The sequence below is a fragment of the Streptomyces stelliscabiei genome (genome assembly GCF_014873495.1).
Lineage (GTDB): Bacteria > Actinomycetota > Actinomycetes > Streptomycetales > Streptomycetaceae > Streptomyces > Streptomyces bottropensis.
Genome location: NZ_JADBGF010000001.1, coordinates 1,266,738 through 1,379,317 on the forward strand (window position 1 = coordinate 1,266,738; position 112,580 = coordinate 1,379,317).

The 112,580-nt window shown below is 73.0% G+C and carries 106 protein-coding genes and 2 pseudogenes (2 of these 108 cut by a window edge); 50 read left to right on the forward strand and 58 right to left on the reverse strand.

Going from position 1 to position 112,580, the window contains the following annotated elements; translation table 11 throughout:
• On the forward strand, positions 1-1,580 hold the final stretch of the coding sequence (locus H4687_RS05480) for a vWA domain-containing protein (protein WP_046920330.1). Its footprint begins 2,278 nt before the window's first position; 1,580 of the gene's 3,858 nt are visible here — the last part of the coding sequence; its start codon lies beyond the left edge, outside the window; the stop codon is at positions 1,578-1,580.
• The gene (locus tag H4687_RS05485) at positions 1,577-3,517 is read left to right on the forward strand and encodes an SWIM zinc finger family protein (protein ID WP_050398034.1); all 1,941 of its coding nucleotides are present in this window, start codon (positions 1,577-1,579) and stop codon (positions 3,515-3,517) included. Before H4687_RS05480 ends, H4687_RS05485 begins: the two co-directional genes overlap by 4 nt.
• Here H4687_RS05485 and H4687_RS05490 read toward each other — a convergent pair whose 3' ends face one another.
• From H4687_RS05490 to H4687_RS47430, 5 genes are all read right to left on the reverse strand, one after another.
• Complete coding sequence (locus tag H4687_RS05490; protein ID WP_078907060.1) at positions 3,518-4,591, reverse strand: ion transporter; 1,074 nt, start codon at positions 4,589-4,591, stop codon at positions 3,518-3,520. It abuts the gene before it with no gap.
• Positions 4,592-4,720: 129 nt separating this feature from the next.
• Complete coding sequence (locus tag H4687_RS05495; protein WP_046919041.1) at positions 4,721-5,743, reverse strand: hemolysin family protein; 1,023 nt, start codon at positions 5,741-5,743, stop codon at positions 4,721-4,723.
• The gene (locus tag H4687_RS05500) at positions 5,740-7,083 is read right to left on the reverse strand and encodes a hemolysin family protein (RefSeq protein ID WP_046919042.1); all 1,344 of its coding nucleotides are present in this window, start codon (positions 7,081-7,083) and stop codon (positions 5,740-5,742) included. The genes H4687_RS05495 and H4687_RS05500 overlap by 4 nt, the downstream gene beginning before the upstream one ends.
• A gap of 204 nt (positions 7,084-7,287) precedes the next feature.
• Positions 7,288-7,968: a response regulator gene (locus H4687_RS05505; RefSeq protein ID WP_078907061.1), complete on the reverse strand. Its 681-nt coding sequence runs from the start codon at positions 7,966-7,968 to the stop codon at positions 7,288-7,290.
• The gene (locus H4687_RS47430; RefSeq protein WP_050398035.1) at positions 7,965-8,894 is read right to left on the reverse strand and encodes a sensor histidine kinase; all 930 of its coding nucleotides are present in this window, start codon (positions 8,892-8,894) and stop codon (positions 7,965-7,967) included. The genes H4687_RS05505 and H4687_RS47430 overlap by 4 nt, the downstream gene beginning before the upstream one ends.
• Positions 8,895-9,034: 140 nt before the next feature.
• Here H4687_RS47430 and H4687_RS05515 point away from each other — a divergent pair, with 140 nt between their 5' ends.
• Positions 9,035-9,742 carry an ABC transporter ATP-binding protein gene (locus H4687_RS05515; protein ID WP_046917820.1) on the forward strand — a complete coding sequence of 236 codons (708 nt, stop codon included), beginning with the start codon at positions 9,035-9,037 and terminating at the stop codon, positions 9,740-9,742.
• Positions 9,739-12,051 carry an ABC transporter permease gene (locus H4687_RS05520; RefSeq protein WP_046917819.1) on the forward strand — a complete coding sequence of 771 codons (2,313 nt, stop codon included), beginning with the start codon at positions 9,739-9,741 and terminating at the stop codon, positions 12,049-12,051. The genes H4687_RS05515 and H4687_RS05520 overlap by 4 nt, the downstream gene beginning before the upstream one ends.
• A gap of 28 nt (positions 12,052-12,079) precedes the next feature.
• Here H4687_RS05520 and H4687_RS05525 read toward each other — a convergent pair whose 3' ends face one another.
• Positions 12,080-12,661: a TetR/AcrR family transcriptional regulator gene (locus H4687_RS05525; protein WP_046917818.1), complete on the reverse strand. Its 582-nt coding sequence runs from the start codon at positions 12,659-12,661 to the stop codon at positions 12,080-12,082.
• A gap of 148 nt (positions 12,662-12,809) precedes the next feature.
• A pseudogene (locus H4687_RS05530) lies at positions 12,810-13,007 on the reverse strand (DNA alkylation response protein); the annotation flags it as partial.
• Positions 13,008-13,044: 37 nt separating this feature from the next.
• Between H4687_RS05530 and H4687_RS05535 the strand changes: the two are divergent.
• Positions 13,045-13,317 carry a hotdog fold domain-containing protein gene (locus H4687_RS05535; protein ID WP_079028253.1) on the forward strand — a complete coding sequence of 91 codons (273 nt, stop codon included), beginning with the start codon at positions 13,045-13,047 and terminating at the stop codon, positions 13,315-13,317.
• A 296-nt stretch (positions 13,318-13,613) separates the two neighbouring features.
• Here the strand turns inward: H4687_RS05535 and H4687_RS05540 are convergent, their stop codons facing one another.
• Together H4687_RS05540 and lnt are read right to left on the reverse strand one after the other, a co-directional pair.
• Positions 13,614-14,087 (reverse strand): NUDIX hydrolase, encoded by a 474-nt coding sequence (locus tag H4687_RS05540; protein ID WP_046917817.1) that lies wholly within the window; start codon positions 14,085-14,087, stop codon positions 13,614-13,616.
• A 67-nt stretch (positions 14,088-14,154) separates the two neighbouring features.
• The gene (gene lnt, locus H4687_RS05545) at positions 14,155-15,771 is read right to left on the reverse strand and encodes an apolipoprotein N-acyltransferase (RefSeq protein WP_046917816.1); all 1,617 of its coding nucleotides are present in this window, start codon (positions 15,769-15,771) and stop codon (positions 14,155-14,157) included.
• 215 nt (positions 15,772-15,986) lie between these two features.
• On the opposite strand from lnt, the gene H4687_RS05550 reads away from it, so the two are divergent.
• Positions 15,987-17,054 (forward strand): O-antigen ligase family protein, encoded by a 1,068-nt coding sequence (locus tag H4687_RS05550; RefSeq protein WP_225966609.1) that lies wholly within the window; start codon positions 15,987-15,989, stop codon positions 17,052-17,054.
• Positions 17,055-17,080: 26 nt separating this feature from the next.
• On the opposite strand, the gene H4687_RS05555 is transcribed toward H4687_RS05550, so the two are convergent.
• Together H4687_RS05555 and H4687_RS05560 are read right to left on the reverse strand one after the other, a co-directional pair.
• Positions 17,081-17,638 (reverse strand): hypothetical protein, encoded by a 558-nt coding sequence (locus tag H4687_RS05555; RefSeq protein ID WP_046917814.1) that lies wholly within the window; start codon positions 17,636-17,638, stop codon positions 17,081-17,083.
• A 50-nt stretch (positions 17,639-17,688) separates the two neighbouring features.
• Positions 17,689-18,495 carry a glutamate racemase gene (locus H4687_RS05560; protein ID WP_046917813.1) on the reverse strand — a complete coding sequence of 269 codons (807 nt, stop codon included), beginning with the start codon at positions 18,493-18,495 and terminating at the stop codon, positions 17,689-17,691.
• Between the two features lie 57 nt (positions 18,496-18,552).
• On the opposite strand from H4687_RS05560, the gene H4687_RS05565 reads away from it, so the two are divergent.
• On the forward strand, positions 18,553-19,728 hold the full coding sequence (locus H4687_RS05565) for a glycosyltransferase (RefSeq protein ID WP_046917812.1): 1,176 nt from the start codon (positions 18,553-18,555) through the stop codon (positions 19,726-19,728).
• A gap of 55 nt (positions 19,729-19,783) precedes the next feature.
• Here the strand turns inward: H4687_RS05565 and H4687_RS05570 are convergent, their stop codons facing one another.
• Positions 19,784-21,067, reverse strand: a complete 1,284-nt coding sequence (locus H4687_RS05570; protein WP_233443295.1) for a TerD family protein — start codon at positions 21,065-21,067, stop codon at positions 19,784-19,786.
• 323 nt (positions 21,068-21,390) lie between these two features.
• Between H4687_RS05570 and H4687_RS05575 the strand changes: the two genes are divergently transcribed.
• The 5 genes from H4687_RS05575 (at position 21,391) to H4687_RS05595 (ending at position 27,749) form a co-directional block, all read left to right on the forward strand.
• Complete coding sequence (locus H4687_RS05575; protein WP_005474730.1) at positions 21,391-21,828, forward strand: DUF6643 family protein; 438 nt, start codon at positions 21,391-21,393, stop codon at positions 21,826-21,828.
• Positions 21,829-21,882: 54 nt separating this feature from the next.
• Complete coding sequence (locus tag H4687_RS05580; protein WP_046917951.1) at positions 21,883-22,710, forward strand: MOSC domain-containing protein; 828 nt, start codon at positions 21,883-21,885, stop codon at positions 22,708-22,710.
• Between the two features lie 253 nt (positions 22,711-22,963).
• A complete protein-coding gene (locus tag H4687_RS05585) occupies positions 22,964-23,587 on the forward strand; it encodes an Rv1733c family protein (protein WP_046917950.1) in 624 nt (207 codons plus the stop codon).
• Positions 23,588-23,702: 115 nt separating this feature from the next.
• A complete protein-coding gene (locus H4687_RS05590) occupies positions 23,703-26,144 on the forward strand; it encodes a right-handed parallel beta-helix repeat-containing protein (RefSeq protein ID WP_046917949.1) in 2,442 nt (813 codons plus the stop codon).
• A gap of 96 nt (positions 26,145-26,240) precedes the next feature.
• On the forward strand, positions 26,241-27,749 hold the full coding sequence (locus H4687_RS05595) for an alpha/beta hydrolase (protein ID WP_225966610.1): 1,509 nt from the start codon (positions 26,241-26,243) through the stop codon (positions 27,747-27,749).
• A gap of 27 nt (positions 27,750-27,776) precedes the next feature.
• Here H4687_RS05595 and H4687_RS05600 read toward each other — a convergent pair whose 3' ends face one another.
• Entirely contained in the window at positions 27,777-30,212 is a 2,436-nt protein-coding gene (locus tag H4687_RS05600) for a hypothetical protein (protein ID WP_078907065.1), read from the reverse strand.
• Between the two features lie 290 nt (positions 30,213-30,502).
• Here H4687_RS05600 and H4687_RS05605 point away from each other — a divergent pair, with 290 nt between their 5' ends.
• Entirely contained in the window at positions 30,503-31,336 is an 834-nt protein-coding gene (locus H4687_RS05605) for a DeoR/GlpR family DNA-binding transcription regulator (protein ID WP_046917946.1), read from the forward strand.
• A 160-nt stretch (positions 31,337-31,496) separates the two neighbouring features.
• On the opposite strand, the gene H4687_RS05610 is transcribed toward H4687_RS05605, so the two are convergent.
• Complete coding sequence (locus H4687_RS05610) at positions 31,497-32,627, reverse strand: L-cysteine desulfhydrase Cds1 (RefSeq protein ID WP_046917945.1); 1,131 nt, start codon at positions 32,625-32,627, stop codon at positions 31,497-31,499.
• Positions 32,628-32,987: 360 nt separating this feature from the next.
• On the opposite strand from H4687_RS05610, the gene H4687_RS05615 reads away from it, so the two are divergent.
• The 4 genes from H4687_RS05615 to H4687_RS05630 all read left to right on the forward strand — a co-directional run bounded on the left by H4687_RS05615 (position 32,988) and on the right by H4687_RS05630 (position 35,393).
• A complete protein-coding gene (locus H4687_RS05615; protein ID WP_005474746.1) occupies positions 32,988-33,308 on the forward strand; it encodes a hypothetical protein in 321 nt (106 codons plus the stop codon).
• 377 nt (positions 33,309-33,685) lie between these two features.
• Positions 33,686-34,237 carry an ATP-binding protein gene (locus H4687_RS05620; RefSeq protein ID WP_179860200.1) on the forward strand — a complete coding sequence of 184 codons (552 nt, stop codon included), beginning with the start codon at positions 33,686-33,688 and terminating at the stop codon, positions 34,235-34,237.
• A 251-nt stretch (positions 34,238-34,488) separates the two neighbouring features.
• Positions 34,489-34,674 (forward strand): DUF1272 domain-containing protein, encoded by a 186-nt coding sequence (locus tag H4687_RS05625; RefSeq protein ID WP_179860199.1) that lies wholly within the window; start codon positions 34,489-34,491, stop codon positions 34,672-34,674.
• Positions 34,675-35,003: 329 nt separating this feature from the next.
• Positions 35,004-35,393, forward strand: a complete 390-nt coding sequence (locus H4687_RS05630) for a GtrA family protein (RefSeq protein WP_046917942.1) — start codon at positions 35,004-35,006, stop codon at positions 35,391-35,393.
• A gap of 6 nt (positions 35,394-35,399) precedes the next feature.
• On the opposite strand, the gene H4687_RS05635 is transcribed toward H4687_RS05630, so the two are convergent.
• The 3 genes from H4687_RS05635 to H4687_RS05645 form a co-directional block, all read right to left on the reverse strand.
• Positions 35,400-36,644 carry an ROK family protein gene (locus tag H4687_RS05635; protein WP_046917941.1) on the reverse strand — a complete coding sequence of 415 codons (1,245 nt, stop codon included), beginning with the start codon at positions 36,642-36,644 and terminating at the stop codon, positions 35,400-35,402.
• Positions 36,645-36,988: 344 nt separating this feature from the next.
• Positions 36,989-37,444 carry a hypothetical protein gene (locus H4687_RS05640; protein WP_225966611.1) on the reverse strand — a complete coding sequence of 152 codons (456 nt, stop codon included), beginning with the start codon at positions 37,442-37,444 and terminating at the stop codon, positions 36,989-36,991.
• A 357-nt stretch (positions 37,445-37,801) separates the two neighbouring features.
• Positions 37,802-38,428 carry a hypothetical protein gene (locus H4687_RS05645; protein ID WP_046913887.1) on the reverse strand — a complete coding sequence of 209 codons (627 nt, stop codon included), beginning with the start codon at positions 38,426-38,428 and terminating at the stop codon, positions 37,802-37,804.
• 269 nt (positions 38,429-38,697) lie between these two features.
• Between H4687_RS05645 and H4687_RS05650 the strand changes: the two genes are divergently transcribed.
• Positions 38,698-39,858, forward strand: a complete 1,161-nt coding sequence (locus tag H4687_RS05650; protein ID WP_046913888.1) for a methyltransferase — start codon at positions 38,698-38,700, stop codon at positions 39,856-39,858.
• On the opposite strand, the gene H4687_RS05655 is transcribed toward H4687_RS05650, so the two are convergent.
• From H4687_RS05655 to H4687_RS05665, 3 genes are all read right to left on the reverse strand, one after another.
• A complete protein-coding gene (locus H4687_RS05655; protein WP_046913889.1) occupies positions 39,845-40,642 on the reverse strand; it encodes an AraC family transcriptional regulator in 798 nt (265 codons plus the stop codon). The genes H4687_RS05650 and H4687_RS05655 overlap by 14 nt on opposite strands.
• Before the next feature lie 154 nt (positions 40,643-40,796).
• On the reverse strand, positions 40,797-41,669 hold the full coding sequence (locus H4687_RS05660) for a class II fructose-bisphosphate aldolase (RefSeq protein ID WP_046913890.1): 873 nt from the start codon (positions 41,667-41,669) through the stop codon (positions 40,797-40,799).
• A gap of 13 nt (positions 41,670-41,682) precedes the next feature.
• Positions 41,683-42,573, reverse strand: a complete 891-nt coding sequence (locus H4687_RS05665) for an SIS domain-containing protein (RefSeq protein WP_046913891.1) — start codon at positions 42,571-42,573, stop codon at positions 41,683-41,685.
• Between the two features lie 110 nt (positions 42,574-42,683).
• Here H4687_RS05665 and H4687_RS05670 point away from each other — a divergent pair, with 110 nt between their 5' ends.
• Positions 42,684-43,463, forward strand: coding sequence for a DeoR/GlpR family DNA-binding transcription regulator (locus H4687_RS05670; protein ID WP_046913892.1), 780 nt, complete (start codon positions 42,684-42,686; stop codon positions 43,461-43,463).
• 115 nt (positions 43,464-43,578) lie between these two features.
• On the opposite strand, the gene H4687_RS05675 is transcribed toward H4687_RS05670, so the two are convergent.
• Entirely contained in the window at positions 43,579-44,580 is a 1,002-nt protein-coding gene (locus tag H4687_RS05675; protein WP_050398039.1) for an Lrp/AsnC family transcriptional regulator, read from the reverse strand.
• 231 nt (positions 44,581-44,811) lie between these two features.
• Between H4687_RS05675 and H4687_RS05680 the strand changes: the two genes are divergently transcribed.
• Both H4687_RS05680 and H4687_RS05685 read left to right on the forward strand, forming a co-directional pair.
• Positions 44,812-46,155: an Nramp family divalent metal transporter gene (locus H4687_RS05680; RefSeq protein WP_050398040.1), complete on the forward strand. Its 1,344-nt coding sequence runs from the start codon at positions 44,812-44,814 to the stop codon at positions 46,153-46,155.
• Positions 46,152-47,654 carry an amidase gene (locus H4687_RS05685; RefSeq protein ID WP_046917125.1) on the forward strand — a complete coding sequence of 501 codons (1,503 nt, stop codon included), beginning with the start codon at positions 46,152-46,154 and terminating at the stop codon, positions 47,652-47,654. The genes H4687_RS05680 and H4687_RS05685 overlap by 4 nt, the downstream gene beginning before the upstream one ends.
• Before the next feature lie 33 nt (positions 47,655-47,687).
• On the opposite strand, the gene H4687_RS05690 is transcribed toward H4687_RS05685, so the two are convergent.
• Complete coding sequence (locus tag H4687_RS05690; RefSeq protein ID WP_046917124.1) at positions 47,688-48,674, reverse strand: hypothetical protein; 987 nt, start codon at positions 48,672-48,674, stop codon at positions 47,688-47,690.
• Between the two features lie 178 nt (positions 48,675-48,852).
• Here H4687_RS05690 and H4687_RS05695 point away from each other — a divergent pair, with 178 nt between their 5' ends.
• The gene (locus tag H4687_RS05695; protein ID WP_046917123.1) at positions 48,853-51,114 is read left to right on the forward strand and encodes a heavy metal translocating P-type ATPase; all 2,262 of its coding nucleotides are present in this window, start codon (positions 48,853-48,855) and stop codon (positions 51,112-51,114) included.
• A gap of 382 nt (positions 51,115-51,496) precedes the next feature.
• On the opposite strand, the gene H4687_RS05700 is transcribed toward H4687_RS05695, so the two are convergent.
• Genes H4687_RS05700 through H4687_RS47990 form a run of 3 tightly spaced genes read right to left on the reverse strand, consistent with a single transcriptional unit; the run spans position 51,497 to position 54,171 of the window.
• On the reverse strand, positions 51,497-52,897 hold the full coding sequence (locus H4687_RS05700) for an NtaA/DmoA family FMN-dependent monooxygenase (RefSeq protein WP_046917122.1): 1,401 nt from the start codon (positions 52,895-52,897) through the stop codon (positions 51,497-51,499).
• Positions 52,894-54,000, reverse strand: coding sequence for an LLM class flavin-dependent oxidoreductase (locus H4687_RS05705; RefSeq protein ID WP_046917121.1), 1,107 nt, complete (start codon positions 53,998-54,000; stop codon positions 52,894-52,896). Before H4687_RS05705 ends, H4687_RS05700 begins: the two co-directional genes overlap by 4 nt.
• A 54-nt stretch (positions 54,001-54,054) precedes the next feature.
• Positions 54,055-54,171: a putative leader peptide gene (locus tag H4687_RS47990; RefSeq protein WP_318787705.1), complete on the reverse strand. Its 117-nt coding sequence runs from the start codon at positions 54,169-54,171 to the stop codon at positions 54,055-54,057.
• A gap of 463 nt (positions 54,172-54,634) precedes the next feature.
• On the opposite strand from H4687_RS47990, the gene H4687_RS05710 reads away from it, so the two are divergent.
• The 5 genes from H4687_RS05710 (at position 54,635) to H4687_RS05730 (ending at position 58,464) form a co-directional block, all read left to right on the forward strand.
• Positions 54,635-55,849: an MFS transporter gene (locus tag H4687_RS05710; protein ID WP_046917120.1), complete on the forward strand. Its 1,215-nt coding sequence runs from the start codon at positions 54,635-54,637 to the stop codon at positions 55,847-55,849.
• Between the two features lie 179 nt (positions 55,850-56,028).
• Positions 56,029-56,220 (forward strand): putative ATP-grasp-modified RiPP, encoded by a 192-nt coding sequence (gene tgmA / locus H4687_RS05715; RefSeq protein WP_013005676.1) that lies wholly within the window; start codon positions 56,029-56,031, stop codon positions 56,218-56,220.
• Between the two features lie 16 nt (positions 56,221-56,236).
• Positions 56,237-57,220 carry an ATP-grasp ribosomal peptide maturase gene (tgmB, locus tag H4687_RS05720; RefSeq protein WP_046917119.1) on the forward strand — a complete coding sequence of 328 codons (984 nt, stop codon included), beginning with the start codon at positions 56,237-56,239 and terminating at the stop codon, positions 57,218-57,220.
• Between the two features lie 116 nt (positions 57,221-57,336).
• Complete coding sequence (locus H4687_RS05725) at positions 57,337-58,077, forward strand: maleylpyruvate isomerase family mycothiol-dependent enzyme (RefSeq protein WP_046917118.1); 741 nt, start codon at positions 57,337-57,339, stop codon at positions 58,075-58,077.
• Between the two features lie 63 nt (positions 58,078-58,140).
• On the forward strand, positions 58,141-58,464 hold the full coding sequence (locus H4687_RS05730; protein WP_046917117.1) for a DUF6332 family protein: 324 nt from the start codon (positions 58,141-58,143) through the stop codon (positions 58,462-58,464).
• Here H4687_RS05730 and H4687_RS05735 read toward each other — a convergent pair.
• From H4687_RS05735 to H4687_RS05745, 3 genes are all read right to left on the reverse strand, one after another.
• Entirely contained in the window at positions 58,425-59,090 is a 666-nt protein-coding gene (locus H4687_RS05735; RefSeq protein WP_046917116.1) for a response regulator transcription factor, read from the reverse strand. The genes H4687_RS05730 and H4687_RS05735 overlap by 40 nt on opposite strands.
• Positions 59,087-60,349 (reverse strand): sensor histidine kinase, encoded by a 1,263-nt coding sequence (locus tag H4687_RS05740; protein ID WP_046917115.1) that lies wholly within the window; start codon positions 60,347-60,349, stop codon positions 59,087-59,089. The genes H4687_RS05735 and H4687_RS05740 overlap by 4 nt, the downstream gene beginning before the upstream one ends.
• A 126-nt stretch (positions 60,350-60,475) precedes the next feature.
• A complete protein-coding gene (locus H4687_RS05745) occupies positions 60,476-61,189 on the reverse strand; it encodes a TetR/AcrR family transcriptional regulator (protein ID WP_046917114.1) in 714 nt (237 codons plus the stop codon).
• A gap of 184 nt (positions 61,190-61,373) precedes the next feature.
• Here H4687_RS05745 and H4687_RS05750 point away from each other — a divergent pair, with 184 nt between their 5' ends.
• Positions 61,374-61,826 carry a nitroreductase family deazaflavin-dependent oxidoreductase gene (locus H4687_RS05750; RefSeq protein ID WP_046917113.1) on the forward strand — a complete coding sequence of 151 codons (453 nt, stop codon included), beginning with the start codon at positions 61,374-61,376 and terminating at the stop codon, positions 61,824-61,826.
• 51 nt (positions 61,827-61,877) lie between these two features.
• On the opposite strand, the gene H4687_RS05755 is transcribed toward H4687_RS05750, so the two are convergent.
• Positions 61,878-63,083: a geranylgeranyl reductase family protein gene (locus H4687_RS05755; RefSeq protein ID WP_005474796.1), complete on the reverse strand. Its 1,206-nt coding sequence runs from the start codon at positions 63,081-63,083 to the stop codon at positions 61,878-61,880.
• A 182-nt stretch (positions 63,084-63,265) separates the two neighbouring features.
• On the opposite strand from H4687_RS05755, the gene H4687_RS05760 reads away from it, so the two are divergent.
• Positions 63,266-64,621, forward strand: coding sequence for a dipeptidase (locus H4687_RS05760; RefSeq protein ID WP_046917112.1), 1,356 nt, complete (start codon positions 63,266-63,268; stop codon positions 64,619-64,621).
• Between the two features lie 85 nt (positions 64,622-64,706).
• On the opposite strand, the gene H4687_RS47995 is transcribed toward H4687_RS05760, so the two are convergent.
• From H4687_RS47995 to H4687_RS05775, 3 genes are all read right to left on the reverse strand, one after another.
• Complete coding sequence (locus H4687_RS47995; RefSeq protein WP_046917111.1) at positions 64,707-65,744, reverse strand: NUDIX hydrolase; 1,038 nt, start codon at positions 65,742-65,744, stop codon at positions 64,707-64,709.
• Between the two features lie 179 nt (positions 65,745-65,923).
• On the reverse strand, positions 65,924-66,169 hold the full coding sequence (locus tag H4687_RS05770; protein WP_046917110.1) for a hypothetical protein: 246 nt from the start codon (positions 66,167-66,169) through the stop codon (positions 65,924-65,926).
• Positions 66,170-66,250: 81 nt separating this feature from the next.
• Positions 66,251-67,207: an ROK family protein gene (locus tag H4687_RS05775; protein ID WP_046917109.1), complete on the reverse strand. Its 957-nt coding sequence runs from the start codon at positions 67,205-67,207 to the stop codon at positions 66,251-66,253.
• A gap of 251 nt (positions 67,208-67,458) precedes the next feature.
• Here H4687_RS05775 and H4687_RS05780 point away from each other — a divergent pair, with 251 nt between their 5' ends.
• Both H4687_RS05780 and H4687_RS05785 read left to right on the forward strand, forming a co-directional pair.
• Complete coding sequence (locus tag H4687_RS05780) at positions 67,459-68,508, forward strand: LacI family DNA-binding transcriptional regulator (protein ID WP_046917108.1); 1,050 nt, start codon at positions 67,459-67,461, stop codon at positions 68,506-68,508.
• 3 nt (positions 68,509-68,511) lie between these two features.
• Entirely contained in the window at positions 68,512-69,279 is a 768-nt protein-coding gene (locus tag H4687_RS05785) for a hypothetical protein (RefSeq protein WP_046917107.1), read from the forward strand.
• Between the two features lie 23 nt (positions 69,280-69,302).
• Here the strand turns inward: H4687_RS05785 and H4687_RS05790 are convergent, their stop codons facing one another.
• Positions 69,303-71,153: a serine/threonine-protein kinase gene (locus H4687_RS05790; RefSeq protein ID WP_046917106.1), complete on the reverse strand. Its 1,851-nt coding sequence runs from the start codon at positions 71,151-71,153 to the stop codon at positions 69,303-69,305.
• A gap of 120 nt (positions 71,154-71,273) precedes the next feature.
• Entirely contained in the window at positions 71,274-72,581 is a 1,308-nt protein-coding gene (locus H4687_RS05795; RefSeq protein ID WP_046917105.1) for a DUF6986 family protein, read from the reverse strand.
• A gap of 191 nt (positions 72,582-72,772) precedes the next feature.
• Between H4687_RS05795 and H4687_RS05800 the strand changes: the two genes are divergently transcribed.
• Positions 72,773-73,678: an endonuclease/exonuclease/phosphatase family protein gene (locus H4687_RS05800; RefSeq protein WP_046917104.1), complete on the forward strand. Its 906-nt coding sequence runs from the start codon at positions 72,773-72,775 to the stop codon at positions 73,676-73,678.
• 56 nt (positions 73,679-73,734) lie between these two features.
• On the opposite strand, the gene H4687_RS05805 is transcribed toward H4687_RS05800, so the two are convergent.
• From H4687_RS05805 to H4687_RS05820, 4 genes are all read right to left on the reverse strand, one after another.
• Entirely contained in the window at positions 73,735-74,697 is a 963-nt protein-coding gene (locus H4687_RS05805) for an electron transfer flavoprotein subunit alpha/FixB family protein (protein ID WP_046917103.1), read from the reverse strand.
• Positions 74,698-74,785: 88 nt separating this feature from the next.
• Positions 74,786-75,571, reverse strand: coding sequence for an electron transfer flavoprotein subunit beta/FixA family protein (locus tag H4687_RS05810; protein WP_028796744.1), 786 nt, complete (start codon positions 75,569-75,571; stop codon positions 74,786-74,788).
• Between the two features lie 204 nt (positions 75,572-75,775).
• Positions 75,776-76,285 (reverse strand): flavin reductase family protein, encoded by a 510-nt coding sequence (locus H4687_RS05815; protein WP_046917102.1) that lies wholly within the window; start codon positions 76,283-76,285, stop codon positions 75,776-75,778.
• Between the two features lie 181 nt (positions 76,286-76,466).
• On the reverse strand, positions 76,467-76,880 hold the full coding sequence (locus H4687_RS05820; RefSeq protein ID WP_078907068.1) for a TlpA family protein disulfide reductase: 414 nt from the start codon (positions 76,878-76,880) through the stop codon (positions 76,467-76,469).
• Between the two features lie 75 nt (positions 76,881-76,955).
• Between H4687_RS05820 and H4687_RS05825 the strand changes: the two genes are divergently transcribed.
• The gene (locus H4687_RS05825; protein WP_046917100.1) at positions 76,956-77,372 is read left to right on the forward strand and encodes a DUF4395 domain-containing protein; all 417 of its coding nucleotides are present in this window, start codon (positions 76,956-76,958) and stop codon (positions 77,370-77,372) included.
• A gap of 186 nt (positions 77,373-77,558) precedes the next feature.
• On the forward strand, positions 77,559-78,287 hold the full coding sequence (locus H4687_RS05830; RefSeq protein ID WP_045561734.1) for a lysophospholipid acyltransferase family protein: 729 nt from the start codon (positions 77,559-77,561) through the stop codon (positions 78,285-78,287).
• A gap of 39 nt (positions 78,288-78,326) precedes the next feature.
• Here H4687_RS05830 and H4687_RS05835 read toward each other — a convergent pair whose 3' ends face one another.
• The 4 genes from H4687_RS05835 to H4687_RS05850 form a co-directional block, all read right to left on the reverse strand.
• Positions 78,327-78,920, reverse strand: coding sequence for a transglutaminase domain-containing protein (locus H4687_RS05835; RefSeq protein ID WP_046917099.1), 594 nt, complete (start codon positions 78,918-78,920; stop codon positions 78,327-78,329).
• Between the two features lie 72 nt (positions 78,921-78,992).
• The gene (locus H4687_RS05840) at positions 78,993-80,063 is read right to left on the reverse strand and encodes a threonine aldolase family protein (RefSeq protein ID WP_046917126.1); all 1,071 of its coding nucleotides are present in this window, start codon (positions 80,061-80,063) and stop codon (positions 78,993-78,995) included.
• Positions 80,060-80,812, reverse strand: a complete 753-nt coding sequence (locus H4687_RS05845) for an SDR family NAD(P)-dependent oxidoreductase (RefSeq protein ID WP_046917098.1) — start codon at positions 80,810-80,812, stop codon at positions 80,060-80,062. Before H4687_RS05845 ends, H4687_RS05840 begins: the two co-directional genes overlap by 4 nt.
• Before the next feature lie 47 nt (positions 80,813-80,859).
• Positions 80,860-82,257 (reverse strand): DUF6421 family protein, encoded by a 1,398-nt coding sequence (locus H4687_RS05850; RefSeq protein WP_046917097.1) that lies wholly within the window; start codon positions 82,255-82,257, stop codon positions 80,860-80,862.
• 443 nt (positions 82,258-82,700) lie between these two features.
• Here H4687_RS05850 and H4687_RS05855 point away from each other — a divergent pair, with 443 nt between their 5' ends.
• Entirely contained in the window at positions 82,701-83,384 is a 684-nt protein-coding gene (locus H4687_RS05855; RefSeq protein WP_046917096.1) for a glycerophosphodiester phosphodiesterase, read from the forward strand.
• A 3-nt stretch (positions 83,385-83,387) separates the two neighbouring features.
• On the opposite strand, the gene H4687_RS05860 is transcribed toward H4687_RS05855, so the two are convergent.
• On the reverse strand, positions 83,388-83,927 hold the full coding sequence (locus H4687_RS05860) for a GNAT family N-acetyltransferase (RefSeq protein ID WP_046917095.1): 540 nt from the start codon (positions 83,925-83,927) through the stop codon (positions 83,388-83,390).
• A 133-nt stretch (positions 83,928-84,060) separates the two neighbouring features.
• Between H4687_RS05860 and H4687_RS05865 the strand changes: the two genes are divergently transcribed.
• Both H4687_RS05865 and H4687_RS05870 read left to right on the forward strand, forming a co-directional pair.
• Positions 84,061-84,453, forward strand: a complete 393-nt coding sequence (locus H4687_RS05865) for a VOC family protein (protein ID WP_005474836.1) — start codon at positions 84,061-84,063, stop codon at positions 84,451-84,453.
• Between the two features lie 82 nt (positions 84,454-84,535).
• Entirely contained in the window at positions 84,536-85,300 is a 765-nt protein-coding gene (locus tag H4687_RS05870) for a VOC family protein (RefSeq protein WP_046918391.1), read from the forward strand.
• A gap of 1 nt (position 85,301) precedes the next feature.
• Here H4687_RS05870 and H4687_RS05875 read toward each other — a convergent pair whose 3' ends face one another.
• On the reverse strand, positions 85,302-85,850 hold the full coding sequence (locus H4687_RS05875; protein ID WP_046918390.1) for a MarR family winged helix-turn-helix transcriptional regulator: 549 nt from the start codon (positions 85,848-85,850) through the stop codon (positions 85,302-85,304).
• A gap of 295 nt (positions 85,851-86,145) precedes the next feature.
• Between H4687_RS05875 and H4687_RS05880 the strand changes: the two genes are divergently transcribed.
• The 4 genes from H4687_RS05880 (at position 86,146) to H4687_RS05895 (ending at position 89,316) form a co-directional block, all read left to right on the forward strand.
• Positions 86,146-86,700: a DUF5134 domain-containing protein gene (locus H4687_RS05880; protein ID WP_046918393.1), complete on the forward strand. Its 555-nt coding sequence runs from the start codon at positions 86,146-86,148 to the stop codon at positions 86,698-86,700.
• Positions 86,701-86,825: 125 nt separating this feature from the next.
• Positions 86,826-87,767 (forward strand): M56 family metallopeptidase, encoded by a 942-nt coding sequence (locus tag H4687_RS05885; protein WP_046918389.1) that lies wholly within the window; start codon positions 86,826-86,828, stop codon positions 87,765-87,767.
• 134 nt (positions 87,768-87,901) lie between these two features.
• Entirely contained in the window at positions 87,902-88,585 is a 684-nt protein-coding gene (locus H4687_RS05890) for a phosphatase PAP2 family protein (protein WP_046918388.1), read from the forward strand.
• 32 nt (positions 88,586-88,617) lie between these two features.
• Positions 88,618-89,316: an HAD family hydrolase gene (locus H4687_RS05895; RefSeq protein ID WP_046918387.1), complete on the forward strand. Its 699-nt coding sequence runs from the start codon at positions 88,618-88,620 to the stop codon at positions 89,314-89,316.
• Positions 89,317-89,646: 330 nt separating this feature from the next.
• Here H4687_RS05895 and H4687_RS05900 read toward each other — a convergent pair whose 3' ends face one another.
• Complete coding sequence (locus tag H4687_RS05900; RefSeq protein WP_046918386.1) at positions 89,647-91,152, reverse strand: LVIVD repeat-containing protein; 1,506 nt, start codon at positions 91,150-91,152, stop codon at positions 89,647-89,649.
• A 194-nt stretch (positions 91,153-91,346) separates the two neighbouring features.
• Between H4687_RS05900 and H4687_RS05905 the strand changes: the two genes are divergently transcribed.
• Positions 91,347-92,012, forward strand: coding sequence for a DUF305 domain-containing protein (locus tag H4687_RS05905; protein WP_046918385.1), 666 nt, complete (start codon positions 91,347-91,349; stop codon positions 92,010-92,012).
• Between the two features lie 12 nt (positions 92,013-92,024).
• On the opposite strand, the gene H4687_RS05910 is transcribed toward H4687_RS05905, so the two are convergent.
• Complete coding sequence (locus H4687_RS05910; protein WP_233443286.1) at positions 92,025-92,555, reverse strand: DUF6214 family protein; 531 nt, start codon at positions 92,553-92,555, stop codon at positions 92,025-92,027.
• A 172-nt stretch (positions 92,556-92,727) separates the two neighbouring features.
• Here H4687_RS05910 and H4687_RS05915 point away from each other — a divergent pair, with 172 nt between their 5' ends.
• Positions 92,728-94,080: an FAD-dependent oxidoreductase gene (locus H4687_RS05915; protein WP_046918383.1), complete on the forward strand. Its 1,353-nt coding sequence runs from the start codon at positions 92,728-92,730 to the stop codon at positions 94,078-94,080.
• 109 nt (positions 94,081-94,189) lie between these two features.
• On the opposite strand, the gene H4687_RS05920 is transcribed toward H4687_RS05915, so the two are convergent.
• Entirely contained in the window at positions 94,190-95,494 is a 1,305-nt protein-coding gene (locus tag H4687_RS05920; protein ID WP_046918382.1) for an SGNH/GDSL hydrolase family protein, read from the reverse strand.
• Between the two features lie 185 nt (positions 95,495-95,679).
• Positions 95,680-97,005 (reverse strand): extracellular catalytic domain type 1 short-chain-length polyhydroxyalkanoate depolymerase, encoded by a 1,326-nt coding sequence (locus tag H4687_RS05925; RefSeq protein WP_046918381.1) that lies wholly within the window; start codon positions 97,003-97,005, stop codon positions 95,680-95,682.
• Between the two features lie 443 nt (positions 97,006-97,448).
• Here H4687_RS05925 and H4687_RS05930 point away from each other — a divergent pair, with 443 nt between their 5' ends.
• Both H4687_RS05930 and H4687_RS05935 read left to right on the forward strand, forming a co-directional pair.
• Positions 97,449-98,426 carry a pectate lyase family protein gene (locus tag H4687_RS05930; RefSeq protein ID WP_046918380.1) on the forward strand — a complete coding sequence of 326 codons (978 nt, stop codon included), beginning with the start codon at positions 97,449-97,451 and terminating at the stop codon, positions 98,424-98,426.
• A gap of 45 nt (positions 98,427-98,471) precedes the next feature.
• Positions 98,472-99,254, forward strand: a complete 783-nt coding sequence (locus H4687_RS05935) for a pectate lyase (protein WP_046918379.1) — start codon at positions 98,472-98,474, stop codon at positions 99,252-99,254.
• Positions 99,255-99,418: 164 nt separating this feature from the next.
• Here the strand turns inward: H4687_RS05935 and H4687_RS05940 are convergent, their stop codons facing one another.
• Positions 99,419-100,000 (reverse strand): Rv1733c family protein, encoded by a 582-nt coding sequence (locus H4687_RS05940; protein WP_046918378.1) that lies wholly within the window; start codon positions 99,998-100,000, stop codon positions 99,419-99,421.
• A gap of 237 nt (positions 100,001-100,237) precedes the next feature.
• Here H4687_RS05940 and H4687_RS05945 point away from each other — a divergent pair, with 237 nt between their 5' ends.
• Positions 100,238-101,323, forward strand: a complete 1,086-nt coding sequence (locus H4687_RS05945; RefSeq protein WP_046918377.1) for a WD40/YVTN/BNR-like repeat-containing protein — start codon at positions 100,238-100,240, stop codon at positions 101,321-101,323.
• Between the two features lie 243 nt (positions 101,324-101,566).
• Here H4687_RS05945 and H4687_RS05950 read toward each other — a convergent pair whose 3' ends face one another.
• Together H4687_RS05950 and H4687_RS05955 are read right to left on the reverse strand one after the other, a co-directional pair.
• Positions 101,567-101,776 carry a DUF6243 family protein gene (locus tag H4687_RS05950; protein WP_046918376.1) on the reverse strand — a complete coding sequence of 70 codons (210 nt, stop codon included), beginning with the start codon at positions 101,774-101,776 and terminating at the stop codon, positions 101,567-101,569.
• Between the two features lie 265 nt (positions 101,777-102,041).
• Positions 102,042-102,272, reverse strand: a pseudogene (locus tag H4687_RS05955) (hypothetical protein); the annotation flags it as partial.
• Positions 102,273-102,336: 64 nt separating this feature from the next.
• Between H4687_RS05955 and H4687_RS05960 the strand changes: the two are divergent.
• The gene (locus tag H4687_RS05960; protein ID WP_225966615.1) at positions 102,337-102,858 is read left to right on the forward strand and encodes an imine reductase family protein; all 522 of its coding nucleotides are present in this window, start codon (positions 102,337-102,339) and stop codon (positions 102,856-102,858) included.
• Between the two features lie 266 nt (positions 102,859-103,124).
• Here the strand turns inward: H4687_RS05960 and H4687_RS05965 are convergent, their stop codons facing one another.
• Positions 103,125-103,802, reverse strand: coding sequence for a uracil-DNA glycosylase (locus H4687_RS05965; protein ID WP_046918374.1), 678 nt, complete (start codon positions 103,800-103,802; stop codon positions 103,125-103,127).
• A gap of 314 nt (positions 103,803-104,116) precedes the next feature.
• On the opposite strand from H4687_RS05965, the gene H4687_RS05970 reads away from it, so the two are divergent.
• Positions 104,117-105,091 carry an N-acetylglucosamine kinase gene (locus H4687_RS05970; RefSeq protein WP_046918373.1) on the forward strand — a complete coding sequence of 325 codons (975 nt, stop codon included), beginning with the start codon at positions 104,117-104,119 and terminating at the stop codon, positions 105,089-105,091.
• Between the two features lie 193 nt (positions 105,092-105,284).
• Complete coding sequence (locus H4687_RS05975) at positions 105,285-106,208, forward strand: sirohydrochlorin chelatase (RefSeq protein ID WP_097250896.1); 924 nt, start codon at positions 105,285-105,287, stop codon at positions 106,206-106,208.
• A 96-nt stretch (positions 106,209-106,304) separates the two neighbouring features.
• Here H4687_RS05975 and H4687_RS05980 read toward each other — a convergent pair whose 3' ends face one another.
• Together H4687_RS05980 and H4687_RS05985 are read right to left on the reverse strand one after the other, a co-directional pair.
• Positions 106,305-107,372 carry a lactonase family protein gene (locus H4687_RS05980; RefSeq protein ID WP_046918371.1) on the reverse strand — a complete coding sequence of 356 codons (1,068 nt, stop codon included), beginning with the start codon at positions 107,370-107,372 and terminating at the stop codon, positions 106,305-106,307.
• A 50-nt stretch (positions 107,373-107,422) separates the two neighbouring features.
• Positions 107,423-109,030: an FUSC family protein gene (locus H4687_RS05985; RefSeq protein WP_046918370.1), complete on the reverse strand. Its 1,608-nt coding sequence runs from the start codon at positions 109,028-109,030 to the stop codon at positions 107,423-107,425.
• Between the two features lie 256 nt (positions 109,031-109,286).
• Here H4687_RS05985 and H4687_RS05990 point away from each other — a divergent pair, with 256 nt between their 5' ends.
• Positions 109,287-109,775 carry an Lrp/AsnC family transcriptional regulator gene (locus H4687_RS05990; RefSeq protein ID WP_046918369.1) on the forward strand — a complete coding sequence of 163 codons (489 nt, stop codon included), beginning with the start codon at positions 109,287-109,289 and terminating at the stop codon, positions 109,773-109,775.
• 283 nt (positions 109,776-110,058) lie between these two features.
• Here the strand turns inward: H4687_RS05990 and paaE are convergent, their stop codons facing one another.
• The 4 genes in view from paaE to paaB are tightly spaced (at most 10 nt apart) and all read right to left on the reverse strand, a layout consistent with a single transcriptional unit that may run on beyond the window.
• Positions 110,059-111,225: a 1,2-phenylacetyl-CoA epoxidase subunit PaaE gene (gene paaE / locus H4687_RS05995; RefSeq protein WP_046920189.1), complete on the reverse strand. Its 1,167-nt coding sequence runs from the start codon at positions 111,223-111,225 to the stop codon at positions 110,059-110,061.
• Positions 111,225-111,731, reverse strand: a complete 507-nt coding sequence (gene paaD / locus H4687_RS06000) for a 1,2-phenylacetyl-CoA epoxidase subunit PaaD (protein WP_005474892.1) — start codon at positions 111,729-111,731, stop codon at positions 111,225-111,227. Before paaD ends, paaE begins: the two co-directional genes overlap by 1 nt.
• Positions 111,725-112,552 carry a 1,2-phenylacetyl-CoA epoxidase subunit PaaC gene (paaC, locus tag H4687_RS06005; protein ID WP_046920190.1) on the reverse strand — a complete coding sequence of 276 codons (828 nt, stop codon included), beginning with the start codon at positions 112,550-112,552 and terminating at the stop codon, positions 111,725-111,727. Before paaC ends, paaD begins: the two co-directional genes overlap by 7 nt.
• A 10-nt stretch (positions 112,553-112,562) precedes the next feature.
• Positions 112,563-112,580, reverse strand: the final stretch of a protein-coding gene (gene paaB, locus H4687_RS06010; protein WP_028796737.1) for a 1,2-phenylacetyl-CoA epoxidase subunit PaaB. 249 nt of this gene lie beyond the right edge of the window; 18 of the gene's 267 nt are visible here — the last part of the coding sequence; the start codon falls outside the window, past its right edge — the gene reads right to left on this strand; it ends in the stop codon at positions 112,563-112,565.

Sequence of the window (112,580 nt, forward strand, 5' to 3'; positions counted from 1 at the left end):
GGTCGGCGCTGGCCCGACGCCTCAGCGGCCTGCTCAGCGGCGCGGCCCCGCTGCTGCAGTCCGCGCCGACCGCGCTGGACCCGCTGCTCGACCGTATCGACACGCTCACCGACCAGGGGTTCCTGGACCGGCTGCCCGCCCTGCGCGGCGGCTTCGACACGCTCACCCCGGCCGGCCGCGACCGCCTTCTCGACACGGTCACCGAACGCCTCGGCGACCGCCTGGACCTGTCGCTCGGCGCCTCACCGGCACTCCTCGCCCTGTGGACGGCGGCGGACAGGGCGGGCCTGGCGGCCGTCGACTCGCTGCGGCTGACGGGCGGTACGGCCCCGGTGGGGCCGGTCGAGGACGCCGACGGCACCGCCGTCCCCCGCGCCGTCGCGGACCCCGCCGGCCCCGTGGTCTCCGGGACCGTCGAAGCCGCGGTACCCACCCCCGCGACGTCCGGCCTCCCGCACCTCACCCCCACCGACCGCTGGCGGCTGCTCCTCGGCCGGGAGAGCGAGAAGCTGCCGCAGGGGGCCCGCCGTTACGCGCACGCGCTGGACGAGCTGTACGGCACCGGCCGGGGCGAGGGTTCCTCCGATCTGGGGCGGGAGGGCGGCCCGGGCCGGGCCGGCGGTCAGGACTCGTCGTTCCCCACGGCCCGGGAGTGGGCCGAGGAGCTGGACGCCCTCTTCGGCGCGGAGGTCCGCGAGGAGGTGCTGGCGCGGGCCGCCGACCAGGGCCGTACGGACGTCCTGGCCGAGCTGGACCCCAAGGCCGTGCGTCCCTCCGTCGACCTGCTGACCTCCGTGCTGTCCCTCGCCGGAGGGATGCCCGAGCAGCAACTGGCCAGGCTGCGCCCGCTGGTCCGGCGTCTGGTCGAGGAACTGGCGAAGGAACTCGCCACCCGCATGCGCCCCGCGCTGACGGGTCTGGCCACGCCGCGCCCGACCCGCCGCCCCGGTGGCCGCCTCGACCTGCCGCGCACCCTGCGGGCCAACCTGGCCCACACGCGCCGGACGGCGGACGGCCGGACCGTGGTGGTGCCGGAGCGGCCGGTGTTCAGCACCCGGTCCCGCAAGGAGGCGGACTGGCGGCTGATCCTCGTCGTCGACGTGTCCGGGTCCATGGAGGCCTCCGTCATCTGGTCGGCGCTGACCGCGGCCGTGCTGGGCGGGGTGCCCACGCTGTCGACGCACTTCCTGGCGTTCTCGACCGACGTGATCGATCTGACCGACCGGGTGGACGACCCGTTGTCGCTGCTGCTGGAGGTGCGGGTCGGCGGCGGCACCCATATCGCCGCGGGACTGGCACACGCCCGTTCCCTGGTGACCGTGCCCAGCCGCACCCTGGTGGTGGTCGTGAGCGACTTCGAGGAGGGCTACCCGCTCGGCGGGCTCCTCGGCGAGGTACGGGCCCTCGCGGGTTCCGGGGTGCATCTGATGGGCTGCGCCGCCCTGGACGACACCGGCACCCCGCGCTACTCGGTGCCCGTCGCCCGGCAGCTCGTCGCGGCCGGGATGCCGGTCGCCGCCCTCAGCCCCCTCGCCCTCGCCCGCTGGGTGGGCGACCGCCTCCGCGGAGAGAGTCGATGAACGCCGAACTGCCCCCGGCGGCGCCCGATGTGGTCGCCGCCGCCGTCGAGAGTCTGACCTCACGGCTGCGCAAGAAGCTGGACGCCGCGATCGAGACGTACGCGGCGGTGCCCGTCACGGCCGACGGCGGTGCCCTGCGCGTCCGCTGCGGCGAGGACGCCGAGGTCACGCTCACGCCCGGACCCTCCGGTGCGGTGACCGACGCCGAGGCAGCGGTGTGCAGCTGCCTGCTCGCACCCCGCTGTCTGCACCGCGCCGCCGTGCTGAGCGCCTGCCCGGTGGCCGACGCCGTGGCCGACGGCCCGAGCGGGGAGACGGCCGGCGAAGTCAGCGGAGCCACCGGCCCGGCCGACTCCGAAGCGACCGGGCCGGCCGGCGTCGCGGCCCCGGTGGGCACCGCGGACCCCGACGGCACCGAGGGCGGAGACAGCACGGTCACATCCCCCACCACCCCCGAGGCCACGCCCCCCACCCCCGCCCAGGCCGCCGCCGCGGCCGGCCTCTGGGCCGCCACCGCGGCCGTGCTCGCCGCCGGGGTCCCGGCCGCGGGCGCGGTGCCCCAGGCGGAGTTGCTGCGGGCCGCGCACACCGCGCGGCTCGCGGGGCTGCACCGCGCCGAGGCGGCCGCGCTGCGGGTGGTGCGCGGGCTGCGCGGCGCCCGCGCCCGGCACGAGGGCCACCGGCTGGCCGACCTGGTCGCAGGTGTGCGCGAACTGCTGCTCACCACAAGCCTGTTGACGGCGGCCGACCCGGATCCGGCCCTCGTCGGCACGGCCCGCCGCGCCTACCGGCCGGGCGGCAGTCTGCGGGTGCACGGGGTGTGCCGGGAGCCGGTGATCTCGGCCACCGGTTACGGCGGAGTCGTCACCCATCTCGTCTCCGACGACGGGCGCTGGTTCTCGATCGCCGACGTCAAACCGGGCGGCCCGGCGCGGGCCCGGGGCGCCGGCACGGCCACGGTCGCCCTCGGCTCGGGCACCGTCGACCACGCCGGGCTCTCCCGTGGCGGGCTGCTGATCTCCGGGGCCACGCTCTCCCCGGACGGCCGCCTCGGCTCCGGCAAAGGTGTGCGGGCCACTCCGCTCACCGGCCTGTCCTGGACGTCGGGACCGCTCGCCGCCCTCTTCGCCCGCCCCTTGGCGGAGGCGGTCGCCGAACGGCTCACGGTCACCCCCGGCACGGATCCGGAGCAGGCCGAGCAGGCCGCCCGCAGGCTGATCGGCTGCGACCTGGTTCTCGTCGGCGCGGTCGGCGACCAGCTGCTCGCCCGCGAGGTGTCCCCCGCCGGGACATCGGCCGGTGACGGCCTGCTCGTCCGGCTGACTCCGGCGAACAGCCATCCGGACCTCGCGCACACCGCCAACTTCCGTCAGCTCGCCGCCCGGCCCGGCCTGCGGCTGCGCGTGCTCGGCCGCCTCGAACCGGACCGCGCCGCCACGCTCCGCCCCCTCGCGATCGGCCCGGCCCCGGACACGGAAGCCACCGTGCGGCTGCCGGACGACTGGCACGGCCACGCCGATCTGGGCTACGACCGCCTCCAGGGTGCGCACTTCCCGCCGCCGGACGCCCTGCCGGCCCCGGACGGCCTCGTCGGCGTCCCGGCCGACCCGCTCGCCGAGGCTCCGTTGTGGCGACTGCGCCGGCTGGTGGAGGTCGCCGTCTCCGGGGGCCGCCGCGCGGTGGCCGAGCCGGCCCGCGACGGCGACCGGAACGGAGCGGGTGCGGCCCTGCGACGGGGCGGCTTCCACGCGGCCGCGGGCCTGTCGGCCGCGCTCACCGCGGAGGCCGACCGCCGCTCCCGCGATGTCTTCGGCCGCATCACCGATCCCGACCCGGCCCCCTACGCCCGGGCCTGGCTGGCCACCGCGGTCTACCTGGCCGCCACCGAACGCGCCCTGATCCAGGCCACCTGGCAGCCACCGGCCCCCGGCGCCTGATCACTGCCTGTTCCGCTCCCGCCCGACGCGCGCGCCCCGGTCACCCCCGACCGGGGCGCGCGTCGCTCGGACCCGGGCCGACGGCCGTGGCACCGGTTCCTCCGCCTCCCGATGGGGGGTGGGCGGCCGGTGCCGGTACAGGCTCGATTCGAGGGCGTCGAGGGCCTGGCGGGCGGCCAGGATGCGGAGGCGGAGTTCGTCCTCGGCGGCGGTGGTGTGTCCCTCGGCGGCCGGACCCGGCGTACCGGGCCCCTCTTCCCGCCCGCGCGCCCGTTCCGCCTGCGCAGTAGCCCTCTCCTCCTCGTCCCGTTCCATCTCGCGGGCCTCGTCGAGGGAGCTGATGACGACACCGATGAGGACGTTGACGAGGACGAAGGAGGCGAAGAGGACGTAGGAGGCGTAGTAGACGATGCTCCAGCGGGAGATCTCCAGGCCCGCGCGGACGGCGTCGCCGAGGCCGTCCAGGGTCATCAGGAGGAAGAGGGTGAGGACGGCGCGGCCGAGGGAGCCGAAGTGTTCGGGGTCGTGGTCGGCGAAGAACACCCAGCCGACCATGGCGTAGACGTACAGCAGCAGGGCGCCGACGAGGAGGAAGCTGAAGGTGCCGGGCAGGCTGCGGCCCACGGCGACCATGAAGACGCGCAGCTGGGGCAGGAAGCGGGCGGTGCGCAGGACACGGGCCAGGCGCAGCAGCCGCAGGACGGTGCCGTTCTCGCGGGCGAAGGGGAGGAACGCGGAGGCCACGACGGCCAGGTCGAACAGGTTCCACGGGTCGCGAAGGAAGTCGCGGGGGCGGTCGGCGTGCGCACAGGCACGCAGGAGTATCTCCGCGGCGAAGGCGACCAGGACGGCGTGCTCGGCGAGGCGTAACCACACACCCCAGCCCGCCACCAGCGCGCTGTACGTCTCCACGCCCAGCAGCACCGCGTTGGCGAGGATCAGGGCGAACACGGTGACGCCGAACCAGCGGGCCTCCGTGACGGCGCGGGCCCGTTCCGCGAGCGCCCGGCGCAGAGGCCGCCGGCCCGTCGGCGTGGGGGCGTGCGGGTCGTGCGGGTCGTGCGGGTCGGTCATCCTGCTGTACCTGCTCCTTCGCGCAGCGCGATGTCCCGCCGGCCGCGATGGCCGGCGGGACAGTTCGAGCGATCATGCTCCAGGAGACTTCTACAGCACCGTCGATGCGCGGTGTGCCGGGACGGCCGGTCAGGCCGCCCGGGGTTGCAGATAGCGCGCCAGCAGGTCGTCCAGGGTGACCAGGCCGGTCAGGCGGCCCGTGTCGTCGTGGACGACGGCGAGGGTGGCACGGTGCCGGCGCAGGACGTCGATCGCGTCGGCCACGGTCGCCTCGTCCGGCAGCTCCGGTACGGGCCGGGCGAGGGCCCGTGCCGTGACCGCGCGGCCCTTCGCCCGGGCGACCAGGGCGTCACGGGCGTGGATCGAACCGAGGACGGTCGTGTCCCCGGCGCGGACGAGAAGGCGGGTGCGGTCGTGCGCGGCGGCGGCGCGGAGTACGGCCTCCACGTCGGCGTCCGCGTCGACCGCGCTGATCTCGGTGGCCGGGACCACGAGGTCGCGGACCGGCGTCGCGGGCTCCGTCAGGGAGCGGGTGATCAGTGCGGAGTCGGTCTCGCTGATCAGGCCGAGGCGCTGCGACTCCTCGACGAGGTGCGTGAGCTGCTCGCGGTTGTGCACGGAGGCCAGCTCGTCGCGCGGGGTGACCCTGCACAGTCGTACGAGGGCGTTGCTGGCCCGGTTGAGCACCCCGATCAGCGGTCGTACGGCCCTGACCACGGCCCGGAAGGGCGGGGACAGCAGCATCGCGGAGCGCTCGGGGTGGGCGATGGCCCAGGACTTGGGGGCCATCTCACCGACCACCATGTGCAGGAACACCACGACCACCATGGCGACGGCGAACGCGACGCCGTAGCTGAGGGCGCTGGGCAGGCCCAGGTCGTGCAGCAGGGGGTCGAGTTCGTGGGAGATGGCGGGCTTGGAGACCGATCCGAGGCCCAGGGTGCAGACGGTGATGCCGAGTTGGGCGCCGGCCAGCATCAGGGACAGCTCGCGCATCCCGGCGAGGGCCGCCTTGGCGCCGCGTTGTCCGGTGGCCGCCGCGTGTTCCATGCGGTGGCGTCTGGCCGCGACGAGCGCGAACTCGGCGGCGACGAAGAACCCGCTGCCGATCAGCAGCAGGACGGTGACGAAGAGCGCCATGGGGAAGCTCATGCCTGTTCCTCCTCGCGCTCACGCGCGGGCAGCCGCTCCAGGCGGACCCGGGCCGGTACGTGCCGGTCGAGCGTGCGGACGTCGATGACCGCGCGCCCGCCGTCGGACAGGTCCACGGCGAGCCGGTCGCCGATGGCCGGGAAGCGGCCGAGGCGGTCCACGACCAGTCCGGCGACGGTGTCGTAGTCCTCCTCCTCGGGCAGGTGCAGACCCGTGGCGTCGGCGACCTCGTCGAGGCGGCGCCCGGCGTCCACCAGCCAGCCCGTGCCATCGGCGACGGCGAGTTCGGTGACGGTGTCGGACTCGTCGGCGATGTCGCCCACCAGTTCCTCGGCGATGTCCTCGTAGGTGACGATGCCGGCGACTCCGCCGTGCTCGTCCAGGACCACCGCGAACTCGTCGTCCTGCTCACGCATCCGGGTCACGGCGTCCGGCAGCGGCAGGGTGTCCGGCAGGAGCAGCGGGCGGCGGGCCAGGGCGCCTGCGGTGGTGGCGGTCAGGGGCCCGGCGGGCAGTCGCATCAGCTCGCGTACGCCGAGCACGCCGGTGACGTCGTCCGGGTGGTCGCCGAGCACCGGGTAGTTGGAGTGGCCGTGCTTCGCGATCAGTTCGACCGCCTCGGCGGCGGAGGCGCCCTCGCGGACGAAGACGGCGGTCACGCGCGGCACCATCACCTCGTCGAGGGTCCGCTCGGAGAACTCCAGGGCGTGGTCGAGCAGTTCGGCGGTGTCCCTCGGCAGTTCGCCCTGCTCGTGGGACTCACCGATGAGGTGACCCAGCTCCTCCAGGGTCGCGCCGTGGTGCAGTTCCTCGACGGGATCGATGCCCACCTTGCGCAGCAGCCGGTTGGCCACGCCGTCGAAGACGTGCACCACCGGGCCCACGACCTTCAGATAGGCGAGCGTGGAGGCGGCCAGCGACTTCGCGAGGCGCTCGGGGACGGCGAGCGCGAGGTTCTTGGGTGCCAGTTCGCCGAGCACCATCTGGACGACGGTGGCCGCCACGAAGGCCAGGACGACGGAGATCGGGCCGACCGCGCCCTGCGGGACGCCGATGCCGGTCAGGGCCGGTTCGAGCAGCGCGGAGACGGACGGCTCGGCGATGAAGCCGACGACCAGGCCGGTGACGGTGATGCCCAGCTGGGCGCCGGACAGCATGAACGACAGCCGCTCCAGCACGGTCAGGGCGCGGGCGGCCCGCCGGTCGCCCGCCGCCGCGTCGCGCGCGAGCGCGAGCCGGTCGGCGGAGACGTACGCGAACTCCTGGGCGACGAAATAGCCCGTACCGGCGGTGAGGACGAGGACGGCCAGCAGTCCCAGTACGGCGTTCACGGCACTCATCGAGCACCACCCCGTCGCGTGCCGCGGTCGCATCGGTCGTGCGAGATTCGGCGAGGTGGTCGGGGACTGTGCCCCGGGGAGTCCGTCGGTCTGGCGGACACGGGCTTTGCTCCTTCAGTAGGTGTGCAGCACGTGAACGATTCTGACCCGATCTTCGTTCCCGACCGCGATCACCCGCGACCGGCGCGACGCTCCCCCGCGGCCTCAGGCGCCCGCGGCCCTGACCAGACCCTTCTCGTACGCGATCACGACGGCCTGGGCGCGGTCGCGCAGGCCGAGCTTGGAGAAGATGCGGGCCACGTGGGACTTCACGGTGGCTTCGCTCAGGGTCAGCTCGGCGGCGAGTTCGGTGTTGGACAGCCCGCGGCCGAGGAGGGTCAGCACCTCCAGCTCGCGGGGCGTCAGCGCCCGGAGGTCGGCGTGGGCGACCGAAGGGTGGGCGGCTTCCGTGGCGAAGCGTTCCACCAGCCGCCGGGTGATGGTGGGCGCCAGCAGGGCGTCACCGGTGTCGACCAGTCGTACGGCGGCCACCAGGTGCTGCGGGGTGACGTCCTTCAGGAGGAAGCCGCTGGCACCGATCGACAGGGCCGCGTAGACGTAGCGGTCGAGGTCGAAGGTGGTGAGCATGAGCACCCGGCAGTCCGGCGCCCGGTCCAGGATGCGGCGGGTGGCCTCCAGGCCGTCCATGTTCGGCATCCGGATGTCCATCAGCACGACGTCCGGTACCAGCTCGCGGGCCATCGCCACGGCCTCCGCGCCGTCGGCCGCCTCGCCCACGACGTCGATGCCCCGGGCGGTGAGGATCAGCCGGAACCCGGTCCGGATCAGCGTCTGGTCGTCGACGACCAGGACGCGCGGCGCCGCCACCGTGTCCGCGCCCGTCACGGCCGGTCCAGGGGGATGCGTGCCCGCACCCGGTAGCCGCCGCCGAGGCGGCGCCGGGCGTCGAGGTCGCCGCCGTACACCGCGACCCGCTCGCGCAGCCCCAGCAGCCCGCGCCCGGTGCCGTCCCGGTGGCGCGGTACGGGCGGCACGGGGTGCGGGCGGGTGGGGTCGCCGCCGGTCAGCACACTGGGTCCGGTGTTGAGCACCTCCACACGCAGCGAGCGGTCGGCGTACCGCACGGTCACTTCGGCCCTGCCGCCGTCGCCGTGTCGGAGCGCGTTGGTCAGCGCCTCCTGGACGATCCGGTACGCCGTCACGTCGACGCCCTGCGGCAGCGGGCACGGCTCACCGGAGATCCGTACCTCCACGGGCAGGCCGGCGAAGGAGATCCGGTCGACGAGCGGGCCCAGCCGGTCGAGTCCGGGTTGCGGGGCCAGTTCGGCCATGTCGCCGCCGAGCCGGACCGCGCCGGGGTCCGTGTCCCCCTCCCGGTCCGCGCCGGGGTCGGCCTTCCTCTCCCGTTCCTCGTCGTCGCCGTTCTGCGAGGGCGCGAGCAGGCCCAGCAGATGCCGGAGGTCGGTCATGGCGCCGCGTCCCGCGTCCTCGACGGCCAGCAGGGCCGCCTCGGCCTCCTCCGGCATGGTGCCCAGCACCTCGCGGGCGGCTCCCGCCTGGACGACCATGAGGCTGACGTTGTGACTGACGATGTCGTGCAACTCCCGTGCGATACGGTCGCGTTCGGCGACGATCGCGGCCCGCGCGGCACTCTCCCGTTCCCGTTCGAGCAGCCAGCCGCGCTCCCCCACGGCCTTCTGCCAGCGGCGGCGCATCCGTACCAGTGCCACCGCCGGCCATGCCGCGGCCCCGCACGCCACCCCTGCCGCCGCCGACATCGCCGACACCTCGTCAATCCCCCACTCCCACATGGGGTTCACCTTCCCAGACCGGCTCGCGGCTCCGCATCAGCCCCGGGATGCGGGTCCCTGCATCCCGGGGATGAGGCGCGGTGACCGGTGCCGTCCGGGGAGGGATGTCCCGGCCGCGCTTCTCACCTAGCGTCCGGTGCATGGTCACTGAGGAGAACACGGGTGAAGCCGTCGTACGGCTCGACGGTGTGCGCAAGGAGTACGGCGGGGCGACGGCGCTGAACGGGGTGTCGCTGGAGATCCGGGCCGGGGAGGCGGTCGCGGTGATGGGTCCCTCGGGGTGCGGGAAGTCCACGTTGCTGAACATGATCGCCGGCCTGGACCGTCCGACGGGCGGCACGGTGGTGGTGCATGGGGAGAGCGTGGGGGAACTGAGCGAGAAGGGGCTCGCCCTGTACCGGCGACGCCGGATCGGCATGGTCTTCCAGTTCTTCAACCTCATCGACGATCTGTCGGCGCTCGACAACGTGGCGCTGGCCGCCCAGCTGACCGGCACCCCGGCCCGGCAGGCCCGCCGCCGCGCCCTGGAGCTGTTCGACGAACTCGGCATCGCCGACCGGCGTAACGCCTACCCGACGGTCCTCAGCGGCGGCGAACGCCAACGCGTCGCCGTGGCACGGGCGTTGATGAACCGCCCAGCCCTGCTGCTGGCCGACGAGCCGACCGGCGCGTTGGACCGGAGGTCGGGAGAACAGGTGATGGACCTGCTGCTCGATCTCAACCAGATCGGCCAGACCCTGATCCTGGTGACCCACGACGAGCGGCTGGCCCGGCGCTGCGCCAGTCGCCTCGTCGAGTTCACCGACGGCCGCGTGACCGGTGAGCACACCCTGGAGCCGACCGCATGAGGGCCGTGTGGCGGGCCGCGCGGGCGGCGGTACGGCGACGCGCATTCCAGACGCTGGTGATCGGCCTGGTCACGCTGACCTCGACGGCGGCGATCGTGGTGGCGCTCGGTCTGGTCGACGCGGCCTCGTCCCCGTTCGACCGGGCCTTCGGCAGACAGCGCGGACCGCACGTCGTCGCCGTGTTCGATCCCGCGAAGGTCTCCGAGGGCCGACTGACACGGGCGGTACGGCAGTCCGGCATGGAGGCGACCGCCGGCCCGTTCCCCCGGGCCACCGTCGAGCTGCCGAGGGAGGCGATGGGATACGGCCTCGGGAGCGAACTCGCGGTCGTGGGCCGCTCCGGCCCCGGGGGCCCGGTGGACCGGTTGGACCTGTGGGCGGGCCGTTGGGCGACCGGACCGGGCGAGGTCGTCCTCAACCGGCAGTCGGACTGGACCGCGGACGACCTGGGCAAGAAGCTCCGGGTGCCCTCGGGCCCGGTCCTCACCATCGTGGGCTTCGCCTTCGACCTGAGCCGCACCGCCGACGCCTGGGTCGCCCCCGGCCAGATCGAGGCCCTGCACCCCACCGGCGCCCAGATGCTGTTCCGCTTCACCGACGCCTCGTCGGACGACCGGCTCCGCGCGCAACTCGACACGGTGACCGCCGAATTGCCGTCGGGCGCGCTGACCGGGTCACGGTCGTACCTCACCCTGAAGGAGGAGATAGGCAGTTCGGCACGGGCGTATGCGCCCTACCTCCTCGCTTTCGGCGTTCTCGGCCTCGTGGTGGCCGTGCTCATCGTCGCCCATGTGGTCAGCGGCGCCGTGATCTCCGGCTACCGACACATCGGCATCCTCAAGGCGCTGGGATTCACGCCGGGGCAGGTGGTGGCCGTCTACCTCGTGATGGTCTCCGTCCCCGCGGTGCTCGGCTGTGCGCTCGGGACCGTCGCGGGCAACCTGGCGGCACGGCCCCTGCTCCAGTTCGCCTTCACGGGGCCGGACGCGGGCGTCTTCCACAAGAGCGTCTCGCTCGCGCCCTGGGTGAACGTCCTCGCCCTGCTCGGCATGCCCGCCGTGTGCCTCCTCGCCGCGCTCGTGCCCTCGGTGCGCGCCTACCGCCTGTCCGCGGCGCGGGCGATCAGCGCGGGCAGCGCGCCCCGCGCGGGGCGGGCCCTCGGCGTCCAGCGCCGGCTGGCGGGCAGCCGGCTGCCGCGCTCGGTGAGCCTCGGACTGGGGCTGCCGTTCGCACGGCCCGGGCGCAGCGCCCTCACCCTCTCCGCCGTGGTCCTCGGTGTGACCACCGTGACGTTCGCGACCGGCCTGGCCACGACGATGGACCGGTTCGGCAACGCGGGCCGTGACGCTTACCAGGTCACGGTCTACGTGGGCAAGGTGGAGAACGGCAAGGAGACCGAGCCGGTGCACGGCGACCGCGCGCTGCACTCCCTGCTGCGGGCGTTGCCCGACGCCCGTGAGGTCACCGCCCGGGCCGACACCGAAGCCCGCCTGGCGGGTTCGACGGAGAAGCTGTGGCTGGAAGCCCGCAGAGGCGACCGGCCGCGGATCGACAGCCTGCTCACCGGGGGCCGGTGGATCCGGGGCGCCGGTGAGGTCGTGGCCGGATCGGCCTTCCTGCGCCGCAACGGACTGGGCGTCGGCGACCACCTCCGCGTGGAGAAGGGGGATCGTGGCGCGAACCTGGTCGTGGTCGGGGAGTTCATGGAGAGCAACGCCCGGGTCGTCGTCGCCGACTGGTCGACGATGCGGTCGCTGGCCCCGCGGGAGAAACCCATCGCCTACCACGTCAAGCTGCGCGACGGCGCCGACCCGAACGCCTACGCCCGGGCCGCCGCGGCCGCCGATCCCGGGCTCTCTCCCTCACCGACCGGCGCCAACTCGGTCACCCGGACCATCATCGGCTCCGCCACCGCGCTCACCCTGCTGCTCGCCGCCGTCGCGTCTCTCGGCGTCTTCAACACCGTGGTCCTCAACACCCGCGACCGCCGCCGGGACCTGGGCATGCTCAAGTCCATCGGCATGACACCACGCCAGGTCACGACGATGACGGTGACCTCGATGGCACTGCTCGGTGCCTTCGGCTCGCTCCTCGGCATCCCGCTCGGCATGGCGGGCCACCAGCTGGTCGTGCCGCGCATGGCGGACGCGGTGGAGATCACGCTGCCGTCGTACATGACGGATGTCTGGAGCGCCCCGGCCCTCGCCGGCCTCGGCCTTGCGGGCCTCTTCATCGCCGTCCTCGGCGCGTACGTCCCGGCCCGCCGCGCGGCTCGGCTGACGATCGCGGAGGTGCTGCACAACGAGTGAGGCACGCGCGGCCTCGGTGCGCGGGCGCTCACCTCCGGCCCGGTGCCCCCGTACGCAGGCCGCGCATGACGAGGTCGAAGAGGCGGGCGGCACGGGGTTCCCAGTCGCCTCGGGGGTCGAGCTGCCAGACGCCGGCGATGGCGAGGAGCAAGGCGTCGGCGGTCACACCCGGGCGGATGGTTCCGGCGTCGTGGTTGGCCTTGAGCAGGAGTTCGATCGCGGCGACCAGGAGCGGGTAGCCGGGTTTCGCCGGGGCGCCGGCCGCGGCGGTGGCCCGGCGCAGCGCGTCGGCCAGGCCGGCCTTGGCCGTGGCGTAGCGGGCGAGGCGGTCGAGCCAGGCGCGCAGGGCCCGGCCGGGCTCCAGGGTTCGCAGCAACTCGGCCGCTCCGTCGACGAGTTGCTGCACCTCCTGACGGTGAACCTCCAGGACGAGCGCCTCCCGGTCGGGGAAGTTCCGGTAGAAGGTGCCCTGTCCCACGCCCGCCTTCTTGGCGATCACACTGAGCGGCACGTCGGCGGAACGGGACAACTCGGCCAGTGCCACCGCAAGGATGCGCGCGCGATTGCGCTGCGCGTCGGACCGCTGGGGCACCTCGCTCGCCGACGCCACTCGCCCGCCTCCCTGACGCACGCCCGGCACGGACGGACGGATGTCGACTTAGGGCGACCTTACCCCGCTTCCCGGCCGGAACGAAGACCCTCTCGGGCGCCCCATTGCGGAGCCACCAAAAAGGTAATGGGGGGCCGCGTCGCGCCCCTCACCCGGCCGGCAGTGCTCGCCGCAGGATCGCGTCCAGGTCGGCGGAGCCGGGGAGCGTGCCGTAGGTGTGCCCCCACTCGCCGCCTGGCCGGGTCGCGCAGAACGCGTCGGCGACCGCGGGCGGGGCGTGCCGGACCAGCAGGGCGGCCTGCAAGGTGAGCGCCATGCGCTCCACCAGACGGCGGGCACCGGACGGGTCGTCCTCGCGGCGCGCCGTCCGGCTCGACGAACTGATGGGCCGGGCCTGCGGCGCGGCCGGTCTGCACGGCATGACCGTCTCCCTCCAGGTCCACTACCACAGGCCCGTCCCCGTGGGGACGGCCCTGCGCCTGTTCGCCCGGGCCACGGGCACCGACGGCCGCAAGATCTTCGTGCACGGCTCGATCGACACCGAGCCGGACAGGTCCGGCCCCGCGGCCCCCACCGTGACGGCGGACGGCGTCTTCGTCTCCCCCGCCCCGGACCGCCTTCGCCCCCTGTTCCCGCACCTGGGAGACACGCCGTAACCTCCCTCTCCGGCCGGGCATCGACGGGCTCGACGGTCGATCGAGGGACGGCACACGACATATCGGCGTGCGGCGGTAGCCGGCGGGCTGCTGCTCAGGGCGCTGTTGTGGTGGGCGGGAGCGAGTGAGAGAGCGCTGCGGCTGCGGGGCGCCATCGACGCACTGGGCGCGCAGGCCGCCGCCAACCTCGAACGCCGGCTCGCCCCCTCGTCGTACGAACCGCCGGGCCTCCTCACAGCTCGGCGCGGCGGTGGTGGCCACCCCCGGGCCGTGGCGCCGAGGCCGGTGACCTGGTCTCAGGCCGTGGGATCGAACCAGGTGACCGTGTCGGACATCGTCTGCTTGATGCGGAACAGCGCGAACTCGCTCAGGACCGGCAGGGCGTCCAGCGAGAACCAGCCGACCTCCAGGGACTCGTCGTCGTTGACGCGTGCCTCGCCGCCGACGGCACGGCAGTGGAAGGTGATGTCCATGTACTGGCAGACGTCCCCGTTGTCGTACCGCACGGGTTCCAAGGCCTGGACGAGGACGACCCGCTCGGCCACGCACCGCACCGCCGTCTCCTCGTAGACCTCCCGAACGGCGCAGGCCGCCGGCTGCTCCCCCGGGTCCGGGATGCCGCCGATGAGCGACCACTTGCCGTTGTCGGACCGACGGCCCAGCAGCACTCTGCCCTCGTCGTCGAAGACGAGGGCGGTGACTCCGGGGAGCCAGAGCAGCTGGGTGCCGGCGGATGCACGGAGTGTGCGGATGAAGTCAGGGGTAGCCATGGAGCCGACCCTAACGGGCCGGTTCCCTCACTCCCGCCGTTCCGCCACGCGCACACGAGGCGTACGGCTACACGCCACCGGCGCGCCTCCCGCGCACACCCGCCGCGATCGCCCAGCCGAGCCCACCGGCCGCGACCAGCACCAGAAGCATCTCGGGCGCGATGCCGACGCGGGTGGCGGGCGTCTGCGAGGAGCGCAGCGGCACCTTCTGGACCAGTGAGTCCGGGACGAACATGCCCGTCTTCTGCGTGATCCGGCCGTCCGGCATGATGATCGCGCTGACGCCGCTGGTCACCGGCACGGTGACGGTACGGCTGTGCTCGACGGCGCGGACCCGGGACATGGCCAGCTGCTGGTAGGTCATCTCGCTGCGGTCGAAGGTCGCGTTGTTGCTCGGCACCGAGATCAGCTGGGCGCCGTCGGTGACCTCGGAGCGCACGGCCCAGTCGAAGGCCGCCTCGTAGCAGGTGACGAGACCGACCTTGGCACCGTCCATGGTGAACACGCCCGGTTCGGTGCCCCGGCTGAAGTCCTTGCGGACCATGGACGTCCACTCGCCGTTGATGGCGCCGATGAGCGAGCGCAGCGGAAGGTACTCGCCGAACGGCTGGATCTGCCGCTTGTCGTACGTGTCGACGGGGCCCTTCGCCGGGTCCCAGAGGATCTGCTCGTTGTAGAGCTTTCCGTCCCGCTCGACGACACCGCCGACAGAGATGGGGGCGCCGATGGCGGTGGCCGCCTTGTCGATCACCGCGCGGGCGTCGGCGTTGGCGAAGGGGTCGATGTCGGAGGAGTTCTCCGGCCAGAGCACGAAGTCGGGCTTGGCGACCTTGCCCGCCCGGACGTCGGCGGCCAGCCGCTCGGTCTCCTTGGCGTGGTAGTCGAGCACGGCCCGCCGCTGGGCGTTGAAGTCGAGCCCCAGGCGCGGCACGTTGCCCTGGATGACCGCCACGGTCGCGGTGCCGTCCTCCGCCGTGTCGCTCACCAGGGCGCGGGACGCGAGGGCGCCGGCCAGGGGGACGGCCACGCAGAGCGCGGCCACGGCCGCGGTGCCCCGGCGCAGGGCCGCACCGGTCCGGCGGTGGTCGACCACCAGCCGGACCACTTCGTAGAGGCCGAACCCGCACAGGACGACGGCGAAGCCGAGCACGGGGGTGCCGCCGAGCGCGGCCAGCGGCAGGAAGACGCCGTCCGCCTGACCGAAGGCGACCTTGCCCCAGGGGAAGCCGCTGAACGGGGCACGCGCGCGTGCCGCCTCACCGGCGACCCACACCGCGGCGGCCCACACCGGCCAGCCCGGCAGCTTCGACACGGCGGCGACACCCGCGCCGACGAGCGCCACGAACACCGCCTCGATCACGACGAGCGCGAGCCACGGTCCTGGGCCCACCTCCACACCGGTCCACACCAGCAGGGGGAGCAGGAAGCCGAGACCGAAGAGGTAGCCGAGGCCGAGGCCCGCCTTCCAACCGCGTCCGCGCAGCACCCAGCCGAAGACCGCGAAGGCCGGCAGGGCCAGCCACCACAGGGTCCGGGGCGGGAAGCTGACGTAGAGCAGCACTCCGGAGAGCGCTGCGGCGGCGGCCGGGAGGAGCCGGCCGGCCCATCGGGAGACCCGGGAGACGGGCGCGGCCTGGGGTTCGAGCTGTTCCGGCTCGTCTACGGGAGTGGCGGTGACGGTCACTCGGGGAGTGTACGGCGCGTCACCCCGGCGCCGACAGCGCGGCCCGGGCGTCCGGGGTGAGGCTTTTGTCGCACCCCAGCCGCAACGTTCCTGCGCAACTCGTCCACAAACCGGCGCATCACCCGTTACGGTGTGCGCGAGCCTCTGACGTGCGGCCGGACCACATCCGGGCGGTCGAGGTCCGGCACAGGTGCGAGGCGTCGGGGGGCGACGGGTTGGGGTCCACGAGGACGCGGTCCGCTGCCGGAGCGGCGGCCGCGCACGAGAGACGGAACGTCTCCGATGTCACGGGTGCGCTCCTGCTCGGGGCGTGCGCCGCCTGGTCGCTGACCACGGCGGCGGCGCGAGGCGGCCGTCCGGAGGGCGTACTGCTGGCGGTCCTCGCCGTGGCGGCCGGATATGCGGCGGGCCGGATATGCGGGGCGCTGCTGCCGGTGCTGGCACCGTCCGCCGGCGCGCTGGCCGGTTTCGGTCTGGCGGTCACCGCCCCGCACACCGGAGCGGCCTCGCCGCTGATCTCGCCGCTCGGGCACACCGGGGCGACGGCCGCGCTGCTGGCCCTGTCCGCGGGCGCCGCCTGTTGTGCCGCCTGGGCGGCCCGCTCCCCCGGACCGAGGCTGGCCCTGCGGCTGCTGGCCTGCGGCATGGCGGTGACGGCGGCCGTGCTGGGCTCGACCTCCGGCTTCGCCGCGTGCGTCGGGGTGCTGCTCTGCTCGCTCGCGGCGGCCCGGATGCGCCACCGGGGCCTCGGGCTCGCGGGGCTCGCGCTCGCCACGGCCCTGGTGACGGCAACGGTCTGGGCGACCGCCGAGCACGCCCTGCCGACCGGACTGACCGACTCTCTGGAGGGGCAGCTCACTCCGCACCGGGTCCTGCTGTGGCACGACGCGCTCGGCCTGGCCCACGGTGAACCGCTGCTGGGCACGGGGCCGGGCCGCTTCGGGGAACTGAGCCCGACGGTCGCGCTGTCGCTGCCGTCCGACGACAAACCTCATTCGGCGCCGTTGCAGCTGGCGGCCGAACAGGGGCTCGTCGGGGTCGCGCTGCTCGCCGCGGTGTTCGGCTGGATCCTGTACGTGCTGTGGCGCACCCCGCGCTCCACCCCGGTCGTCCTCACCGCCGGCGCGGCCCTGACCGCGCTCGCCGCGATCGCCTCGGTCGGCAACGCGCTGAGCTTCACGACGGTGACGGCGGGAGCGGGTCTGCTGGCGGGCATGGCGACGGCCCGGCCCCTGACGGACGAGGACGACGGCACCGGCTCGTCCGGCCCCGACGACCGCTAGCGGAGCGGCGGCCGGGACGAGGGGCGTCAGCGCGCGGCGCCGGACGCCTTCGGGCTCAGCCGGGCGCGAATGACACGCACGGCCGTCTCGGCGTTGTCCACGGTGATCGTGAAGGTGTGGCCGTCCCAGAGGCGCAGCACCACCGCCTCCCCCCGTCGTACGACGACGGCGGTGCCCTTCTCGGGCCGCCAGCGGTAGCCCCAGCCGCCCCACTGGTGGGGGGTGACGCAGGCGGCGAAGTCGGCGTCGGCGACCTGGGACAGGGGGATGCGGCGACGGGGCACGCCGATGTGCCCGCAGCGGACCTCCAGACACTCGTCGTCGACCTTCACGGAGACGTGCACGAAGGCGAGCGTGCCGAAGAGGACGAGCAGTCCGGCCGCGATGCAGCCGACGACCGCCATGACGAGCGGGGCGGTACCGGACGTCCACGCCGAGTCGACGGCGAGTTCGATGCCCAGTGCCATGCAGGCGGCGCCGCCGAGCGCCAGCAGCCATTGGCCGCGGTTGGTCGCGCGGCCGGTCCAGACCTCGGGGTGCGGGCCCGCGGGGGTATCCGTCTCGCCGTGGGGGTGGTCCCTCATGGCTTTGAGACTACTCAGATTCCGCAGCGCGGGCACCTGGTCGCGGAGCGTCACTGCTCCGGGTGGACGGCCGGCACGGGAGCGGTCGTGCGGAGCAGACTGCCCTCCGCGTAGGCCAGTGCCGGGGCGGGCAGCGAGCCCTCACGGCCGCTGAGGATGACGGTCAGCGTCGCCCCGGTCCAGTCGGCCTCCGGCTTCGGCAGCTCGCCGATGCGGCGCAGGGCCTGGGCGGCCACGGCGCCGGCGGAACCGTGCAGGACCAGCGGCGGCCGGCCGGGCTGCTGGACGGCGGCGCGAATCCGTTCGGCGACCAGTTCATAGTGGGTGCAGCCGAGGACGACGGTCGTCACGTCCTCGGGCGTGAGGGCGGCGGCCGCGGCGATCGCGGCGTCGATCGCCGCGTAGTCCGCGTGCTCCACCGCTTCGGCCAGGCCCCAGCAGGGCACTTCGGTGACCGTCACCCCGTCGGCGAACTCCTCGATGAGGCCGCGCTGGTAGGGGCTGCCGGTGGTGGCGGGCGTGGCCCAGATGGTGAAGGGGCCGCCGCCGGACGCGGCGGGCTTGATCGCCGGGACGGTGCCGATGACCGGCAGGCCGGGTTCGAGCAGAGCGCGCAGGGCGGGCAGGGCGTGCACGGACGCGGTGTTGCAGCCGACGATCAGGGCGTCGGGCGCGTGGGCGGCGGCGGCCGCCGCGACGGCGAGGGCGCGCTCGGTGAGGTCCTGCGGAGTGCGCGGGCCCCAGGGCATGCCGTCGGGGTCGGAGGAGATCACGAGATCCGCGTCGGGCCGCAGCCGCCGTACCGCGGCGGCGGCGGGGAGCAGACCGATACCGGAGTCCATGAGCGCGATCTTCACCCGGCCACGATAGACGATGGCCTCGGTACGGCCGCCGCCGTGGGGCAGACTGCGGACGTGAGCGCCATCGCGTGGACCGCCGCCGGATCACTCGCCGCCTGGTTGTGGCTGCTGCTCGGCCAGGGCTTCTTCTGGCGCACGGACGTGCGTCTGCCACCCCGCCGGGACCCCGACGACTGGCCGTACGTCTGCGTCGTCGTCCCCGCCCGCGACGAGGCGGCCGTGCTGCCCGAGAGCCTGCCGTCCCTGCTGGCCCAGGACTACCCCGGCCGGGCGGAGATCTTCCTGGTGGACGACGGCAGCTCGGACGGCACCGGTGACCTGGCCCGCGACCTGGCCCGACGCCACGGCGGACCGGCCCTGACGGTGTCCTCGCCCGGGGAGCCGCCCGCCGGCTGGACGGGCAAGCTCTGGGCCGTGCGGCACGGGATCGAGCTGGCACGCGCGCGGGGACCGGAGTTCCTGCTGCTGACGGACGCGGACATCGCGCATCGGCCGGACAGCCTGCGCGCCCTGGTGGCGGCCGCGCGCACCGGCGGCTTCGACCTCGTCTCCCAGATGGCCCGGCTGCGCGCCGAGAGCCCGTGGGAACGGCTCGTCGTGCCGGCCTTCGTCTACTTCTTCGCCCAGCTGTATCCGTTCCGGTGGATCTCCGTACGGGGTGCGCGCACGGCGGCGGCGGCGGGTGGCTGTGTGCTGCTGAGCGCCGAGGCCGCCGAGCGGGCGCGGATCCCGGACGCGATCCGACAGGCGGTCATCGACGACGTGGCCCTGGCCAGAGCGGTCAAGCGGAGCGGCGGCCGCATCTGGCTGGGGCTGGCGGAGCGGGTCGACAGCGTGCGGCCCTACCCCCGGCTGCACGACCTGTGGCACATGATCGCGCGCAGCGCCTACGCCCAGCTCCTGCACAACCCGCTGCTGCTGGCCGGCACGGTCCTCGGTCTCACCCTCGTGTACCTCGTGCCGCCCGTGGCGCTCGTGACGGGCGTGTTCGCCCGGGATCCGGCCGCGGCGCTCCTCGGCGGGCTCGCCTGGCTGCTGATGACGGCGACGTACCTGCCGATGCTCCGTCATTACGGCCAGCCCCTGCGGCTCGCACCGCTGCTGCCGTTCACCGCCTCGCTGTATCTGCTGATGACGGTGGACTCGGCGGTGCGGCACTACCAGGGGCGCGGCGCGGCCTGGAAGGGCCGCACCTACGCGCGACCGGACGCGGTCCCGGACGAGGGCTAGCCCAGAGCTAGCCCAGGGTCCGCGTTCCTCCTCTTATGTGAGGGGTGCGAGGGGGCTATTTCCTGCCCGGGGTCCAGTTCATCCCCCACCCATAGGCGTAGTCGACCGTACGCTGCGGGCTCACCCCGCGCTCGGGGACGAGGTAGCGGGCCTCGCGCTGGACGATGAGGTCACCGCCCTGGTGGGTGATGAGGGCGAGCGCGCAGACGGTGGAGGGGACCGTGCACTCGTCGAGGGAGAAGTCGATGGGTGCGCCGTGCTGCGGCTGGAGGGTGACCGTCGCGTGCAGGTCGGCGAAGGAGCGGGCGCCCTCGTAGATGGTGACGAAGATGAGGATGCGCCGGACGTACTGCTTGTGGTCGAGGTTGACGGTGAGGTTCTCGCCGCTGCTGACGGCGCCGGTGCGGTCGTCACCGTCCAGGTGGATGAAGGGCGGCTGATGCAGCGACCCGAAGGCGTTGCCGAGCGCCTGGACGACGCCCTTGCTGCCGTCGGACAGTTCGAACAGGGCGCACAGGTCGAGGTCGAGGTCGGCGTGCATGGCGACGGCCCGGCCCAGTTTGCTGCCCCACCCCTTGAACTGCTTGCGCACCTCCCAGTTGAGGTTCACGCGCATGGCGCCGGAGGTGCCGCCCTGCTTGGCCAGGGAGACCGCCGGGGCCTCCTTGGTGAGCGTCACCTTGCTGAGGCGGACCGGAGCGGAAGGCGCGGCGGGAGGGGCGGGCGGCGGGGGCGGGGCGGTCGTCACCGGCGGCGGCACGGTGACGGGAGGAGCGACCGGCGTGGGCGCGGCCACGGGAGCGGGGGCCGCCGCCTGCTGCGGTTCGTCGACGGTGATGCCGAAGTCGGTGGCGAGCCCCTCCAGTCCGCTGCTGTAGCCCTGGCCGACGGCGCGGAACTTCCAGGCGCCCTGTCTGCGATAGAACTCCCCGAGCACGAAAGCGGTTTCGGCGCCGGCGTCCGCGCTGTCGTAGCGCGCGATCTCGGTGCCCGCCCGCTCGTCGAGCACCCGGATGTGGAGCCCGGGCACCTGCCCGAAGGTGCCACCGTCCGCGGAGGCGGCCACCACCACGGTCTCGACGGCGGGCTCCACGCGCGCGAGGTCGACGACGAGCGACTCGGTCACCTGGCCGCCGGCGTCCCGCTTGCCCTCGTGCCGGACCGCGCCGGAGGAGTGCGCGGGCTGGTTGTAGAAGACGAAGTCGGCGTCCGAGCGCACCTTTCCGCCGACGAGCAACAGCGCCGAGGCGTCCGTGTCGGGTACACCCGGTCCGGAGTTCCGGCCCAGTTCCACGCGCAGCGCGGTCGTCGGAACCGCGGTGTTCGATCCTTTCGGCATTGACATGTCCGCCCCCATCAGAAGGTCATCCAGAAGGTCGTCACCAGACCGCGTCCCACGCGGACCGTCGGATCCGGCCGGATCCGTTGTGGGGGCCAAACCTATTCCCCCGGGGCCCGGAACCCCCAGAACCCGTACCGAAAGACCGGTGGCCAACCGCCGGTAACCCGCGAGGAACTCGCCCTTTACACGATCAGTACGCGCTTTGCTGCCCTTTTTCGCCGAGTTCGCTCGCATTGGGGGTCCGGCGTCACTGCCGACACGGAAAACAACCCTCTTATCGGTCTCCCCAACCAGCACATCGTGGGCTTAACTTATGTGCCATGACCTCCCCCCGCTCCACCTACGGCGGCGGTTACTACTCCGCCTCGTCCTTCGCGGACACCCCGATCTACGACTCTCTCGTCGCCGAGCGGGGAACTCCTCAGATCGCCCCGATCCGGGTACCCGCGCAGTACGACACCCCGGGCAGCAACCTGCCCGCACTGCCGTCGGCGCTGCCCGCGCTGCCGGCGGGTCCCTCCCAGTCCGCCTACGGCTATCCGCAGGCCCAGCAGCCCTCGCCGCTGCAGCAGGCACCCAACGCGTACATCCCGCAGCAGGTCGCGGGTCCGCGCGGCTATCCGGGCGCCCAGCCGCAGCAGCAACAGCAACGGCCCATGGCCGGATACGAGGCCATGCGCCCGGCGGCACCGCGACCGGCCCCGTCGGCCCCGTACCAGCAGGATCCCTACAACGGCCAGCAGTACCGGGGGTACTGAGGCACTTGGAACGCTTCGCGTGGGGTTGTCACGGTCTGCTGGCAGGATGACCCCATGGGGAATCCGTCGCTGCACTCGATCCACGTCCACCCGCTGAAGGCGGCCGGGGGCTTCGCCCCCGCGGAGGCCGTCGTGGAGCCCTGGGGGCTGGCGGGCGACCGTCGCTGGGTGCTGGTCGACGGCTCGGGCAAGGTCATCACACAACGTCCGCATCCGCGTATGACGTTGGCCGCCGCCGGGCTGCTGCCCGGCGGCGCTCTCCTGCTGTCCGCGTCCGGCCGCGCGCCGCTCACCGTCCCCGTGCCCGAGCCCACCGGCGGCACGGTGACCGTGGAGATCTGGCGGGACAAGGTGGAGGCGGTGCCCGCCGACGCGGCGGCGCACGCCTGGTTCAGCGACCACCTGGGCGTGCCCGTACGGCTCGTGCACCTCGACGACCCGGCGACCCGCCGCCCGCTCGACCCCGAGTACGCCCGCCCCGGCGAGACCGTCAGCTTCGCCGACGGCTACCCGCTGCTGCTCACCACCCTCGCCTCGCTGGACGCGCTCAACGCGCTGGTCGCACGGGGCGACCACCCCGACGAGGGCCCGCTCCCCATGAGCCGCTTCCGGCCGAACGTGGTCGTCGACGGCTCGGACGCCTGGGCCGAGGACGACTGGCGGCGCGTCGCGATCGGCGAGGTGACCTTCCGGGTCGCCAAGATGTGCGGGCGGTGCGTGGTGACCACCACCGACCAGGACACCGGCGAGCGCGGCCGCGAACCACTGCGCACCCTCGCCCGTCACCGCAGGTTCGGCGACAAGCTGGTCTTCGGGCAGAACCTCGTTCCGGAATCCGGCGGCACGGTACGGATCGGCGATCCGGTACGGGTACTCGAATAGGCAGTTCCCTCTCTTGCGGAACGGGCCTTGTCGAACTTCGGCGGCGGTCAACACCCCTTCTCCTCTTGAAAATTCAATCTCCTACGATTCGGTTCACGTGCAGGGAACACGCGCCCCGGGTCCGTCCGTTGGGTGTTTGTGAGAAGTTCATGAGAAGGCCCGGTGGGAGGGTGATGTCGCTCTCTCTTGGCCGGGACCGCGCGTGGACGGCTCCGTCCCGGGTTATCACGGACGCGGAAGGGGGTGTGGCGCGGTGCGGGCGATCGGTGGACTACGGGCGTTCGTCGGGCTGTGGCGCTGGCGGCACAATCCGCTGCGGCGGACGACCGATCTGGTCGAGGCGTGGCTGGCGTTCGCGGCCCTCCTGCTGATCGTCGTCGCCGCTCCTCTCATCGGCGCCGCCGCCGGGACCACCGCCCAGGGGGCGCTGCAGCAGTCCGTGCGCGACCAGCAGCAGAGCCGGCACCGGGTGACGGCCACCGTCGTCAAGAAGGTCGACGGCTCTCCGCTGGACCCCGATCCGGAGACCTCCACCACCCGCGACCGGCAGAGCCGCGTGGTCGCCGACTGGACCGGCCCGGACGGCACCGACCGGCACGGCACGGTCATGGCCAACCTCAGGACCCCCCGGCCCGGCGACCACTTCACGCTGTGGACCGACGGCCGGGGCCGCATCGTCGGCCGCCCCCTGGACACGGCCACCGCGACGACCCACGCGGTACTGGCCGGCTTCGGCGCCACCGTGCTCGCCACGGGGCTCTTCGAGGGCGCCAGACGCCTGATCGTCTGGCGCATGGTCCGGCGCCGCTACGCCCGCTGGGACCAGGCATGGGACAAGGCGGGGCCGGACTGGGGCAGGACGGGCACGGGCAGCTGACGGCCTTCCCACTCCGGTCAACTCCCCCTGCCCGCGCACGCTACGGTGGACCGACCAAGCAGCCGAACTGTTCGGCATCGACCCGCGTTCCACGAGGTGGGGGCACAGCAACGCCATGGCACAGGGCACGGTCCAGGTGACGCACACCGGTACATCGCGGTGGCGGCGCCGCACGGGTGAGTACGCATCGCTCGCCGCAGCCCTGGAGGCCGCGAGCGACGGCGACGTGCTCGTCGTCGCTCCCGGCACGTACCGGGAGAACCTCGTCGTGCGGCGCGGGGTCACGCTGCGCGGCCCTGAGGGCTCGCCGGGCTCGGTCCGCATCGCGCCCGTGGACGGGGTGCCGCTGACGGTGTCCGCCTCGGCCGTCGTGCAGGACCTGCATGTGGAGGGCCAGGACGCGGCGGCGCCCGCGCTCCTCGTCGAGGACGGCACACCCGAGCTTCTGGACCTGCGGATCGTCACCCGCTCCGCGGCCGGCATCGAGGTGCGCGGCGGCGCCCGCCCCACGGTCCGGCGCTGCACGGTCGACAACCCGGCCGGTATCGGCATCGCCGTGGTCGACGGCGGCGGTGGCGTGTTCGAGGAGTGCGAGGTCGTCGCGGCCGGCCAGGCCGGCGTCGCGGTGCGCGGTGGCGGCCACCCGCGTCTGGAGCGCTGCCGGGTGCACCACACCTCGGGCTCCGGCCTGACGGCGACCGGGGAGAACTCCGCGCTGGAGGCCGTCGGTTGCGAGGTCTACGAGGTCCGCGGCAGCGGCGTGCAGATCACCGGCCGGGCCACGGCCCACCTCACCGACTGCGATGTGCACCGTACGACGGCCGACGGGATCACCCTCGACACGGACGCCGTGCTCACCCTCGCGGACTGCCGGATCCACGACATCCCGGAGAACGCGGTGGACCTCCGCTCGCGTTCCGTCCTCACCCTGACGCGCACGTCGGTACGGCAGTTCGGGCGCAACGGACTGTCGGTGTGGGACCCGGGCACCCGCGTGGACGCCAACCAGTGCGAGATCTTCGACAGCACCGGCGACTACCCGGCCGTCTGGGTCAGCGACGGCGCGACGGCGGTACTGGAGTCCTGCCGCGTGCACGACGTGCCGGACGCGCTGTTCGTGCTGGACCGGGGCTCGCGCGCGGACGTCGTCGACAGCGATCTGTCGCAGGTGCGCAACACCGCGGTGTCCGTGAGCGACGGGGCGACCGCGCAGCTCGACGACTGCCGGATCCGGGACGCCGCCACGGGCGCCTGGTTCCGCGACCACGGCAGCGGCGGCACCCTCAACAACTGCACCGTCGACGGCACCCAGACCGGCGTGATCGTCACCAAGGGCGCCGACCCGACCATCGAGCGCTGCACCGTCACCTCGCCCGCCGAGGCGGGCTTCTACGTGTCGGCGGGAGGCCGGGGCAGCTTCCTCAACTGCCGGGTGACCGGCAGCGGCGGCTACGGCTTCCACGTCATCGACGGCTGCCGGGCCACGCTGCGCAAGTGCCGTACGGAGCGCTGCGCGCGCGGCGGCTACGAGTTCGCGGAGGGCGGTCCCGCGACCGCGGGCGGCGGTCCGGTGGTCGAGGACTGCACCAGCGACGAGAGCGCGGGGGTACGCCCCCCGGCCGCGCAGGAGACCGCCACGCAGACCACGGCCCCGTCGGCCGGGCTGCTGGGCTCGATCCCCGGTCAGCGCACCTCCGAGCAGCCGCCGGCCGTCGCCCCTCCCGTCATGGAGCCCGAGACACCGGTGCGGGCCTCCAAGGCCGTGCTCGGTGAACTGGACGCGCTGGTCGGCCTGGACAGCGTCAAGCGCGAGGTCCGCGCCCTCACCGACATGATCGAGGTCGGCCGCCGCCGTCAGCAGGCCGGTCTCAAGGCGGCCTCCGTCAAACGGCATCTGGTCTTCACGGGCTCCCCCGGCACCGGCAAGACCACGGTCGCCCGTCTCTACGGCGAGATCCTGGCCTCGCTCGGTGTCCTGGAGAAGGGGCATCTCGTCGAGGTGTCCCGCGTGGACCTGGTCGGCGAGCACATCGGCTCCACCGCGATCCGCACCCAGGAGGCCTTCCAACGGGCGCACGGCGGTGTGCTGTTCATCGACGAGGCGTACGCGCTGTCGCCGGAGGACTCGGGGAGGGACTTCGGCAAGGAGGCCATCGACACGCTGGTGAAGCTGATGGAGGACCACCGGGACTCGGTGGTCGTGATCGTCGCGGGCTACACGGCCGAGATGGAGCGCTTCCTCACGGTCAACCCCGGTGTCGCCTCCCGCTTCTCCCGCACCATCACCTTCGACGACTACGTCCCCGACGAGCTGCTGCGCATCGTGGAGCAGCAGGCCGAGGAGCACGAGTACCGGCTGGCGCCGGGCGCGGGCGAGGCCCTGCTCGACTACTTCACCGCGATCCCCAAGGGCCCGGCCTTCGGCAACGGCCGTACCGCCCGGCAGACCTTCGAGGCGATGGTCGAGCGGCATGCGAGCCGGGTGGCCCAGGTCGACGAACCGGACAAGGACGACCTGACCCTGCTCTACGCGGAGGACCTGCCGGAGCTGCCGTAGCGGGTGTCGGGGGGCGTGCCCCCGGGGGAGAACCCCACCACGGGGATGCTGTCCGCCGGATGGAACCGGAGTGACCGGGCGGACAGCATGATCCCCATGAGAACACGCACCCGACGAACCCTGGTCCTGGCCCTGTCCGTCGCGGCGACCGCGACCGCGCTGACCGGCGTCACCGGCCCGGCGTCCGCCACCACGGCCCCTTCCTCCCCCGTCCTCACCTGGCGTTCCTGCGAACGGCCCGACGGTCCGGCCGGGCAGGAGTGCGCGCACCTGCCCGTACCGGTCGACCACCGGGACCCGGACGGCCCGCACCTCACCCTCGCCGTCTCCCGGTTACGGGCCGAGAACCCCGAGGCACGGCGCGGCACCCTGCTGGTGATCCCGGGCGGGCCGGGCGGCTCGGGTGTCAGGCGGCTCACACAGAAGGGAGAGGCGCTGCGGCGGGAACTCGGCGACACCTACGACATCGTCGGCCTGGACCCGCGCGGCACGGGCGGCAGCACGCGGGCGAACTGTGGGCTCTCCGCCGACGACCGGCACCTGGTGACCATGCGGTCCTGGCCGGCGGCCGACGGCGGCATCGCCGAGAACGTGGCCCGCTCCCGGCGTATCGCCGAGGCCTGCGCGACGAACGGCGGCGCGGTGCTGCGCAGCCTCAGCACCGCCAACGAGGTACGGGACATCGAGAGCCTCCGGCAGGCCCTGGGCGAGGAGCGGCTGTCGGCGTACGGAATGTCGTACGGCACCTATGTGGGTGCCGTCTACGCCCAGAAGTACCCCGAGCGGATCGACCGCCTGGTGCTGGACAGCAATGACGACCCCGATCCCCGGCGGGTCGCGCGGGGGTGGCTGGCGAACATGGCGCGGGGCGCGGAGGACCGGTTCCCGGACTTCGCGGCCTTCGCCTCCGACCCGGCCCAGGAGCCGACGGGCCTGCGGCTTGCCGAACGCCCGGAGGACGTACGGCCGTTGTTCCTGTCCCTGGCGGCCGACCTGGACCGTACACCCAGGGAGACGACCACCGAGGGCGTCCCCCTGACCGGCAACCGGCTGCGGCAGGTGATGCAGAACGCCCTGTACTCCGACGACTCGTTCGACGACCTGGCCCGGCTCCTCCGGCAGGTGCGGGACCCGAAGGCGACGCCGGTCCTGCCGCCCGACGTGGCCGGACCGCTGAGCGACGAGGAGGCAGCGGTGATCATGGCGGTGATCTGCAACGACGTGCGCTGGCCGAGGTCGGTGGCCGGGCACGCGCGGGCGGTGTCCGACAGCCGCACGCGGTATCCGCTCACGGCCGGGATGCCGGTCAACATCACGCCGTGTTCCTTCTGGAAGGACCGTCCGACGGAGCCGCCGACCCGGATCACCGACCGAGGACCGTCCAGCATCCTCATGGTCCAGAACCGGCGGGACCCGGCCACCCCCTACTCCGGCGCCCTGAAACTGCGGGCCGCGCTGGGCGAGCGTGCCCGGCTCGTCACGGTGGAGAGCGGCGGGCACGGCTCGTATCTGGGAACGGGCAACGCGTGCGGCGACCGCGCGGTGACCGCCTTCCTCCGCACGGGACAGCGGCCTCAGCGGGATGTCTCCTGCCCGGACGACTGATCCGGGCCCGGCCCCCGTGGGCCGTGGTCACGACCGCCGGGGTCCCGGCAGCTCCGGGCCGATACGCGCGAGCAGTTCCTGCCGCTCGTGGGCGAAGGCCGGGTCCGCCTGGTAGTCGGAGTGGCCGAGGATCGGGGCGGGCAGCGGGTGGGCGCCGGTGCGGCCGTAGGCGAGCGGGTCGGTGAGGGGTTCGGCGTCGACCTGCGGTCCGTTCCGGCTCGTCAGGCGTACGGGGCCGCCGATGGGGTCGGTGAGGCGGTACAGGTTGCGCCAGCAGTCGATCTCACGGTGCAGGGAGGCCAGCGGCTCGGGGCCGAAATGGGCGGGGAACCACCGTCCGTACAGGCGCTCCAGCGGGGAGCCGTAGGTGAGGAGCGCGACCCGTCCGCGCACCGCCGGGGTCAGCTGCCAGGCGGCGGCCGCGGCGAGGACGCTGCCCTGGGAGTGGCCGGAGATGACGAGCCGGCCGCCCGTTGCGCGGGTCCAGGTGGCCATGCGCCAGGTCAGGTCGGGCACGGCCCGCTCGGCATAGCAGGGCGGCGCGAACGGATGCGCGGCGCGCGGCCAGAACGTGCCGACGTCCCAGAGGATGCCGATCGTGCGGCGCGCGGAGGCGTCCTTGTAGGCCCGCCTCCCCCAGGTGACGAACAGCAGGAAGCCCACACCGATCAGCCACGACCCCAGCGCCTGGGCGGCCTGGGCGGCGCCCGCGACGAAGCCGGAGGAGCCGAGCGCCGCCCGCGCCGGTGTCTCGCCCGTCGCCAGGGCACCGGTCAGGGCGCCCGCGCCGAGCAGCAGGGTCACGGTGGAGGTGATGCCGACGAGGCGGGGCGCCCGGTCGGTGAGCGCGGCCATGGCCCGGGTGCGGGCGATACGGCGGGTGCGTCCCGCGTCCAGGGACTCGTGCTCCTCGCCGGGCCGCTCCTCGCGCTGTCGCTCCCGCGTCAGGTCGTACTCCTGCTCCACCGCCGCCGTCTCCGTCCTGCGCAGGACCCAGGTGCGGCGGGCCAGCCAGCCGAGGAGGCCGAGGACGACCAGGAGGAAGGGCGGGATCACGGAGGCCTGCCAGGTGAGGAGGACGGGCGGCCCGGGCAGGGCGTCGTCGGTGCCGCCCAGCCAGTCGGCGACGCGCTGCGCGACCCCGGCGGACATCACACCGCCGAGCGCGCAGGCGAGCATCGCGACGGAGGGGCCGGCCAGACCGTACAGGGCGGTGCGCGGGTCGGGACGGGAGCGGTACAGGAGGTGCGCGACGACGCCGAGCGCGAGGACCAGCAGACCCTGCACCAGCGTGATCCCGCCGAAGGTCATGTCACCCGGCAGCCGCCCCGCCGACCGCCAGCCGGGGCGTGACCACCCGGCGTACACCAGGGCGAGGACGAGCACGGCGATCGAGGCGCCCGGCAGACCGCGTACCAGCCGCTCGTCCAGACGCTTGTCGAGGCGCCGCTCGCTGCGGCCCCGGCGGCACACCACCCACACCACGACGATGGCGAGCACGACGAGTGCCGCGTTCAGCAGCCAGCCGAGCAGTTCCAGGACGGCGGGACCGCCCGCCCGGCGGTCCTGGCGGGCGGCGGACGTGCCCACGGCCGCCGCCACGGTCAGGAAGCCGGCCGCCACATGGGCGGCACGCAGCCTGGCCACGAGACGGCGTCCGTACCAGAAGCCGGGCCGACCGAGGGCGACGCGTGCCGTCTCCTCGGCCTCGGAGGCGGTGCGCGGCGCCTTCTCGTCCTGCGGGCGGGTCACGCCGTGCTCCATGGGGCGCTGGGACTCGTACTCGCTCCAGGTGCGGTGGGAGAGATACCACAGCAGACCGGTCAGGGCGGTGGGGACCAGGGCCGCCAGTGCGAGGCGGCGGCCGGGCAGGCTCCACCAGCCGTCGTCGGAGACGGCCGGGGAGAGAAAACCGAGCCAGGTGTGCGCCCGCGCACAGCCGCGTGCGCCCGCACACTGCCAGGCGGTCAGGTCGAGCGCGACCTCGCAGGCGGCCGCGACGAGCAGGACGGTCAACGTCAGGCCGGTCAACCGGACCAGGAGGCCGTAGAGGCGGACGGTCCGGCGGCGGTCGCGGGCGCCGGGCCGCATCCAGTGGGCGAGGTTGACGACCATGAACGGCAGCAGTAACAGCCACAGCGCGCGGGAGCCGTCGCCGGAGGTGAGGTTGCACCAGACGTAGGCCTCGGGGACGGGCTCGCCCCGGCGGTCGGCGGGCCGTTCCTCCGCGTCGGCGTCGTCGATGCGCCGGAAGACGGCGGCCGTGTCGTCGCCGGTGATCCGGACCGTGCGCGGATCGTCGAGCATGCGGTCGGGGCTGGTTCCCCCGACGCCGTGGACGAGGAGTTCGAGGGCGGGACCGTCCGGCGTCGACCGGCCCGATTCGGGGCGCTTCTCCGTCTCGGCGGGATCCGGATGTTCCCTGGGTTCCGTATGTGCCGTATGTTCCCTCGCACGATCCACTGTTCCGCTTCCCCCGTGACGCGCCGCAAGTCAGGTGATGTGCAGGCACTGATGATCGCCGCTGAGGGCGCCTCGTACACCTGTGGTCACCGAATCTCCTCGATCCGTGTGATAGTGACGGGCGCGAGAAACGGTGCGTGACGTGCACGTGACTGTGCAGGTAGTGGCATCGCCCGTGGTGGGGCGTGCGAATATGGGACGTCCTCGGGACCGGGGACGGGGGAATGTCCTCGTCGGAGGGGGTAGGGAAGGCGTGTCGGGCGTGATGGGGCGAGAGGACCGGAGCGGGCGTGAGTGAGAACCAGAACCTCCTCGCGGAGCAGCGCCGAGCCCTGATCCTCGACGAGGTACGACGGCGGGGCGGGGTCCGGGTCAACGAGCTGACCCGCAGACTCGGCGTGTCGGACATGACGGTGCGCCGCGATCTGGACGCACTCGCCCGCCAGGGCGCGGTGGAGAAGGTGCACGGCGGCGCGGTGCCGGTGGCCGAGGCGAGCACGCACGAGCCCGGTTTCGAGGCGAAGTCCGGGCTGGAGCTGAGCGCCAAGGAGGACATCGCGCGGTCCGCCGCGGAGCTGGTCGCTCCGGGGTCGGCGATCGCCCTGTCGGGTGGTACGACGACGTACGCGCTGGCGCACCGGCTCGTGGACGTGCCGGATCTGACCGTGGTCACCAATTCGGTGCGGGTCGCCGACGTCTTCCACGCCGCGCAGCGCACGACGGGCCCCCGGCAGGGAGCGGCGACCGTGGTGCTGACGGGCGGGGTGCGGACGCCGTCCGACTCCCTGGTGGGGCCGGTGGCGGATCAGGCGATCGCGGCGCTCCACTTCGATGTGCTGTTCCTCGGGGTGCACGGGATATCGGTCGAGGCGGGTCTGTCCACGCCGAACCTGGCGGAGGCCGAGACCAATCGGCGGCTGGTGCAGTCGGCGCGGCGGGTCGTCGTGGTGGCCGACCACACCAAGTGGGGGACGGTGGGCCTGAGTTCGTTCGCGGCGCTGGAGCAGGTCGACACGCTGGTGACCGACGCGGGGCTGGCCGCGCAGGCACGGGCCGAGATCGCGGAGCATCTGCGACGGCTGGTGGTGGCCGGGGAGGACTCCGACGACGGCGTGGACATCTGAGCGCCGTTCGGAAGGCGGGGGCGCACTGCGGGGTATCGCCGGTCGCGTCCGCGCGGGGGGAGCCGTCGATCGACACGGCTCCCGCCTTGCAGGGGGCTGGCCCCTGCACGGAAGAGTCTGCGCTCTGCCCCGAAGAGTCCGGGCTCCTGCCCGGAAGGGTCTAGTGGGGCGCCGACCACACCCCGGTACGCAGGAGTGACTCGATGGCCGCCGTGTAGGGCGCGATGTCCAGGCCCTGCTCCCGCAGCCACCCGTCCGAGTAGTACTTGTCGAGGTAGCGGTCGCCCGGGTCGCAGAGCAGGGTCACCACACTGCCCTGGCGGCCCTCCGCCACCATCTCGGCGATGATCTTGAGGGCGCTCCACAGGCCCGTCCCCGTGGAGCCGCCGGCCTTGCGGCCGATGGCCTGCTCCAGGGCGCGCACGGCGGCGACGCTGGCGGCGTCGGGCACCTTCATCATGCGGTCCACGGCGCCCGGGACGAAGCTGGGCTCCATGCGGGGGCGGCCGATGCCCTCGATGCGGGAGCCGCAGTCGCAGGTGACGTCCGGGTCGCCGGTCGTCCAGCCCTCGAAGAAACAGGAGTTCTCGGGGTCGGCGACACAGATCCGGGTGTCGTACTGCATGTAGTGGACGTACCGGGCGATGGTCGCGGAGGTGCCTCCGGTGCCGGCGGTGGCCACGATCCAGGCGGGCTCGGGGAATCGCTCCAACTGGAGCTGGCGGAAGACGGATTCGGCGATGTTGTTGTTGCCGCGCCAGTCCGTGGCCCGCTCGGCGTAGGTGAACTGGTCCATGTAGTGGCCCCCGGTCTCCCCCGCGAGGCGGGCCGACTCCTCGTACATCTTCCGTGAGTCGTCCACGAAGTGGCAGCGGCCGCCGTGGAATTCGATCAGGCGGATCTTCTCGGCGCTGGTCGTGCGGGGCATGACGGCGATGAAGGGGACGCCGATCAGTTTGGCGAAGTACGCCTCGGAGACGGCGGTGGAGCCGCTGGACGCCTCGATGACGGGGCGGCCCGGCCGGACCCAGCCGTTGCACAGTCCGTAGAGGAAGAGGGAACGGGCGAGGCGGTGCTTGAGGCTGCCGGTGGGGTGGGTCGACTCGTCCTTGAGGTACAGGTCGATGCCCCAGGTCTCGGGCAGCGGGAAGCGCAGCAGATGGGTGTCGGCGGAGCGGTTGGCGTCGGCCTGGACCTTGCGCACGGCCTCTTTGAGCCAGCCGCGGTACCCGTCGTCGCTGTGATCGACGTCGAGGGTGGCGCCCGGACGGGTGGGGTGGGGGGTGCTCACGGGCGTGCTCCTCACGCATTGCGCCGACGGCGGATCGCGGCGTCGGACACCCCGATGATAGACATCTTCAGCACGCCCCTCACCTGCATAAACATCCCTTTGAGCACCTCAAAGGGACTCCTGTGGCAAGGATGCGCCGGGCGCATGGGGGGCGCATGCCGCGCATGCGCCGGAACCCCGCCCCCGGTCCACCGTGCGCACTGGTGCTCGACCCGCAGGACGGGCAGACTTCACCGCACGGGCCGAGCCGACGCCACCGGGGCCGTTCAGGGGGAGGCGGCCTCGGGCACACTGGATCACGGTCCGCGACGGATCGGACGACGACACAGGACAGCCGACGCGCACTAGGGGGCGGGATACATGGCCGAGCCGGAGTTCAGGGCCACGGGCGTCCGGATCGGGAAGAGGCTGCGGCAGCTCACCCGGGCGGGGCAGGTCCGGATCGAGGACGGCCGGCTGCAGTTGCTGACCAGCTACGGCAGCGAGATCGACAGCGCCCCGGTGCAGGCGGTGCGCGCCTCGAAGCCCTGGTTCGCCAACGAGGACCGGGCGTTGGCCGACGTCAACGGCACCCGTTACACGCTCACACTGAACGAGCACGACCCGGCTCCGGGGAAGCCAGGTCCACCCTCGGCACGCCGGTTCATAGAGGCGGTACGCAGGGCCGCGGGGCGGGGCTGACGCAACGGGCAGCGCGGCGGGCCTACGGGGAGGCCCTACGCGGAGGGCCTATGCCGCGGGCTGTGGACATGGGCCTACGAAAGCGGGCCTTCGCAGCCGGTCGGCGCATCGCGAGTTGCGGGACCGGGCCCCCTGGGCCACTCTGGTCTCACGTCACTCTGGGTTTACCGGCGATCACGCTGCGAACCAGCCCGCCGGCCACGTCAGCGGGCGGCGGCCGTGCGCAGCCACCCCGCGAGCAGGCGGCAGCTCCGGCTACCGTCACCAGGCGGCAGTCTCAGGCGGCCGCACCACAGCAGGCGGCGTTTTTCGCCCAGCCACCTCGCTGGATCCGTACTCCGATCTTCTTCCGGACTCAACTTCGGGGAGTCGCAGCCGTGATCAGCCAGCAAAGCAGGCACTGCACGGTGGAGCTCCAAGCCCTGCCGTCGCGGATCGGACAGGTCCGCAGAATCGTATCTGCGCAATTGCGCTACTGGCATCTGGATCCGTTGATAGAGCGGGCCGCGCTCGGGGTGACCGAGCTGCTGTCCAACGTCCACCGGCACGCGGAGCCGGACAAGATCTGCACCGTGGAGATGGAGTTGCTCCTCGGCCGGCTCACGGTCTCGGTGCATGACAACGACCCCCGCCTCCCCGTCGTCCAGGACGCGGAACCCTTCGCCACCTGCGGCCGCGGTCTCGCGATGGTCGCCGCGGTGAGCGAGAGCTGGGGTGTGCGGCCGCACGGCGAGTCGGGGAAGGTCGTGTGGTTCACGCTGCCGGCGTCCTCGGCGGCGGTGCCGAAGATCTCGCCGTACGTCGCCGGACTGACGGTGGAGGCCGCCCAGCCCTGCGACACCGGGCAGCCGTACGACACCGGACGCAGGCCTGCCGCACGCGGGCGCAGGTCCGAACACGCTCCCGCCCGGTCGGCCGTCGCAGGCTGACCGGGCGGTGACCATCGCGCCGTACGTCGACGAGGTGCTCGTACGCCGACGACCAGGGTTCGAGCGTCGGCTGATCCCGCACCCGGCGCGCTCCTCGCGCTTCCGGGCGCCGGGCACCGCGCGGTGGGTCGACCGTGTTCGCGACGCGGCGGCCTCGGAGATCGCCGCACCTGAGCACTCCCGGACCCGAGCGCCCGCGGGCCAGGATGGGAACCGACACCGGCACCCCGATCCGAGAAAAGGCACCGCCCATGGCACTGGAGATGCGCGACCGCTGCGAGCGCTGCGAAACAACGACCCTGCCCACCGACGCCCCGGCCCGCATCTGCTCCTACGAGTGCACGTTCTGCGTGCCCTGCGGCGATGCGATGGGCGAGATCTGCCCCAACTGCGGCGGGGAACTGGTGGCCAGACCTCGCCGCCGGACGGACGCGTAGGCGGGGACCTGGAGTGTCATGGGGCACCGCACCGGTGCCGCAGCCCTGCACGACGGAGCTGCTTCCATCGACAACCGGCCGCCGCGTGCCACCCTCGCCTCGGCCTCGGCCTCGGTCCGCCGGCGTGCGCCGCACCCGTCGACGCCGTGGAGACGCCGGGCTGTGTCACCATCGTCGGGGTGATCGGGGGTGCAGGGGCGCCCGTACTTCCTGGTGAAGGCGACCGATGTGGAGCAGACGGAGGGGCACGCGGCGTGCGGCACGACGAAGGACCTCATACGCTGACGCGGACGGCGACGCGCACGGAGCCACCCCCCGAGCGTCACCCCTTGACGAAGCGCGGCACATCGGGCCAGATCGCCACTTTCGCCCTGGTCGGGGTGGTCAACACCGCGGTCTACTACGGCCTTTATCTGCTGTTCCTCCAGCGGCTTCCCTATCTGGCCGCGCATGTTCTCGCGTTCGCCCTGAGTATGACGGGCTCGTTCTTCCTGAACGCGAGATTCACCTATCGCACCCGTCCGACCTGGCGTAAGTTCCTGCTGTTCCCGCTGACCAACGCCACCAATTTCCTGCTCACGACGGCAGGTGTCTATCTGATCGTGGACGTCCTGCACGCGGGCCACCGGTTCGCTCCCCTGCTCGCGTCGGGGGCGGCGGTCCCGGTGACGTTCGTGGTCTCCCGCTCGATCATGCTGCGGGGCACGGGCACCGGCTGAGAGGCGTCAGACCAGCGCGCCCAGCGGATCGTCGAGCACCGGCTGCCACGCCAACTCGGCCGCGCCGACCAGGCTGTTGTGATCCAGGGTGCAGGCGAGGATCGGAGGGACCCCGCTCTGCCGCCCCCACAGACTGCGGTCGGCGACGACCGCGCGCAGCCGGTCGGGGTCGGCGTCCAGGAGGGAGCGGTGCATGCCGCCGAGGATGATGCGGTCGGGGTTGAGGATGTTGACCAGGCCCGCGAGCCCGAGGCCGAGGCGGTCGATGAGGGCCTCGGCGGCCGTGCGGACGCCCGGGTCGGCGTACTGCGTGCGGATGAGTTCGTTGGCCTGCTGGAGCAGGGAGCCCTCGGGGCCGGGGTCGCGGCCCACGGCGCTGAGGAAGGCCCGCGGGTCGGCCTCGACGTCGAGGCAGCCCCGGCTGCCGCAGTGGCAGGGGCGGCCCTCGGGGTTGACGGTGAGGTGACCGACTTCGAGGGCCAGGCCCGAACTGCCCGTGTGCAGACGGCCGTCGAGGACCAGCGCACCGCCGACGCCCCGGTGCCCGGTCGCCACGCACAGCAGTTCGCGGGAGCCCCGCCCGGCGCCGTGCCGGTGTTCGGCGAGGGCGGCCAGGTTGACGTCGTTGGCCGCGAACGCGGGCCCCTCGATACCGGCCGCACGGACCCGCTCGGCGAAGATCTCCCGGACGGGCGCCCCGGCCGGCCAGGCCAGGTGCAGCGGGTTCAGCGCCAGCCCCGCCGGTTCGGCGACCGCGGACGGCACGGCGAGGCCCGCGCCCACACACCGCCGGCCGGTCTCACGCAGGAGTGCGGCGCCCGCGTCGACGACCGAGCCGAGCACCTTCGCAGGATCGGCGTCGACGATCTCGCAGGCGGGCGCGGTGGTGACGATCCGGCCGCCGAGACCGACCAGCGCGGCGCGCCAGCCGTCGGCGTGGATCTGGGCGGCGAGCGCGACGGGCCCCTCCTCGGCGACCTCCAGACGGTGCGAGGGACGGCCCTGCGAACCGGCGGCGGCGCCCGGGTGCGCGTCGACGCGGATCAGGCCGAGCGCCTCCAGTTCGGCGGCGACGGCGCCCGCGGTGGCCCGGGTGACACCCAGTTCGGCGGTGAGCACGGCACGGGTCGGCGCCCGCCCCGTGTGCACCAGCTCCAGCGCCGGACCGAGCGCGCCCCTCCCCCGGTCCAGCCGCGTGCGCGTCGTCGGTGTCCCTTCGCCCGCCGCCTTGGGGGCCGCCTTCCCGTCCATGAGGGGGAGTCTCCCATGATCCGCTCGGCATCGGCCCCCCGCCCGGGCCTCCCGCCCGGCGCGCCTCAGGCGTCGCCGAAGCCGCTGACCCGCGGGGTGACGCTCAGCCGACCGGTCGGCCCCTGCCCGGCCGGCGCGGTCCCGCCGAACACTGGGGCGACCACCACAGGTCGTCGCCGAGGGCGCTGTCGTACGGAACCATCGCCCACCGATCCGCGCGTGTCCGCCACCGCGCGCGCCGGCCCGGCCGGGAGGGCCGGGAGGGCCGGGAGGGCCGGGAGGGCCGGGAGGGCCGATTCTGCGGTCACATCTCCGCAGATGCTCCCGCGCAGCAGCCGGCAGGCTCAGAGGTCCGCGCAAATCTTCCGCGACTGCGCGATGTCCTTCTTGACCTGGGCGTCGAACTCGAAGACCACTTGCTGACGGCGGGAAGCGCGGCGGAGCGCGTCCGCGAGGGGCTTGTACGCCCGGTCGGCGGCGGCTGCCGCCTCGGACAGCACCACGGCCCCGTTCCACCGGTAGAGCGCCACCTTGCCCTCGTCACCCTTGGCCGTGTACTTGGAGGGGTCGAAGCCGGCGAGGGCGGCGCACGCGCCCTGCGCGTCGGCCGCCGGACCCGAGCTGGAGCCCGGGCTCTCCCCGGAGCCGGTCAGCACCCAGGCCGTGCCGACACCGCCACCGCCCAGCAGCAGACCGACCAGCAGTACGGCCACGAGCGGCCCTCTGCCGCCGGTCGGCGGGGTGGTCGGCGCGGGTGGGGGCGGCGAGGCGGGCGGTTGAGTGGGCTGCTGAGGCTGCATGCGCATGACCATATCGGGCCACGCGGGAGCCCCACCGGTGAACTCGGCAACGCATGAACCCAGGTGCTGCGAGGTGCCACACGATGTGGATCCGGCGGTGCGATGTCGGCCGCGGGGTGCTCGGCGAGACCCCGGGCGCCGTCGAGAACACGTCGTCGGTGACGCTCCGACTTCACGCAGATCGCCTGCCTCGCCTGCCTCGCCTGCCTCGCCTGAAAGCAGTTCGTCCCGCTGGATGACCAGCGGGACGAAGCGGCAGTGCCCGGAACACCGGCAGCGTCACGGGGAGACGCGGGGCCCCTTCGCGCACTGCGCATGCTCATGCGGAGGTCGCGTGTGCACGCGGCGCCTCCGTCACTACCGGGCGGCCTTCTTCGCGCCGGAGAACGCGGTGAACGCGCCGATGGCGAGGAAGAGGAAGGTCATCGCGTCGGCCGTCTCGCTCCAGCCGTCGGTCACCACGTCGAAGTGCTCGGTGAACAGTGTGGTCGCGGAGACGCCGATTTCGTCGGCGTAGAAGATCGCGATGCCGATGAGCTGGCCGAGGTAGACCGCGCCCAGCGACAGCAGGGCGCTGACCACGGGGAGGACCGGGTTGGTGCCACCGATCCTGCCCGCCGCGAGGCCGATGAGGAAACCGACGCCGACGGCCGCGTAGCCGATCTCGTACTCGGTCGCGCCGACGATCGCGCCGTAGATACCAGCGGTGACCAGCGCCGTGACGACAGCCGCGACCAGGCCCAGGGCGAAGTTGTTGCGGGCCGGCGCCGGCGCGGGTGCGAACGGGGCCTGAGGAGGCAGACCGGAACCGGGCTGCTGGGCGAACGGGTTGCCGCCGTTCGGCTGTTGGGCGTAGGGGTTGCCGCCGTTGGGCTGCTGGGCGAAGGGGTTACCGTCGGACGGCTGCTGGGCGTAAGGGTTGCCCTCGGACGGCTGCTGGGCGTAAGGGTTGCCCTCGGACGGCGATGGAGCTGACTGGGTCATGACAGGATTCCCCCAATGGAACTGCTGCGACGAGTGGTGTGGTGTGTGCGCACGCGCGTGCGACAAGACGCCGAAGAGTAACAGGCGTGGCGATCCTGTCCACCAGGGATATCGCGGGTGATTTCGGGTGGGGCTCACAAGGCCCACAGCCACCGTCGGCCGGATGAGGGTCCGAGTGGCGACGTCACCGACTCAGGGCGGGGGTCGCGGTCCCGCGCGGCCGCTCGGGGAAGAGGCGCGAGCTGCGGCTCGGTTAGCCTGGGCGCACGATGAGCGACCGTATGACCGCGCCCTGGGGCGAGTACACCCTGACCCGTTTTCCCGAGGACCCACGGGAGCCGCTGCGCGCCTGGGACGCGTCCGACGCGTATCTGTTGCGCCATCTCGCGGAGAGCGGGACGCCGTTGGACGGGGCGGTCGTGGTCGTCGGGGACCGTTGGGGTGCGCTGACCACGGCGCTGGGGCGGTACGGGCCGACGCAGATCACCGACTCGTATCTGAGCCGGGAGGCGACGCGGGCGAATCTGGAGCGTGCCGGTGTCGGGGCGGACGCCGTGCGGCTGCTCACCACCCGTGACACGCCTGCGGACCGCGTCGACGTGCTGCTCGTCCGGGTCCCCAAGAGCCTCGCGCTCCTGGAGGACCAGCTGCACCGGCTGGCGCCCGCCGTGCACGAGGGCACGGTCGTGATCGGCACCGGGATGGTCAAGGAGATCCACACCTCCACGCTCCGCCTCTTCGAGCGGATCCTCGGCCCCACCCGCACCTCGCTGGCCCGGCAGAAGGCACGGCTGATCTTCTGCACCCCGGAAAGGGGCGTGCTCGCGGCTCGGGGCGGCGATCCGTGGCCGTACACCTATCGACTGCCGGACGACGTCGGTGTGTTGGCCGGGCGGACGGTCGTCAACCACGCCGGTGTGTTCTGCGCCGACCGGCTCGACATCGGCACCCGGTTCTTCCTGCGGCACCTGCCGAAGGGCCCCGGCGGCGGCCGGGTCGTGGACCTGGGGTGCGGCAACGGGGTGGTCGGCACGGCGGTCGCGCTGGCCGATCCGGGCGCCGAGGTGGTGTTCGTCGACGAGTCGTACCAGGCGGTGGCCTCGGCGGAGGCGACGTACCGCGCGAACCGGCCCGGCGCGGACGACGCGGCCGAGTTCCGGGTCGGCGACGGGCTGGAGGAGTTCCCGCCGGGAAGCGTCGATCTCGTTCTCAACAACCCGCCGTTCCACTCCCACCAGGCGACGACCGACGCCACGGCCCGGCGGATGTTCGCCGGCGCGCGGCGGGCGCTGCGGCCGGGTGGTGAGCTGTGGGTGGTCGGCAACCGTCACCTGCGCTATCACGTGACGCTGCGGCGGATCTTCGGCAACAGTGAAGTCGTCGCCGGTGACGCCAAGTTCGTGGTGCTGAAGGCGGTCAGGCGGGGTTAGCGGCCGCTGCCGGCGAGGGGGCTCCTCGCAGGGCGCGCGGTGAGGCGCCCAGCTCCCGGCGGCAGGCCTTGTTGAAGGCCTGGAGGTCGGGGATGCCTACGGAGGCGGCCACGGCGGGGATGGAGAGGGTCGTGGCGCGCAGCAGGTGGTGGGCGCGTTCGAGTCTGCGGCGGCGGATGTAGGCGACGACCGTGCCGCCGGTCTCGGCGCGGAAGAGGCGGGTCAGGTGGTTGTGGGAGACCCCGGCCGCGCGGGCCACCTCGGGGATGGTGAGCGGCGCGGCCAGGTGGGCCTCGATGTGGGCGACGGCGGCGGTGACCGCCGGGTGCGGGCCGGGGCCCGGCGCGGCGGGCGGGGTCAGCGTGGCGACGCGCCACAGGGTGGTCCAGATCTCGGCCCGAGCACGGTCCGGCTCGCTCGGGGCCGCGGCCACCGCTCGTAGCAACAGGCCGGTGAGCGCCGGGAGTTCGGGTCCGGCGTCCTGCACGACCGGTACCGTGCGGGGCGGTCCGGCGGGAGTGATGCGCAGATGGGCGAAGAGGTGCTCGGAGCGGCCCCGGTAGCGGTAGCGGACCGTGGTGCCGGGCGGTACGAGGCTGACCCGGCCGGGGCGGATGGTGTGGACCGTGCCGCCGACCGTCAGTTCCCCCTCGTACTGGTAGAGGTGCAGCTGCCACAGTTCCGGCAGCCGGAACACGTCCGTGCGGCTCGCGACGCCGTGCACGCCGACACCGATGAGGGCGACGACCGGCGGCTCACCGAGGTGGATCTCCGTCTCCCGCATGACCGGAAAATACCAGTGACGGGCGTCACATTCGGGGCCCCGGGCGCCACACTTCGCGGGACGGTCGCATTCCCCTGCGGAACGGACACGTGCGGGCCGTCCGGAGGCGCCCGTACCGGCCCCGTGGGCTCGCCGCCGGGCGTGTGCGGGACGGCTACGCGGAGGGGACGGCCTCTTCCGTGCGCAGGACGCGGATGAGGCGGGCCACCGTGTCCGCCATCGCCGACCGGCCCGCGGTGAGGTAGGGGCGCGGGTCCACCGCCTCGGGGCGGGCGTCGAGGTACTCCCGGATCGCGCCGGTCAGGGCGATGTTGAGCGCGGTGCCGATGTTGACCTTGGCGATGCCTCCCGCGACGGCCCGGCGCAGTTCGTCGTCGGGGACGCCGGAGGAGCCGTGCAGGACGAGGGGGACGTCCAGGGCGCCGGCCAGCCGTCGCAGGAGGACGTGGTCGAGAGCGGCGGTGCGGGTGGTCATCGCGTGCGAGCTGCCGATGGCGACGGCGAGCGCGTCCACGCCCGAGTCGGCCACGAAGGCCCGCGCCTCGTCGGGGTCGGTACGGGCTCCGGGTGCGTGCGCGTCGAGCGGCGCCGCGCCGTTCTTGCCGCCCACCTGCCCCAACTCGGCTTCGATCCACAGCCCTTGGCCGTGCGCCCACTGCACGGCGGCGTGGGTCGCGGCCAGGTTGTCGAGGTAGGGCAGGCGCGACGCGTCGTACATCACGGAGCTGAAGCCGGCATCCGCCGCCCGGCGCAGCAGGTCCTCGCTCCGGACGTGGTCGAGGTGGAGCGCGACGGGCACGGCCGCCCGCTCGGCGACGGCGGACGCGGCGCGGGCCAGCGGGAGGGGGTCGCCGCCGTGGAACCCGACCGCGTTCTCGCTGACCTGGAGGACGACGGGCGCGGCGGCGGTCTCGGCGCCCGCGACGACCGCCTCGACGTGCTCCAGGGTGATGACGTTGAACGAGGCCACCGCGACGTGCGTGGCGGTGGCCCCGGTGATCAGTGCACCGGTCGTCGTGAGGGGCACGACTCCTCCTGTTTCAGCGGTCGTTCGGGTCGAGGATCACCGAGCGCGTGAGATGGCGCGGCCGGTCGGGATCGAGGCCGCGGGCGGCGGCCACGGCGACGGCGAGCCGCTGGGCGCGGACCAGTTCGGCGAGCGGGTCCAGCCCGCCCGGCACCCAGGTCCCCCCGGTCGCCCGCACCTGTTCGGCGAGCCCCTCGGGCGCCTCGCCGAACATCCAGGTCGCCGTGGACCGCGTGGTGACGCTGATCGGGCCGTGCCGGTACTCCATCGCCGGATACGCCTCGCTCCACGCCAGCGCGGCCTCACGCATCTTCAGCGCGGCCTCGTTCGCGAGGCCCACGGTCCACCCCCGGCCCAGGAAGGTGAACTGGGTGCCGTCGACGAGCCCTTCGGGCAACGGTGCCGCCAGCGCGGCGCGCGCGTCGGCGACGGCCGCCTCGGGGTGCAGGCCGAGGTGGGCGCGCAGGAGGGTGAGGGCGGTGGTGGCGAAACGGGTCTGGACGACGGACTTCTCGTCGGCGAAGCCGAGGATCACGACGTCGTCCGCGGCCGCCATCACCGGGGTGGCCGGGTCGGCGGTGATCGCGGTCGTGCGGGTACGGCCCCGCAGCACGCCCAGCAGGTCCAGCACCTCGGTGGTCGTGCCGGAGCGGGTGAGGGCGACGACGCGGTCGTAGGTCCGCCCCCGGGGGAACTCCGAGGCCGGGAAGGCGTCCGTCTCCCCCTGGCCGGCCCGCTCACGCAGGCGGGCGGCGGCCTGGGCCATGAAGTACGACGTACCGCAGCCGACGATCGCCACCCGCTCGCCGGGCGCCGACAGGACCCCGGCGTGTTCCACCGCCTCGGCGGCGACGCGGGCCCAGCACTCGGGCTGGCTGTTCAGCTCGTCCTCGACGTGGGTCATGCGGTCACCCTCCCCAGAAGGCATACGACTCATGCGTGTTCCTGCACGATATAGTCGACTTCCGAGCATCTTCAAGCATGACATGGCAACAGACCAGCAGGAGGAGACCCATGTCCCGCGACGTCCGCTGGCAGACGCTGCTCGAACTGCTCGTCGAGCGGGGGCGGCTGGACGTCGAGGAGGCCGCCGGCGAGCTGGGCGTGTCCCCCGCGACGATCCGGCGCGACTTCGACGGGCTGGCGGAGCAGCAGATGCTCGTCCGCACCCGGGGCGGAGCGGTCGTGCACGGCGTCTCGTACGAGCTGCCGCTGCGTTACAAGACGGCGCGCCGGGCCACGGAGAAACAACGGATCGCGACGGCGGTGGCGGACCTCGTCGCCCCCGGCGAGGCGGTGGGCCTGACCGGCGGCACGACCACCACCGAGGTCGCTCGGGCCCTGGCCGTACGGGGAGATCTGTCGTCCGGCGCGCCCGCGCTGACCGTCGTCACCAACGCGCTCAACATCGCGGGCGAGCTGGCCGTGCGGCCGCAGTTCAAGATCGTGGTGACGGGCGGGGTGGCCCGCGCCCAGTCGTACGAACTCGTCGGCCCGCTCGCCGACGGTGTGCTCGACCGGATCACCCTGGACGTGACGGTCCTCGGCGTGGTCGCCCTGGACGTCGTCCACGGCGCCGCCGCGCACGACGAGGCGGAGGCCGCCGTCAACCGGCTGCTCTGCGAGCGTGCCGAACGGGTCGTCGTCGCGGCCGACTCCAGCAAGCTGGGGCGCCGGGCCTTCGCCTGGATCTGCGCGACCGCGTCGGTGAACACGCTGGTCACGGACACGGCGGCGGCACCGGAGACGGTCCGGCGGTTCGAGGAGGCCGGGGTGAGGGTCGTCATCGCGTGAGTGCGGGCGCTGAGGACAAAGGACGAGGCCCGGAGGCTGGGGCCCGCCAGGGGCCGGGCCGGTCGGGTGGCAGGGAGTCGCTGCGCCCTGCCGGTCAGGCGGCCGGCGCGCTGCGTCAGTCCTGCAGCCAGGGCGCCGGCAGTCCGCCCCGCTTCAGGGTCGTGAGGACGAGGGCGATGTCGATCGACGCCACCTCGGGGAGCCATGAGGAGCGGGTGACGAAGTCGTGGAGCGCGGCTTCGTCGGGGAACGCGGTGAGGACGAGGAGCTGGCGTTCGCCGGTGACGAAGCTGGCGTAGCGGACGTGGGCGGACGCGGCGAGGGCTGTCGTCACGGAGTCCACCTCGGCCGGGGGCGTACGGACCCGGAGGACCGCCTCCACCGGCAGTCCGAGCACGGCCGGTTCGATCACGGCGCGCACGCGCACCCTCCCCTCGCGCCGCAACGCGCCGACGCGGCGTCGCGCGGTGGCCTCCGACACACCGGCCACGCGCGCGAGTTCGTCGTACGTGCGGCGCCCGTCCTCGGCGAGGGCGTGCAGCAACAGCCGGTCGGCGCGCGAGAGTTCGGGCGGTGCCCCGTCGGCCGGCAGGGGATCGGCCGCCGGTGACGCGGCGTGCGAGGGGTCCTCGCACCTGAGCGCGGCCATCTCGTCCTCGGTGAGCAGGCCCGCGTGCCACTCCCGGATCGTGCGGACGTGGCGCAGCACCGGAAGGGTGCGGGTCTCCACCACGCCCGGCAGCCCGGCGAGTTCGTCCAGCACCAGGCCGGCCAGCCGTTCGCGGGGCCCTCGCAGTTCCGCGAGGCAGTCCGGAGTGCCGGTGAGGACATGGGCGAAGACACAGTCGGGCCGACGGGCCAGCGCGGTGGCGGTGACCCGGGCCCGGCCGGGGGCGCAGCGGATGCCGACGACCACGCTGCGGCCACGCATCGCCATCGCCCCGATCCGCACCAGACCGGTCTCCAGCAGCCGGGTGCCCCGGCGCACGACAGTGCGTTCGGGCTCGCCGAGGGCCGCCGCGATCCGGTGCCAGGCGGCCCTGCCGTCGATCTGCAGCGCGCTGATGATGCGCCGGTCCAGCGAATCCGTCACCGGGCCGGTCTGCGGTGCGTCCATCGGCCCCAGCCTATGGCGGATTCCGTCAACTCCGCAGGGGTTCTTGTTCTGTTCCGTCGCCGTGGCCCAGCCTGCCGTGAAGTGGAATCACGCGGTCCCGCACGGTCTCCCCGCCGTGCGGGCGCGCCCGCCCTCCCCTCGGCCCACCGTCCCCCTCCCCCGCTGCTTCCGCCCCCCTCGGCCCGCACGAGCCCATGACTCCCGACTCCCGTGACTCCCCGACATACGGAGATGGTCGACGTGACCGCGACTCCAGGCAGTCCCCCACGTTCCCCGGCCGCCGACCCCACCGCGTCGGCACCGGCGCCGATGCCGACGCGGCCGGCCGGCACCGGGCGCAACCGGTGGACGCTCCTCGGACCCGGCCTGGTGCTGGCGGCCGCCAGTGTGGGCGCGGGCGACATGGTGACCTCGCTCGCCGGCGCCGCCGGGCACGGGATGGCGCTGATGTGGGCCATCGTCATCGGTGTCGCGCTGAAGTACGCGCTCACCGAGGCGGTGGGCCGACTGTATCTGGCGACCGGGCAGACGGTGATCGGGAGCCTGAGGTCGGCCGCCCGCTGGCTCCCGGCGGCGTTCCTGCTGTTCGTCCTGGTGATCGGCCTGCTCTACGGGGCCGCGCTCAGCTCGGTGGCGTCCCTGGCGCTGTCCACGCTGTTCCCCGTGCTGCCGGTCAGGCCCGTCGGCGTGACGATCGCGCTCGCGGCGGCCGCGATCGTGTACGTCGGGCGGTACACGGTGTTCGAACGGGTGATGAGCGTCTTCATGCTCGCCAAGTTCCTCGGCATGGCCGTTCTCGCGGTGGCCACGCTCGCCACCGCCGACGACCTGCCCGGCCTGCTCGGCACACTGCGCCCGAGGCTGCCGGAGGGCGACGTGGTCACGGTGCTGGCGCTGGTCGGCGGGGTGGGCGGGACGGCCGGGATCGCCTCGTACAGCTACTGGGTGCGCGAGAAGGGCTGGGCGGACCGGAGCCGGTTGCGGCTCGTGCGGGCGGACTCGGCCCTGAGCTACGGCGTGACGCTGCTGTTCGTGCTGTGCACGACGGTGGTGGGGACGGGGCTGCTGTACGGGACGGGCGGGAGCATCACCGGCAGCGACGGTCTCGCCGCGCTCGCCGATCCGCTCGGCGCCGATCTGGGGTCGGTGGCACGGGTGCTGTTCCTGGGGACGTTCTTCCTGGTGACCCTGAGCGCCCTCGTCGGCGGCTTCAACGGTCTGTGCTACCTGCTCGCCGACTCGCTGCGCGCGGTGCGCGGCATCCCGGACGCCGAGGCGGAACCCCACATCGCGCAGAACGGCGGCCCGTTCCGTGCCTTCCTCCTCTACTGCGCCCTCGCCGCGGTCGCCGTCACCTTCCTGGGCCGGCCGGTGTCCCTGGTGCTCACCTACGCCGCCGTCGGCTCGCTGATCCTGCCGCTGCTCGCGGGCGCGCTGCTGGTGCTGCTCAACCGCCGGGGCGTGGAGCCGGCGCTGCGCAACCCGATCAACTCGAACGTACTGCTGGGCGGGTCCTTCGTGCTCTTCGGAGTGCTCGCGGCCGTCCAGCTCAAGGACTCCCTGGGAGGGGCGTGAACCACCTCGTGAACCATCTCGTCGACCACCCCACGCCGTACCCCGTGAACCCCACGGGCGACGCGGACGAGACGGACGACCTGTGCTTCCGGACCGCGTACGAACTCTCCGTCGCGCTGGCACGCCGCGAGCTGTCCGCGCGGGAGGTGATGACGGCCCATCTGGAACGGATCGAGAAGGTCAATCCGGCGGTGAACGCGATCGTGACGCTGGTGGCGGAGCGTGCGCTGGAGCGGGCGGCCGAGGCGGACGACCGGATGGCCGCCGGGGAGCGGGTCGGCCCGCTGCACGGGCTGCCCGTCGCGCACAAGGACCTGCACGACACCGCCGGTATCCGGACGACGTCGGGTTCACCGATCTTCGCCGACCGGGTGCCGGACCGTGACCACTTGGTGGTCGAGCGGCTGCGGAAGGCGGGGGCGATCACGCTCGGCAAGACCAACGTCCCCGAACTGGGCCTGGGTTCGCATACCGTCAACCCCGTGTTCGGGGCCACCCGCAACCCCTACGACCTGTCCCGCAGCGCGGGCGGCAGCAGCGGCGGGGCGGGCGCCGCCCTGGCGTGCGGGATGCAGCCCCTCGCCGACGGCAGCGACACCGGTGGTTCGCTGCGCAACCCCGCCTCCTTCAACAACGTCGTCGGGCTGCGTCCGTCGCCGGGCCGGGTGCCGTCCTGGCCGGACAAGGCGCCGTGGGGCCAGTTGTCGGTGAAGGGGCCGATGGCCCGGACCGTGGCGGATGTCGCCCTGGCCCTGTCCGTGCTGGCCGGGCCCGACCCCCGCGACCCGCGCTCCCTGCAGACGCCCGGTTCCACCTTCGCCTGGCAACTCGACGGCGGCCTCAAGGGGTTGCGGGTCGCCTGGTCACCCGATCTCGGCGGACGGGTGCCCGTCGACCCGGAGGTACGGGAGGCGCTGCGCCCGGCGGCGGAGACGTTCGCCGCACTGGGCTGCGACGTCGAGGAGGCCTGCCCGGACCTCACCGGCGCCGACGAGGTGTTCCTCGCCCAGCGGGCCTGGCAGGTGGAACTCTCCTACGGGCCGCTGTTGGACGCCCACCGCGACCGGCTGGCCCCGGACGTGATCTGGAACATCGAGGAGGGCCGCAGGCTCGGCGGACCCGACCTGGGGCGGGCGCAGGCGCTGCACGGTGCACTCTTCCACCGGGTCCGCGAGTTCTTCGAGCGGTACGACCTGCTGTTGCTGCCGGTCAGCCAGGTCGCTCCCTTCGCCATCGAGCTGGCCTACCCGACGGTGATCGACGGCACCCCCATGGAGACCTATCTCGACTGGATGCGCTCGGCGTACCTGATCTCGGTCACGGGCTGCCCCGCCCTGTCCGTCCCGGCCGGGTTCACCCCGCGGGGCCTGCCGGTCGGGTTGCAGATCGTGGGCCCGCACCGGCGGGACTGGTCCGTCCTGAAGGCCGGGCACGCCTTCGAGCGGGCGACGCGAGTCGGGGAGCGGCGCCCGCCGGTGGTGACGGGCGACGGCGTGTAGGTCCGAGCGGGCGGGGGCCGGTGTCACCGCTGCTCAGTGGGAGTGGCCGGCCGGGCTTTCGGGCGTCTCCTCGGGCGTCTCCTCGGGCGCGTCAGCGGTGCCCGTGCGGACCGTGAACGCCGCCGTGTGGACCTTTCCCTCGTGTTTGAAGTCGAGGAACAGGCGATAGGCGCCGGCGCTCGGCGCGGTGGCCGTGAAGGACACCTCCGGGCCGGGTGCGGTGGTGCCGTCGCCGGGCTCGCCGCCCGGATGCACATGCAGGTAGGCGAGGTCGCCGGAGCGAAGGGCGACCAGGTGGCCGTAGGCGCCGAGGTAGGGCTGGAGGTCGGTGACGGGCCTGCCGTCACGGGAGACCTTGAGCCTGAGTTCGCTCGCGGCGCCCGGGCGCAGGCCGCCGTCCAGCTCGACCTCGTAGCCGTTGACCTCGGCGGTGTCGCTCGGCGCGGGCAGCTTGTGCGGCTTGTAGACGCCCGAGACGGCGAGGTCGGCGCCGAGCGTGAGGTTCTCGGCGTCCTTGCCGGCCGGGGTGAAGTCGGCGAACACCCGGTAGCCGCCCGCCTCGGGAAGGTCGACGGGGGTGCTCCAGGTGCCGTCGGCCGCGCGGGTGGGGTGCAGATGGCGGTAGGTGACCAGGTCGCGTGAGGCGACGATGAGGTGGAGTTCCTTGTCGTGCTCGCGCTGGTAGGCGGTGACGGCGCGGCCGTTCTCGTCCCGGACGACGAACCGCAGGTCGGTGCGCCGCCCGGCGGTGACGCCGGGCGTCCGCAGGTCGAGGGTGTGGCCCCCTGCGGAGATCTGCAGTCCGCCGGCCGCGGCCGGGGCGTTGCCGCCTCCGCCCTTTCCGGGCCTCGGCGACTGCTCGGTGTGACCGCCGTGGCGGCCGGGCGCGCTCTCATGGCTCCCGGCCGCCTCCGCGGCGTCCGGGACGACGCGGTCGACACCCCTGCCCACGCCGTAGGCGGTGCCGAACGTGGCGGCCAGCGCGGCGGCGAACGCGGTGATCCTCAGTCCGGTGTTCATGGCCGTCTCCTTCGAGGGGCGGGTGTTCACACAGCTCACAATACCCCCTAGGGGTATCGAGTCAAGCGGCGGGAGCGACTTGCCATCGATACCCCATAGGGGTATACAGAAACAACCTACAGAATACCCCCACCCCGTATACGATCCACAAGCCGCCCCCGCGGTACGAGGAGCAGCCATGACCATCACCAGGACCGGGGCCACCGCCGAGGTGGAGCTCACCATCGGCGGCATGACCTGCGCCTCCTGCGCGGCCCGGGTCGAGAAGAAGCTGAACCGCATGGACGGCGTCACGGCCACGGTCAACTACGCCACCGAGAAGGCGAAGGTCAGCTACGCGGACGACGTCTCGGTACGGGACCTGATCGCCACCGTCGAGGCGACGGGGTACACGGCACGGGAGCCCGCGCCGACCGCGCGGGCCGAGCCCGGGAGCGCCGCAGGGGCGGAGGGCGACGCGTTGCTGCCGCTCCGGCAGCGGCTGGTCACGGCGGCGGTTCTCGCCGTCCCCGTCATCGCGATGGGCATGGTTCCCGCGCTGCAGTTCGCGTACTGGCAGTGGCTGTCCCTGACCCTCGCGGCCCCCGTGGTGACGTACGCCGGGTGGCCCTTCCACCGGGCGGCGTGGACGAACGCCCGGCACGGTGCCGCCACCATGGACACCCTGATCTCCCTCGGCACCCTGGCCGCGTTCGGCTGGTCGCTGTGGGCGCTGTTCCTCGGGACGGCGGGCACGCCGGGCATGACACACCCCTTCGAGCTGACCATCGTCCGGGGTGACGGCGCCGGGAGCATCTATCTGGAGGCCGCGGCCGGGGTGACCGCCTTCGTCCTCGCCGGACGCTACTTCGAGGCCCTTTCCAAGCGGAAGGCCGGCGCGGCCCTGCGGGCCCTGCTGGAGCTGGGCGCGAAGGACGTCACCGTCCTCACGCCCGACGGCGGCGAACGGACGGTCCCCGTCGCCGAGTTGAGCGTCGGCGACCGCTTCCTCGTGCGCCCCGGCGAGAAGATCGCCACCGACGGGACGGTCGTCGAGGGCTCGTCCGCGGTGGACGCGTCCCTGCTGACCGGCGAGTCCGTGCCCGTGGAGGTCGTGGCCGGCGACCCGGTCACCGGTGCCACCGTCAACGCCGGCGGCCGTCTCGTCGTCGAGGCCGGCCGGGTCGGCGCCGACACCCAACTGGCCCGGATGGCGAAGCTGGTGGAGGACGCGCAGAACGGGAAGGCCTCGGCCCAGCGACTCGCGGACCGGATCTCCGCCGTCTTCGTACCGGTCGTGATCGCACTCGCCCTGGGCACCGCCGGGTTCTGGCTCGGCAACGGCGCCGGGCTCACGGCCGCGTTCACCGCCGCCGTCGCCGTACTGATCATCGCCTGCCCCTGCGCCCTGGGGCTCGCCACGCCGACCGCGCTGCTGGTCGGCACCGGGCGCGGCGCCCAGCTGGGCATCCTGATCAAGGGGCCCGAGGTGCTGGAGTCCACGCGCGCGGTCGACACCGTCGTCCTCGACAAGACCGGCACCGTCACCACCGGCCGCATGACCCTGCTGGCCGTGCACCCCGCCGACGGCACCGACGAGGCCGAAGTCCTCCGGCTGGCGGGCGCGTTGGAACACGCCTCCGAACACCCGGTGGCCCGTGCCGTCGCCGGGGCGGCGCTGGACCGGATCGGCCCCCTGCCCACGCCCGAGGACTTCGCGAACGTACCCGGCCTCGGTGTGCGAGGGATCGTCGACGGCCACGCGGTCCTCGTCGGCCGCGAACGGCTCCTCAGCGACTGGGCCATGGAGCTGCCCGACAGCCTGGCACGGGCGCGGGCACAGGCCGAGGCGTCCGGGCGTACGGCCATCGTGGTCGCCTGGGACGGCGAGGCCCGCGCGGTCCTCGCAGTCGCCGACGCGGTGAGGGAGACCAGCGCGGAGGCGATCACCCGGCTGCGCGCGCTCGGCCTCACGCCGATCCTGCTGACCGGCGACAACCGGGCCGTGGCCGAGTCCGTCGCCCGCGAGGTCGGTATCGCCGACGAGGACGTGATCGCGGAGGTGCTGCCCCAGGACAAGGTCGACGTCGTCAAGCACCTGCAGGCCCGGGGCCGGTCGGTCGCGATGGTCGGCGACGGTGTCAACGACGCGGCCGCGCTCGCCCGGGCCGACCTCGGGCTGGCGATGGGCACGGGCACCGACGCCGCGATCGAGGCCGGCGACCTGACCCTCGTACGGGGCGATCTGCGCGCGGCGGCCGACGCCATCCGCCTCGCCCGCCGCACGCTCGGCACCATCCGGTCCAACCTGTTCTGGGCCTTCGCCTACAACGTGGCCGCCCTGCCGCTCGCGGCGGCCGGCCTGTTGAACCCGATGATCGCCGGGGCCGCCATGGCCTTCTCCTCGGTCTTCGTCGTGGGAAACTCCCTGCGGCTGCGGACGTTCCGAGCGGCCGGCTGAGGCAACCTGCCTTATGAATATGGTCAGTTGTCTCGTGGCTCATGGCGACGCCAAGCGAAAGGGCCTTGACGGGCCGAGGAGGAGAGCGATTCGCGACGCGATGTCGCCGCACGCGGCGGAAATGGTGTCGAATTCCTGGTTCGATCGACCGGCGCGGGGACCGGGCAGGACGAGAGTCTTTTGCCCACGGACTTCTTTACCCACGGACACCGCTGCCCACGGACGACTCTCCCCTCAGACGCCTCTCCCCACGGCCTCCTTTCACACGTCCGGAGCCCGGCCCCCCGCATTCCCTCTCCGGACGCACGCATTCCGCCGTGGCGGCGAATGGCGGGGAATGGCGGCGCCGAGGGATTCGGCCCGGCCGGGCGCCCGAGACGGATCAGCCCACGCGCCGACCGGCCGTAGTGGAGCGGCGGGTGAGAGGTTCACGCAGGCCCAGATGGTCACGCAGCGTGGTCCCCGTGTACGCGGTCCGGTAGACGCCGCGCTCCTGCAGTTCGGGGACGAGCAGGTCGACGATGTCGTCGAGGCCGTCGGGGATCAGGTACGGCGTGACGTTGAAACCGTCGACCGCGCCGTGCCGTACCCAGTGGGCGAACCGGTCCGCGAGGCCCGAGGGGGTGCCGACGTGGCCGCGCTGCGGGCCGAGGGCGATGACGGTCTCACGCAGCGACCAGCCGCCCGCCTCGGCCTTCTCGCGCCACTTGGCGACCACCTTGCGCGGGTCGGCGATGCGGCGGGCGCCGAAGGAACCGTCGTTCTCGGCGATGACCGGATCCTCCTTCGGCAGCGGCCCGTCGGCGTCACGGTCGGACAGGTCGCGGTTCCACAGGAGCCCCGCGATGCCCAACGCGGTCGCGGGGGTGACCTGTTGGAGGCGGATCCAGCGCTTCTTCTCCTGCGCCTCCTCCTCCGTGGCCCCGATGATGATCTCCGTACCGGGGAGGATGCGCAGGTCGTCCCCGGGCCGGCCGACGGCCACCAGACGGCGTCGGACGTCCTCGGCGAAGGCCAGCGCGTCGTCGAAGTCGTTGCCGTGCGCGGAGAAGATGACATCGGCGTTGCGGGCGGCGAAGTCCCGGCCCTCACCCGAGTCGCCGGCCTGGAAGATCACCGGGTGGCCCTGCGGGGAGCGCGGCAGGGTGGGCGCGAGGTCCACGTCGAACTGCGGCCCCCGGTGGCGTACTTGCCGGACGGATCCGGGCGCCGCCCAGGCGGAGGCACCGGGCGATCCGGACACGGCACCGTCCTTCCAGCCGTCCCAGAGGGCGCGGGCCACGGTGAGGAACTCCTCGGCGCGCGTGTACCGGTCGGCGTGGTCGAGGTAGCCGCCGCGGCGGAAGTTCTCCCCGGTCCAGGCGTTGTCGGTGGTCACCACGTTCCAGCCGGCGCGGCCCTCGGAGAGCAGGTCGAGGCCGGACAGGCGACGGGCGAGGTCGGGGGCCTCGTTGAAGGTGGTGTTGGAGGTGGAGACCAGGCCGATCCGGTCGGTGACGGCGGCCAGGGCGGCGAGCTGGGTGATGGCGTCCGGGCGCCCGGCGACATCGAGATCGTGGATTCTCCCGTCGACCTCGCGCAGCCGCAGCCCCTCCCCGAGGAAGAAGGCGTCGAACAGGCCCCGTTCGGCGGTCCGGGCCACCTGCCGGAAGCTGGCCGGGTCGATCTGGCTACCGCTGGCCTGGTCGGACCAGATGGTCCAGTGGTTGACGCCCTGGAAGAAGACCCCGAGGTGCACCTGCGCGTCGGGGCGGGGGACGTCGAGCGGATCGGTGCGGGTCATCGGGTCCCCTCCCCTGCCTGGGCCGCCGTGGTGGCGTAACGGTTGGCGGGCCGCTCCAGGCCCAGGTGGGTGCGCAGGGAGGCGCCGGGCAACGGCCGGACCGCGTACCGTCGTTCGAAGAGATGCGGCAGGACCAGCCGGGACAGCTCCGGCAGGTCCTCGTCCAGCACCAGCGGACGCAACCGCACGCCGTCCACGACGCCCCGCAGCCGCTCCAGCAGCGCGGCGAGTCCGGCGGCGGAGCCGATGTGGCGCAGCCGTCCGCGATCGGCCCAGGGTGCGTGCTGTTCGAGGTCGGCGACGCGTTCCTCGGCCGTGGCGTGCGCGGTGTCGAGGGCGACCTCGATCTCGGCGAAGGTCCGGGGCGTCCCGGCTCCGGCGACGGCCGCGGCGACGGCGGCGAGGTCACGGCCCGACACGAGGGCCACGTCGAGCTGCTCGGCGGGCACCGTGCCAGGGCGGCCGAGCACGACGACCTGCCCCTGCGGGGGACGGGGCACGATCGCCGGTCCCTTCACCGTGAAGGTGTCGCCGGTGAAGTCGACGTAGTGGAGCCGGTCACGGTCGAGATACCGGCTGGTGGCCACGGAACGGATGACGGCGTCGTCCTCCCACGAGTCCCACAGCGCGCGTACCGCCTCGACTCCGTCACGGGACTCGCGCGCCCGGGCGGCGGCCCCGTCGACGAGGGGGCGGCCCCAGGCGCGTGCCGCCTCGGGCCTCGCCTCCTCGCCGACCACCCACCCGGCGCGCCCGACGGAGACGTGGTCGAGGGACGCCAACTGGCTGGAGACATGGAACGGTTCGGCGTACGTGAGGGCCACGACCGGCGCGACACCGACGACGCTCGTCGAGGCGGCGATGAACGCGGCCCGCTCCACCGCGCCGATCCGGCCGACCGTGTCGGGGGCGGCGGCGGGCGGGAGGGCCCCGTCGTCGAGCGTGAGGAGGGTGAACCCGGCGTTCTCCGCTGCGGCGGCGACCCGGGCCACCCGGCGCGGGGTCAGCAGATGGTCGGGAGAGTGCGCGGCGCGGCGCCAGGCCGCGGGATGGGCGCCGTCGCCGTCGAGTTCGACGGCGAGGCGCAGGGCAGGGCCGGACATGGGGTGTTCCTTCCGAAGGCACGACGAGACGGCCGGCCCGATGGCCGACGGGAGTCAGACGCGTACGGAAGGACAGACGGCGGAGGCGGTACGGCAGTAGTCGACATGCCGCCGGGTGATCAGCCACGTACCCGCGCCGGCACCGTGCGGTGCCGCGTCACGTACGCGCATCAGGGCCTCCACCCGTCCAGTGGTTACCGCTTCAACCTATGCCGTCGGCCGGGGAAGGTGTCAAGGACATTAGTTGTACGCGCATGTGAAATGAGCGCACACGAAGGCCGGGGAGGGCGGCCTTGGCCGTCGCCCTCAAGGCAGCGGGGTGGGCCCGCCGCAGCCGGGGTCGTCCGAGCCGGACGCTCGTCGGGCCCGTGTGGCCGGGCGGATCGAGCCGCCCGGGGCACGCCCCCGCCTCTCACCGCGCCGGGGTGCGGGCGCCGGCGCGGGCACGCATGTTCGTACGGCGGTGCGGCCCTCCTCCCGGCGTGCCCCCACTCTCACCGCGCCCCGGTCGGGAGACCGAGACCTCCCCCGCCTCCGGACAAGGCGCCGCGACCCGGGACACCTTGCCCCAGCCCCCGGCCCCACTTAGCCTCATTTTGTGCCGCGAATAAACAAAACCCGAACGCACAGTGCCGTGCCGGGCCACGCCGGCGACCTCGCGCGCCTCCGCGACCTCCGCACCCTCCGCATCGCCATCACCGCCTTCTTCGCCCTCGACGGCTTCGTCTTCGCCGGCTGGGTGGTCAGAATCCCCGCGATCAAGGAGCAGACCGGCGCGTCGCCCGGCGCGCTGGGGCTGGCGCTGCTCGGCGTGTCCGCCGGAGCGGTGATCACGATGATGCTCACCGGCCGGCTCTGCCGCCGCTTCGGCAGCCACCCGGTGACGGTCGCCTGTGCCGTCCTGCTGTCCCTCAGCGTGGCCCTGCCCCCGCTCACCCACTCGGCGCTCGCCCTGGGCGCGGTACTGCTGGTCTTCGGCGCGGCCTTCGGCGGGATCAACGTCGCCTTCAACAGCGCCGCCGTGGACTTGGTGGCCGCGCTGGGGCGGCCCGTCATGCCCAGTTTCCACGCCGCGTTCAGCCTCGGCGGCATGTTCGGGGCGGGGCTCGGCAGCCTGGTCGCGGGATCCCTGTCGCCCACCGGTCATCTGCTCGGCATCACCGCGGCCGGTCTGCTGGTCACCGCCGTCGCCGCGCCCACCCTGCTGCGCCACACGCCCCCGGCGCCGCCGGCTCGCACCCCCGGGCAGGAAGCCCGCGAGGCCGAGCCCCGCGACGCATCCGGCGCGGGCCGCCCCGACCGCCGTACGCGCGGCCCGGTCGTCGTCCTCGGCCTGATCGCCGGCTGCACGGCCTATGGCGAGGGGGCGCTGGCCGACTGGGGCGCCCTGCACCTGGAGGCGGACCTGGACGCCTCACCGGGAGTCGCGGCGATCGGTTACTCGTGCTTCGCGGTGGCCATGACGATCGGCCGGCTCACCGGGACGACCCTCCTGGAACGCCTGGGCCGGACCACGGTGCTCGTGGCCGGTGGCGCGACCGCGACGGCCGGCATGCTGCTCGGCTCCCTCGCACCCTCCGTGTGGGCCACCCTGCTCGGCTTCGCCGTCACCGGACTGGGTCTCGCCAACATCTTCCCCGTCGCCATCGAACGCGCCGGCGCCCTGGCCGGTCCCGGTGGGGTCGCCACGGCCTCCACCCTGGGGTATCTCGGCATGCTCCTCGGCCCGCCCGCGATCGGTTTCATGGCCGAATGGTCCTCCCTGCCCGCCGCGCTCACGAGCGTCGCGGTACTCGCCGCGTTCGCCTCCGCCATCGCGTTCAACACCCGCCACTCGGCCGCGAAATGACCACTCACCGTTGCCTCGTGACACCGCGCGGTGCATGAAGTCAGCCCTCCGAGAACATGAGGCAACCATTCAGTCGTTCGATTCGTATAACTCCCTGGAGGCACTGCGACCCGGCCGAACAGAGAGCGGCCGGAGCGTCACCATCCGCTTTTCCGGATGGTCCCGAACAAGGAGAAACGATGCGACTGTTCGTGCTCAACTACGCTCGCGCTGCTGAGCAGTTGGAGTTCAGCGCTCCGTACACCTACGACTCCGGGCTGCAGTTGAACGTGCTCGCCGACGGGCGGATAGCCGCACATGACCAGGGCTTGATGCGGGAATTGGGGGCGACCACCTCCACGGCGGGATCGAAGACCCATTTCGACGACTGAACGCGGATTCGCGACAATGACGGTATTGATCCTCACCTGCGAACAGGATGTGACGGCGGATCTGGTCGTGGCTCGCCTCAACAGGACCGGCGTACCGGTGGTCCGGCTCGACCCCGCCGACCTGCCCGGCGCGGTGGCGCTCTCCGGCGAGTACGTGCACGGCTCGTTCCGCGGGCAGCTGTCCGCCGGCGGGCGTCTGGTGAGCATGACCGGGCTGCGGTCCATCTGGCTGCGCCGGCCGGGCGTTCCGGCCGCCGGGGTCGCCGAGCCCTCCCCCTGGCTCACCGAGGAGTCCTCGCAGGCCCTGTACGGCATGCTGCGCGGCACGGGCGCCCGCTGGATGAACGACCCGGACGCGGCCCGCAGGGCCCGCCACAAGCCGTGGCAGCTCCGGCACGCCCAGCGCTGCGGGCTCCCCGTGCCGGCCACGCTGATCACCACGTTCCCGCAGGCCGCCCGCGACTTCGCCGAACGCTTCCCGGACCTGGTGGTGAAGCCCGTCTCCGGCACCCACCCGCAGGCGCCCGCCAGTACGGTCCCCACCAGCCGGGTCGCGCCCGGCACGGACTTCACCGCCGTCGCGTTCGGCCCGACGCTGCTGCAGCGCCGGATCGCCAAGACCGCCGACATCCGGCTCACCGTCGTCGGCGACCGCATGCTGGCCGCCCGCAAGGCGGTCGCCCCGGACGCGCACCCCGACGAGGTGGACGTCCGCTTCGCCCCCTCCGCCGCGCCCTGGCAGCCGGTCGAGGTCCCGGCGCGCACCGCCACGGCCGTAGGCGCCTACCTGCGTGACGCCGAACTCGCCTACGGGGCCTTCGACTTCGCGGAGGACGCGGACGGGATCTGGTGGTTCCTGGAGTGCAACCAGTCCGGGCAGTTCGGGTTCGTGGAGATGGACACCGGCCAGCCCATCGCCCACAGCGTCGCCGAGTGGCTGGCGCGGGAGGAACCGGGGGCGGGAGCGCGCCGCGACGACCGGATCCGGGCGACACCCTGACATTCCGGATGCGCCCCGGACGACCTGACGTCCCGGCCGACCCGTAGCTGAACCGAGGCGCCCGCCCCGGCCGGGGCGGGCGCCTCGCACGCGTGGTCGTCCGGCAGACTCGCCCCATGGAGACCGCCGAACACATCAGAGCCCTGGACGAGGAGGGCCGCCGGCTCGCCTCGGCCGCCCGGAAGGCCGGTACGGACGCCGAGGTGCCGACCTGTCCCGAGTGGCGGGTGCGGGACCTGGTCCGCCACACGGGGGCCGTGCACCGCTGGGCCACGGCGTTCCTCGTCGACCGGCACCCGTCGCCCCGGCCCCTCACCGACGGCCCGGAGCTGGACGGCGCCCCTCTGCTGACCTGGTTCGAGGAGGGGCACCGCCGCCTCGTCGAGACACTGCGCACCACGCCCGCCGACGCCGACTGCTGGAGCTTTCTGCCCGCACCCTCCCCGTGGGCCTTCTGGGCGCGCCGCCAGGCCCACGAGACCGCCGTGCACCGCGCCGACGCCGAGTCCGCGCTCGGCGGCGAACTCGGCCTGCCCTCCGTGGACTTCGCCGTGGACGGCATCGACGAACTGCTGCTCGGCTTCCACGCCGGCGGCAGAAGCCGGGCGCGTACCTCGGCGCCGCGCGTCCTGCGGGTGCGGGCCACCGACACCGACGCCGTCTGGACCGTACGGCTGTCCTCGGAGCCGCCCGTGGCGCGGCGCGTGGAAGCGACGGGGGCGGGTGACGCCGACTGCGAGATCGCGGGCCCGGCGCCCCATCTGTACCTGTCCCTGTGGAACCGGCTCGGCCTCCCCGCCGTCACCGGAGACCCCGCGCTCGCGCGGTTGTGGCGGGAGACCTCGGGTATCGGCTGACCCCGGCCCGGCGGGTGCGTCCGCCGCCTTGTCGGCCGGGCCCGCCGCCCCCACACTCGGCTCATGGGGAGACGGACGCAGGCCGAACGGGACGCGATGACCACGGAGATGGTCTTCGCGTTCTGCGCGGGGGCGGTGCTGGCGGGCGCGGCCTTCTTCGGCGTGACGGAGTTCCTGCCGCATGTCTTCGGCTCCCTGGGCGACCGGTGGAGCCTGCTCGGCCCCCTCGCGCTGACGGTGAGCGTGGTGGTGTTCGTCGCGGTCGTCACGATCGTGCTGACCCGCTTCCGGCACGCCACGCGACGGCGCCGGCAGGCCGCCGGCCCCCTCGACGCACGACTTTCCGCTCAGCCCAGCCAGCCCGGCCGCACCAACCCCGACTCGTAGGCCAGGACCACGAGTTGGGCGCGGTCGCGGGCGCCCAGCTTCACCATCGTCCGGCTCACATGCGTCTTGGCGGTCAGCGGGCTGACGACCAGACGCCGGGCGATCTCGTCGTTGGTCAGGCCCATGCCGACCAGGGCCATCACCTCCCGCTCCCGCTCGGTGAGTCCGGCGAGGGAGGCGGCGGCCGCCGGCTGCTTGGAACGGGCCGCGAACTCGGCGATCAGCCGCCGGGTCACCCCCGGCGACAGCAGCGCGTCCCCCTCCACCACCGCCCGTACCGCGCGCAGGAGTTCGTCGGGCTCGGTGTCCTTGACGAGGAAACCCGACGCGCCGGAACGGATCGCCTCGAACACGTACTCGTCGAGCTCGAAGGTGGTCAGCATGACGACCCTGACACGGGCGAGTTCCGGGTCGCCGGTGATGCGCCGGGTCGCGGCGAGCCCGTCGAGCACGGGCATTCGGATGTCCATCAGGACCACGTCGGGCAGGAGTTGACGCACCCCGCTCAGCGCCTGGGCACCGTCGACGGCCTCACCGGCCACCTCGATGTCAGGCTGTGCGTCGAGCAGGGCCCTGAACCCGGCCCGCACCAGGGCCTGGTCGTCGGCCAGCAGTACGCGGATCACCGGTCCTCCTCGACCTCGCGGGACGCCCGCAGCGGCAGTACGGCGAGCACCCGGAACCCTCCGTCGGGGCGTGGCCCCGCCTCGATCGTGCCACCGAGCCCGGCGGCCCGCTCCCGCATCCCCACGAGTCCGTTGCCGCCGCCACCCGCATCGGTGCCGGTCGCGGGCCCGTCGTCGTCGATCCGCAGCCGCAGTTCTCCGCCGCCGTGCTCGATGCGCAGGCGCGCCCGCCGCGATCCCGAGTGCCGTACGACGTTGGTGAGGGCCTCCTGGACGATGCGGAACGCGGCGAGATCGGTGCCCGGCGACAGCTCCGGCGCCCGGCCCTCCATCTCGACGGCCAGGCCCGCGCCCGCCGCCTGCTCGACGAGTTCGGGGAGACGGTCGAGGCCCGGGGCCGGGGCGCGCGGGGCGTCGCCGGGCGTGCGGAGGGTGTCGAGGACCTGGCGGACCTCGCCGAGGGCCTCCTTGCCCGCGGCCTTGATGGTGGTGAGGGCGGCGCGCGCCTGTTCCGGGTCGGAGTCCAGGAGCGCCAGACCCACGCCGGCCTGGACATTGATCACCGAGATGCTGTGCGCGAGGACGTCGTGCAGTTCGCGGGCGATCCGCAGCCGTTCCTCGTCGGCCCGCCTCCGCGCGGCCCGCGCACGGTCCTCCCGCTCCCGGGCCCACTGCTCGCGCCGGGTCCGGGCCAGCTCCGAGAGCGCCACGATCGCCACGACCCAGGCCACGACGACGATCTCCTGCCCCCAGCTCGCGGCGTCGTCCCCGCCCGGCGGCAGCCACCGGAACAGCCAGTGCGCCACCAGCACATGCCCCACCCACAGCGCCCCCATCGCCGTCCAGGCGGCCGTGCGGTGCCCGGCGACGATCGCGCTGAAGCAGCCGACGGCGACGGTGAGGAACACCGGCCCGTACGGATATCCGGCGCCCAGGTACACCATCGCGCTCACCGCCGTCCCGAAGGCGACGAACACCGGCCACCGCCACCGGCCCAGCAGCAGGAGCGCGCCCCCGAGCAGCAGGGCCCGCGCGAACACGTCGAGCGGGGCGCGCCCGTCCCGCTGGAGCTCGGCGGCCGCGGTCGAGCCGGCCATGACGAGGACGGCGACCGCCGCCGTGGAACGCCAGGGCAGGCGCCGGCGCGCGGCGTCGCCCTCCGGCCGGTTCCACCACGGGGGCCCGCCCCCCTGCCACCGTCGCCACGGCGGCCCGCCCCGCGTCGGGGGACCGCCCGCCTGCGCACTCTGCTCCGCCATGCCGGCCACGCTAGACGCCGCCCACCGGGCACGACGTCACCCGAGCGAGGTGATCACCCGTACTCCCGGCGAAGTACGCCCCCCGGTCCCGGGGCCGGGGCCGGGGCCGGGGCCGGGGCCGGGGCGTCAGCGTGCCGGCGCCTCGGACTGCGGGAACACCAGGCCTACGTGGTGGGCGAGTTGGACCGCCGCGTGCCGGAAGAACACCTCCCGGTCCTCGACCACCCGGTTGAACTGCCCGAAGACCTCGAAGCTGATCAGCCCGAACAGCTGCGCCCACGCCCCGACCAGCACCGTGATCACCTCCGGCGGCAGGTCGGGCGCGAACTCCTCGGCGATCCGCCGCGCCTCGGGCCGCAGCTCGGCGGGCAGCTTCCACTGGGCCACGCCCTTGGCCCGAAAGGCGTCCCGCACGATACGGATCAGCAACTGCCCGACCCGGGAGGCGGCCGGCAGGGTCGCGTCGGGCGCCTTGTAGCCGGGCACGGGCGAACCGAAGATCAACGCGTACTCGTGCGGCCGTGCCAGCGCCCACTCCCGCACTCCCTCGCACACCGCGACCCACTGCCCCGCCGGGCTCTCGGCGGCGGCCCGCGCGTGCGCGGCCTCGGCGGCCTCGCCCACGGAGTCGAACGCGTCGATGATCAGCGCGGTGAGCAGCTCGTCGCGGCTCGGGAAGTAGCGGTACAGCGCGGAGGAGACCATGCCGAGTTCGCGTGCCACCGCGCGCAGGGACAGTTTGGCGGCGCCCTCGGCGGCGAGCTGTCTGCGCGCCTCGTCCTTGATGGCGGCGGTGACCTCGATCCGGGCGCGGGCGCGGGCTCCTCGTGCTGTGCTCATGTGAGGCAGTGTGCCACAGGGCAGAGCACTGCACACGTTTTGGAGCACTGCTCTCGCAACGGATCGCCGCACACGACCGAGAGCATGCAACGCAAACGAGAGCACCGCTCTTGCTTTGGAGCACCGATCTCGTGCACACTGCTCTCAAGCGAGAGCAGTGCTCTCCATAAAACGGGAGGACCCCATGCCGTCGTCGACCCACTACATCCGGACCAACCCCTTCGACCGCGCGCTCAACGGCTTCGTCGGCTGGCTCGCCCGCCGCGGCGTCAGCCTCCTCGGCACCGCCGAACTCTCCGTGCGCGGCCGCAAGAGCGGCGAGTGGCGCCGGCTCCCGGTCAACCCGTTGCCGTACGAGGGCGGCCCCTACCTGGTCTCGGCGCGCGGCCACTCCGAATGGGTGCGCAACATGCGGGCGGCCGGCGGCGGACGGCTCCAGGTGGGCCGCCGGACGCAGGAGTTCACGGCGGTCGAGCTGCCCGACGAGGAGAAGCCCGTCGTCCTGCGCACCTACCTGAAGAAGTGGGGCTGGGAGGTGGGCCGGTTCTTCGACGGCGTCAGCGCCGACTCCACCGACGAGGAACTGCTGGCCGCCGCGCCGAAGCACCCCGTCTTCCGGATCACCGTCCAGCGGTGACCGGGCGGGGTGCCGGCGGCCCGACGTGGGCCGCCGCACCGGCCCACGGCCCTACTTGTCGAACGCCGTCAGCGCGCGCTGGGCGATCGGGCGGTTGCGGACGATCTCACCCAGGGAGGTCGACCCGCGAGTGATGTCGACGAACGCCCGCCAGGCGGGCCGGAACCCGGTCAGCGCGGCGTGGAAGAGACCCGGCCGCCGCTCGAAGGCGACCAGCAACCGCTTGCCGACGCTCATCTCGACGCCGAGCCCCGCCTTCACGGCGAACGCGTAGTTGAGGGCCTGACGACGGGTGTCGACCGCGTCGTGCGCCTCGGCGATCCGCACCGCCCACTCGCCCGCGAGCCGGCCCGAGCGCAGCGCGAAGGAGATGCCCTCCCGCGTCCACGGCTCCAGCAGCCCGGCCGCGTCCCCGCAGACCAGCACCCGGCCCCGCGAGAGCGGTGAGTCGTCCGCACGGCAGCGCGTCAGGTGCCCGGAGGACACGCTCGGTTCGAAGCCGGCGAGGCCGAGGCGCCCGATGAAGTCCTCCAGGTACCGCTTGGTGGCGGCGCCTTCACCGCGCGCGGAGATCACGCCGACGGTCAGGGTGTCGCCCTTGGGGAACACCCACCCGTAACTGCCGGGCATGGGGCCCCAGTCGATGAGGACGCGCCCCTTCCAGTCCTCGGCGACGGTCTCCGGAACGGGGATCTCCGCCTCCAGGCCGAGGTCGACCTGTTCGAGCTTGACCCCGACATGCGCCCCTATGCGGCTCGCGCTGCCGTCCGCCCCGACGACGGCCCGCGCGAACAGCGTCTCGCCGCCCTGCAGCACGACGGCGACCGTCCGCCGGTCCGGGACGGTCGAGCCGTGCTGCTCGACCCGGGTGACCGTGACACCCGTACGCAGTTCGGCGCCCGCCTTCTGGGCGTGCTCGACCAGTTGCTGGTCGAACTCGGGCCGGTTGATCAGGCCGAACAGCATCTGCTTGGACTTGCGCGTCCGGGCGTACCGTCCGTCGAGGGAGAAGGTGACCGCGTGCACCCGGTCCTTCAGGGGAAGCTCGAAACCGGGCGGCAGCGCGTCGCGCGAGGGGCCGATGATGCCGCCGCCGCACGTCTTGTACCGCGGCAGCTCCGCCTTCTCCAGCAACAGGACGCTGCGCCCCGCGACCGCCGCCGCGTAGGCGGCCGAAGCCCCCGCGGGGCCCGCGCCCACCACGACGACGTCCCACACCCGCTGCACGTCGTCCGCCGAAGAGTTCTCGCTGCTCACGATGGTCTACTGCTCCCGATCCAGCCGCCTGCCGCACCTGTCCCACGCATCCTACGGCGGGTGACGCCGTGGGCCGCTGTGGGAGGATCGGCAGCGCGTGCGCCCTACACCGACACTCCGGGCAAGCGCGTACGCAGCCACATGCCCACCAGGACAACGTCGCACCCACGAGGAGCGTGCCCATGCCGTCGAACCCGGTCGCCGAGACCGTCGCCTCGCTGATACCCCGGGCGAAGGAGGAGCTCACCGAACTGGTGGCCTTCAAGTCGGTGGCGGACTTCGACCAGTACCCGCGCGGCGAGAGCGAGGGCGCCGCGAACTGGGTCGCCGACGCGCTGCGCGCCGAGGGCTTCCAGGACGTCGCCCTGCTCGACACCCCCGACGGCACCCAGTCCGTGTACGGCCACCTGCCGGGGCCCGAGGGTGCGAAGACCGTGCTGCTCTACGCCCACTACGACGTCCAGCCGCCGCTGGACGAGGCCGCCTGGCAGTCCCCGCCGTTCGAGCTGACCGAGCGCGACGGCCGCTGGTACGGGCGGGGCGCCGCCGACTGCAAGGGCGGTGTGATCATGCACCTGCTCGCACTGCGGGCCCTGAAGGCCAACGGTGGGGTGCCGGTCCACGTCAAGGTGATCGCCGAGGGCTCCGAGGAGATGGGCACGGGCGGACTCCAGCAGTACGCCGAGGCCCACCCCGAACTGCTCGTCGCCGACACGGTCGTCATCGGCGACGCGGGCAACTTCCGCGTCGGACTGCCGACGGTGACCACCTCCCTGCGCGGCATGATCGCGATGCGGGTGCGGATCGACGCCCTCGAAGGCAACCTGCACTCGGGCCAGTTCGGCGGCGCGGCCCCCGACGCGCTCGCCGCCCTGATCCGCGTCCTCGACTCGCTGCGCGCCGAGGACGGCACCACGACCGTCGACGGCCTCGCGGGCCAGGGGACGTGGGACGGACTGCGGTACCCCGAGGAGCGGTTCCGCGAGGACGCGCGGGTGCTCGACGGCGTGCGGCTGGTCGGCACCGGCTCGGTCGCCGACCGCATCTGGGCGCGCCCGTCCGCCACCGTGCTCGGCATCGACGTACCGCCGGTGGTCGGCGCGACCCCGTCGATCCAGGCGAGCGCCCGCGCCCTGATCGGTCTGCGCGTCCCGCCGGGCGTGGACGTCGGGCAGGCGCTCAAGCTGCTCGAAGCACACCTGGTGGCGCACACCCCGTGGGGCGCCCGTGTGACCTGCGAACCGATCGGCCACGGCCAGCCGTTCCGCGCCGACACCACCAGCCCGGCGTACGAGGCGATGGCCTCGGCCATGGCCGAGGCCTATCCGGGCCAGGAGATGCAGTACGCGGGCCACGGCGGCTCCATCCCCCTGTGCAACACCCTCGCCGGCCTCTACCCCGACGCCGAGATCCTCCTCATCGGCCTCAGCGAGCCCGAGGCCCGGATCCACGCGGTCGACGAGAGCGTGTCCCCCGAGGAGCTGGAGCGCATGGCCGTGACGGAGGCGCTGTTCCTGCGCAACTACGCGGCGAACTGAGCGGCCGGGATCCGGCGCCGGTGCGGCTCCGCGCCCTTCGGGGGCGCGGAGTCCTCCGCGCGACGACCCGGACCGCGGAGCATCCTCACACCGGCACACCGGCCTCCAGGTACAGCGCGGCGCCCCGCTCGCGCGCCCGCAGCGCCCAGCGCAACCGCTCGTAGCGGACGGGCGGCAGCAGATCCGCGGCCTCCTCCTCGGTCACGAACCGCCAGCCGCGCAGCTCGGGGCCGGGCAGCACCGGCCGCTGCGCACCGCTGACGTCGAGGCGGCCCCCGTCGAACAGCAGACGCAGTCCGCCGTATCCGGGCGGCCGGGGCGTCTCCCAGTCCACCACCAGCAGCCGGGGCACCTCCTCCAGCCGTATCCCGGTCTCCTCCAGGACCTCACGCACACCCGCCCGCGCCGGCGCCTCCCCGGACTCCACGACACCGCCGGGGAACTCCCAGCCGGCCTTGTAGGTGGGGTCGACCAGCAGGACCCGGTCGTGCTCGTCGAACAGCAGGACCCCCGCGGCGACCGTCTCGGCGGTCGGCTCGGGGGTCTGCACGATGTCGCACGCGGGTACGTCGTCGGCGGCCACGGCGTCGGCGATGCGCCGCGCGGTCTCGTACGGGGTGAGGGCGCCGGTGTCGACGAGATGGGCGTCCGCGGTGAGCCAGCCGCCCAGTGCCGCGCGGTAGGGCGCGATGTGGTCGTACGCCCATTGGCGCAGCCGCATCTCGCCGTCGGGGAGGTCGGGCGGTATCTCCCGCCCGGCTATTCGCTCGCGCAGTATCGTTTCGGCCGGGGCCAGGAGCAGATGCCGTACGGCGATGCGGCGGGCGGCGAGGCCGCCGAAGATCTCGTCGCGGTACTCCTGGCGGAGCAGGGTCATGGGGACCACGAGGGTGCCGCCCAGCTCGGCGAGGAGGGCGGCGGCGGTGTCGACCACGAGCCGTCGCCAGCTGGGCAGATCCTGGAAGTCGCCGACCTCGGCGAGGCGTTTGGCCGGCAGCATGTGCGTCAGTGCGCCGCCGATGACCTCGGGGTCGAAGAGCGTGCTGTTCGGGATCAGTTCGATCAGTTCCCGTGCGGTGGTGGTCTTCCCCGCACCGAACGCACCGTTGATCCAGACGATCACGGTTCCCCCTCTTCTGTTGACCCCCTGAGGCTTGCCCTCCACCCCGCCACGGAAACCAGCCGCCGACGAGGAGCCGAAATACGACGACGGCGGGTCCCCGCCGAACGGGGGCCCGCCGCCTGCGACGCGAAAGGAGAGGCGGGGAGAACGGCTGTCCTCCCTCGTGCTCTACAAGGCCGTCAGCCTTCCTTGCCGCCCTTGCCCTTCTGGTCCGCCAGGCCGCCCAGGGCGTCCTCGTCGACCGCCAGGCTCTTGCTGGAGACCGTCTTGCCGACCTTGCCGAGAGTGCCCTCGACGTCCAGTTTGCTCAGACCGTCCGTCTTCCCGAGGGCGTCGGCGGCTTCGAGACCGTGCGACGGCGTGATGGCCGCGACGACGAAACCGGTGGCGAGGGAGGCGATGGCGAGCATGCTGCGCTTCTTCATGCCCTGCTCAACTGCGGAACGCCCCGCGGGGTCACGGCCGATTTGCCGCGATCCGGCCCCGCCCGCGGACGGCGGTGGGGGTCAGGCCACCCCGGCCACCCGGGTGCCCGTCCGGCCGGCCAGCGCCGCCGCGGCGGCCCCGACGAGGCCCGCGTCGGTGCCCATCACGGCGGGGGCGACGGTCAGGTGCTGGACGAAGGACAGGGTGGCGTAGTCCTTCAGGGCGGTGCGGAGGGGGGCGAAAAGGACGTCGCCGGCGTTCGCGACGCCGCCGCCGATGACGGCGATGTCGATCTCCACCAGGGTGGCGGTGGCGGCGATCCCCGCCGCGAGGGCCTGCGCGGCGCGTTCGAACGAGGCCACCGCGACCGGGTCGCCGGCCTGCGCGGCGGCGGCGACCGCCGCGGCCGAGGTGTCGCCGTCGGGACCGGGCCGCCAGCCGTGTTCCACGGCGCGGCGGGCGATGTTGGGCCCGCTCGCGATGCGCTCGACGCAGCCGCGGGCGCCGCACGGGCAGGCGTCGCCGTCGAGGTCGACGCTGATGTGCCCGATGTGGCCGGCGTTGCCGGTGGGGCCCGCGTGCAGTTTCCCGCCGAGGACGAGGCCGCCGCCGACGCCCGTCGACACGACCATGCACAGCGCGTTGTCGTGGCCGCGCGCCGCGCCCTGCCAGTGCTCGGCCGCCGTGATGGCCACACCGTCACCGATCAGCTCGACGGGCAGTCCGCCGGTCGCCGCCCGGACCCGGTCGACGAGGGGGAAGCCTCGCCAGCCGTGGATGTTCACGGGGCTGACCGTGCCGGCCGAGGCGTCCACCGGCCCCGCGCTGCCGATGCCGACGGCCGCCACCCCGCTCCACTGCGGCGCGGCCGTCAGCTCACCGAGCACGGCCTCGACGGCCCGCATGACGGTGTCCGCGTCCTCCCGCGCGGGCGTCGGGCGCTGGGCGCGGACCACTATCCTGCCGCGGCCGTCCACCAGCGCCCCGGCGATCTTGGTGCCGCCGATGTCGAGCGCGGCCACGAGGTCGGTCTGCATCAGTGTCAGTTCTCCCGCTGCGAGTCTCCTACCGGGTGCCCGACAGAGCGACGCCCGGATCTCCGGCCGGAAATCCGGCAGCACGACGCTCGCCTGGTGGGGGGCGCCGGCCAGAGAATGCGATAGACAGTCTCCCCTGGGCATGACAACGTTGTCCAGGCCCTATGCTCGACGCCACATCCTCAACAGCCGCACAATTCCGACACGGCACCACCGACCACACCCGTGGACGACAGGACAGGACCGCGCACGTGCCCGAGACCGCCAACGGCATCGCCCGCCGCCCCGAGAACCGCTACGGCAACCGTCCCACGATGAAGGACGTCGCGGCACGGGCCGGAGTGGGTCTCAAGACGGTCTCCCGGGTGGTGAACGGCGAGCCGGGCGTCACCCCGGACACCGAGCGCCGCGTCCAGGAGGCGATCGAGGCACTCGGCTTCCGGCGCAACGACAGCGCCCGGGTGCTGCGCAAGGGCCGTACGGCCAGCATCGGCCTGGTCCTGGAGGACCTCGCCGACCCGTTCTACGGTCCCCTCAGCCGGGCGGTGGAGGAGGTCTCCCGCGCCCACGGCTCGCTGCTGATCAACGGGTCGAGCGCCGAGGACCCGGACCGTGAGCAGGAGTTGGCGCTGGCGCTGTGCGCCCGTCGCGTCGACGGGCTCGTGATCATTCCGGCCGGTGACGACCACCGGTATCTGGAGCCCGAGATCAGGGCGGGCGTCGCCACGGTGTTCGTGGACCGTCCGGCCGGGCGGATCGACGCCGACGTCGTGCTGTCGGACAGCTTCGGCGGCGCCCGTGACGGCGTCGCCCACCTGATCGCCCACGGCCACCGCCGGATCGGCTTCATCGGCGACATGCCCCGGATCCACACCGCCGCCGAGCGGCTGCGCGGCTACCGGGCGGCCATGGAGGACGCGGGCATACAGACGGAGCACGGGTGGACGTCGCTGGGCGTCACCGATCCGGAGCGGGTACGCAGGGCGGCCGAGGAGATGCTGTCCGGCCCGTCGCCCGTCACGGCGGTCTTCGCGGGCAACAACCGGGTGACGGTGACGGTCGTACGGGTTCTCGCCGAGCACGCGCGTCCGGTCGCCCTCGTCGGCTTCGACGACTTCGAGCTGGCCGATCTGCTCCGGCCGGGCATCACGGTCGTCGCCCAGGATCCCGCCCGGCTGGGCCGCACCGCCGCCGAGCGCCTCTTCCGGCAGCTGGACGGCTCCCTTGTCGCTCCGGAACGCATCGAGCTGCCGACCAGGCTGATCGCCCGCGGTTCGGGCGAACTCCCGCCCGCGGACTGAGCGTTGACCACCTCCGACGCCCGTGACCTCGAAGCGCTCGGCCTCGCCGTGGCGCCCCGCGAGGACCCGCTGAGCTACCCGGGCGCGTGGCCCGCCACGTCGGGACTGCTGGACGGCAACCGGATGCTGCCGCTGGACACGCTCGTCTTCGAGGACCGGGTGCCCGTCCTCTCGGTCGGCTCCAACGCCTGCCCCGCGCAGCTGGTCCACAAGATGGCGGAGCATGGTGTGCGGTGCCGGATCCCGATGGTCAGGGCCAGGGTCACGGACATCGGGATCGGCGTCTCCGCCCATGTCAGCCTCCTCGGCTATGTCTCCGCGTCGCCGTTCCACTCCCCCGGCTCGACCGCCGAACTGTTCCTCACCTGGCTCGACGAGGCGCAGCTCGCCGTGGTCGACGCGAGCGAGGGCGCCGACTCACCGACCGGCAACTTCCGCCGGGCCCTCCTGCCCACCGCCGACTTCCGCGTCGAGCTGGAGTCGGGCGAGGTCCTCGACCACGCCTGGATCTACGTCAACCGGTGGGGCGTGCTGCGCGACGGCGGCCCCGGCCCGCGTCCCCACCCGGGCCGGCAGCGTCCGCTCATCGGCGAACTCCTGGCCGCCTCGGTCGAGTTGCGCGCACTGTTCGGCACCACCCCGGACGAGTTCTGTGCCCGGGCGCGCGGCGACCGGGGCCGGTGCGTCCGGGGCAGGGAGCTGTTCGCCGAGCACGGGTGGACGACGGTGTCGGGCCTGGAACAGTACGTACGGCCGCACCCGGGGGCGTAGGAGTGCCCTGCCCGGCCCCGGGCTCAGCAGACCGGGAGGCCGGGCACCGGGGCGTCGTTGTCGCCGCCCTGGACGTAGACCACGCTGACGTAGACATCCGTGTTGCCGCTGTCGTCGTCGGTCTTGGCCCACCACACGTTGGTCCATTCGCCGGAGGTCTCGCGGCGGCCCAGGTCCTGCTGGCAGAAGAAGTAGTTGGTGCCCTGCTTGAGGACGCCGACCTCGGTGCCGGAGGCGGTGTAGGACTTGGCGGTCGTCCAGACGGTGCAGTTGTACTTGCCGCCCCCGATCGAGTGGCAGACCGGCGCCTCCTTGGTCGCCCCTCCGGACGTCCCGCCGGTCGTTCCCCCGCCGGTGGAGCCGCCCGAGGTCTCCGCACCCCCTGAGCCGCCGGTGGTGCCGCCGCCGTTCTTCGACGGGGAGGCGGACGCTTCGGTCTCCTTGTCGTCCGTGTCCTCGGCCTTCTCGCTCGGGCTCGCGGTCGCCTCGTCGTCCTCGCCCTTGCCGCTGCCCTTGGCGCCGGTGTCGTCGGAGAGGTCGACCGTGCCCCGGCTGCGGCCCGGGGAGGGGGTGCCGTCGGCCGGTGCGTCGGCGGAGGTCCGGGCGCCCTTCGTCGCGTCGTCGTCCCCGTCGAGCAGCGCGACGGTGACGCCGGAGGCGGCGAGGACGACGGTGACGGCCACGGCGGCGAGCAGGGCGCGCCCCTTGCGGGGGCCATGGCCACCGGTCGAGGACACGGTGGTGACGGGTCCCGAGGCGGGTGCCGGCGGCTGCGGGGCGCCCGCACCGGGCACGCCGACAGCCGCGGAGGCGCCCGTGCCGGGCCCCGGGGCGGCGGGCTGCGGCGGGCCGAAGCCGGGGGTCGGGCCCGTCGCACCGGTCCCGACCCCGCCCCCGGCGCCCGCGCCGGCCGTCGGCGGTCCGAAGCCCGGAGGCACCGACGGCATGCTCCGTTCCGTCTCCGCCCTCGGCCCGGGTGCCGGGCCGCCCGCCCCCGTCGCCGGGGAGTCGGGCGCGCTCCCGGCGGCCACGGCCTCCAGCAGGGCACGGGCCTCGTCGGCGTCCGGGCGCCGCTCCGGGCGCTTGTCCATCAGCTGCCGCAGCACGGGCCCGAGGGGGCCCGCCCGCCGGGGTTCGGGCAGCTCGTCGCTCACGATCGCGGTGAGCGTCGACCAGGTGGACGTACGCCGGAACGGGGACGCGCCCTCGACGGCCGCGTACAGGGTGGCGCCGAGCGCCCAGACGTCGGAGGCGGGGCCGGGGTCGTTGCCCTGGGCGCGTTCGGGGGCCAAGTAGTCGAGGGAGCCGACGAGTTCGCCGCTGCGGGTGAGGTGGGTGGCGGAGCCGTCGCCCGGGTCCTCCATGGTGGCGATGCCGAAGTCGGTGAGGACGACGCGGCCCGAGCGGTCCAGGAGGATGTTGCCGGGCTTGACGTCGCGGTGCAGGACGCCGACCCGGTGGGCGGCGGCGAGGGCGTCCATGACCTTGGCGCCGATGGCGGCCGCCTCGCGCGCGTCGAGCAGGCCCCGGTCGCGCAGGACGTCGTCCAGGGACGGCCCGTCGACCAGTTCCATGACGATCAGCGGACGTCCGTCGACCTCGGCCACGTCGTGGACGGCGACGACTCCGGGATGCCGGACGCGGGCGGCGGCCCGGGCCTCGCGCTGCATCCGCAGCCCGAGGTCGGCCAGTTCGGGCGCGGCGGCGTCCGTGTAGGTGCGCAGTTCCTTGAGGGCGACCTCGCGGTGGAGCACCTCGTCCACGGCCCGCCAGACCACGCCCATGCCGCCGCGCCCGAGTTGCCCCACGATCCGGTACCGCCCGGCGAGAATCCGCCCGATGCCGTCCGTCTGTTCGTTCGCCCCCGAAGACACCCGCGCCTCGCTCCTGTGACACACCGACGAATGGCGTACAGCCTATGCGGTGGACGGGGGCGCTTCGGACCGGCGCCAACGGCTGTCACAGGACCGCTACTTGTCCGCCGTGACCCGCCCCTACCGGCCGGACGAGCGGGTGGGATCGGCCCGTCGCGGCGCCGCGAAGCCCTCCAGGTCGGCGCGGGTCAGACCGGTCGCCCCGGCCACCTCACCGATGTCGAGGGCGCCGCAGTCCAGGCCCCGCAGCAGATAGCCGCTGAGGGCCTTGGCGGTCGCGGGCTCGTCCATCACGTCTCCGCCGGCCCGGTGGGCGTAGCGGGAGAGGCGGGCGGCGGCCTGCTCGTAGCCCTCGCGGTAGAAGGCGAAGACGGCCGCGTAGCGGGTGGGGATGTGGCCGGGGTGCATGTCCCAGCCCTGGTAGTAGGCACGGGCCAGGGCGCGGCGGGTGAGGCCGTAGTGCAGGCGCCAGGCGTCGTGGACCTGCTCGGTGGGGCCGACCGGCAGGACGTTGGTGGAGCCGTCGCAGACGCGTACGCCGGTGCCGGCCGCCGCGACCTGCATGATCGCCTTGGCGTGGTCGGCGGCGGGGTGGTCACTGGCCTGGTGGGCGGCGGAGACGCCGAGGCAGGCGCTGTAGTCGAAGGTGCCGTAGTGCAGGCCGGTGGCGCGGCCCTCGGCGGCGCCGATCATGCGGGCGACGGTGGCGGTGCCGTCGGCGGCCAGGATGGACTGGCTGGTCTCGATCTGGATCTCGAAGCCGATCCGGCCGGGCTCCAGGCCGCGCGCCTTCTCGAAGGCTTCGAGGAGCCGGACCATGGCGGTGACCTGCTCGGCGTAGGTCACCTTGGGCAGGGTAAGGACCAGTCCGTCGGGCAGGGGCCCGGCCGCCAGCAGTCCGCTGAGGAAGATGTCGAGGGTGCGGATGCCCCGCTCACGCACCGGCGCCTCCATGCACTTCATGCGGATGCCCATGTACGGGGCGGCCGTGCCCGTGGCGTAGGCCTCGGCGATCAGCCGGGCGGCGCGGGCGGCGGCCTCGTCCTCCTCGGCGTCCGGGCGCGGGCCGTAGCCGTCCTCGAAGTCGACGCGCAGGTCCTCGATCGGCTCGCGCTCCAGCTTGGCGCGGACGCGGTCGTACACCGGCTGCGCGAGGTCGTCGGCGAGGCCGAGGACGGCGGCGAAGGAGGAGGCGTCGGGGGCGTGCTCGTCGAGGGCGGCGAGGGCCCGGTCGCCCCAGGCGCGGACGGTGTCGGCGGCGAAGGCGTCAGCGGGCACGTAGACGGTGTGCACGGGCTGGCGGGTGCCCGGGTCGCCCGGGTAGCGGCGCTCCAGCTCCGCGTCGACGGGGGCGAGGGAGGCGCTGATCTCCTCGCTGACGGCGCCCGAGAGACTCCTGGCCACGTTCTCCTGCCGGCCCTGCCCCATCCCAAAACCTCCACTTTCCGCACTACGGAATCAGAAATCCGTATCCCGAAGCTAGTCGTCGATCTTCACCCCGGTCAACACCGTCTCGACGTGTGATTCCCCATGTCGTCCCCCTGGTCACTGCCGACCCGGCCGCGTCGTACGTATTCATCGGGCAAGGTTCATCCTGACCCCAAGGGGAGGAGATCGCGTTGCCGAAAGAGGTCGGAGTGACGCGCCGCCAAGGACTCAGGTCCGCGGCCGCCGCCGCCATCGCCGTGCCGCTGCTGACCACGGCGGGCTCGTCACAGCCGGCGTCCGCCGGCGAGTACGCGGGCGCCCTGAACGTCATGACGTTCAACGTGCGCTTCGCGACCGTCGTCGACTCCACACCGCGCTGGGCGGTGCGCCGCCCGGTGATGAGGGAGCTGCTGCGCCGCGAGCGACCCCATGTCATCGGCACCCAGGAGGGGCTGTACCAGCAGCTGCGCATGATCGAGAAGGATCTCGGCGGGCACTACGACTGGATCGGGACGGGCCGAGGGGGTGGCAGCAAGGACGAGTTCATGGCGATCTTCTACGACACCCGCAGACTCGAACCGATCGAGTTCGACCACTTCTGGCTGTCCGACACCCCCTACACGATCGCCTCCAACACCTGGGGGGCGGACTGGCTGCGCATGGTGACCTGGGTCAGGTTCGCCGATCTCGCCGACGGGGGGCGGGAGTTCTACGTCCTCAACACCCATCTGGACAGCGTCAGCCAGTACGCCCGGGAGCGTTCCGCGAAGCTGGTCGGCGAGACGCTCGCCGGATGGGACCGCTCGGCGCCGGTCGTCGTCACCGGCGACTTCAACGCGGCCGCCCACGACAACCGGGTGTACGACCTGATGCTCGCCAACGGACTCGTGGACGCCTGGGACGCGGCCGACTCGCGCAGTCCGGCGTACGGGACCTACCACGGCTACCGGGCGCTCAAGCCCGACGGACGCCGCATCGACTGGATCCTGACCTCGCCCGGGGTGACCACGCACTGGGCCGCGATGAACACCTTCTCCGTCGACGGGCTGTACCCGAGCGACCATCTGCCGGTGCAGGCCTCGCTGACCCTGGGATGAGCCGAGGCCCCCGTGACCGCAGACGCGCTCACGGGGGCCTCGGACGACTTCGGAGGTCAGCCCTTGCGGGCGTTGATCTCCTCGGTGAGCTGCGGGACGACGTCGAAGAGGTCGCCGACCACGCCGTAGTCGACGAGGTCGAAGATCGGGGCCTCGGCGTCCTTGTTGACGGCCACGATGGTCTTGGACGTCTGCATGCCGGCGCGGTGCTGGATGGCGCCGGAGATGCCGTTGGCGATGTACAGCTGCGGCGAGACGGACTTGCCGGTCTGGCCGACCTGGTTGGTGTGCGGGTACCAGCCGGCGTCCACGGCGGCGCGGGAGGCGCCCACGGCCGCGCCGAGGGAGTCGGCGAGGGACTCGATGAGCGCGAAGTTCTCGCTGCCGTTGACGCCGCGGCCGCCGGAGACGACGATCGCGGCCTCGGTCAGCTCCGGACGCCCGGTCGACTCGCGCGGGGTGCGGCCGGTGACCTTGGTGCCGGTGGCCAGCGCGCCGAACGTCACCGCGAGGGCCTCGACCGCGCCGGCGGCCGGGGCGGCCTCGACGGCGGCGGAGTTGGGCTTGACGGTGATGACCGGGGTGCCCTTGGCGACCCGGGACTTGGTGGTGAAGGAGGCCGCGAACACCGACTGGGTGGCCACCGGGCCCTCGTCGGACGCTTCGAGGTCGACGGCGTCGGTGATGATGCCGGAACCGATGCGCAGCGCCAGGCGGGCGGCGATCTCCTTGCCCTCGGCGGAGGAGGGGACGAGAACGGCGGCCGGGGAGACGGCCTCGTACGCGGCCTGCAGCGCGTCGACCTTGGGGACGACGAGGTAGTCGGCGTACTCGGCGGCGTCGTGCGTGAGGACCTTGACCGCGCCGTGCTCGGCGAGGGCGGCGGCCGTGTCGGCGGCACCGGAGCCGAGGGCGACGGCGACGGGCTCACCGATGCGGCGGGCCAGGGTCAGCAGCTCCAGGGTGGGCTTGCGGACGGCGCCGTCCACGTGGTCGACGTAGACGAGAACTTCAGCCATGGGATTGCTCTCCTGCGGATTGCGAAGGCTTGAGGGGCGGGGAGGGGGCGGGCCTCGGCCGGGCCGGAGCCGCGGCGGGCCGCAGGGGCTAGATGAACTTCTGGCCCGCGAGGAACTCGGCGAGCTGCTTGCCGCCCTCGCCCTCGTCCTTGACGATCGTGCCGGCGGTGCGCGCCGGGCGCTGGGCCGCGGAGTCGACGGCCGTCCAGGCGCCCTCCAGGCCGACCTCCTCGGCCTCGATGTCGAGGTCGGACAGGTCCCAGGACTGCACCGGCTTCTTCTTCGCCGCCATGATGCCCTTGAAGGACGGGTAACGCGCCTCGCCCGACTGGTCGGTGACCGACACCACGGCCGGCAGGGAGGCCTGAAGCTGCTCGGAGGCGGCGTCGCCGTCCCGGCGGCCCTTGACCGTGCCGTCCTCGACGGAGATCTCGGAGAGCAGCGTGACCTGCGGAACACCCAGGCGCTCGGCCAGCAGCGCCGGGACGACGCCCATCGTGCCGTCGGTGGAGGCCATGCCGGAGATCACCAGGTCGTAGCCGGCCTTCTCGATCGCCTTGGCCAGCACCAGCGAGGTACCGAGGGCGTCGGTGCCGTGCAGGTCGTCGTCCTCGACGTGGATCGCCTTGTCCGCGCCCATCGACAGCGCCTTGCGCAGCGCGTCCTTGGCGTCCTCCGGGCCCACGGTCAGCACGGTGATCTCGGCGTCGTCGGCCTCGTCGGCGATCTGCAGCGCCTGCTCGACCGCGTACTCGTCCAGCTCGGAGAGCAGGCCGTCCACGTCGTCACGGTCGACGGTCAGGTCATCGGCGAAGTGCCGGTCGCCAGTGGCGTCGGGCACGTACTTCACAGTGACAACGATCCTCAAGCTCACGCCGGCTCTCCTACTGCATCGTCATTTCTGGGCTGCCTTCTTCCAGGCAGCATAGGCGCCTGAAGCGGCCGATCCCGATCGGGGCGACCTGCGCTCCGAGCAGAATATTACTCACCAGTACGACGCCTACGCTCCCGCATGTCGTGCCCGCTAAGCAAGCGCTTTGAACTGTGAGTTAGGCAACCCTGCGTAATCGCGCGGGACTCAGTCTCGCAGACCGCCGAAGCGGCCCTGGTGGTACAGCAGCGGCCGGCCGGCGCCCGAGGAATCGCCGACGACCACCTCGGCGAGGACGATCCGGTGGTCCCCCGCCGGGACGCGCGCCACCACCCGGCAGACCAGCCAGGCGAGCACGTCGTCGAGGACGGGAACTTCTTCCGGGCCGCTACGCCATCCGGTGGGCGCCCCGAACCGGTCGGCGCCGCTGCGGGCGAAGGTGGCGGCCAGCTCCCGCTGGTGCTCCCCGAGTATGTGCACGCCCACGTGCTCGGCCTCGGAGATGACCGGCCAGCTGGAGGCTCCGGTGCCGATGCCGAACGAGAGCAGCGGGGGCTCGGCGGAGACCGAGGTGAGCGAGGTGGCGGTGAAGCCGACCGGCCCCCCGCCGTCCCTCGCGGTGATCACGGCGACGCCCGCGGCGTGCCGCCGGAACACCGAACGCAGGAGGTCGGGGGAGGCGAGGCGAGGCGAACGGAGGCCGGGGGTGGCCGTCATGGAGGTGTCCTTCTGTTCGGGTCGACGGGCTCGTGCGCGACTGCTCACGGACCCGGACAGCGCGAACTCGCCGTGCGGACCAGGTCCACGTGCACGCGCGCGAAGAGAAGGAGTTCTCGGGGCATCCGGCCAGGCTGACGAGGGGGGCGGCCCGCAGTCAAGTGCGTACCGGTGTGCGGCTTCACACGGCCTCACCGAGCGCGGCGATCACATCCGCCCGGCGCGGCTGGCCCGTTGCCCTGCGCACGATCCGGCCCTCCGCGTCGAGGACGAGCACGGTCGGCGTCTTGAGGATGTCCAGTCGGCGTACGAGGTCGAGGTGTTCCTCCGCGTCGATCTCCACATGGGCGACGCCGGGGACCATTCCGGCCACCTCGGCGAGCACCCTGCGGGTCGCCCGGCAGGGGGCGCAGAAGGCGCTGGAGAACTGCACGAGCGTGGCCCGTTCACCGAGCCCCTCCCCCAACTCCGCCGCGTCGAGCCGCTTGTCACCGTCCCGCCCGCGCACCCTGACCCTCCCGCTCCGCCGCCGATGCAGCACTCCGTAGACGCTCGCCAACCCGAGCACCAGTCCGCACACCACAAGTCCGGTCACAGCGTGCTTCAGCGTTCACGAGACTGCAAAGATTCCCGGCCCCCGGAAGAGATTGGCCTGCGGAATGCTTGACGCATGGACATCGATGTGAGGGGCCCGCGCTTCGGGGCGGCCGTGACGACCGCGGTGCTGGCGGTCGTGCTGATCACCGGGAGCGCCTGGCTGCTGGCCTGGCAGACGTTCGCGTTCGCGCTGGGCGCGGCCGGCGGGGTGGGGCGTTCGCCGTACGGCTGGGTCTTCCGCACCCTGCTGCGGCCGCGGCTCGGAGCGCCGACGGAGTTCGAGGCGCCGCAGCCACCGCGGTTCGCGCAGGCGGTCGGGCTGGCCTTCGCCGCGGTGGGCCTCGTCGGTCTCACGGCGGGGCCCGCGTGGCTGGGACTGGCGGCGACCGGCGCGGCGCTCGCGGCGGCCTTCCTCAACGCGGCCTTCGGGTACTGCCTGGGGTGCGAGATGTATCTGGTGGTCCGACGGGTGACGGTACGCGCCGGGTAAAGACCGGGTGGACGTCCGGTGGTCGATCGTGTGTCCGACGTGACGAGAATCTCGCGTTCGGCGAGCGCCAAGACTGGCTACTCGTGCGTTCTTGGGGCACGATCTGCGGGATGCCGTAAACCTACGGCCGCGTAACTTCCCGCCGGGAGACCCCGTCCCAGGCAGAGAGAAGGGTCCACTCCGCCCATGGCAGAGCTTGTCTACCGCCCCGCGATCGGTCTCGCCCAAACCCTGTTCAAGGTCTGGGACCTGAAGATCGACCTCAAGGGGACGGAGAACATTCCGCGCTCGGGCGGCGCGGTGCTGGTGAGCAATCACATCGGCTACCTGGACTTCATCTTCGACGGCCTGGCGGCACTGCCGCAGAAGCGCCTGGTGCGTTTCATGGCCAAGGAGTCGGTGTTCCGGCACAAGGTCTCCGGTCCGCTGATGCGCAACATGCGGCACATCCCGGTGGACCGCAAGCAGGGTGAGGCGGCCTACGCGCACGCGCTGGACTCGCTGCGCTCCGGTGAGATCATCGGTGTCTTCCCCGAGGCCACCATCTCGCAGTCGTTCACGCTCAAGAGCTTCAAGTCGGGCGCCGCCCGGCTGGCCCAGGAGGCGGGCGTCCCGCTGATCCCGATGGCCGTGTGGGGCACCCAGCGGCTGTGGACCAAGGGCCACCCGCGCAACTTCAAGCGCAGCCACATCCCGATCACCATCCGGGTGGGCGAGGCGATAGAGGCCTCCAAGGACAAGTACGCGGGCGCCATCACCCGTCAGCTCCGCGAGCGCGTCCAGGAGTTGCTGGAGGCCGCCCAGCGCGCCTACCCGGTCCGCCCCAAGGGCCCGGACGACACCTGGTGGATGCCGGCCCACCTCGGCGGCACGGCCCCGACCCCGGAGCAGGTCCGCGAGGCCGAGGCGCGCTGACCCGCCGTCACAGCGCCGCCGGGAGGCGCTGACCCGCCGTCACAGCGCCGCCGGGAGCGCCCTCCAGAGCTGTGCCCGGTCGCGGGCGGCCCGGAGGGCGCCGAGCACGGCGGGATGCGGAGCCGCGTGGAGCACCGGGAGGTCCGACTCGCCCGCCCCGGGATCCGGGACGAAGGCCAGGCGCTCCCCCTCCAGCGAGAACCGGGCGTCCACGCCGGGCTTGTTGCCCCGGGGGTCCTGGCGGTGCCAGGCGCCGTTGAAGCGCACGGCGACCAGGCCGTGGATCACGTGTCCGTCGCCGTCGTCGTGCGCCAGCCGCTGGTAGCAGAACGCGGTCGGGATGTCCTCGGCACGCAACAGCGCTGCCAGGGCATGGGCCTTGGCGTAGCAGATCCCGGTGCGGTGCGCGAGGACGTCGGAGGCGCGCCAGGTGACGCGCGGGTCGCCGGCGTCCTGGGAGTGCGTGATGGTGTCGCGGACGAACTCGAACGCCGCTCTCGCATAGTCATACGAGTCTTCCACGCCCTTGGCGAGCTGCGCGGCGGTCCGCCGCACGACCAAACCGTGATGGTCGATGGCGTCGTCGGCCATCAAATAAGCGGACAGGTCCGGGTTCTGCTGGATCAGTTCCATGCCCGCAGAGCATAGAAAAACGATCACCCGAGAGTCAATGAATTTTCGGGTGACCGTATATCTATGCAGTCCTCAGCGGGCCATCTCCTCCTTGAGCGCCGCCACGAACCCGTCCACGTCCTCCTCGGTGGTGTCGAAGGAGCACATCCAGCGGACGTCACCGGCGGCCTCGTCCCAGAAGTAGAAGCGGAAGCGCTTCTGGAGGCGTTCGCTGACGTCGTGCGGGAGGCGGGCGAACACGGCGTTGGCCTGCACCGGGTGGAGGATCTCCACCCCGTGGACCGCACGGACGCCCTCGGCGAGCCGCTGGGCCATCTCGTTGGAGTGCCGGGCGTTGCGCAGCCAGAGGTCCTTCGCCAGCAGGGCCTCCAACTGTGCCGACACGAAGCGCATCTTGGAGGCGAGCTGCATGGACAGCTTGCGCAGGTGCTTCATGTGGCGGACGGCGTCCTGGTTGATGACGACCACGGCCTCACCGAACATCGCGCCGTTCTTGGTGCCGCCCAGCGAGAGCAGGTCGACGCCGACCGCGTTGGTGAACGTCCGCATGGGCACGTCCAGGGAGGCGGCGGCGTTGGCTATCCGGGACCCGTCCAGGTGCACCTTCATGCCGTGCGCGTGGGCGTGCTCGCAGACCGCGCGGATCTCCTCGGGCGTGTAGAGCGTGCCGAGTTCGGTGCTCTGGGTGATCGAGACGACCTGCGGCATCGCGCGGTGCTCGTCGTCCCAGCCGTACGCCTGCCGGTCGATCAGCTCGGGGGTGAGCTTTCCGTCGGGTGTGGGCACGGTGAGCAGCTTGAGGCCGCCCATGCGCTCCGGGGCGCCGCCCTCGTCGACGTGGATGTGCGCGCTCTCGGCGCAGATCACCGCGCCCCAGCGGTCGGTGACCGCCTGGAGCGCGACGACGTTGGCGCCGGTGCCGTTGAAGACCGGGAACGCCTCGGCGGTGGCGCCGAAGTGGCTGCGGACGATCCGCTGCAGGTTCTCGGTGTACTCGTCCTCGCCGTACGCGACCTGGTGTCCGCCGTTGGCCAGGGCCAGAGCGGCGAACACCTCGGGGTGGACGCCCGCGTAGTTGTCGCTGGCGAAGCCGCGGATCTCCGGGTCGTGATGGCGTCGGGCGTCGGTCTTCGGAGGGTTCACGGCGTGTCGGTCAGCCACAGACGGTTTCCGTTCACTTCGGCGGCGGACTTCTCCCAGACGTCGGCGATGGCGTCGGCCAGATCCTTGACGTCCGTGAAGCCCGCGAACTTCGCGTTGGGGCGGTCGGCGCGCATCGCGTCGTGCACCAGCGCCTTCACCACCAGGATCGCAGCCGCCGAGGTCGGCCCGTCCGGCCCGCCCGCCTTGCGGAAGAAGTCAGCGGTGGCGAGCGTCCACGCCTCGGCGGCGGCCTTGGCGGCGGCGTAGGCGGCGTTGCCCGCCGTGGGCTTGCTGGCGCCGGCCGCGCTGATCAGGACGTACCTGCCGCGCTCACTGCGCTGCAGGGCCTCGTGGAAGGCGAGGGAGGTGTGCTGCACGGTGCGGATCAGCAGCATCTCCAGGAAGTCCCAGTCGTCGAGGCTGGTCCTGGTGAAGGTCTCGCTGCCGCGCCAGCCGCCCACGAGGTGGACGAGACCGTCGACCCGTCCGAAGTCCTTCTCGATGCGGTTGGCCCAGTCACGGGTCGACTGGAGGTCCAGCAGATCGACCGTGTCGCCGACGACGGTGGCACCGCCGTGGGCGTAGCGGGCCGCGTCGACGGCCTCGGAGAGCCGCTCGGGGTCGTTGTCGGAGCCGACGACGATCGCGCCCGCGTCGGCCAGCCGCAGCAGGGCCGCCCGGCCGGCGGGTCCGCCCGCGCCGGCCACCGCGATCACCGCGCCACTCAGTGCACCGTTGCCGTTCTGCATGGTCCTCGCCTCCTGAGCGGCGTCCGAGACGCCCGCGACTGCGGCGCTCACGCGGCGACCCGCTCGGCGTTCGCCGCGGTGATGCCCTTGGTGGAGGCGATCACGGTCTTCAGCTTCTTGGCGAGCGCCTCATAGAACATGCTGAGCGGAAACTCGTCCGGAAGCACGTCGTCGACGAGTTTGCGCGGCGGCTGCGTCAGATCCAGGGCGTCGGGGCCCTTGGCCCAGCGGGAGCCGGGGTGCGGGGCGAGGTACTCGGCGACCAGCTCGTATCCGGCGAACCAGTGGACGAGCTTCGGGCGGTCGATGCCGTCCCGGTAGAGCTGCTCGATGTCGGCGCAGAGCTGGTTGGTGACCTGCGGGGCCCGCTGCCAGTCGATGTGCAGCTTGTTGTCGGTCCAGCGGACCACGTCGTGCTTGTGCAGGTAGGCGAAGAGGAGCTGCCCCCCGAGGCCGTCGTAGTTGCGGACCCGCTCGCCGGTGACCGGGAAGCGGAACATGCGGTCGAAGAGCACCGCGTACTGCACGTCACGGGCCTGCGGGACGCCGTCGGCCTCCAGCTTCACGGCCTCCTTGAAGGCGGTGAGGTCGCAGCGCAGCTCCTCCAGGCCGTACATCCAGAACGGCTGGCGCTGCTTGATCATGAAGGGGTCGAAGGGCAGGTCGCCGTGGCTGTGGGTGCGGTCGTGGACCATGTCCCACAGGACGAAGGCCTCCTCGCAGCGCTTCTGGTCGTGGACCATCGCGGCGACGTCCTCGGGCAGTTCCAGGCCCAGGATGTCGACGGCGGCGTCGGTGACGCGGCGGAAGCGGGCGGCCTCACGGTCGCAGAAGATACCGCCCCACGAGAAGCGCGCCGGGGCCTCGCGCACGGCGATGGTCTCCGGGAAGAGAACGGCCGAGTTGGTGTCGTAACCGGCGGTGAAGTCCTCGAAGGTGATGCCGCAGAACAGCGGGTTGTCGTACCGGGTGCGCTCCAGCTCGGCCAGCCAGTCGGGCCAGACCATGCGCAGCACCACCGCTTCGAGGTTGCGGTCGGGATTGCCGTTCTGCGTGTACATCGGGAACACCACGAGGTGCTGGAGGCCGTCCGCGCGGTCGGCGGCGGGCTGGAAGGCCAGCAGCGAGTCCAGGAAGTCGGGCACCTCGAAGCCGTCCTCGGCCCAGCGCCGCAGGTCCTTGACGAGGGCCTGGTGGTAGGCGGCGTCGTGCGGCAGCAGCGGGGACAGCGTCTCGACGGCCCCGACGACCTCCTCGACGGCCTTCTCGGCCTCTCGCGCGGCGGGGGCCTGCTCGGCGTCGAAGTCGATCGAGCCGTCCTTGGACTGCCAGGGCCGGATCCGCTCCACGGCATCCTTGAGCACGGGCCAGGCCGGGTGCTCCACCACCCTACCGACCGAAGGAACAACGCCCTCCGCAGCCATCTGCACAAGAATTTCCGTCATGACCCATCCTCCACGGGAGAACCTTTCGTAGTGACACCGTACGTAGCGAGGGTTCCTGACCGCAAGACCGATCTTGAGTGATCCAGCCGGAAATCTTCCCGCCACCTCTGGCACCTAACCGCTGAATCTCCTGTCACACGCGTCATGGGTCACACTTCGTGCGTCCCGCTCCCCGTACGGAGGCACCCGGGGTCAACGCCCACCGGACTCGCCCACTCAGGGATGACCCGATCTCCGCGCGACGGTGCGCGACGGTGCGCGACGGGTGCGGAAACGGTCCTGTTCTGCGACGTGACACGGCCCGGCACGGCGTGACACGACCCCAAAGGGCTCGTGCACATGCGGATGCATCGCACGGCGCAAGGACTACGCTGCGCCCCAGCCGCGTGCCGCCCCTCCCCCGGTACGCGGGCCGAGCCGCCGTCGACGGAAGCGAGTCAACCTTGAACTTCCTCACCATCGGTCACCGCGGAGTCATGGGTGTCGAACCCGAGAACACCCTCCGTTCCTTCGTAGCCGCCGATCGCGCGGGCCTCGACGTCATCGAACTCGATCTGCATCTGAGCAAGGACGGCGCGCTCGTCGTCATGCACGACGCGGACGTGGACCGGACGACCGACGGCAAGGGTCCGATCGCCGACAAGACCCTCGCCGAGCTGCGCGCCCTGGACGCCGGCCGCGGCGAGCGCGTCCCCACCTTCGAGGAGGTCCTGGACGCGGTGCGGGCGCCGCTCCAGGCCGAGATCAAGGACACGGCGGCGGCCCGCTCCCTCGCCGAGGTGATGCACCGGCGCGACCTGGTGGGGCGGGTGGAGGTGCTGTCCTTCCACGACGAGGCGGTCGCCGAGATCGCCCGGCTCGTGCCCGGCGTACGCACCGCGCTGGTCGCCAGCCGCTACGGCCCCGACGTGGTGGACCGGGCGGTGGCGGTGGGCGCCGCCACCCTCGTGCTGAACATCCGGCGGCTGACCCTGGAGGTCGTCGAGAAGGCCCGCAGGGCGAACCTGCGCATCATCGGCTGGGTGGTGAACACCCAGGACCACCTGCGCCTGGTCCGCGCCCTCCAGCTGGACGGCGCGACCACCGACTACCCGGACATCAAACGAACCGGCCGCTTCACGGCCTGAGGCTCAGCCGAGCCGCTTGACCAGCAGCTCGAACTGCAGATCCGCGCGCCGCGGCACACCGAACCGCTCGTCGCCGTACGGGAACGGGGTCATCCGGCCCGTACGGCGGTAGCCGCGCCGCTCGTACCAGGCGATGAGGTCGTTCCGTACGGAGATCACGGTCATGTGCATCTCCCGGGCGCCCCAGCTCTCGCGCGCGATGCGCTCGGCCTCGGCGATGATCACCTTGCCGAGACCGCCGCCCTGGAGGACCGGGCTCACCGCGAACATCCCGAAGTAGGCGTTGTCGCCGCGGTGTTCGAGCTGGCAGCAGGCGACGACCGTGCCGTCCCGCTCGACGGTGAGCAGTCGGCTCTCGGGCGACTTGATGACCTGCAGCACGCCCTCGGGGTCGGTCCGCTGCCCTTCGAGGATGTCCGCCTCCGTGGTCCACCCGGCCCGGCTGGAGTCCCCGCGGTACGCCGACTCGATCAGCGCGACGAGGGCGTCCACGTCGCCGTCGGTGGCGTCACGGAAGGTCAGGCCGGTGGCGGCGGTTTCCATGGGCTGCTCCTGGCGGATGTCTGGGGCTCGAACAGGGAAGAGGGTAACGGCAGTCGCCCCCCGGCAGGGGCCCCGCGAGAAGCCCCACCCTCCCGTACCCTCGCCCCTCGTTCCAGCGCCTACCCTCGACGCCATGATCCACGTACTCAGCAGCCGCACCCTCCTGCGCCCCACCGACCCCGAGCGTTCCCGCGCCTTCTACGGCGAGCAGCTCGGGCTCCCCGTGTACCGCGAGTTCGGCACGGGCGACCACCGGGGCGTCGTGTACTTCCTCGGCGGCGGCTTCCTGGAGGTCGCGGGCCGCTCCGAGACACCGCCCTCGCCCGCGGTGAAGCTGTGGCTGCAGGTGGCGGACGTGGCGGTGGCGCACGAGGAGCTGCTGGCGGCCGGGGTGGAGGTGCGGCGGCCACCGGTGAAGGAGCCCTGGGGACTGATCGAGATGTGGATCGCCGACCCGGACGGCACGGAGATCGTGCTGGTGGAGATCCCGGCGGACCATCCGCTGCGGTACCGGCCGGGCATCTGAGGCTCCGCACCCCGGTGGCCCGGGCCGGGGCTCGGGCATAGCGTGCTGGCAGGGGCCCCGGATCCCTCGCGGGAGGAACGCCATGAAGCTCGACGAGCCCGTCATCGGTGGACCTTGCTGGACCGAGCTGGGGACCAGCGACCTGGAGGCGGCCAAGCGGTTCTACACCGAACTGTTCGGCTGGCGTCCACGGACCGATCCGCGCCAGGAGGCCGGGGGCTACAGCATCGCGCACCTCGGTGACGCGGCGGTCGCCGCCCTCGCGCCGCTGTACCAGGAGTCGCAGCCGGTGGCCTGGAACGTGTCGTTCGCCGTGCGCGACGCGGACGCGGCGGTCCGGGACGTGCGGGCGGCGGGCGGGACCGTGGTGCTGGAGCCCATGGACGTCTTCGACATCGGGAGGTTCGCGGTGGCCTTCGATCCGGGCGGCGCGGCCTTCCAGCTGTGGCAGGCGCGCTCCTTCCCCGGTGCCGGGCTGTTCAACGCGCCCGGCGCGCTCGGCTGGGTCGAGCTGCTGACCCGTGCGCCGGAGCGGGCCAAGTCCTTCTACACGACCGTGTTCGGCTGGAGCGTGAACGCCGGCGAGCACTACACGCAGTGGGGCCTCGACGGCGCCGACTTCGGCGGCATGATCACGATGGAGGACACGTTCCCGCCCGAGGTGCCCTCGCACTGGCTGCCGTACTTCGCCGTGGAGGACGTCGACGACTCCGCCCGCGCCGCCGTCGAGGCGGGCGGCACCCTCCTCATGGAGCCCACCACCGTGCCGGAGGGGCCCCGCGTCGCGGTGCTGCGGGACCCCCAGGGGGCCGCGTTCGGCGTGTACCCGGCCGGCGGGGAGGGCTGAGCTAGACGCGCGGCAGACCCAGCCGGCCCTCCAGCTGGATCAGCAACTCGCCCAACAGTACCGAGAGTTCACGGCGGTCGTCGGTGTCGACGCCGGAGAGCACGGCCTCCTCGTAGGCGAGCTGCTCGGGCATGACGCTGTCCACGAGGTCGCGGCCGGCCTCGGTGAGACGGACGTGGGCGACGCGGCGGTCCCGGGCGTCACCGCGGCGCTCGACCAGTTCGCGTTCGGTGAGCAGCTTGAGGCGTTTGGTGACGGCGGCTCCGGAGGCGTAGGTCTCGCGGGCGATCTCGCTGGGGGTCAGCTCGTGGCCGGTGCGGCGCAGGGTGCCGAGGACGTCGAACTCGGGGCGGGTGAGGCCGGCGCTGCGCAGGGGCGCGTCCTCGGCCTGTTGCAGGAGGGCGGCGCAGCGGTTGACACGGCCGATGATCTCCATCGGTGCCGTGTCGAGCCCGGGATGGACCGTCTGCCACTGGCGCACCACCTTGGAGACCGTGTCCCCGAGTGCCGCGCCGCTGCCCGCCGCCGACCGTCCGTCGCCTGCCGTCATGCCCGTGCGCCCTCCGCTGACTGGAACCGGTGCCGTCCTGCCGTCGCCGCGAGCGTACGGTGTCCGGCCTGCTCGGCGGGTGTCACCCGCTCCGTGGGCCGGGCGCGTCGCCCCCATTCGCCGATCGCGGTACCGGTCGGGGCGGCCGACGTCCCGTCCCGGCGCCGCACCCCCGCGCGCTCCCCCGCGTACACCCTTGCGCTCGCATGCGCGCCATCGGGCCCGGGCATGCCCTGACCGACTGTCCGACCTCGCTCCCAGCACGGACCGACGTCGCCGAAGGGGGTGGTACGTGGTGCACGGACCGGTGTCGTCCGGCTGGCTGCTGGTCGCGCTGTGCGCGGTGACCGGGGGGTACTGCCTGCTGCGGATGCGCAGTGCCGTCGAGGAGCAGCGCCTGGCCGCGGGAGGCGAGGCGCTGATGGGGTTCGGCATGGCCGCGATGGCCGTGCCCGCGGCGGTCGTGGCACCGCCGCGCTGGGCCTGGCTCGCCTACGCGGTCGTGTTCGGCGCGGCGGCGGTGCGCGCGCTGTGGTCGGCCCGCGCGAGCGCGCACCATCTGCACCATCTGGTGGGCGCGCTGGCGATGGTCTACATGGCCGGGGTGATGGTCGCCGCGCCGGGCGCGGGCCACGGCGGTGCGGGCCTGCCCCTGGTGACCGGGGTGCTGCTGGTGTACTTCGCCGGCTACGTGCTGTGGGCGGGCCTGCGGCTCATGCCGGTGCCCGTGGCGGCGGGAGCGCGGGCCGGGGCGCCGCGGGCCACGGGCTGGGGCGACCGGCCCGAGCTGGCGCGGGCCTGCCGACTGTCCATGGGCATCGGGATGTTCGCGATGCTGCTGGCGGTCTGAGCGGCGTCGACGGCCGGGTGGGACAGCGGTTCGTCCGGTCGTGGGCCGTATCCGGCCGTGGGCTGCGTCACTTCGGTGGCGCCGCCCGTGTCGCCGTGCACCGGACCGCTCATAGGCTGCGCCTCATGATGGTCCCCGCGGCGTTGTTGCTGCTCGGCGCCCTGACCGCCGTCGTCGCCCCGCGGCTGCTGGCCCGCGCCGACTGGCCGGACCGTGAACCGGTGGTCGCCCTGTGGGTGTGGCAGTGCGTGGTGGCGGCCGTGCTGCTGTGCTGCGTGCTGGCGATGGCCCTGAGCGCGGCGGCCGCCTGGGCCGCGGTGCGCGGGCGGGTGTTCGCGCCCGCGCCGGAGGGGGTCGTGGAGGCGTACGCGCTGGGCGGCGGGAGCCGCTGGGCCGTCGGCACCGCCGTGGCCCTCGCCTGCGGCGGGCTGTGGACCGGGGCGATGCTGGTCCGCGAGATCGTCCGGGCCCGGCGGCAGCGGCACCGGCGTCATGCCGAACTCCGCCTGCGCGCGCCCTTGTTGCCCGGCGAGGAGCCGGACGGCGACCGGCTCGTGGTGGTGGAGGGCGAGCGGCCGGACGCCTGGTGGCTGCCCGGTGTCGCGCCCCGACTGGTCATCACCACGGCCGCGTTGCGCCGGCTGGAGGAACGGCAGGTGGACGCGGTGGTGGCCCATGAGCAGGGGCACGCGCGGGCGCGGCACCACTGGCTGCTGCACTGTGCGGCGGCGCTCGCGGGCGGCTTCCCGCGGGTGCCGGTGTTCGCCGCGTTCCGGGACGAGATGCACCGGCTGGTCGAACTCGCCGCCGACGACACCGCCTCCCGGCGCCACGGCCGGCTCACCATCGCCCTCGCGCTCGTCGGCCTCAACGAGGACCGGGGCGTGTTCGGGCCCTGCCCGACGCCGGAGGACCATGTGCCGCGGCGGGTCGACCGGTTGCTCGCTCCCCCGCAGCGCCTCACCCCGGCGCGTCGGCTGCGGTTGACCGCGTACGCCGCGCTGGTGCCGGTCGTACCCGTGCTGGTGGCTTTCGTTCCCGCTTTGCGGGCACTCGGTAGGTCGTGACATGGCAAAGAGGGGATAAAGAGCAGCCCAAGGACAACGTGCGACGCGACGGCTTTGCTCCGGACGCGCCGCGTGACAGTGATCTCACGCCCCGGCGTTGGCATCGGACCCCGCGAGTCGGTCAGGATCGCTGTATGCACACCCCCACCGTCGACGCGCCGCCCCACCGGCCGCCGGCCACCCGCACCGTCCGCGCCGCCGCGGCCTTCGCGGCCTCCTCCGTGCTGCTGCTCGTCCTGGTCGCGATCTCCTGGGCGCCGCTCATGTCGCTGGACGAGAGCATCGCGAACACCACCCACGGATGGGCTGTCGCGGACCCCGTCCTCACCCACGTGTTCCGCGTCCTCACGGACTGGGTCTGGGACCCGGTGACGATGCGTCTGCTCGTCGCGGCCGCCGCGGTCTGGCTGGTGTGGCGCCACCGGGAATGGTGGCTCGCCCTCTGGCTGGGCATCACCTGCGCGGTGGGGACGGCGCTGCAGCAGGGGCTGAAGGCGGCCGTCGGCCGGGAGCGGCCCGCGTGGCCCGACCCCGTCGACTCCGCCCACTACGCGGCGTACCCGTCGGGCCACGCCATGACGGCCACGGTCGTCCTCGGACTGCTGGTGTGGCTCCTGCACCGCTACGGCGCCGGCCGCGTCGTCATGCGGACCGCCGTGGCGGTGGCCGTGGTCTCCGTCGTCGGTGTCGGACTGAGCCGGATCTGGCTGGGCGTGCACTGGGCGTCGGACGTACTGGGCGGCTGGCTCCTGGGCGGCCTGACGATCGCGCTGGCGGTGCTGACGTACGAGAGGTGGCGGGCCCCGAGGCGCACTTGACCGGCTGCGAGCGGGCACGAAGGATCGACGGCATGACGCTCGAAGGGGTGCTGTTCGACTTCTCCGGAACCCTCTTCCGGGCGGAGTCCACCGAGTCCTGGCTCCGTGCGGTCCTGAGGGACGCCGGAATCGTCCTGCCCGAGTCGGAGTCGCTCCGGGTGGCCGAGGCCCTGGAGCGGGCCGGCGCGCTGCCGGGCGGGGCCTACCCGGCGGAGCCGCCGACGGGCGGGCCGGGTGAGCTGTGGGCGGCGCGGGACCGGAGCGCCGAGCAGCACCGGGCCGCCTACACGGCCCTCTCCCGCCGGGTGACACTCCCCGACCCCGCGCTCCACGACGCGCTGTACGACCGCCATATGACGCCGTCGGCGTGGAGCCCCTACCCGGACGCCGCCGAGGTCCTCGCCACCCTGCGGGAACGCGGAACCGCCGTCGGGGTGGTGAGCAACATCGGCTGGGATCTGCGGCCGGTCTTCCGGGCGCACGGCCTCGACGCGTACGTCGGCGCGTACGCGCTGTCGTACGAGCACGGCATCCAGAAGCCGGATCCCCGGCTGTTCGCGCTCGCCTGCGAGGCGCTCGGCGTGGACGCGCGGAAGACGTTGATGGTGGGCGACGACCGGCGGGCCGACGGCGGTGCGGCGGCTCTGGGATGCGCGGTGCACTTCGTCGACCATCTGCCCGCCTCCGCACGGCCGGACGGGCTGCGGCCGGTGCTGGATCTGGTGGGCTGAGGGGCCGTCGGGCCTGACGTCCGAGCGGGCCGTACGGCCTGGCCCCGTGCGCCCACGGGCTGTTCACCGACCGGCTGGGGCACCACCGCCGGACGTCCGTCCCGGACCGTCCCCCGTGCGGCCCGGGACGAACGACGTCCGGGCGGCGGCACACCGGGTCGCCACCCGGAAGCGCCGAGTATAGTTCGCCGGCCGTGAGCCGACGCGGGAGTCGCGGGATGTCCTCGCACGGCACCCCCGGTCGGTCGGGGGCCACACCTGCAACGCGGTGTCCCGCCGGTCCCCGAAGGGCCCGGCGGGACGGATGACGGCAGATCCGTCGCGGTGCTTCTACCGGGCGAAGTAGTCCGGCTGCGTCTGCACGTTGAGCTCGGACATGCCGACCTTCTGGGCAGGGTTCGTCCGCGGGTCGTCGAGCTTCAGGACGTCGAAGCCCTTCACCAGGTCGTTCGAGTAGATGTAGCCGTTGTAGTAGTACGCCGACCACGAGCCGCCGCCCACCAGGGTGCTGGTGGAGATGGGGCCGCGCTCGAAGTAGGCGATCTCCTCGGGCTTGGCGGAGTCGGTGAAGTCCCAGACGGAGACGCCGCCCTGGTACCACGCCTGGACCATGATGTCCTTGCCCTCGACCGGGATCAGCGAGCCGTTGTGGGCGACGCAGTTCTCGGTGTCCGCCTGGTGGCGGGGGATCTTGTAGTAGCTCTTGAAGACGAGCTTGCGCTCGTCGCCCTTGCCGGTGATCTCGTAGATGCCGTCGGCACCCCGGTTCGGCCCGATCGCCGCGTTGCAGGTGGCCGCGCCGCCGCCGCCCAGCTCGTCGGTGAAGACGACCTTGTCGGCGTCCTGGTTGAAGGTGGCCGAGTGCCAGAACGCGAAGTTCACGTTGTCCTGGACGCGGTCGATGACCTTCGGCTTCTTCGGGTTCTTGATGGAGAACAGGATGCCGTCACCCATGCACGCGCCGGCCGCCAGGTCCTTCGACGGCAGCACCGTGATGTCGTGGCAGCCGGTGGTCTTGGAGACACCGGGGTTCGTGGGCGAACCGGGGTTGCCGCCGCCGTCCGCGCCCTCACCGGGGAACAGGACCGGGAAGCCGACCACCTTCGCCCGCTCCGGGTGCTTGCGGGACACCTTGATGACCGAGATGCCGTCGTGCGGGGGCTGGCAGTCGGGGAAGGCGGCGCTCGGCGAGTACGAGGAGACGTAGACGTAGACGTTCTTGCCGTCGGGCACCAGCGTGTGGGTGTGCGAGCCGCAGGACGTCTCGACGGCGGCGACGTACTTCGGGTGCGCCTTGTCGCTGATGTCGAAGATCTTCATGCCCTCCCACGACGACTTCTCGGTCGCGGGCTGCGTGGTGCTGTTGCAGGAGTTGTCGCTGCGCGAGGAGTCGGTGGACAGGAACAGCAGGTCGCCGGAGACGGAGATGTCGTTCTGCGAGCCCGGGCACAGCACCTGGGCGACGGTCTTCGGCGCCTTCGGGTCGCTGATGTCGAAGACCCGGAAGCCGTCGTAGTTGCCGGCGAAGGCGTACTTGCCCTGGAAGGCGAGGTCCGAGTTGGTGCCCGGCAGCGCCTCCTTCGGGATGTTGGTCAGGTGCTGCATGTTGGCGGAGTGGACGATCTCGTCCTGGCCGGGTATCTCGCCGGCGGCTATCGCCGCCCGCGCCTCGGCGGCGTCGCTCTTGGAGACCTTCTCCCGCACGGCGGGCGCGTCCCCGGGGTCAGGAGTCGCGGCCGCCGGTCCGGCGGTGAGCAACGCGGCCAGGAGACCGGCCGCCGTCGCGGCGACCCCCAGACGTCTGCGCCGCGTCCGAAGGTTGTTCAACAGGGTCACTGTGTCCTCCCGTGTAGCCGTTCGCAGTCGAACGGTTCAGGCTCCTCCGAAGTATCGTCTTCATCATGCACAGATCAACAGGCGGCAATGTACTTGTAACGAACAAATTTGATCACCAATCAGTGAAAGCGTGTGAGGAAAGTTCGTCAACACTCAAGAGGCGTACACCCGTTGCCGTGCCCCAGGAGGTCCCTGTGCTCGTTCGCCGCCCATCCCGCGCACCGCTGGTCACGGCCTCACTGACGGCCGCTCTCCTGGCGCTCGCGGGCTGCGACTCGGGGTCCGGGGCGGACCCCGACGGCGGTTCCGCCCGGTCGAGCGGACCGGCGGTGATCGCCCCCGGAAAACCGGGTGAGGCGGCTCAAACCCTTTCACCGGAAGAAGTTGAGAAGCAGCGAGCGGAGGATGACACTCCGAATTCCGCGGACTTCGACTACGCGCGCATGATGATCGTGCACCACACCCAGGCGCTGGAGATGACCGAACTCGCCCCCGACCACGCGAAGTCGACCCAGGTGAAGCGAATCGCCGAACGCATCTCGGCCGCCCAGAAACCCGAGATCGAGGCCATGGAGGGGTGGCTGAAGGTCAACGACGGTGACGAGCGGGCGACTTCGCACGACCACGAGGCCATGCCCGGTATGGCGACCGAGGCCCAGATGAAGGAACTCGGTTCCCTCGACGGGGCGAAGTTCGACCGGCTCTTCCTGAAGCTGATGATCACTCATCACGAGGGGGCGATCACCATGGCCACGGACGTGAAGGCACAGGGCAACAACATCCTGGTCGAGGAGATGGCCGACGACGTGATCGCCCAGCAGGCCACGGAGATCAGCCGCATGCGCGACCTGACGACGTAGTCGGCGGCCTGCTCAGCGCCGGGCGTGGCGGGGGCCGAGCAGGCCCTCGTCGCGCGCCCCGGCGATCAGCCGGAGCGACTTGCGGCGGCTGTGCCCGGTCGCGCACATCACGGCGAGGACCGGGTCGTGGCCGGACCGCTGCGCCGCGAGGTACTCCTCGGCCACCAGCCGCCGCCCCTCCACTCCGCGCGGCCACGCGGGCCTGGCCCGCCGCCCGGATCCGTGCGACGTTCCCGGCAGCTCCTCCTCGGGGTACTCGGGCGTGGTGCCGCACGCCTCGAACAGCGGGCCCTCGATCCAGTCCGCCAGCTCCGTCAGGTCGTCCAGGGACAGCGGCGGCTGGGCGCGCACGTCCTCCAGGGACAACCGGCCCTCGCAGACCACGGCGAGCACCTCCACCGCGGCGCCGTCCGGGAAGGCAAGCCGCGCGTTGAACCATGCCGTGGCTCCGTCGTGCTCCTGCACCTCCCAGGCGGGCCGCACGCTCACGGCGCCGTCCTGCCAGTGGCGGTCGGAAAGATTGAGAAAGGATGCTTCCAGCACATACGCAACGTAAGCGCATGATCACATTCTCTGCGAATAGGCACGCATACCGGGGGCGTACGGCACCCCGACGGCGCAGCACCCCTGCCTCGTCTCCGCGCCCCTCCCCCGGCGGGCGCCGCGGTGCCATCCTGGAGACACCAGCGATCTCCTCGCGCAAAGGAGTTCCGCCGTGCTGCGTGTCGCCGTCGTAGGTTCGGGGCCGAGCGGGTGCTACGCCGCCCAGAGCCTCGTCCAGCAGGACCCGGACGTGCTCGTCGACGTACTGGACCGGCTGCCGTGCCCGTACGGCCTGGTGCGCTACGGGGTCGCGCCGGACCACGAGAAGATCAAGTCGCTGCAGAACAACCTGCGTGCCGTGCTGGAGCACGAGCGGGTGCGTTTCCTCGGCGGTGTCCGGGTGGGCCCGGACGGAGTGGGTGCCGCCCGGCTGCGGGAGCTGTACCACGCGGTCGTGTACTGCGTGGGCGCCGCCGCCGACCGCCGGCTCGGCATCCCGGGCGAGGAGCTGCGTGGCAGTTGGTCGGCCACCGAGTTCGTCTCCTGGTACAGCGCCCATCCGGACGCGACGGCCGGCGCGTTCGACGGACCTGCCCTCGGCGCGCGGACGGCCGTGGTCATCGGCGTCGGGAACGTCGCGGTGGACGTCACCCGCATGCTGGCGCGCGGCGCGACCGAGCTGAGCCCCACCGACATGCCGCAGGCCGCCCTGGCCTCCCTCGCCGCCAGCGAGATCACCCGCGTCCACATGGTGGGCCGCCGGGGCCCCTCGCACGCCCGCTTCACCACCAAGGAGCTGCGCGAGCTGAGCACCCTCCCGGACACCCGGGTCGACGTCAACCCGGCCGAACTGGAGCTGGACCCGGACTACGTCGACCCGTCGTCCCTCCCTGCCGCCCGGCGCCGCAACGTGGAGGTCCTGCGTGGCTGGGCCACCGCGCCGGCCCCCTCGGGCCGTCGCCGCATCCGGCTGCGCTTCTTCCTGCGTCCCGTGGAGATCCTCGCCGACGGCGACCGGGTCTGCGGCGTACGCCTGGAACGCACCGAACCCGACGCTCACGGCGGCCTGGCCGGCACCGGCCGCTACGAGGAGATCGAGGCGCAGTTGGTCCTGCGCTCGGTCGGCTACCGGGGCGTCCCCCTCGACGGCCTCCCCTTCGACCCGGCCAGCGGCACGGTCCCGCACAGCGCCGGGCGCGTGCTGCGCGACGGCCGGCCCTCTCCCGGCGAGTACGTGGCCGGCTGGATCAAGCGCGGCCCCACCGGAGTGATCGGCACCAACCGCCCCTGTGCCAAGGAGACGGCGACATCGCTCCTTCAGGACGCGCCGGAGCTGGCAGCCGGGCGCGTGCCGGACGACCCGGTGGCGGCCCTGCGCGCGGAGGGGTGCGAGCCGGTCGAGTGGTGGGGCTGGGAGGCGATCGAGCGGGCCGAGGCGGCGCTCGGGGCCTCGCTGGGCAGAGGTGTGGTCAAACTCCCCGACTGGGAGTCACTCATGACGGCGGCCCGCACCGGCCGGCACTGACGCCGCTTCCAGCGGCGCCGGCGCAGACTGCCGTACGGCCTCGCGCCGGTCCGCCCGAGGCCGAGCAGACCGAGCGGGACCGCGTCGGTCCGGCGGCGGGGTCGGCCGCTCATCCCCGCTGGAGGAGCCGGGCCGGGACCGTCTCGGCCAGGATCCGGTAGCCCTCCGGGTTGAGGTGCAGCCAGTCGCCGTCGTGGAGGCCGGGCAGGAGCCGGCCGGGGCTCTGCGGGTCGCGGACCGCGCGGTCGAAGTCGATGACGGCGTCGAAGCGTCCGCTGGTGCGGATCCAGGTGTTGACGGCCTGCCGCGCGGCCTCGCGGTGTCCGGCGGTGTCGTCGTAGGGGGTGTTGCCGCCGAAGGGCAGGAGGGTCGCGCCGTGGACACGGATGCCCTGGGCGTGTGCGCGGACGACGATCTGCTCGTAGGCGGCGATCAGGTCGGCGGTGACGCGCTGCTGGGCGGCGGGGGTGGCCTCGGCGGTGCCGAGGTCGTTGACGCCCTCGAAGACGATCAGTTGTTCGACGGCGCTGTGCGCCAGGATGTCGCGGTCCAGGCGGGCGAGGGCGTTGGGGCCGAGACCGTCGTTGAGGACACGGTTGCCGCCGGCCGCCAGGTTCACCACGGCGAGGTGCCGGGTGCCGGGCCGCTGCTGGAGACGGTCGAAGAGCTGGTCGGGCCAGCGGTTGTTGCCGTTGGTGGTGGAGCCCCGGCCGTCGGTGAGCGAGTCGCCGAGGACGGCGACCGAGGTCGTGGCGGGCCGGGACAGCACCTCGATGTCGCTGAGCAGGTACCAGTGGTTGGTCGGGGTCGCGCCGGGGAGGTCGGCGTCCTCGGTGCGGTCGCCGTGGTCGAGGTACGAGGTGGTGCGGGAGCCGGGGTGCGAGGTGAGGGCGAGCGACGCCTGCCCCTCGGCCAGGTACGCGGTCACCGTGAGGACCGTGCCCGGCCGTAGCGTGAAGTCCAGCGGGTCCGAGACCACTTGGGCGCCGACCGGTACGGTCGTGGACTCCCGGCCGCTGAACGTCACGGTCCGGGAGGTGCCGGGTTCGATCGCCGCGACCCCGGCCCGCCCCTCCAGCGGCAGGGCCACCGTCACGGCGGTCAGCGGCAGCGCGCTGCCGCCGAAGGCGTTGGAGAAGCGCAGCCGGACGCGGTCGCCTCCGGTGGTGACCCGCACGGTCTGCCGCAGGGTGGTGTCGACCAGTACGGCCCGCTCCCCGGTGAACGGCGCCGGGGGCATGTTGCCCGGCTCGGTCAGCTGCGGCATGGCGGACCAGGTGTTCACCCAGTGCCGGGCGGACGACGCCGTCTCGCCCGTGCCGGCCCCCTCCGCCCGCTGCGGGCTCGCGACCAGGGCGACCACGGCGGACGACGCCACCACCAGGGCCAGGGCGAGGACGCAGGTGGCGAGCACGGTCGCGAGCGGCGCCCGGCTCGACGACTCGACGGGCTGTGGGCTGCTGAGGGGTCGCAAGTGCGGTGCCTTTCTCGGAGGTCGGGCAGGAGGGACCGTCTCCGGGCGCGCGCCGCGTGGGCGCCCGCCCGGAAGGGGCCGGCCGGAGCAGGACACAGGGTCGGGTCGGGTCACATCACGTCACGTCAACCGCCCGTGCACGCGGCCCCGTTGAGCGAGAACGCCGAGGGCGCGGCACTGTTGCCGGTGTGGTTGGCCTGGTAGCCGATGCTGACGCCCGCGCCGGGGGCGATCGCGGCGTTGTACGAGGCGTTGGTCGCGGTCACGGCGCCGCTCGCCGGGCTGTACGTGGCGCCCCAGCCGCCGGTGACGGTCTGTCCCGAGGGGAGGGTGAAGCCCAGCTTCCAGCCGTTGACCGCCGTCGTCCCGGTGTTGGTGACGGTCACCGACGCGGTCAGGCCGGTGCTCCAGGCATTGGTGGTGACGGTCACCTTGCAGGGGCCGGCCGGAGGCTGGGGCGCGGGGCCGGAGCCGTTCAGGCCGAAGAAGGTGAGGACGCGCTCGGCCATGCCCCAGGCGTACAGGTTGTGGCCGGTGCCCTGGAGGCTGATGGCCTCGACGGCGGCGCGGTCACCGGTGCCGCCGTAGCGGGTGCGGGTCCAGCCGGACTGGGGCGAGTCGGTGGCCGACGGCGTCTGGCCGACGCCGTGCACGTTGGTCCACTGTTTGATCTCCTCGCCGAAGTTCGGATAGCGCAGCACGTCGTCGGTGGTGCCGTGCCACAGCTGCATGCGCGGGCGGGGTCCGGTGTAGCCGGGGTGGGCCCCCCGGACGAGATCGCCCCAGGCCTGCGGGGTGCGGATGACGTTGCCGTTCGCGCAGTCGCTGTTCCACTCGAAGCCGTTGGTGGTGGCGAAGCAGGCGAAGGGCACACCCGCGAAGGCGGCGCCGGCGGCGAACACGTCGGGGTAGTCCCCGAGGAGGACGTTGGTCATCATCGCGCCGGAGGAGATACCGGTGGCGAAGATCCTGCCGGTGTCGGCGCCATAGGTGCGGACGGTCCAGTCGACCATGGACTTGATGCCCACGGGGTCGCTGCCGCCGCCGCGGGTCAGCGCCTGCGGGGAGGCGACGTCGAAGCACTTGCTGCTGCGGGTCACGGACGGGTACACGACGATGAACCCGTAACGGTCGGCCAGCGAGGCGTACTCGGTGCCGTTGTACATCGCCGGTCCCGAGCCGGTGCAGTAGTGCACGGCCACCACGATCGCCGGCTTCGTGGTGACGCTGTCCGGCACGTACAGGTACATCTGCAGGTTGCTGGGGTTCGTGCCGAAGCCCGTGATCTCTCTGAGCGCGGCCCGGGGAGCGGCCTCGGCCCTCGCGTCCGCCGCGGCGGCAGTGGGCGCGGTCAGCAGCGTGGCCGCGAGCAGCGGCACCAGGGCCGCCAGCAGTGTGAGGAGCACCGAGCGCGGCGATGTCCGCGCCCGGTCGTGGGGGGTGGGGGTCACGTCGTCGTGCCTTCCTGTGACAAGGATCGGCAGAAAGGAGGGGGCGGTTCGGATGAGCGGATCAGCATCGTGACATGGGCATGGCGGCCATGGAAGCGCTCCCACACGTCGAAAGAATTCGCTCGCACCACCCTGGCGACCTCGCCCCGCACCCTCACCCGACACCGGCCCGCAGCCCCCACCAGGCCCGACCCAACGTCTTTTGCGCAAAGCGTTGACTAGAAAGCGCTTGCCCTCTACGTTCCGTTCAGCAGTGTGAACCAGCGGCCGTACCCCCACCCCAGGGTCCGGGCCCGCCGGAGCCGGCTCTTTCCCGGGAAATCGCTCCACCTGCACCATCGAGATCCACGCCGCACTCGTTCCGCTCGCACCCGTGGATCAGAACAACGAATTTCGTTCATATACATAGCCCTACAGCATCTCCCCTGAAGGGACGCACCCGCATGCGTACCGTCCCCCCACGTACACAGGCGCAAAGGTCGGCTCTGGTGGCCGCGGTGGCCGCCCTGGTGACGACCGCCGCCCTCGCCCTGCCGCACTCCGCCGCCGCGGCGGAGACCTCCCCGGTCGGCTTCGGCGCCGGAACCACCGGTGGTGGCGACGCCGCCCCGGTCACGGTCTCGACGCTCGCCGCGTTCAAAGCCGCCGTCACCGGCGACACGGCCAAGGTCGTCCGCGTGAGCGGCCTGATCTCGCTGAGCGGCCAGGTGGACCTCGGTTCCCACACCACGGTGCTCGGCGTGGGTTCGTCGTCCGGGTTCACCGGCGGCGGCCTGCGGATCAAGGAGCGGACGAACGTCGTCGTCCGCAACCTGAACATCAGCAAGCCGGTCGCGCCCGCCGACGGGATCACGGTCCAGAAGTCCACGAAGGTGTGGATCGACCACAACTCCTTCTCCGCGGACCGCACGCACGACAAGGACCACTACGACGGCCTGCTGGACATCAACCACGGCTCGGACAACGTGACGGTGTCCTGGAACACCTTCAAGGAGCACTTCAAGGGCTCACTCGTCGGCCACAGCGACAAGAACGCCTCCGAGGACACCGGGCACCTGAAGGTGACGTACCACCACAACCACTTCAGCAACGTGTACTCGCGCATCCCCAGCCTGCGCTTCGGCACCGGGCACTTCTACAACAACTACGTGGACGGCGCCGAGACCGCCTGCCACTCGCGCATGGGCGCCCAGATGCTCGTGGAGAACAACGTCTTCCGCAACACGGGAGTCGCGGTCACCACGAACCGCAGCAGTGACGTGGACGGCTACGCGAACCTGCGCGGCAACGACCTCGGTGGGGCCGCCACCGAGATCTCCCGGGTGGGCGGCTTCACCGCCCCGCCCTACGGCTACACCGCCGAGCCCGCCTCCTCCGTCGTCGCCTCGGTGACGTCGGGCGCGGGCGCCGGAAAACTCTGAGCTCCGCCACCCCCCATCCGCTCGGACAACAGAAGGACTCGGGACATGACTTCTGCAGCACGTCCGCGTGCCCGCACACGCGCGCTGACCGGCACGCTCGCCGCGTTCAGCCTCTCGTTTGGCATGATCATGACCAGCGGGGCCACTCCGGCGAACGCCGCCACCTGGCCGTCCGCCAACGGCAGTCAGCCGGTGTCCTCCACCATCTCGGTGTCGGGCACCAGGGACGGCGGCATGGTCCGCTACTACGGCAGCGGCGAACTGGCCGGCGACGGCCAGGAGGAGGGCCAGGACCCGATCTTCAAGCTCGCGGCCGGCGCGACCCTGAAGAACGTCATCATCGGCGCGCCCGGCGCCGACGGCATCCACTGCGAGGGCAACTGCACACTCCAGAACGTCTGGTGGGAGGACGTCGGCGAGGACGCGGCGACCTTCCGCGGCGGCTCCACCTACACGGTGACCGGCGGCGGCGCCCGGAAGGCGGCGGACAAGGTCTTCCAGCACAACGGGCCCGGCACCCTGAACATCTCCAACTTCGCGGTCAGCGAGTTCAAGACGCTGTACCGCTCGTGCGGCGACTGCTCCACGCAGTACACCCGCAAGGTGAACCTCAACAACATCGAGGTCACCGGGACGGGCTCCACCGCGCGGCTCGTCGGCATCAACGTCAACCGGGGCGACGTGGCGACCCTGCGGAGGATCACGATCCTCAACGACGGCGGCCGCAAGGTCGTCCCGTGCCAGAAGTACAACAACAACACCGCCGTCGGTACGGGCCCCGACAGCACCAACTGCCTGTACGCCTCCTCGGACATCACCTACCGGTGAGCCCGCTCCTCACCCAACGGTGAGTCCCCCGGCGGCCGGACGGAGCCACCCCCCACGGGCCCCGTCCGGCCGCCGGCCATGTGCGGGACCCTCCCCCACGGACCCGATACGGCCGCCGGGGGGTGGCCGGAGCGGTCACCGTCACCTGTCCGCCCCGACCGCTCTCACCAGATCTTGCGCTCCCAGAGCGGGCCGATCCGCTCCCACTCCTCGTCCCACCGGTCCATCCGCCGCCGCTCCATCCGGCCCCGGACGAGCCGGCCGCCCACGAAGGGCACGGCGGCCACGAACAGACCCGCGAGAGTGCCGACGAGCGTGGCGCGCAGCCGGGCCTGGGCCTCACTGGCGGGCTTGGTGACCAGCAGGCCCTCGGCGTCCGTCCACACGGTGACCGGGGCGCCCAGCAGGGTGGCGGGGTCGACCCGTGCCTGTCCCTCGTGGGCGGAGCCGTCCGGGGCCGTCCAGCGGACCTTCGCCCAGACCTTCTCCGTGCCCGTGCCGCTCTGGCCGGAGGGCTCCGGCGCGTCCTCGGTGAGGACCGCGCCGACCGGCCGCCACTCGGCGCGCTGCCGGGCGAGACCGGACTCCACCGAGTCGGCGGCCATGAGGCCCATCGTCACCCCGCCGAACAGCGTCAGGGCGAAGGTGAGCAGGACGACATAGGACTCCAGCCGGTCGCTGCGGCGTCTGAGCGGGTTGCGCCGCCATCGCCACAGCCACACCTTCGGACCACGGAATGCCACCATCGGAGGCACCCTCCCTCGCACACGCAGGACTGCCGGACCGCTCTCCCATACGGCGGCGGCCCGCCCCCTGCTCATGCGACGTGGGTCACCCCTGCGGGGCCTGGCCGGTCCCCGGCCCGCACACCACGCCCCTCCACGCCCGCTGACCTGCGGCGAAGGCGTCTCAGGGGGTGACTGTCAGTGGCGGGGTGCAGACTGACCCATGGCTGAGACGACGATGTCCAGGAGGTGGCCGGGATGGCCGAGGTACTGCTCACCGTAGGCACGCGCAAGGGGCTGTTCATCGGGCGGCGGCGCGGTGACACCTGGCAGTTCGACGAGACCCCGTACTTCAACGCGCAGGCCGTCTACGCCGTCGCCATCGACACCCGTACGGACACCCCGCGGCTCCTCGTCGGCGGCGACAGCGCCCACTGGGGCCCCTCCGTCTTCCACTCCGACGACCTCGGCCGCACCTGGACCGAGCCGGCCCGGCCGGCCGTCAAGTTCCCCCAGGACACCGGTGCCTCACTGGAGCGCGTGTGGCAGCTGCACCCGGCGGCGGCGGAGCCGGACGTGGTGTACGCGGGCACGGAGCCGGCCGCGCTCTACCGCTCCGAGGACCGGGGGGTGAGCTTCGAGCTGGTGCGGCCGCTGTGGGAACACCCGACGCGCGACAGGTGGGTGCCGGGCGGCGGTGGCGAGGGGCTGCACACCATCCTCACCGACCGGCGCGACCCGCGCGCGATGACCGTGGCCGTCTCCACCGCCGGGGTCTTCCGCACCGAGGACGGCGGCGCGAGCTGGTCGCCCTCCAACTCCGGCGTCTCGGCGGTGTTCCTTCCGGACCCGAACCCGGAGTTCGGGCAGTGCGTGCACAAGGTCACCCGGGACGCGGTGGCCCCCGACCGGCTGTATCTGCAGAACCACTGGGGGGTGTACCGCAGCGACGACGGGGGCGCCCACTGGGAGGACATCGGCGAGGGCCTGCCGTCCACGTTCGGGTTCGCGGCCGTCGCCCACCCGCACCGCGGGGACACCGCCTACGTGTTCCCGATCACCGCCGACGCCGACCGCGTCCCGGCCGACCGCCGCTGCCGGGTCTACCGCACGGCGGACGCGGGCAAGAGCTGGGAGCCGCTGTCGGCGGGCCTGCCGACCGAGGACCACTACGGCACGGTCCTGCGCGACGCGATGTGCACGGACGACGCGGACCCGGCGGGCGTGTACTTCGGCAACCGCAACGGCGAGGTGTACGCGTCGGCCGACGACGGCGACACCTGGCACCAGTTGATGTCGCACCTGCCGGACGTGCTGTGCGTGCGCGCGGCGGTCGTCGGCTGAGCGACGGGGGGATGAAGGGACGGGGGGACGAGAAGAAGCAGTTCGGCTGGGCGAAGACCCTCGGACCGACGTGAGCACGGGACCACTCCGTGTCGTCCGGCGGCAGGCGGACCGGGCCGGGCCGGACGGGGGGTGGGAAGCGGGGCGACGGTGACCGCGCGGTCCCGGTACGGGGCAGGGCCCGGACCACGTGCCGTGGTCCGGGCCCTGCCCCGTGCGGTGCCGCCCTGCGGCGGCGGTGCGTCAGCGTTGTGCGGTGTCGTCGCCCGTCTGCCCGGCGTCCTCGGCCGTGCCGGCCTTCTCGCGCATCTTGCGCAGCAGCTCCGCCTTCTGGTCGGCGGCGACCTGGCGGTCGAGGTTGCGGTGCGGACCGTTGTTCTGCCGCTCGGCGCGGGACAGCTTCTTGCGCTGGCCACCGCCCATGCCCACGGGGTTGTTGATGTTCTTGCTCATGGGTTCTCCCGGAATGATGCGAAGTGGTCTACGGATTCATCGGTGGGGGACGGGCGCGGCGACGTCGAAGGACGTCAGCAGGGGCCCATCACGCTCTCACTCGTAAATCAGCGTCTGGAAGAACATGACCATGACGTTACCCGGTTCCGTCGGGCCCGCACACCACGTTTTTCGCCGTCCGGCCTGTACCGAGGGGTCGTGGTGAGTGTCCTCCGGCGCGGCGAGGACGGCAACTGGCGTCGCGTCGTCGACCACCCCTGTGGCGTCAGGCGGGCCCCGTCGGCTCAACGGCGGCCGGCGACCGGCAGGTCACGGCGGGCCGGGCGGCTCCGAAGGACTGCCGGTAGTCCGAGGGCGTCACCCCGACGCGGAGGGTGAAGTGCCGGCGCAGATTGGCCGCCGTGCCCAGGCCGCCGAACTCGCTGACCCGCTCGATCGGCAGGTCGGTGGTCCCCAGCAGGGTCTGCGCGTGCACGAAGCGCTGGTTGAGCAGCCATGTGCCGCCGCGTGGGCGGCCGGCGCGGGGACCACCTACCTCGACCTACCTCGACGGCGCCATCATGGCGATCCCGCCGAACACCGCCACCGACGCCGCCGTGCTGCTCCACAGCGGCCCGAAGGCGGCCTTCGACGAGCCCGAGGCGACGCTGCGCGCGCTGGGCGCCGCGGGCACCACCTACCTGGACACCGACCACGGACTGTCCGCGCTCTACGACATGCCGCTGCTGGGCATCATGTGGGGCATCCTCGACGGCCTCCTCCAGGGTGCCGCACTGCTGGGCACCGCCGACGTGAAGGCCACCACCTTCGCCCCGCCGGCCAACACGATGATCAACGTGGTCACCGAGTACGTGACCGCGTACGCCCCGCAGATCGACGAGGGCACGTACCCGGCGGGCGACGCGACCATGACGGTCCACCAGGACGCGCTGGGACACCTCGCCGAGGAAAGCGAGACCCTCGGCATCAACGCCGAACTGCCCCGCTTCTTCAAGGCGCTCGTCGACCGCGCGGCGGCCGACCGTCATGCCGACAGCGGCCACGCGGCGCTGATCGAACAGTTCCGCAAGCCCGCCGTCTGACGGACGCGTTCCTCCCGGCCACCGGTACGGGTGCCCGGCTGCCTCGGCGGGCACCGGTCCGGCGGGGGCTGCGGGCCGCCCGCGCCGGGACCGCACCGCTCGTCCCGTGAGGGAGGCCGAACCGGACGCCAGGACCCGACGCAACCGGGTGCGGCGGGCGACCGGATCGTCACCCGATCCTCCGCTCGACGGGCGCGGTGCCAGGAGCCCGTCCCTCCCCCGGCCGGAAGACCGACATCCTCCGAGCCACGCACGCGCACCGTGCCCTACGGCAGGCGCCAGTCCACGGGCTGGGCGCCCTGCTGCAGCAGCAGGTCGTTGGCCCGGCTGAACGGACGTGAACCGAAGAAACCCCGGTCGGCCGACATCGGGGACGGATGCGCGGACTCGATCGCCGGAAGCTCTCCCAGCAACGGCCGCAGATTGCGCGCGTCGCGGCCCCAGAGGATGGACACCAGCGGCTTCCCCCGCCCGGCCAGCGCCCGTATCGCCTGCTCGGTGACCTCCTCCCAGCCCTTTCCGCGGTGCGCCGCCGGCTTGCGCGGGGCCGTGGTGAGGGCCCTGTTGAGCAGCAGGACGCCCTGCTGTGCCCACGGCGTCAGATCACCGTTCGACGGCCTGGGCAGCCCGAGGTCGGAGTGCATCTCGCGATAGATGTTCTCCAGACTGCCCGGCAGCGAACGCACCTCCGGCGAGACGGCGAAGCTCAACCCGATCGCCATGCCCGGAGTGGGATAGGGATCCTGACCGACGATCAGGACGCGGACGTCGTCGAAGGGCTGCTGGAAGGCCCGCAGGACGTTCGCCCCGGACGGCAGATAAGTCCGGCCCGCCGCTATCTCGGCCCGCAGGAAGTCCCCCATCCCGGCGATACGTTCGGCCACCGGCTCAAGGGCCTTCGCCCAGCCCGCTTCGACAAGTTCATGCAAAGGTCGTGGTGCCACGGCGCGTCACTCTACTGGCACACACAGACACCCCGCATACCCCGGCAGGACGCCCGCGCCGCCCGCCCCGCAGGCGCTACCCTTCGTCGTCATCCAGATCTTCGAACCGGTCGAGCAGGTCACGCCGCCGGTCACCGGGAAGGAGGGGACTTGTCGCACCCGGTGCTCGGGCCACTCCACCGCCATGGTTCTCATCCTCGGCCCACCCCGCGTCCTCTCTGCACGGACCTGACGTCATGGACGCGGCAGGGGGTGCTGCCCCTCGACAGGGTGCCGGCCCGCCGGAGCGGCGCTCCCGTGGACCGGCGACTGCCATGACCGGCGCGCCTCCCGTCGTGCTCGCCGTGGACTCCGGCGGCTCCGGACTGCGGGCGGTCCTGGCTCGGGGCACCGAGGTGCTCGGAGAGCCGGTGGCCTCCGCGGAGCCCGTGCGGACCGGGACGCGAGGGATCGACGCCGGGCATCTGCTGGAGCGGTTGCTGCCCATGGCGCGACGGTTGATCGACGAGGCCGGGTGCGGTGGCCCGGTCGCCGTGGCCGTGGGAGCCGCCGGGTTCGCGACGCTCGGCGAGCAGCTGCGCGCGGAGCTGCCGTCGGCGCTGACGCGCGAGTTGGGGGTGCGGCGGATCGCGCTGGTGGCCGACGCGGTCGCCGCGTACACCGGCGCCCTCGGTGTGCGGCCGGGCGCGGTGATCGCGGCCGGCACCGGGCTGATCGCGATCGGCACGGACCTGGAGAGCTGGCGCCGGGCGGACGGCTGGGGCCATCTGCTCGGGGACTGCGGCGGCGGGGCGTGGATCGGGCGGGCCGGACTGGAGGCGGCGCTGCGGGCGTACGACGGGCGCAGCGGTGGTTCGGCGCGGCTGCTGGCGCGCGCCGAGGAGCGGTTCGGCCCGCTGGACGGACTTCCCGGTCTGCTCTACCCGAGGCCGGACCGCCCGGCGGTCCTCGCCTCCTTCGCGCCCGAGGTGGGCGTGTGCGCCGCGGACGATCCGGTGGCGGCGGACGTCCTGCGCGAGGCGGCCCGGCACATGGCCGACGCGGCGGCCGCCGTCTGCCCGGCGTCGGGCGAGCCCCGAGTGGCCCTGACCGGCGGCCTGTTCAAGCTGGGCGATCCGCTGCGCGTCCCGCTGGCGGCGGAGTTGGCGAAGCTGCTGCCGCATGCTCCGCTGGTGCCGGCGGAGGGAGGTCCGCTGGTCGGAGCCGTACGTATCGCGGCCGCGCTGGCGGGTGAGGGTCCGGGGTTGCCGTACGACGAGCGGATGTTGTACATGGTGGCCGAAAAGTAGTCCCCGCAAAAGGGAGTAATCCAGCTTGTCGGACAAGCACCACCGTTCACACCCAAGTGCGGCCCTCGGTAGATATATGCGGTAGTGATCGACCCTGATCGGCCCGTAACTCATCAGACAAATCAGGACGGATACCGCTCACCTGCACCCTCCCCGAACAGGGGAGCCCAAGAAGCCAGTAACATGCGGCGCCATGAGCTCCCCCACTGGGCCCGCGTCCGGCCTGCCAGTACGAATGCCGCGACCCCGCCAGCCCGGGCGGCACCGCCGCCCGGAGCCCCTGGCGGCTCCCGAGGGCGCGCCCGCGCTCGTCCTCGCGGTGCCCGGCACGCCCAGCGCCGCCACGCGCGGCCTCGCCGAGGAGGTCGTGAGCATCGCGCGCTCCGAGCTGCCCGGCCTCGACGCCCGTATCGGCTATGTCGACGGTGGCGCCGACGAGTTCCCCACGCTGCAGTCGGTGCTCGCCCGCGCCGCCGAGGAGCGCACCGCCCGTTACGAGCAGGCGCGTGCCGCCGGTCTGGACGTCAAGGAGCCGGAGGGCCTCGTCGCCGTCGTCGTGCCCCTGCTGGCCGGCCCGGACAGCGCCACCCTGCGCCAGGTACGCCAGGCCGTCATGGAGAGCCGTATCGCGGCCGAGCTGACCGATGTCCTCGGCCCGCACCCGCTGCTCGCCGAGGCGCTGCACGTGCGCCTGTCCGAGGCCGGTCTGGCACGTGCCGACCGGGCCCGGCTGTTCACCGTGGCCACCGCCGCGGACGGCATCGTCCTCGCCACCGTGGGCGGCGAGGAGGCCGTGCAGGCCGCCGGGATCACGGGCATGCTGCTGGCCGCGCGCCTCGCCGTGCCGGTGATGGCGGCCGCCCTGGACCAGGAGGGCTCCATCACCTCCGTGGCCGAGCAGCTGCGTTCCTCGGGCTCCCAGCAGCTGGCGCTCGCGCCGTACCTGATAGGGCCGGAGATCGACGCCGGGCTGGTCGAGGCCGCCGCGAAGGAGGCGGGCTGCTCCGCCGCCGAGGCGCTCGGCCCCTACCCGGCGATCGGCAAGCTGGCGCTCGGCAAGTACACCACCGCGCTCGGCATCGCGCCGCAGCAGCCGCAGGGCATGCCGGTTCGCTGAGCCGGGTGCTCCGATCCCGGACCGCGACCCGTACGGCCGAGGGCCCGCTCCTCTCGCAGGAGCGGGCCCTCGGCCGTGCCGGTACCGGGTTGCCGTTCAGACGTCCAGGACGACACAGGACGCCGCCGGCACCTCGATCGAGCCGCCGCGCACCGGTGTGCCCGTCTCCGGGTCCACCGTGAACCAGGTGACGTCACCCGACCGCTCGTTGGCCACGTACAGCGTCCCGGCCGCGTGGGCCAGGGCGCGCGGCCAGTGGCCGCCGCAGGGCACGGTCGCGACCAGGCGCGGCCCGGCGTCCTCGACGGCGAGCACCGACAGGACGTCCGCACCCCGGGTGGCGGTCCACAGGAAACGCCCGTCGGGGGACACGGCGATGCCCGAGGGGTACGCGTCGCCCGCGGGGGCTTGCGGGAGCACCGATATCTCTCGCAGCGGCTCCAGTGGGCCGTCAGGCGCCTTCCAGCGGCACACGGTGACCGTGGCGGCGAGTTCGTTCAGGACGTACACGGACGCCCCGCCCTGTCCGTCCGGTCCGCCCGGGTGGAGGGCGAGGTGGCGTGGTCCCGAGCCCGGCCGCAGGGCCGTCTCGTGGAGCACGACGGGGACGCCGTCCTCGAACGCGCACACCCGCACCGAGTCCGTGCCGAGGTCGACACCCAGGAAGTGGCGGCCGTCCGGGGCGGGCACCACCTGGTGGGCGTGCGGTTCCCGCCGGTGAAGCGGGTCCGGCCCCGCTCCGGTGTGCCGGAGCGTTCCTGACGCGGAGGGGGCGAGGGTGCCGTCGGGGCGCAGGGGGACGGCGGTGACGCTGCCGGAGCCGTAGTCGGCGGTCAGCACGTGGCCGGCGTGCAGACACAGGTGCGTGGGACCGCCGCCCACCGTCACGGGCGGCCCGGTCAACTCGGGCTTGTCGCCCGTCACCCGGTAGGCGGCCACGGCACCCTCGGTCCGCTCGCTGACGGCGTAGAGGGTGTCGCCGTCCGGTGCGAGGGCGAGGTAGGACGGGTCGGGAACGTCGTCCGTGCCGCCGAGGACGGTCAGGGCGCCGCTCTCGTCGTCCACGGCGGCGGCGAGGACGCCCGGGCCGCCCGCCGAGGTGAACGACCCGATGTAGGCCCGTCGTGGCCGCTGTCCGCCCGTCGCCCGAGGCGCTGTCGTCACTGTCGTCCCCTCCCGCTCGCCCGGTGTGCGGGCGAACAGTAGCAGGAGGTCTAGACCAAAGTCTGTACGAGGGAGGAACCGCGCAGCGGCGGGGCCAGGTCCGCGAGGGCGCGCTCCAGACCGTGGAGATGCGCGAGGGCCTGCTCCGCGCCGGGGTGACGGTCCGGGTGCCGGGCGCCGGCGTGCGCCGGGGCGGGACGCTCGGGCAGCGCGCCGACCAGGGTCTCGACGGCCGATTCGACGCGGAGGCAGGCCGCGGTGAGGCGGGCTCCGTGGGAGGAGGCGCCCGGGTCGGCGTCGACGGCGAGGAGGTGCGCCCCGGACGCGGTACGGGGTCCGCCGTGGTCGGCGCGGGCCGCGCGGGAAGCGTGGGGGACACCGTGGGTGCCGTGGGGGGCTCGCACGACCTCCCCGAGGCCTCGGGCCTCGCGGGCGCAGTCGTCGAGCAGGGCGAGCACCCGGCGGGCCCGTTCCTTGCGTCGGCGCAACGGGTTGAGGGGGTGGACCAGAGGCGCGAGGGACAGTCGTACGCGCCCGAGGAGCGCCTCCAGCTCCGCCACGTGCGGAGCCGGGTCCGCGTCGGGGTCTCCCGCGAGGCTCCGGGCCGCCGTCGCGGTGCAGGCGTGCACCGCGTGCAGGGCCCGGCGCACCCACCGGTCGGTGACGGCGTGCGTGGTGACGGGGAGGACGAGGGCCACGGCGAGGGCGGCGCCGAGCGCGCCGACCCCGGTCTGCGCCAGGCGCAGGCCGAGGAGCGCGGGGTCCAGGACACCGAGGAGACCGTAGAGCAGGGCCGCCATCACGGTGACGCAGAGCATCATCCAGGAGTACGACACGGCGGCGGTGTAGAAGATGCCGAACACGCAGACGGCGACCAGTGCGGCGGTGGGGGCCGGGGCGCCGTGCAGGGGGACGGCGACCAGCAGGCCGACGAGGATGCCGGTGACCGTGCCGACCAGGCGCCGGAAGCCGCGGACCAGGGTCTCGCCGCGCGAGGTGGTGTTCACGAAGATCCACCAGGCGGTGCCGACGGCCCAGTACCAGCGTTCCTGCGAGAGGACCTGCCCGATGGCCATCGCGAAGGCGCAGGCGGCGCTCGCCTGGAAGGCCTGCCGGGTGGTGGACCGGGCGAGTCCCCGGCCGTCGCCCGGGGCGGGGGCGGCCGGCGGCGGGAAGCGGCGCTCGATGCACCAGGCGCCGAAGCGCACGGCCGAGGAGGCCGTCAGCGCGAGGGTCATCGCCGTGTACAGCTCCGGCAGCTGGCCGGGGACGGCGTGCAGGAACTGGGTGACGAAGAAGGTCATGAAGGCGAAGATGCCGAGCGCGTGGCCGCGTGGCCCCCAGCGGCGGGCGTGGACGCCGCAGAAGATCACCACGAGCCAGAGCGCGTCGCGCAGCGTCGGCAGGTCGTGCAGCACCGTCGCGAGGGCCAGCACCGGGAAGCCGGCGGCGGGCAGCAGGGCGGTGGTGACCGCCTGACCGCGCACGGTGGGGTCGGCGACCGTGAAGAGGGCGAGGAGCGCCGTGAGCCCGGCCGCGATCGAGGCGGTCAGCGACAGCCCGGCCGCCTCCGCCGCGGTCACCGCGAGACCGATGCCGAGCACCGCCCGCAGCGCGACCCGAAGCCTCAGGCGCCCCGGGTCCGGAGCCATGAACATCCTCTTCACCGCCGGCCGCCCGTCCTCTCCTGTTCGCTGAGGCCCCTGCGGGGCCTTCGAAGTCCGACCACGCCGTCACGGCATGGAAATGGCGCCGCGGGCACGGACCGGCCTCATTGCCGTCCTGCGCTGCGCGGCGCCATCGATGGTCATCAGGAAACCACCAGAGGCCCGGTGGCTCAACCGGCGCCCTATGCACTGGACCATTGGTACAGTGCGGCTTCTTCACCCTGAGCCAGAAGGAGGCCAACGGACCATGGCCGTGGACGAACTAGACACCCGCATCCTGCGGCTGCTCCTGGACCAGCCGCGCACCAGCGTGCGGGAGTGCGCCCGCATCCTCGGCGTCGCCCGGGGCACGCTGCAGGCCCGCCTCGACCGGCTGGAACGCGACGGCGTGATCACGGGCACGAGCCCGTCCCTCTCCCCCGCCGCGCTCGGCCACCCCGTGCTGGCGTTCGTGCACATCGAGGTGACGCAGGGACACCTGGACGACGTGGGGGACGCGCTCGCGGCCGTACCGGAGATCATCGAGGCGTTCTCGATCACCGGTGGCGGCGACCTCCTGACCCGGGTGGTGGCCCGGGACAACGCGCAGCTGGAGGATGTCATCCAGGCGCTGATCAGCCTGCCGGGTGTCGTGCGCACCCGCACGGAGGTCGCGCTCAGGGAGCGCGTGCCCTACCGGCTGTCGCCGTTGGTGGAGTCGATCGGCGCGGCGGCGGGCCGGCCGGCGAGGGACTGACCGGCCGGGGAGGTCGTGGGGTTGTTCGTTCGAGTGCGGGTGGGTGGGGGCTGGTCGCGCAGTTCCCCGCGCCCCTGAAAAGCAGGGGCTGCGCCCCGTGCTTTTCGGGCCCGAAGGGCCGTCGCTGGGCTTTCAGGTTCGCAGGCCCGAAAGGCCTGGGCTTTCAGGCCTGCGGGCCTGGTGCTTTTGGGGGTGCGGGGAACTGCGCGACCAGCCCCCACTTCCCCGCACCCGACCCAGGACCGAACTCGCCCCCCAGCCCGCCCGCCGCCGCCCCCATCCCTCACGTGTCGAAGTCGACCGTCAGCGTCTCCGACACCGCGTACGACTGGCAGGTCAGGACATACCCCGCGGCCACCTCCGCCGGTTCGAGCGCGAAGTTGCGTCGCATGTCGGCCTTGCCGTCGGTGACCAGGGCCCGGCAGGTGCCGCAGACGCCCCCCTTGCAGGCGAAGGGCAGATCGGGGCGGGTGCGCTGGGCGCCGTCCAGGATGCTCCGCTCGCGGGAGAGCGCGGCCGTGGTGGAGCGGCCGTCGAGGGTGACGGTGACCTCGCTGACGGGGCCCTCGGCGACGGCCTCCTCGTGCCGGGCCTCCCGCACGGGCTCGTCGTCGGCGTAGAACAGCTCCTGATGGACCCGGTCCTCCGGCACCCCGAGTCCGGCCAGCACCCGCTGGGCATCGCGGACCATGCCGTGCGGACCGCACAGCCACCAGTGGTCCGCGGTGCCGACGTCGACCAGGGAGCCGATCAGCGCCGAGAGCCGGTCGGCGTCGAGGCGGCCCGACAGCAGCTCGGCCTCGCGGGGTTCGCGGGAGAGGACGTGGGCGAGCTGGAAGCGGGCCGGGTACAGGTCCTTCAGGTCGGCCAGCTCGTCGGCGAACATCACCGTGCCGCTGCGGCGGTTGCCGTAGAAGAGGGTGACGGCTGAAGAGGGATCGGCGGCCAGTACGGACTCGGCGATGGAGACCATGGGTGTGATGCCGGAACCCGCCGCGATCAGCACATGGTGGCCGGGGGTGCCGAGGTCGGGGGTGAAGAACCCGGTGGGGCCCATGACGTCGACGGTGTCACCGGGCCGTACGTCGTCCACGAGCCACGACGAGAACAGCCCGCCCGGCACGACCCGTACACCGATGCGCGGCGTCGTACCGGCCGGCGAACAGATCGAGTACGAGCGGCGCTCGTCGCGTCCGTCGATCTCGCGCCGCAGGGTCAGCGACTGACCGGGCGCGAAGGCGAACTCCTCCGCCAGCTCCGCCGGGATCGCGAAACCGACGGCGACGGCGTCCTCGCAGAGCGGCTCCACGGAGGCGACGCGCAGGGCGTGGAAGGCCGGACGGCGGCGAGTGCGCGCGTGGACCGCCGGAGTGACGGAACCCGCCGGCACCGGCGAGGCCACCGCCCCGGCCCGCGGGCCTCCCGTCGGTTCTTCCTTGAGGCCTTCCATCAGATCTCCTTGACGTGCTCGAACGGCTCGCGGCAGGCGCGGCAGCGCCACAGTGACTTGCAGGACGTGGCGGCGAAGCGCGAGGTCTCCTCGGTGTCCGCCGAGCCGCAGAGCGGGCAGGCGACCGTCCGCCGGGTGGGTGACAGCAGGAGGGGGACCGGGCCCCGGGGCGCCGCGCCGGGTGGGGCGATGCCGTGTTCGGTGAGTTTGCGGCGGCCGGTGTCGGTGATCCAGTCCGTCGTCCACGGGGGGTTGAGGACCGTACGGATCTCCACCCGCGCGTATCCGGCGGCGCTCAGCCGGGCCGCCACGTCGGCGCGCATCTCGGCCATGGCCGGGCAGCCGGAGTAGGTCGGGGTCAGGCTCGCGACCACCGTGCCGTCCTCCGTCAGCTCGACGTCCCGCAGGACGCCGAGGTCGGCGAGGGTCAGCATGGGCAGCTCGGGGTCCGGGACCTGCTCGGCGATGTGCCGGGCGCGCCGCGCCTCGGTCGGCGTGATCACCATGTCGCCTCCGGATGGGCACGGGCCACGCTCTGCAACTCGGCCAGCAGCGGCGCCAGATGCTCGGTGTGGTCGCCGTCGCGGCCCGCGCCGGACAGCGGCCGGTACACCGGCATGGGCAGTCCGGCCGCCTCGGTGACCTGGCGGAGCACGTCGGCGACCTCCTCCCGTACGTCGTGCGCGGTGAACAGCTCGCCGAAGTATGGGGCGGCCTGCTCCATCGCCCGGCGCATCCGCCGGTGCGACTCCTCGGTGCCGTCCCCCAGCCGCACGGCCCATTCGGCGGCGTACTGGCGGTGGTAGGTCAGCTCCTTGACGCCCTTCGCCGCGATCGCCGCGAGCACCGGGTCGGGGTGCCCGACCAGTCGCCCGAAGTGCGCGAGGCGCCAGCTGGACAGCACGAGCAGCCGGACGATCGAGAACGCGAAGTCTCCGCACGGGAGTTCGGCGAGGCGGACGTTGCGGAAGTCGTCGGCGTCCCGGAAGTAGGCGTACGCGTCCTCGTCGCGTCCGGTGCCGTCGGCCTGCCCGGCGCGGGAGTACAGCAGACGGGCCTGGCCGAGGAGGTCGAGGCCGATGTTGGCGAGGGCCACCTCCTCCTCCAGTTCGGGCGCGCGGGTGGTCCACTCGGCGAGCCGCTGCGCGCTGACCAGGGCGTCGTCGCCCAACGCCACGCAGACCGCGGCCAGTTCACCGGCGTCCACGCCCTCGGGAACCGTGGTGTCCACGCCGTGCAGCGGGTCCTGGAAGCCGGTGCCGTACGCCCAACGCGCGTCGTCCTCGTGTCCCTCGGCGAGGGTCAGGTAGACGTGGTCGTCACTCATGCCCTGCTCCTCAGATGTGCGGGACGTC

Bases quoted from the DNA above. Each gene is read 5' to 3' on its own strand.
- H4687_RS05825 (WP_046917100.1), top strand. From the start codon at position 76,956: ATGGACATCGATGTGAGGGGCCCGCGCTTCGGGGCGGCCGTGACGACC.
- H4687_RS05490 (WP_078907060.1), bottom strand. From the start codon at position 4,591: ATGACCGACCCGCACGACCCGCACGACCCGCACGCCCCCACGCCGACG.
- H4687_RS05950 (WP_046918376.1), bottom strand. From the start codon at position 101,776: ATGAGCAAGAACATCAACAACCCCGTGGGCATGGGCGGTGGCCAGCGC.
- H4687_RS05975 (WP_097250896.1), top strand. From the start codon at position 105,285: ATGAGCTCCCCCACTGGGCCCGCGTCCGGCCTGCCAGTACGAATGCCG.
- H4687_RS47430 (WP_050398035.1), bottom strand. From the start codon at position 8,894: ATGTGGGAGTGGGGGATTGACGAGGTGTCGGCGATGTCGGCGGCGGCA.
- H4687_RS05770 (WP_046917110.1), bottom strand. From the start codon at position 66,169: ATGAAGAAGCGCAGCATGCTCGCCATCGCCTCCCTCGCCACCGGTTTC.
- H4687_RS05495 (WP_046919041.1), bottom strand. From the start codon at position 5,743: ATGAGCTTCCCCATGGCGCTCTTCGTCACCGTCCTGCTGCTGATCGGC.
- H4687_RS05615 (WP_005474746.1), top strand. From the start codon at position 32,988: ATGGCCGAGCCGGAGTTCAGGGCCACGGGCGTCCGGATCGGGAAGAGG.
- H4687_RS05665 (WP_046913891.1), bottom strand. From the start codon at position 42,573: ATGACCCACGTCGAGGACGAGCTGAACAGCCAGCCCGAGTGCTGGGCC.
- H4687_RS05870 (WP_046918391.1), top strand. From the start codon at position 84,536: ATGAAGCTCGACGAGCCCGTCATCGGTGGACCTTGCTGGACCGAGCTG.
- H4687_RS05500 (WP_046919042.1), bottom strand. From the start codon at position 7,083: ATGAGTGCCGTGAACGCCGTACTGGGACTGCTGGCCGTCCTCGTCCTC.
- H4687_RS05990 (WP_046918369.1), top strand. From the start codon at position 109,287: ATGGCCGTGGACGAACTAGACACCCGCATCCTGCGGCTGCTCCTGGAC.
- H4687_RS05640 (WP_225966611.1), bottom strand. From the start codon at position 37,444: ATGCAGCCTCAGCAGCCCACTCAACCGCCCGCCTCGCCGCCCCCACCC.
- H4687_RS05625 (WP_179860199.1), top strand. From the start codon at position 34,489: ATGGCACTGGAGATGCGCGACCGCTGCGAGCGCTGCGAAACAACGACC.
- H4687_RS05570 (WP_233443295.1), bottom strand. From the start codon at position 21,067: ATGCCGAAAGGATCGAACACCGCGGTTCCGACGACCGCGCTGCGCGTG.
- H4687_RS05895 (WP_046918387.1), top strand. From the start codon at position 88,618: ATGACGCTCGAAGGGGTGCTGTTCGACTTCTCCGGAACCCTCTTCCGG.
- H4687_RS05750 (WP_046917113.1), top strand. From the start codon at position 61,374: ATGCCGTCGTCGACCCACTACATCCGGACCAACCCCTTCGACCGCGCG.
- paaE (WP_046920189.1), bottom strand. From the start codon at position 111,225: ATGGAAGGCCTCAAGGAAGAACCGACGGGAGGCCCGCGGGCCGGGGCG.
- tgmA (WP_013005676.1), top strand. From the start codon at position 56,029: ATGCGACTGTTCGTGCTCAACTACGCTCGCGCTGCTGAGCAGTTGGAG.
- H4687_RS05575 (WP_005474730.1), top strand. From the start codon at position 21,391: ATGACCTCCCCCCGCTCCACCTACGGCGGCGGTTACTACTCCGCCTCG.
- H4687_RS05865 (WP_005474836.1), top strand. From the start codon at position 84,061: ATGATCCACGTACTCAGCAGCCGCACCCTCCTGCGCCCCACCGACCCC.
- H4687_RS05930 (WP_046918380.1), top strand. From the start codon at position 97,449: ATGCGTACCGTCCCCCCACGTACACAGGCGCAAAGGTCGGCTCTGGTG.
- H4687_RS47990 (WP_318787705.1), bottom strand. From the start codon at position 54,171: ATGCGCGTACGTGACGCGGCACCGCACGGTGCCGGCGCGGGTACGTGG.
- tgmB (WP_046917119.1), top strand. From the start codon at position 56,237: ATGACGGTATTGATCCTCACCTGCGAACAGGATGTGACGGCGGATCTG.
- H4687_RS05830 (WP_045561734.1), top strand. From the start codon at position 77,559: ATGGCAGAGCTTGTCTACCGCCCCGCGATCGGTCTCGCCCAAACCCTG.
- H4687_RS05535 (WP_079028253.1), top strand. From the start codon at position 13,045: ATGGGCCGGGCCTGCGGCGCGGCCGGTCTGCACGGCATGACCGTCTCC.
- H4687_RS05655 (WP_046913889.1), bottom strand. From the start codon at position 40,642: ATGCGGGAGACGGAGATCCACCTCGGTGAGCCGCCGGTCGTCGCCCTC.
- H4687_RS05635 (WP_046917941.1), bottom strand. From the start codon at position 36,644: ATGGACGGGAAGGCGGCCCCCAAGGCGGCGGGCGAAGGGACACCGACG.
- H4687_RS05850 (WP_046917097.1), bottom strand. From the start codon at position 82,257: ATGACGGAAATTCTTGTGCAGATGGCTGCGGAGGGCGTTGTTCCTTCG.
- H4687_RS05885 (WP_046918389.1), top strand. From the start codon at position 86,826: ATGATGGTCCCCGCGGCGTTGTTGCTGCTCGGCGCCCTGACCGCCGTC.
- H4687_RS05580 (WP_046917951.1), top strand. From the start codon at position 21,883: ATGGGGAATCCGTCGCTGCACTCGATCCACGTCCACCCGCTGAAGGCG.
- H4687_RS05985 (WP_046918370.1), bottom strand. From the start codon at position 109,030: ATGTTCATGGCTCCGGACCCGGGGCGCCTGAGGCTTCGGGTCGCGCTG.
- H4687_RS05940 (WP_046918378.1), bottom strand. From the start codon at position 100,000: ATGGTGGCATTCCGTGGTCCGAAGGTGTGGCTGTGGCGATGGCGGCGC.
- H4687_RS05935 (WP_046918379.1), top strand. From the start codon at position 98,472: ATGACTTCTGCAGCACGTCCGCGTGCCCGCACACGCGCGCTGACCGGC.
- H4687_RS05705 (WP_046917121.1), bottom strand. From the start codon at position 54,000: ATGTCCGGCCCTGCCCTGCGCCTCGCCGTCGAACTCGACGGCGACGGC.
- H4687_RS05555 (WP_046917814.1), bottom strand. From the start codon at position 17,638: ATGAGGGACCACCCCCACGGCGAGACGGATACCCCCGCGGGCCCGCAC.
- H4687_RS05485 (WP_050398034.1), top strand. From the start codon at position 1,577: ATGAACGCCGAACTGCCCCCGGCGGCGCCCGATGTGGTCGCCGCCGCC.
- H4687_RS05515 (WP_046917820.1), top strand. From the start codon at position 9,035: ATGGTCACTGAGGAGAACACGGGTGAAGCCGTCGTACGGCTCGACGGT.
- H4687_RS05740 (WP_046917115.1), bottom strand. From the start codon at position 60,349: ATGGCGGAGCAGAGTGCGCAGGCGGGCGGTCCCCCGACGCGGGGCGGG.
- H4687_RS05745 (WP_046917114.1), bottom strand. From the start codon at position 61,189: ATGAGCACAGCACGAGGAGCCCGCGCCCGCGCCCGGATCGAGGTCACC.
- H4687_RS05875 (WP_046918390.1), bottom strand. From the start codon at position 85,850: ATGACGGCAGGCGACGGACGGTCGGCGGCGGGCAGCGGCGCGGCACTC.
- H4687_RS05520 (WP_046917819.1), top strand. From the start codon at position 9,739: ATGAGGGCCGTGTGGCGGGCCGCGCGGGCGGCGGTACGGCGACGCGCA.
- paaC (WP_046920190.1), bottom strand. From the start codon at position 112,552: ATGAGTGACGACCACGTCTACCTGACCCTCGCCGAGGGACACGAGGAC.
- H4687_RS05670 (WP_046913892.1), top strand. From the start codon at position 42,684: ATGTCCCGCGACGTCCGCTGGCAGACGCTGCTCGAACTGCTCGTCGAG.
- H4687_RS05815 (WP_046917102.1), bottom strand. From the start codon at position 76,285: ATGACGGCCACCCCCGGCCTCCGTTCGCCTCGCCTCGCCTCCCCCGAC.
- H4687_RS05845 (WP_046917098.1), bottom strand. From the start codon at position 80,812: ATGCAGAACGGCAACGGTGCACTGAGTGGCGCGGTGATCGCGGTGGCC.
- H4687_RS05725 (WP_046917118.1), top strand. From the start codon at position 57,337: ATGGAGACCGCCGAACACATCAGAGCCCTGGACGAGGAGGGCCGCCGG.
- paaD (WP_005474892.1), bottom strand. From the start codon at position 111,731: ATGGTGATCACGCCGACCGAGGCGCGGCGCGCCCGGCACATCGCCGAG.
- H4687_RS05645 (WP_046913887.1), bottom strand. From the start codon at position 38,428: ATGACCCAGTCAGCTCCATCGCCGTCCGAGGGCAACCCTTACGCCCAG.
- H4687_RS05595 (WP_225966610.1), top strand. From the start codon at position 26,241: ATGAGAACACGCACCCGACGAACCCTGGTCCTGGCCCTGTCCGTCGCG.
- H4687_RS05860 (WP_046917095.1), bottom strand. From the start codon at position 83,927: ATGGAAACCGCCGCCACCGGCCTGACCTTCCGTGACGCCACCGACGGC.
- H4687_RS05945 (WP_046918377.1), top strand. From the start codon at position 100,238: ATGGCCGAGGTACTGCTCACCGTAGGCACGCGCAAGGGGCTGTTCATC.
- H4687_RS05540 (WP_046917817.1), bottom strand. From the start codon at position 14,087: ATGGCTACCCCTGACTTCATCCGCACACTCCGTGCATCCGCCGGCACC.
- H4687_RS05970 (WP_046918373.1), top strand. From the start codon at position 104,117: ATGACCGGCGCGCCTCCCGTCGTGCTCGCCGTGGACTCCGGCGGCTCC.
- H4687_RS05805 (WP_046917103.1), bottom strand. From the start codon at position 74,697: ATGGCTGAAGTTCTCGTCTACGTCGACCACGTGGACGGCGCCGTCCGC.
- H4687_RS05960 (WP_225966615.1), top strand. From the start codon at position 102,337: ATGGCGATCCCGCCGAACACCGCCACCGACGCCGCCGTGCTGCTCCAC.
- H4687_RS05835 (WP_046917099.1), bottom strand. From the start codon at position 78,920: ATGGAACTGATCCAGCAGAACCCGGACCTGTCCGCTTATTTGATGGCC.
- H4687_RS05760 (WP_046917112.1), top strand. From the start codon at position 63,266: ATGCCGTCGAACCCGGTCGCCGAGACCGTCGCCTCGCTGATACCCCGG.
- H4687_RS05695 (WP_046917123.1), top strand. From the start codon at position 48,853: ATGACCATCACCAGGACCGGGGCCACCGCCGAGGTGGAGCTCACCATC.
- H4687_RS05675 (WP_050398039.1), bottom strand. From the start codon at position 44,580: ATGGACGCACCGCAGACCGGCCCGGTGACGGATTCGCTGGACCGGCGC.
- H4687_RS05700 (WP_046917122.1), bottom strand. From the start codon at position 52,897: ATGACCCGCACCGATCCGCTCGACGTCCCCCGCCCCGACGCGCAGGTG.
- H4687_RS05795 (WP_046917105.1), bottom strand. From the start codon at position 72,581: ATGGGGCAGGGCCGGCAGGAGAACGTGGCCAGGAGTCTCTCGGGCGCC.
- H4687_RS05690 (WP_046917124.1), bottom strand. From the start codon at position 48,674: ATGAACACCGGACTGAGGATCACCGCGTTCGCCGCCGCGCTGGCCGCC.
- H4687_RS05590 (WP_046917949.1), top strand. From the start codon at position 23,703: ATGGCACAGGGCACGGTCCAGGTGACGCACACCGGTACATCGCGGTGG.
- H4687_RS05680 (WP_050398040.1), top strand. From the start codon at position 44,812: ATGGTCGACGTGACCGCGACTCCAGGCAGTCCCCCACGTTCCCCGGCC.
- H4687_RS05775 (WP_046917109.1), bottom strand. From the start codon at position 67,207: ATGCAGACCGACCTCGTGGCCGCGCTCGACATCGGCGGCACCAAGATC.
- H4687_RS05890 (WP_046918388.1), top strand. From the start codon at position 87,902: ATGCACACCCCCACCGTCGACGCGCCGCCCCACCGGCCGCCGGCCACC.
- H4687_RS05650 (WP_046913888.1), top strand. From the start codon at position 38,698: ATGAGCGACCGTATGACCGCGCCCTGGGGCGAGTACACCCTGACCCGT.
- H4687_RS05730 (WP_046917117.1), top strand. From the start codon at position 58,141: ATGGGGAGACGGACGCAGGCCGAACGGGACGCGATGACCACGGAGATG.